Below are 87923 nucleotides of genomic sequence, written 5' to 3'. Positions count from 1 at the left end.
TGATCCCTTCCCGAACTCAGAAGTGAAACCTCTTAGCGCTGATGGTAGTGTGGGGTCTCCCATGTGAGAGTAAGTCATCGCCAGCTCATTATTCCAAAAGCCCTCTGCTCACGCAGGGGGCTTTTTTATGCGTGGGATTTCATGGTTATAGATTTTTCTATTGATACTTTATGATCTAAAAAAGAGTTAAAGAGTAACAAGGTGCAGCCAAAACTTCAGAGCTATTAGCTACACCATATTGTTTGAAGTAATTAAATTTTATCTATCCTTCTTTAAGATATTTAAGAATTGTCAATTACTTCCTGTTGATCAAGCTGACGACGAGCATGTTTAAATGCTGTTCTTAGCCCTTCTTCTAAAGTCGGATGATAGTAAGGCTTTGCCAGAATCTGATGAATATCCTGCTCTGCATCAATCATCCAGGCTAGTATGTGTGCTAGATGTTCGGCTTGAGGGCAGAATAATTCAGCACCTAATAATTTTCCTGACATTTTATCTATATATACTTCAGCCCCACCTTTATTTTCTGAAAGAATTAACGCGCGTCCCTGTCTTTCATAAGATACAAAGCCTCTAATATATTTCGTATTTTTCTCTTCTAGCTGTTTGAAACTTTGTCCAATAATCGCCATTTCTGGTTGGCTAAATACGATTGCCAAAGGAGTTAGGGCAGAAATAGGCTGAACATCTGGAAAATTTAAGCAGTTCTGGACCACTTCTTTACCATTATGGGCAGCTTCATGTTGAATTGGGACATCAGGGGCTGCATCGCCAACAATAAAAATAGGCAAGTTTTCTAATTGCTTGGTTTTTTTATTAATAGGTAGCTTTTTAACATCTTGGAATTCAGGATTAATTTTTTCCAAACCTAATCGATCTAAATTAGAACTACGTCCAGTAGCTGAGAGTACATAATCTACTTCAAGACTTTGTTTTTGATCATTCTCTATATAGTCAATTTTTACCTGATCAGTAAGGAGTTTGACTTGATTAGGTAAAGTTTTAAATTTGATATCCAGCTCGTTATTTAATTGCTCTCTAACCAAAGCTTGTAGAGTTGGACTGGTGAGTGCACCTATTTTCTGACTACGAGCAAACATAGTAGTACGTACCCCTAAACGTTGCATGGCTTGAGCCAATTCAATTGCAATAACGCCACTACCAATCACTGCTAAGGATTTAGGTAGCTGTGTAAGTTCAAAGATTTCATCAGATGTCAGGAGTTTATCGCCTAGTTCATCTTTTAAGGTAGCATCAAAATTTGGTCGAGAGCCTACTGCAATAATAAAACTTTTAGCTTGATAAGATTTTCCGTCTACTTGGACTGTTTGAGCATTGGTAAATTTTGCGTGCCCTGATACCTTATGAGTTGAATCCCATTGTTCTACTTCTTTTAAAGTGGCCCGAATATAATGATCACGAAGCTTATGCAGGCGATCCATAACGGTGGAGGTATTTATTACGGCATCATGCTGTAATCCGAGATTTTCTGCAGTTTTAATATCATGCATACGGTTAGCAGAAGAAATCAGAAGCTTGCTCGGCATACAGCCTACACGAGCACATGTTGTATCCCATGAACCGGCATTAATAATTAAAATATTTTGGGTATATTTAATAGCTTCTTTATAAGCACTAATTCCTGCTGTGCCTGCACCGATAATAATAATGTCATACATAAATTGTTTACCAATTCTCAGAACATGAATATTTATATGCATGATTTACAATGTTTCTGATGTAAATTATGTAACTAGATTGCTTATTTTTGCTATTTTGAGTAAATTTTCTGTAAAAGCCAGAATATTAAATTTTATGGCTGTTTAAATATTATATCCAGTGGGAAGCATCATAACTTTATTAATAAATTTAAAAAAACTTGGGGTAAACACTACATTGTTAGCCACCTCCATTTCATTGGTGGCATGTGGTGGTGGTGGTAGTGATGGTTACTATAATTCTGATTCTGGAAATGCAAGTGGTAATACAGGGGGCGGTACTGGAAATTCAGAGGGCAATATCTCAGAAAGTAACACTTCTCAAATTGTTGATAGTATTGCAGTTCAGTCAATTCATGATATAGAAGGGAATACAATTACTAGAGTTAATGATGGTTCAATTGTAGAGTTTTCTGTCCAGATTTTGAATAAAGACAAAGGCGGAATTGAAGGTAAACAAGTTGTACTATCAATTGCTGATAATGAAAAATTGGGTGTTACAAGTGAAAGCTCGACTGTAACTACCACTGCGGGTGGATATGCAACCTTTAAATTAGCAGTTCCAAAAATTACAAACGAAAGTGGAAAAGTCCAATTAACCACTACTATTCCTGGTACAACTATACAACAAACTTATACTCTAAATATTTTTAAAACTAGCACAATTCAAAGTGAATATGAAATCAAACCTCAACAAGGGGTTGTTTTGAATTTGCCTAATGGCACTGCTTCAATTACGGCCACAGTAACAGATAAAAATGGTGGAGTAAAAGCAGAACAAGAGGTGACTTTATCTTTACCTGTCAGTATGCTGGGTAAGTTTTCTATTACATCAGGCTCTACTTTAAGAACGAATAATCAAGGTGTAGCTCAGTTTACAATTAAAGCAAACTCAGACTTAACTGCGAATGATATTAAAAATTTAACTGCAACCTCAGCTGAACTTGAGTTTAATTTATTAGATGAACATAAAGCTCAAAAGACAGTTAAAGGGGCTATTACGTTTAAAGATCTCACCCAAATTGTACAAAAACTTGAAATAATTAAAGAAGATAAACCTTTAATAGCTCAAGGAGGCGCTACTATTGTTAAGGTTCGTGCAAAAAATAGTAATGATGTAGCACTATCAAATAAGAAAGTTAAACTTCTCTTTACAGACCTGAGTGATGCTTATGGAGTGAAGCTAGATAAAGTCGAAACAGTAACTGACGCACAAGGATACGCTACATTTAAATTAACGACTGATTCAACTTATCCAATAGCATTATCGCAACAAGGGATTAATTTAAAAGCAGTTTATACCGAAAATAATCAAGAAGTATTTGCTCAAGATACTATTACAGTTATTACTGAAAATACAAATGCTGCTGATCAATTGGCTTTACAACGTCTCGAAGTTCAGTCTTCTTATAAAATTAATGCTAAAGATGATAATGTTAAAATAACAGTTAAAGGTATTAATAATAAAGGTGAAGCAGCTACTAAAGGTAAAGTTACATTAGCTTTGAATTCAGAAGCTATTTCAAATGCAGTCAAGTTTGATGAAGCAGCAACTCAAGAATTCAAAAACGGATATGTAACTTATACCTTGCATACAGGAGCTAAAACTCAGGCAGCAGTTGATGCCTTGGTTGCTGCTGGTATTACTGCGACATTCACAACTGATAATAATATCAGTACAAATGTGAAAATTGCTGTTAAAGATGAAGCAAAGTCTGAAGAAGAAGTTGGTTATCTATTGGTTGACCCAATAAATACTGCATTCGATTATACAAAGGATCAAACAATTACTGTAAAAGTAAAAGCGGTTGGTGTTAAAGGAAGTGCTCTAAAAGGCGAAACAGTCTCTGTATCCTTACCTAAATTATTTGTTAACGATTTACAGACATTAGGCTTGAGTTTATCAGGGAATTCTTCTGCATCAACGAAAGAAGATGGATATGCAACATTTACATATCTGTATAAGGCTAATGGTTCAGATAAACAAAAAGAATTACTTGCTAATGGGCTTCGTATTACAGCTACATCTGAATCAAATCTAAATGCATCTCAAACATTGACGCTAAATTTCAAGGCTCCAACAGAACAATCAGAGATTGATCTAGATTACTTTAACGTCAATATGCCGGGCAGTACTGTACTTAATGTAGGTCAAGAATATACTTTTAATATCACAGTTAATGCACAAGGAACTGATAACCAAGCTTACGCGGGACAGAGAATCGGTCTTGGCCTAAATGAAGCGGCATTGAATAATGGTGTTAGCCTTATTTCTTCATCTGCAAGTGTGACGGATGAAGATGGTAAAGCTATATTTTCAGTAAAGGTCAAAGCGAATAATATTACTGAGCTGAATAATCTAATTGCCAATGGTATTACAGTTGCTTTAATTGGTAAGCGAAAAGATGGTTCTTCTTATACAGTATCTAAGAAAATTGATGTAACCCTACCTGAGGTAGTATTCCAAGATTTAGTGACCTTAGAGGTTGCTGAGTCTAATTCTATCTCAGTATTAGGTGGTGAGTCTCGAGTAAAAGTCATTGCTAAAGATACAGATGGTAACGTGATTCCTAATACATCACTTGCTATTGCTCTTTCTAGTTTAACAAGTTCACGTGTGACTCTTTCTGATACAACGTTAACCACTAACAGTAAAGGTGAAGCAGAATTCACAGTTACTGTTGCCGAAGGACTATATGATCCTGAATTAGCTAAAAAAGGAGTTACTTTTGCTGTTGTAGGTACCAATTTAAATAATGGAGATCGATTACAGCAAACGCGTACCATTCAAGTTACTGTACCCGATGAAGCATTAAATTTGCGCTTAACCGCTGAAAATAAATACATTGAATTTGGTGTAACTCAAAAAATCCAAGTAGCAGTAAAAGATGAAATTGGTTTAAATACTGGAGGTGTTCCTGTTCAATTAAGCTTGCCAAAAGCAGTCACAGATCTAGGTATCTTTTTAAATCATGAAACTGTAGTTGTTTCTAAATACGGCAATGTCGTTGTAGATCTTACTGTTCCAGCAAATTTATCTAAAGCTGATAAAGATATATTACTAGCATTAGGTAATATTGTAGTTACAGGCTTTATTACGAAACCGAATGGTGAGAAACTTAAAGCTGAATTAACCTTTACAGTGAAAAATGCTGTAAATACCAATGCATTGGTTATTTCACCAGATAAGGAAGACTTAAGTATTGCTGGTGATCGTACGATTGTGACGGTAACTTTAAACGATAGAAATGGTCAGCCAGTTCGTAATCAATTAGTGAAGTTATCTGCATTAAATTCAGCTACTTTAATTATTGGTACCCAAGGTAGTGGACATCCAACCAATACAAGTGAACCTCAAACTGTTTTAACAGACAGTAATGGTAATGCCTTCTTTTCTGTCGAGATTGATGGTGCAACGGTAGATGGTGACTTGCTTATCGCGAGTGGTATTGAATTAATCGCTGAACATCTTAATGAAGATGGCGCTATCGCAAGTAACATCTATCGTTTAGATGCATATAGACCGATTCCTGCAAGTCCATCTGAACCTTTAACTGCTAAGTATAATTTAAGAATCGAATCATCTAAGCCTGCCATGAATATTAAAAATGATATGGCGGATGTGACAGTAACGTTGTTAGACCGTAATGGTGGTGGCGTTGCAGATAAATATGTCACATTAGAATTACAAAATTTCTTATTAAATGGTGCATCAATCGTTGGCCCATCAGGTTTAACCACAAATGAATTAGGTCAGGCGACATTCCGTGTGAAAGTCGATGAAAGTGCCCGAAATCCTAGCTACTCTGCAATTACCTTTGATGCAGATGAATTAGATTTAAGAGCTCGTTACACAGAAGAAGGTTACCGTGACGCTCAGCAGCTTAGTCGTATTTTGATTAATAACGTTGCTGATGAAAATCCACGTGCTTCAATTGTTATTGGTGTGAACCCAACAAGTATAGAAAGTTCAAGTGATGGGGTTTATTACACGAGAAATCTGTCAGTAAGTGTTAATGATTTCGATGGAAGACCACTATCTAATCAGCCAGTTATCATGACTGTAGATGCAACAACTTATATAAAAGGCCAATATATTTGGGCCTTGGCTCCGGTGGTAGGCGATGAACCAAAAGCAAAATGGGTTGGTCCTTATGAAATGTATCATAGAAATAACGATCCATTGGGCCCATTAGTTGCAAATCAAGCTTTTGGGTGTGTAGCAAATGAAGAGGGTACGGCTGTTATAAATAATGATACAAACCCAGCAGTTACAGTTCCTGTAAAAGTCGTCGGTTTCCTTGGAAAAGGTGATGATAAAGTTGTGACTTATACGACAGATAAAGAAGGTAAGTTTGACTTTACTATTCGTTATCCAAAGATTTATGCACAATGGTTAAATGTACAAATAGGGGCTTCTTCAACAATTGCAAGCCTTCCATTTAGAACAACATATAATGTTGGCTTACCGTCTTTAAGTAGTGATTATAGTACGGATGGTACGTATGGGCCTAACTTAGTAAGTCCATATGGCATAAGTTTGAACTGCCGATAGATAAAGATAAAAAACAGCGCTTCGGCGCTGTTTTTTATGAAAGCTAAAATTCAAAAAATTAAATAGAAGTTCCCATACTCACACCCACCGTCGGCCGAACATTAATTGAACTGCAACCAACGAAACTCAAACTTAAACATATTACCAGTAAGAATTTATTCATAGGTCAAGCTCTGAAATTAAAAGGAGAGGTTGACTAAAAGTACATTTTCCCCAAATACCTTAGTCATCCAGCAGGTCCATCTGTTTCGCCAGCTGATATAAATTATTGGAGCGATTTCCTGTACGGCAGAACATCAAGATAGGTTTTGGTAATTCGTTATAATGGTTGGCAAAGGTGCGTACATCAAGCTCGGTAATCTGGCCAGCAACTACAGGCTGGAAGACATAATCCAGACCTGCACTACGAGCAGCTTCTTCAATTTGTACGCTGGTTGGCTGTTCAGGGCCACCTTCCATATCCGGACGGTTATTGATAATTGATTTGAAACCTTTTTCAACTACTTGAGAGATATGTTCAGGACCAATTTGGCCAGCAAAGCCTACATTTTCGCTCATGATGTCACTCCATTATGTCATTTATCTTGATATGCTTTATGATAGCATTAAGCTGAAAACATGATGGCCTAGTTCTGAAAAATTTATAAACGATTACAACTATAAAATAACGCAATGGAGCGCGTATGTACGCCTATACAGTCGAACCACTGTATGTCAAAAACAGTCAGGAAGTGATTGCTGCGGATTTCTATCGTCCTCAACAGATTGACAAACCAGCTGTGATCCTGATGGCTCATGGCCTAGCGGCTTTACGTCATTTTAAACTGGTGCAATATGCCCAACGTTTTGCCAGTGCAGGTTATGCGGTGGTTCTGTTTGATTATCGCTATTGGGGAGGCAGTACCGGGCGTCCGCGTGAATTGGTGTCGATCGGTGCTCAGCTTGAAGACTGGCGTACCATGATCCAGCATTTGCAGGCACGTAAATCCATTGATGCTAAACGGATTGTGTTATGGGGAACGGCATTAAGTGGCGGGCATGTACTGACATTGGCCGCAGAACTAAAAAATATTCAGGCGGTAATGGTACAGGTACCCTTTGTTGATGGTGCAGAAAGTGCCAAACTTTATCCTTTGCAGCAATTGCCTAAAGCCCTGAAGATTTCTAGTCAGGATTATATGGGGGCAAAGGTAGGAATGGCGTCCAAGACCTTGCCGGTGGTTGATCGTCATGAACTCTGTTTTATGCCGACACAAGACAGTTATGAAGGATATCTATCCATTGTGAATCCAGATTATTACTGGAGTGGTCATATCCCAGCCCGGGTATTCTTTAAATTGATGCGATATCGTCCTATTCAGGAAGTCCGCAAAATCACTATTCCTGTCCTGTTTATCGCAGCACAACAAGACAGCCTGATTCCCATTGAAGCCAGTCGGGAAACCGCAACCAATATTGCACCATTTGTACAATATCATGAGTGGAATATGCGGCATTTTGATATTTATCATGGTGAATGGTTTGAAAAAGCAGTCTCGACCCAATTAGAATTCTTACATCAACATATTGGAGTGCGCTAGATGATCATTGTATGCCCGAATTGCCAGGCTAAAAATCGTGTGCCTGAAGAAAAATTAACGGCCGATCCAGCATGTGGTCAGTGTCATCAAGCTTTAGTTCCATTAGCGCCGATTGAGCTAAATGAACAGAACTTTAGTCAGTTTGTCACCCATAGTGATCTTCCCATCCTGATTGATCTATGGGCAGACTGGTGTGGTCCATGTAAAATGATGGCACCGCATTTTGCTGCTGTAGCAAAAGAAAATCCACAAGTGGTATTTGCTAAAATTGATACCGAAGCCAATCCGCGATTAAGCTCAGCATTTAATGTACGTAGTATTCCGACGCTGGTTTTGATGAATAAAACCAATGAAATTGCTAGAATAAGCGGTGCATTACGTTCAAGCGAACTACAAAAGTGGCTTGATCAGCAGTTAAATAATGCTCAATCCTAATTTAAAAAGCCTGGAGTTCAAGTGACAGATTCTCATATTAAACCAGAGGGAGTACTTTCCCTGCAGACGATTGCAATGCCTGCGGATACCAACTGGAGTGGAGATGTATTTGGTGGCTGGATTGTTTCACAAATGGACTTGGCGGGAGCAATTCATGCAGAGCGCTTTAGTAAAGGACGCTGTGCAACGATTTCGATTAACCAGATGACCTTCCTGGTTCCTGTGAAAGTCGGCGATGTCATTAGCTGCTATACCAAAATTCTAAAAGTCGGTAATACTTCAATCCAGATGCAAATCGAAGTATGGGACAGTCATGATAACTCACGTGCACCTGTACGCGTGACTGAAGGGGTATTTACCTTTGTCGCAGTGGATGTCAAAGGCAATAAACGTCCAATTCCAGATGAAGCAAAACAGAAATTTGCAGAATCTCAGCAGAACTCATAATTCATTAAATAAAAAATCCCAGATCAATAATCTGGGATTTTTTTGTCTGTATTGAAATTAGCCTGGCTTCAACTGGTTCTTGGCAATCCAAGCCCAGAGCATTTCACATTGAATCGGTGCTTCACCAGATTCATCAGTTACAATAACTTGTACTAGCGTTTCACCTTTTTCTGAACTTTGCATCAATTGCTGCTGTTCAGGAGTCAACGTAGCCACCGCAGTCATGGCACCTTTGGTTGGACGCTTAAAGTCCACTTTTAGGCTTTTAATCAGAACCACTGCGCTGTCAGGCACATTCATCGCAGTCACAAAACCGGTCACTGTTTCTGCCAGCAGTGCCATGGCACAGGCATGAATCTGACCGATATGGTTCTGCATGACCTTATGATTGGCCATACTTACCACGACTTTGGAAGCACTGATTTCCTGATAGCGAATCTTGGCAGAGCCAACCATTGGAACTACTCGGCCAAAAGTCTTACTCAATAAAGCAGTACACATACCTTGCGGTAATCTTGATGTCGCTTTGACCAGTCTGGTCAGTCGGTTGCTCTTTGCCATAATTCCATCTACAGACGTTGAAATATCTTAGTCTTTAAAGTTGTTAAACTGTAAAGGCAGACCGAATTGTTGTTCTTTCAGGAATGCCATCACTTGTTGCAAGGTATCGCGCTTTTTATCAGTCACACGAATCTTGTCGCCCTGAATTGAAGATTGCACTTTAATACCGCTTTCTTTAATGGCCTTATTAATTTTTTTCGCCGTATCTGAGTCAAGGCCATCTTTAAGCTTGATCACCTGAACTACATTTTTGCCTGAAGCGGTCATTTTTTGTGGATCTAGTGCCTGAATATCCACTTTACGCTTGAAGAAATGATTTTCCAGCATGGTATACACTTGCTCACATTGGAAATCACTTTCTGTGCTAATTTTAATTTCCTTGTTTTTTTCATTCAGTTCAATAGAAACATCCTGTCCACGGAAATCGAAGCGGGTTGCAATCTCTTTTTGGGTATTTTGAACTGCATGATTTACTTCAAAAATTTCTAATTCAGAAACAATATCGAAAGAAGGCATAGTTTAGACCTTTACAAAGGGAAAGAATATCTGAGATGCTAGGGATGTTTTCTTCATTTGCCAAGTGTTGTTTACATCAAAGGAGTGCGCAATGATCCGTAAACAAGAAATTACAACATTTGAGTTCCCAGAAAATGCTGTAATCTGGGATGTACGAGATGCAAGTGCTTATGCTGAAGCACACGTGAAAGGGGCGGTCAATCAGCCCATTAACGATCTTTCAGCAGATAGCCTGACTCAGGTGTCAGCGGATCAACCGATTTACATTTTATGTGGTGGTGGGAGTAAAGCTCCACGTGCAGCTGAAAAATTAGAAGGTTTTGACAGCTCACGTGAATATGTCATCCTGATGGGTGGTACTCGTGCTGCTCGTGATGCAGGTATGCCACTGGAACAAGGCGCATAATTGACCTTGTGAAAAAAAAGCGCCGTCAGGCGCTTTTTTGTTGTCTAGATTTCTTCAAAGCCCCTTTTTTTAAAGAGGGGGTTAAACTCTTTCTAAAATCTCTCCCTTGCGGAACAGTGTTCCTCCCCCTTTATTAAAGGGAAGGCTCTTTAATCTTGAGGCTTAAAATAAGGCTTCTTGGCTTTTACCTTCTTTTGAAAGCGTGTCACGTCGAGTTTCTTTACCAAGTTCGAAGGTGCGGGACAGGCTTCCCCTAAAATTTGGGCTGCCAGAATTTCACTACACAGTGGTGCAAATAGAAAACCTTTGGAGCCGAGACCTGCAAAACTGTAAATCTCTTCATCTGCTTTCATTTTTCCGAGTAAAGGAAAATAATCCTGACTCTGGGCACGTACCGATGCTCGACCTTGCCAGGTTTCGGTAGAGGGTAATAACTGTGCATATTCAGGAAAGATACTGTGGATAAGTTTATAATTATGCACATGATCTTCTATTAAGACTTCTGCATCATCCCGACCCGGATAGAATGAAGCACCCAAAATCAGTTGTTCGAGATTGAGCTGCATACAGTAACCGCCATAACTATAGGCTGTATCCTGATTTAGGGGCTGATCGTGATTATTGACCCAGCTAACCTGTCCACGAATCGGTTTCAGGAGTGGATAATTTTTAAAGAATTGCTGGGTATCACGTGCGGTACATACAATGATGTGATCAAACTTGCCTAAGGATTGTTGATCTGCAAATAACTCAGGTTGAGTAGTAGTTTCAATACGGTTAATTTTAGCCTGTACATATTGAATAAGAGGATGCTGCAAAATTTCATCACGCAGTTGATGAGGTGAAACTGTGCCCGCTGCTAACAACTTTAAAGCTGGAAATTCAGTTTGAATCTCTTGGTCTGTTGCACTTTGAGCAGCAAGAATGTCTGCGGGATATTCATCTACCAATCCTAAAAGCTGTTCAGGATTTTTTAAGGCAAGCTGATTGACCTGAATTGAGCGAAAAGCTTTAAATTTCTGATAATGATTTAAGGCATGCTGCCAGGCCACCGTCATCAGATGTTCAGCACTTTGCTCAACTGGACACAGTTTAGGATTAAGCAGGGCAAGGGGATTGCCGGAACCGCCTGAAAGAGGCGCTGACTGGTCGTAAATCGTGACTTGATGACCACGCTGAGCGAATGTCAATGCTGCGCTTAAACCTGCGATTCCAGCGCCAATCACAGCGATTTGACGAGGTCTGGTAGGACTCTCTAGATCTGGTTCAGTTTTTTTCTGAGCAATTTCCAGCTCTAAAACCGTTTCACTGTCTTTATTTTCTTCAACAGGATTCCAGATCGCTTTCAGCATCTCACGTTTATGGCCAAATCCACGTGGACGGGAAATGGAGATTCCATGTCGTTTTAAACCACGCTTTAAGACACCCGCAACACTGAAAGAAGCAAAAGTTGTTCCGATCTCGGATAAACGCACAATGTTATTTAAAACATTTTCTTCCCACATGTCTGGATTACATGATGGTGCGAAGCCATCCAGAAACCAGGCATTAACAGGTGCAGTTTTTTCAATGACAGGAAAGACATCATGTGCATCTCCCAGCCACAGATCCAGACTGAAACGCTCTTCAGGAAAGCTGAGCCGATGACAACCGGCAATCGGCATTGGATATTGGGAGATGAGTTGATCTGCTAGCGGTTTCAATTCTGGCCAGGCATTTAAGGCACGGACTAAATCTGCTCTAGAAAGCGGAAATTTTTCTACTGAAATCGCATGCAGATGGCTTTGGTTATCCGGACGAACCTGTTGCCAGAGTTGCCATAACGCCAGAATATTTAAACCCGTACCAAAACCCGTTTCACCGACACAGAAATATGCAAAAGGTTTTAAATCGGCCAGACGGGTACTAAGTTCATTGCCATTTAAAAAGACATGCCGGGTTTCCAGCAATCCATTGTCTTTGGAAAAATACACATCACCAAATTGCTTGGACACAGGCACATCAATGCCATCCACCAATTGCCAATCCAGATCGGCAGTTTGAATTGCATGCGACAAAACGGGTACAACCTTAAAGATATTTGGACGGCTTATAGATTACCACTGACGGCGACGTTTGGTATAAACATAGCTCGCTATCAGAAAGCCAAGTAATACACCGACTGCCAAAGTTGCAGCACCGTAGAGAAACATCTGGGCACTACGTTCACTTTGTAGGACCTGTACCTGAACCCCGAGATTGTCGTTCTTGAGCTGCAATTCCTGATTTTGTGACAGGGCTTCCAGATTGGCTTTTTCCAGTTGCTGTAGACGCGTTGCCTGATCTTTGACTAAAGCTTTGACTTTGGCATCTTGCTGGGCTTTCTGCTTGGCAATTTCTTCTGCGGTGAGCGGCTTTTTCGCAGTCGGCTGAACAGTCTGAGCAGTTGTTGCAACTGCTGGAATAATTCCAGCCTGCTGTGCAGAAGCGCCCTGAGCAGGTGCTTGTGTGGTAACAGCTTGGACAGGAGTAGCTGCTGGCTGTGTAGCCGGGGCAACTGGAGCAGAAACTTCAACAGCCCAGGCAGAAGGAATCATGAAACAAAAGCCAATGAAACTGGCGGTAACAGCGCGCATGAACCTTATCCTTTAGGAAATGCTTTATTAAATGGTTTCACATCAATATGCGCGTATACGCCTTCTTTCAGGAATGGCTCATCCTGTAACCATGCATCCAGTGCTTCACGACTGTCAAAATCAACGATGATGGTGCTGCCATAGAAACCGGCTTGGGGATTGGCTGGATCTTTAGGCATGGCACCTGCAACAATCAGACGACCTTCAGCATCTAACTGTTCCAGACGTGCAAGATGTTGTGGACGAATCGCAAGGCGTTTTTCAACTGTACCTTCCCGGTCGGTACAGCTAACGACGAATAATGGCATGATGACTCTCTATCGTTTGTAGTTGGACTTATTCAGCTGTTCTAAAGTATTTGCGCAATACAATAAACTGAATAATGATAAAGGAAAACATCACAATCATGTCACCGAATGCAGTAAATTCGCCCCAATATTTTCCATCCATCCATAAATAGGCGAAGAATGTATGCAGAAATGACATGAGAGTAAACATACCGACCCATGCATAGTTCAATTTAAGCCAGCCTTTGGCACTCAGATTAAATACCGGACCAAACAGGCGCTGGATGAGAGGCTTCTTATCTTTGCTAAACCATGGCGATAACAGGAAGACACCAGCGAAAACCAGATTCAGTAATACAGCTTTAAGACGGATATAGAAATCGTCGCTGAGCATCAAGGTAATACCACCGAAGATCACCGTCATAAACAGAACGATCCATTGCTGTTTGTCCAGGCGGAATTTTTGCATGACAAATAACGCACCATAGACCACCAGCATGGAAATGATCAGACCCGTAGTTGCAACGAGAATATTGTTATTGTCGACACCCCCCGCAGAACCGATCAATTGTAAAAGTTGATGGTCAGTGTCTTTTGGATCTACAGTTTTATATAAATAAAAGAAAATAATGAGTGGCACAAAGTCTAAAAGTGCTTTCATGTTAGAGTATCTAAATCTGATCAAATAAATGTCATAGTATAGAGATGCACGGCGTAGATTTACATACACATAGTAATATTTCTGATGGAACTTTGAGTCCTCAGCAATTGGTCGAAGCGGCTGCGGGCAAATTCATCCATACTTTGGCCCTAACTGATCATGACACCATGGACGGTTTGGTGCTGGCTGAAGAAGCTGCCAAAAATCATGAGATTAAGATAATTTCTGGAGTCGAGATTTCCAGCCAGTGGTCACGTCCAGCGACCAAGAAAAATTATGGTGTGCATATTGTGGCACTCAATGTTCAGAATCCTGAGCCGTTACAAAAAGCCCTCAATCAGCAGAAAATCATTCGTGCTGAACGCTCTAAGCAGATCTGTGATCTTCTGGTTCCTTTAATTGGTCAGGATATTTATGCTGACGTGATTGCCAAAGTTGATAATATTCCTGATCGGGTTACCCGAACCCATATTGCCAAAACGCTGGTAGAAAAAGGCATTGTGACCCGCCCCCAACAGGCCTTTGATAAGTACATCAAGGAAGGTAAAAAGGCCTATGTCAAATTTGATGGTCTGGGTCTGGAAGAAACCATTCAGGTGATTCATGACAGCGGTGGCTTTGCCGTGCTGGCTCATCCGACCCGTTATGATTTATCGGCGACCAATATTCGTTATCTGATCGAGATCTTTGCCAAGTTTGGTGGAGATGCAGTGGAGCTACCGCCCGCCATCGATCCAAGTTCAACCCGTCAGATGGTTGACCGGATGATTGCAGAGCAAGGACTTAAAGTATCAATAGGAAGTGATTTTCATGGCGACAATATGCCATGGGTTAAACTAGGCCAAGTCCCAAGCCTAAAACCAGGGCAGATCGGGATCTGGGAGAGTTTTGTTTAATGAGTTAAGCAGTAGTCGCAACACTGTTACCCATCCCAACGTGAAGGAATTCTCTCTGGATAAGAGAGGTAACCTATTAAAGCAAATTGTTATCTTGAGCTTGAATCGGTGGTGGCGTCGGTTTACCTAGAGTTCCCAAGAGTTCAATTTCAATAGTACGAACCATAGAATCAAGTGGTAAGTCATTGCTTTGGGTACCAAAAGGCTCCTCGATTTCTGAACTTAAAGCGTCCAGTCCTAGGAAGGTATAAGCTAAAATGCCGACCAGAAAAGGGGTGAATAAACCTAAGGTTGCACCAAGGCTAAACGGCAGAATAAAACAGAAGAAATAAACAGTACGATTCAGCAGAACCGAATAAGCAAAAGGTAAAGGAGTCGTCGCAATCCGGTCACAACCTGTCTGCACAATACTGAGTTCCGCAACATGATTATTCATCTGCATATAAATGATGTCGGAAATTTCACCTTCTTTAAGAGCTTGCATCAGCTCCCACTGAATCAGACTTAAAGTATATTGTGGGGCATTGGCCTGTTGATAAAGCTGGGTAATCGCCTGCTGACTCATTCCACTGGTTTCCACCAGCTCAGTCGGATTGGCTGTCTGATGGCGCAGACGGTCACGCAGGACATTCGCGAAAACGATGACGTGCTGAATCACACGTTCACGACGGCCTTGCGACAACATCCGGCAGTCACGGTCAAAATGACGTGCATTGGCAATCAGAATACCCCAGAGTTTACGTGCTTCCCACCAGCGGTCATAACAGGCGGTGTTTTTAAAGCCGAGAAAGATAGACAGCACTACGCCGATGAGGGTAAAGCCGACGAGAGGGAGTTCTGGAAAATGGAAATAACCTACACGTGAAAAACCACCAATAATGGCTGAAATCAGCATGACCACGCCTAAAGGAGGTAAAACCTTAGGTAAAATCGTTCCTCGCCAGGAAAATAATAATTTAAAAACGTTCTGCTGGTCACGTACGATCATTTATTGGAATCATCACAATTTTTTTCATGATCTTCTTGAGTTGTAGCTGCTTTGTCAAGTGCTATTCCCCCTTAGACTTCAGGTTTGATGAGTTGCTGCTCAGCAAAGGAAAAACTGCCTTCCAGAGCAATGATGCAATGATCAATTAAACGGATATCGACCAGTCGACATGCCTGCTGAATCTGGCGGGTCAGATACAGGTCAGCCTTGGAAGGAGTGGCTTGGCCCAAGGGATGATTATGCGCAATTACAATTGAAGTTGCCTGTTGGGTAATGGCATATCTGAGCAACTGATTAATCGAAATATCACATGCATTCACAGAGCCATAAAACAGCTTTTTAAATGAAATTTTCCTTAAACTGGCGTCCAGACACAGGACCGCGAACACTTCCTGATTTTCACCCAATAATTCGAAACGTAAATAATCCCGCAGTCTTTTTGAATTACTTAGTTCTAAGGCATCCTGTTTAAGATGCTCGGCAATATAACGCCGTCCTAATTCTTTAACCGCCATCAGTTGGGTATATTTACTGATGCCCATGCCATGAAACTGACTGACTTCTTTTAAAGGTGCATCGAGTAATGCGGTCAAATGACCAAAATGTTGAATCAATAGCCGGGCTAATTCTACGGCCGAATGCTGTTGTGAACCAGATCGGAGAAAAATGGCCAGCAGTTCTGCATCAGATAAACTTTCTGCCCCATATTGGATTAAACGTTCCCGCGGCCGTTCCAGTTCAGGCCAGTTTTTGATTGAAAATTGCATAGTTATTAGACTTATTTATTATGAATTATGGGTTTTCCCTGAAGCTGATCTCTTGGGAATGCAATTATTTAATGCTATTGTGAGCCCCACTGCAACAGAAAGGTAAACTGTTCGTGAGCTTTGATCTAAGTGTAATTCCTCATAAAAATATCATTTTAGCAGTCACTGGCGGTATTGCTGCCTATAAAAGTGCCATTCTGGTTCGCCGTCTGAAGGATGCCGGGTTTAATGTGCGGGTTGTCATGACTCAAGGCGCACAGGCTTTCATTACTCCTTTGACCTTTCAAGCTTTGTCAGGCAATCCGGTACATACCGAGTTGCTGGATCCTGAAGCAGAAGCGGGCATGGGGCATATCGAGCTGGCACGTTGGGCTGATCTGTTATTGGTTGCACCAGCCAGTTGTGACACATTGGCAAAATTTGCTGCAGGTCTTGCAGATGATTTGCTGAGCACTTTGTATCTGGCAACTAATGCACCGGTCTGGGTCGCACCAGCCATGAACCAGCAGATGTGGGCTGCCAAAGCCACACAGCGTAATCTGGCGACTTTGATTGAAGATGGCGTACATGTGATTATGCCGGATGCCGGTTCGCAAGCCTGTGGTGATGTAGGCTTGGGACGTATGCCGGAACCAGAAGATCTGGCACGTCAGGTCACTGAGTATTTTCATAAGGCACAGCGCGCGATTGCAGAAAAATTTGGCATGCTTGCGGGCAAACAAGTAACCATTACGGCTGGTCCGACCCGTGAAGCGATTGACCCTGTACGTTATATTTCCAATCACAGTACCGGGAAAATGGGTTTTGCATTAGCAGCAGCCTGTTATGCAGCTGGAGCGAATGTGACCCTGATCGCTGGTCCAGTGAGCCTAGATACACCGAATGGCGTCAAACGTAAAAATGTTTCTTCGGCAGTGCAAATGCTGAATGAAAGCATGCAAATGCTGGAGCAGGGTTGTGACATCTTCATTGCGACCGCTGCAGTAGCTGATTATCGTGTCGCACAGGTAGCCGAGCATAAAATCAAGAAAGCAGGCGATGAGCTGAATGTCGCTTTAATAAAGAATCCGGATATTGTGGCGACCATCGCACAGCAGGAAAAACGTCCATTTATGGTAGGCTTTGCTGCAGAAACCCGAAATATTGAAGAATATGCAGCGGGTAAACTGGTGGCGAAAAAACTGGATATGATTGCCTGTAATGATGTTTCGCGTGCGGATATCGGCTTTGCATCCGATGAAAATGCCATGACGGTATTCTTTGCCGAACACTATCATCTGGATAAGCGTGATCTGGACAAGGCCTCTAAACAGGAAATTGCTCAGCAGTTGGTTGAAGCGATCCATGATGCCTTGCACCATGATCCTGCTGCAGAAGATGATTTTTAAGTTTTCAATGACGGTTAAAGCCCTGACTGATTCAGGGCTTTTTTATAGGGTTTTTACCATAAAGTTAAAAAGTCAGAACGATATAAAAATAAAAACGACTTTATAGACTAAGGATTTATTTATTCATTTATTTAAAAAAAGTATAAAATGGATCACAGAATAATCCAAAGATGAAAAGTTTTACACATCTGTAAAGCAGTGAGAGAACATAAGGGGGCGGGATGAAAAAAATCATAATGATATTGATGATCGCCTGTCTGGCTGGATGCAGTTATTTTGTATCGATTGATGAACTGGCCAGAAATATTCAAGGACAAATGCAGCAAGAATTTAATGCCAATCCGAATTATCAGCATTATCGTCTGACTGTAGTAAATGTAAAAATCCGCCATCGCAAAGGCAATGAGTTTGAAGCAGTTTCACATCTGAATTATCAGGGTAATGAATATCCCATTAACGTTAAAATTTCAAAGGTGAATGGTGGTTATAGCTGGGCCATTGAAGATGATGCTTTTGCCTTTATCGATGAAATCGAGATTGAGAAATATCGTCAGCAACTGGATCGTGAACTGGAACAGCTGGCCTCATCACTCGATGATCTAGAACCTGTGAATGAACCTACCAGTATTGAGTTCGGGTCAGATGTCCGTCCAGTTACAGAGCCTGTTCTGCAAGCGGCTTCCTATGATGAAGAACCGATTCCGGTCGGAAATATTACGGCCTATACCCACTAATTTTTATTTTAGGTCATCAAAAAGCACCGGGTCTCGGTGCTTTTTGATTTTAAGGCTGAACTTGATGTTCACGCAGATAATCTTCAGTGCGCTGCATGGCTTCCTGAATATTCAATAATGCTGTTTCTACATCTTTTAGCGTTTTGGCATTGCCACCACTTAAAGCCTGACGCCATTTACGTGCACCTGGTAAGTTCTGAAATAAACCTAAAATATGACGGGTAATAATTGACAATGGTGCACCTTCAGCCATACGTTGGGCAATATAAGGCAGCATTTGTTGCATGATCTCAAAACGGTCCGGTGCTTCGAGATTCCATAGTTGACCCAGCTCAGCTAACAGGTACGGGTTGTGATAGGCTTCGCGGCCAATCATCACGCCATCGACATGCTTGAGATGTTCAAGCGTGTCTGCGTAGGTTTTAATCCCGCCATTAATTTCAATGGTCAGTTCCGGCCGGTCCTGCTTCAGACGGTAAACATCTTCATAGCGCAGTGGCGGGATTTCACGGTTTTCTTTAGGCGAAAGACCTTGGAGTAAAGCAATTCGGGCATGTACAATAAAGTTATCGCAACCGGTTTTGGCAACCGTATCCACAAAATGCAGCATTTCTTCATAAGAATGCATGTCATCAATACCAATGCGGTGTTTCACACTCACCGGAATATCAACGGCATTACGCATTGCATCAATACATTCTGCGACCAGATCAGGTTCGGCCATCAGGCAGGCACCGATTTTATTATTCTGTACCCGATCACTCGGACAGCCGACATTCAGGTTAACTTCGTTATATCCCCAGTCCTGAGCCATTTTAGTACAAGTTGCCAGATCTTGAGGATTCGAACCGCCGAGCTGTAACACAATCGGATGTTCTTCTTGATTGAAGTCCAGATGACGTTTGGCATCGCCATGAATGATGGCGCCCGTAGTCACCATCTCGGTATATAAAATGACATTTGGATTAAACAGGCGCGCAAAGAAACGATAATCTTTGGTGGTCCAGTCCATCATCGGCGCAACACTGATGCGAGGTTGAAGTTTGTTTTCAATGGTGCTGAGATCAGTCATTCAAAATCACGCCTTAAATGAAATGGAAGAGAAATAGCAGTACTAGAATAAGCAGGAGTTGCTGGAAATCTGCTCAAAAAAAAGCAGTACTGCAAAAAGAGGGCGTAATACTAGCATAAAATCTGCATGACCAAAGGCTGAACTGCATGAGGATCTATAACTGTCATTCCAATAAAGATATTTAACAAGAGAAATTGTGGGAATTGAAAAAATAAACTCCCAATCATTCTGCAATGCTATATTTTGAGATAATTAAGATTAAGATAAAGAAAACGAGATAAATAAGGAGAATAACGATGCTCATGTTGGAGGAGATTTATAAAAGCAAAAAACCTCAGCATTCAGACTATTTTAATTTACGGATTCAACGGGGACTTAGCTGGTTTAAAAAAGCATTAGAGCTGGATGAGGAACTAGAGTTTAAGTTTATTAGCCTGTGGATCAGTTTTAATTCGATCTATGCACAAGAAACAGAGGTTCGTCAGGATCAACAAAGCCTGCATCAATTTCTGGAAACCCTCTGTCAAAAAGATGTGGAACAAAAACTTCAGCATATTGTCTGGGAAAAATATAGCCAGCCAATTTCTGCACTGCTGGATAGCCCTTATACCGATCAAGGTTTCTGGGATTATCGCCATCATAAAGTCAGTCTGGAAAGCTGTCGTGAAGCATTAGACCAGCAAAAGCAAAAAATACAAAAGGCTGTACAGGAACGGAATTTAAGTGAAATCTTATTGGTGATTTTTAACCGTCTTTCCACCTTGCATTATCAGCTTATGCAGGGCGGTGCGACTTATCAGAGCTCATTTAACGTCAAACAGCTCCAAGACAGTTGCCGGGTTCTGGCCGGGTTGCTGCCCACTTTTATCTGCATCCTTTTGGAAAATGCAGCGACTTGGGATTCGGGTAAACCTTATTACCCAGTGGTACAAGTCAGCTAAATTTTTTAAGCTTTTGCTCGATGTTGTTGCCATTGATCGATCAGCGCAAACAGGCTGGCGCATAGTGCCAAGCCAAGTCCAAACAGACAGGTCATGCTCCAGCCACCATGATGCCAGGCATAGACCCCCAGAGCTGAACCACAGGCACCACCAATAAAATACAGCGTCATGTAAATAGAGTTTAGTCGTGATTTGGCATCCGGGCGCAAGCGGAAAATCACGTTCTGATTACAGCTATGAGTAATCGCCAGACCTAGGTTAATCAGGGCATAACCCAGAATATAACTGAGCAGTGATACGCCACCAAAATATAAAAATAGCCAGCTTCCTGCCAGAATTGAACAGCCAATCCAGGTCAGGATCTTGATATAGCCACGATCCGCCCATTTGCCAATAACTTGAGTCGATAGCGCACCGAAAACACCAACTAGGGTTACTAGGCCCACCATCACATCAGAAAGATGAAAAGGTTTTTGGGTCAGCAGCAGGGCAATGGTCGAAAACAGCATGCTCATGGCGGCAAAGGCACATGCACCAATCAGGGAACGTAAGCCCAGTCGCGGTTCCTCACGCAGTAACATACCCATCGATTTAAAAATCGCTGCATAGCTGATTTGCATACGCGGCATGCTGGGTAATTGTCCTTTTAAATAAAAGCCCAAAACCAGCAGTGCCATACTGCTGAGCGCATAAATGGTTTTCCAGTGAAACAGGTCAGAAAGCAATCCGGCAATACTGGTCGACAATAAGATACCGACTAATAAGCCACTCATGAGAAAACCGACCACTTCTCCGGTTTTTTCAGGTCGGACAGCCATCGTAGCTAAAGGAATCAGAATCTGGGCAGCAACAGAAAATAGCCCGGCAATAATAGTCCCCACCCAGAGCATCGGCAGGTTGACTGCTGTGGCACAGATCAGCAAGCCTAATGCGGCACCAAACATCAAGAAAGGAATGAGTCTGGACTTATTCAGCATGTCTCCCAAAGGCACAATAAACAGCAGGCCCAAGGCATAAGACACCTGCGCAAAGGTCACGGTCAGCGCCACTTGGGATTCTGGTACCTGATAATATTGCTGAATTGAGGAGATAAGCGGTTGGCAATAATAGTTTGCACCTGCACATAAACCACATGCGATCGCCATCAGCCATAACAGAGATTTATTTTGACTGATATCGAGAGGAGGAGACATGGCAAGTACCTTAAGCTCAGGGAGAATTTTTATAAAGAACATCAAAGATGATGCAGAAGTTGCAGGCACTATAGGCGAAAACCCGTCAGGATAAAAGTAGAAAAATAGTGCAAAGTACTCGCACTCATAGAAGAGAAATGCCACAAAAAAGTACTTTTCTGGATTGATAAGAGATGAAAATTCGCTAGAAATTTAACTTTTTCACTTAAGAAAATGTACGTGGAAGCGCTTTGTATTAAGTCATCTCATTTAAGACCAAGTGACAGAGATCAATCTGAATCAGTGATTGCCCAAAATTGGTGCAAAATGAAGAATTTGTAAATCTGACAGTGGACTGAGTATTAATATAATAAATGTTGCAGAATATTTTTTTCACCTATTTCAGGCAAGTCTTAAGACTTGAGCTGAATAAGTCAAATAAGTGAATCCCAAATCAATTTTTTCATCATCAATTCATATTTTTTATGAGTGAAAAATGAAAAAGTTATAGGAAAACAGTATTTTTAGATCTTAAAAATGAATATTCCAAAGTGGATTAAATTTGTCAAAAAGGTCAAAAACAGAAAACTGCCTTAGAAAAGTGCCTTAATTTAGGCTTTATCAGTTCATTTGAAATAAAGGTTTGCTGAGCAGGAAAAATGAAATATTTGTCAGAATGATCAATGTAACAAAATACAACAAAAAATAATCTAATAAAAAATAACCAGGAAAACAGGCATCGTTCAAGAGAATGAATATCGTTTATAAATTCAGCAAATCAAAATAATCAGACTGAATTAATAAATGCTATATGACAGCATCATTTTTATGAATCATCAGTTCAAAATATGGGTATTTATTAAATAAATAATAGGTAGTAATTTCTAGAAGTTTAATTAGAATCCAAAAATTCAACAAAAACACATCCTGAGGGGAAGCACCGTAAATCACGGTGTTTACTTAAGAAAAAATTAGCTTGAGGGACGCTCATGCAGATTGGAATTCCAGCCGAAACTGTCGTCGGTGAAAATCGCGTCGCTGCGACGCCTGAGACAGTAAAGAAATTGATCAGCGCTGGTCATAGTGTGGTGATCGAACGTGGAGCAGGTGTTAAAGCTGCTTACATCGACAGTGCCTATGAGCAAGTTGGTGCCAAAATTACGGATGATGCCTACACCGGTAGCCAGATAGTTTTGAAAGTTCGTGCACCGAAGGGTGAGGAAATTCAAAAGCTGTCAGCCAACACCACGGTTGTAGCGATGTTTGACCCATACCGCAATACCGAGCTTGACCAGTTCGCGGCACAGAATGTGTCTGCATTTGCTCTTGAGCTTTTGCCACGTACTCTATCACGTGCGCAAAACATGGACGTATTGTCTTCGCAAGCGAACCTTGCAGGTTATAAATCAGTGCTTTTAGCTGCTGCTGAATATCAGCGCATGTTCCCTATGCTGATGACAGCGGCAGGTACGGTAAAACCGGCTCGTGTCGTGATCATGGGTGTCGGGGTAGCAGGCCTTCAAGCAATTGCAACAGCGAAACGCCTGGGTGCAGTCGTAGAAGCAACTGACCTTCGTCCGACTGCCAAAGATCAGGTTGAGTCTTTGGGTGGTAAATGGCTAGACGTGCCAATGTCTCCTGAAGAGCAGGCACGTGCTGATGAAGCAGCTAAAAACGGTTATGGCTGGATGCCAGGTGAACAGTACATCAAGGATCAGGCAGCGATTGTCGATAAAGCGGTATCGAATGCCGATATCGTGATTACCACTGCATTGTTACCAGGTCGTGATGCACCACGCTTAATCCGTGCTGAAACTGTAGCCAAGATGAAACCAGGCTCAGTGATTCTGGATATGGCAGTGGAATCAGGCGGTAACGTGGAAGGTTCTAAGTGCGGCGAAACTGTTGTGACTGAAAATGGTGTGAAGATTCTGGGTGTTCCAAATATTCCATCAACGGTGTCGACTGAAGCGTCAGCGCTATATGCACGTAACGTGTATAACTTTGTTGAAACACTTTTTGATGCAGACAAGAACTTTGTCCTGAATCAGGAAGATGAAATTCAAAAAGCCCTACTTGTCACTCACGGCGGCCAAGTGCTGTTAAAACGTGGTTAAGGAGCAGACTCATGGTTGAAACAATTACGATTTTCGTCCTGGCCATCTTCGTGGGTTACTACGTGGTTTGGGGGGTAACACCAGCACTACATACGCCATTGATGGCGGTGACCAATGCCTTGTCTTCGATCATTATCGTGGGCGCAATGATTCAAACCGTTGGCCTGCCAATGGTGGGCGTTGAAGGCAGTGTGGATTTCCAGACCATTAACGTGGTGAGTGTACTGGGGGCAATCGCAGTATTTCTGGCGAGCATTAATATTTTCGGTGGCTTTGCCGTGACTGCACGTATGCTGGAAATGTTCAAACCTAAGCAAAAGAAAAAAGAGGGTTAAACCATGGAATTTATTCGAGAGTATGCGGATTGGTTCTACCTGATTGGCGCCGTTCTTTTTATCTTAACGCTACGTGGTTTGTCTGGTCCTAAAACTGCAATTGCAGGTAACCGCTACGGTATGATTGCCATGGCGATTGCTGTAGTCACCACATTCTTTGTCGCTGAAAATCCAGTAGTCTGGATGATTCTTGCAGCAATGGCGGCGGGTGCAGTAGTGGGTATTGCGCGTGCACGTACTGTACCAATGACCCAGATGCCAGAAACAGTAGCACTCATGCACTCACTGGTGGGTCTGGCTGCGGTACTGATTGCAGTTGCCGCAATTATCCATAACAACAAGCTGGTTGAATTGGGTCCGGACCTGTTAGCTGCAAATGGTGTGACTTTCCATGAAATGAGCAAAGTTCACCTGTTTGAACTGTTTGTGGGCTGTTTTGTGGGTGCGATTACCTTTACTGCTTCTGTATTTGCATACGGTAAGCTGGCTGCAAAGAAATGGGCAAAAACCATTTCAGGTGGCTGGGTAAAACCGGTTCAGGCTCTGATCTTTATTGCAATGCTGGCAGCAGGGATTCACTTCTTCCTGACAGGTAGCATGACATCTTTCTGGGCAATGACTGGTCTTGCACTAGCATTTGGCTGGGTATGGATTGCGCCAGTAGGCGGCGGTGATATGCCGGTTGTGGTTTCGCTGTTGAACTCATTCTCAGGCTGGGCAGCAGCAGGGATTGGTTTCACACTTGAAAACAACATGCTGATCGTTGCGGGTTCGCTGGTCGGTTCTTCAGGTGCGATTCTGTCTTACATCATGTGTAAAGCGATGAACCGTTCAATCATCAATGTATTGTTTGGTGGTGCGATGGGCGGTGCAGCTGCACCGACAGCAGCTACGGGTGCACAAGTGCAACGTAACTACCGTTCAGGTTCTGCAGATGACGCTGGCTTCCTGATGTCAAATGCAGACAGCGTTGTCATTGTACCGGGTTATGGTATGGCACAAGGCCGTGCACAAAACGCAGTAAAAGAGCTGGCAAACTTGCTGAAAGAGCAGGGCGTGACTGTACGTTTTGCGATTCACCCGGTTGCCGGTCGTATGCCTGGTCATATGAACGTATTGCTTGCAGAAGCTGATGTTCCTTATGAAGACATTCTGGAAATGGATGAGATTAACTCGGACTTCCCGGCAACTGACGTAGTACTGGTTATTGGTGCAAACGACGTTGTAAACCCGGCTGCAAAAGACGATCCGAACTCACCAATCTACGGCATGCCAATTCTGGAAGCTCATAAGGCACGCACCATCATGGTCATCAAGCGTTCTATGGCGACCGGTTATGCAGGTCTGGACAATGACTTGTTCTATAACGACAAGACCATGATGATTTTCGGTGATGCGAAGAAAGTTGTGGAAGATATGACTAAAGCGATTAATGGTACAGGTCACTAAGACTTTCCATTCGCTGGATTATCTTAAATCCTCCTTTTAAAAGGAGGATTTTTCTATTTAAATAAGAGAGAAATTTTCCCTCCTATATAAAAGATGAATCGGGAAGAATTACAAAATAAAATTAGCTACGGTGTTTTATTTTTAGAAAATTGATCTGGATAAAATTGCAACAAAACGTTTAAAAAATAGGCTGACTAATTAAATCTGATCAAAAAACGAATTCATTAAAGTTTTTGACCCATAAATTTCTTTTTCGATTCAAGTTAAACAATATAAAAAAAAGCGACCTACATAGGTCGCTTTTTTTGAATATTCGATGTTTATGCTACAGAATCTGCAGGATTGCGCCATAGGCTTTCTAGGTCATAGAATTTACGCGCTGTAGGCAGCATGCAGTGCACTACAACAAAACCTAGATCAATCAGGATCCATTCTGCATCACGTTCGCCTTCGATACCAAGCGGACGGAAACCTGCTTTACGTGCTTCTTCAGCAACATTATCTGCAAGTGATTTGATATGACGGGTTGATGTACCGCTTGCAATCACCATGGCATCTGCCACGTTACTGATGCTAGCAACATCAAGCTGAACAACTTCTTTAGCCTTTACATCTTCGAGGGCTGCATGTACAACTTTCAAGCATGCGTTTACTGCTTGTGCATGAGAATTCATAGTGTGATCGTGAGAATTAGAAGCGCTGGGCGATGGTTCTAAATTCATAGGGAGTATAATTTCCTAACAATTATGCATGATCTAATATAGCGGTTTTAGCCCAAAATTTCAAATGCACCTTCCGCCGCTTTAGTCATACTCCGGGAAGAACTGTTCTTTCCAGCCAAAGGATTCTTCCGAAGTCCCCAGAGGTTTATATTCGGCTGCGACATAACCATTGTATTGGCTATTCTCTAACCATTGAAAAATCTCATAATATGGAATGGAAGCGGTATTGGGTTGATGACGCCCCGGGCAGTCTGCAAACTGGATATGACCAATCTCTGCAATATTTTCTTTTAAGGCTTCAAGTACATCTTCACCCATCATGGCCATATGATAACAGTCATATTGCATTTTCAAGGCAGGATGATTGACAGCTTCCAGCATCTCCTGAGCTTGGGCCACATTCTGAATCAGGAAACGTGGCATGTCCTGACCGTTGATCATTTCAAGGACCGGCTGAATCTGATAATCAGAGAGCATGGAGCAGGCAATTTTCAGATTACTCGCCAAGGTGTTCAGGCAAGGAAGCAGGTCACAATCCAGTGGCTGTTTGCCGGCCAGAATATTGACACTTGGCACATTCAGAGCAGTCGCATATTGAATGGCCTGCTCTACAGCATGACGAAACTCGATTTCCTGTCCAGGAATACCGGCCAGACCGTGTCCACCTTGCATCAGATCACCAGCAGGCACATTAATCAGGCAGATGTCCAGATCATGCAACTGAAGCTGCTGCTGAATCTGCTCAATGCTCAGTTCATAGGGAAACTGGATTTCCACATGTTTAAAACCGTGCGCATGAGCCAAGGCAAAACGTTCTAACAAAGGTACTTCCGTAAAAATCATGGAGAGGTTAACGGCGAGTTTGGTCATGGACTTTTCCTTGCTCAAGGCAGAATATTGAAATGAAATATTTAATGGTCTACGTGCTTGATTACAGTAGCCAGATCGGCCTCAGCAAATCCGTCTTGCTGATGGGCTTTGAGCTGAGACAGGGCCTGGCTTGCCACAGGGATATCCAAAGATAAAGTAGCAGCCAGTTGCACCGCATTGTTCAGGTCTTTCGACAGTGTCTGCACTTTCCATTGCACGGGTTCAAACGTCTGGCTGGCCATACGTGGGGCCAGAATCTGAAAAGGCTTGGAGTCAGCAAAACCACCGGCTAATGCTGGTGCAAGCAGGGCAGTATCTACACCGGCACGATCGGCCAGGGCCACTGCTTCAGCGATCAGGGTACTGTTCGCCGCTACAATCAGCTGGTTACAGATTTTAGTCGCCTGACCGGTTCCCGTATCACCCATGCGAGTGACACGTTGTGAAAGCACGGTATAGATGGGATCAAGTGCGGTAATAGTTTTTGCATCACCACCCGCGAAGATGACTAGCGTGCCTTGTTCTGCACCGGCTGTACCGCCAGACACAGGAGAGTCAATCCAGATTACTTGTTTGGCTTTAGCCTCTTCAGCCAGAGTTTTAGTTTGATGTACGGAAAGACTGGAAAAATCGACAATAACCTGTCCAGCCACCAGATAGGGCTGAATCTGCTCAAAGACCGATTGCACTGCGGCATCATCTGCCAGACAAGTCAGAATAACCGGATAATTTGCAATTTGATCTAGAGATAGCGGAGTGGCTCCAAGAGCAAACAAAGGATCGCGGACACTGGCCGTACGGTTCCAGACTGCAACTTGAAAACCTGCTTTTAGCAAGCGGGTTGCCATACGACTGCCCATGAGTCCCATACCTAAAAAGGCAATTTTGCTATCACGATCGAATTGCATCTTATCTCTCATCTCTTGATTTTGCTTCAGCCATAATTATCGATATTGACGTGGTACAAACTGCACGTCCGGATTTTTATCCTTCTTGCGTGCCAGTTGGCTGTTTTTACCGAGTAACAGTTTAAGCTGCCAGATTTTTTCCATACGCAATGACTTGTTGGGTTTGTGCTCCATCGCATCCAGCACAAATTTAGAGGCCATCAAGGCATCTGGAGAGCGTTGTAACATTTCTTCAGCCAAAGCTTGTGCTTTTGCTAATGGCTGTTCATCAACATGGGTGATCAGGCCAATTTCTTTGGCATAGGCACCTTCAAAAATACGTGCGGTTAAGGTCAGCTCTTTGGCCAGATCAATCCCGATCAGACCTTTGAGTGAACGCGTTAATCCCATGTCTGGTACTAGGCCCCAACGAGTTTCCATAATTGACATTTTGGTCGCAGGATGCGCGATCCGGATATCCGCAGCCAGCGCAAGTTGCATACCTGCACCAAAGCAGAAACCTTCAATGGCTGCAATGACGGGGACAGGCAGTTCCTGCCAGACCAGAAAAGCTTTCTGGAATAAGCTCTGTCCAGGACGGATCAGTTCCCAAGCCGCATAGGCCCGATTTTTAGGATTATTTAAATCGGCCAAGTCAATGCCGGCACTAAAGACCTGCGCTTCACCGGTTAAAATGACACAACGCACTGACTTGTCTTTTTTAATCCGGTTCGCAATCTGCACCAGTTCACGCAGCAGGGCAAAGCTCATAGCATTACGTTTGTCTGGACGGCTGAGAGTAACCGTGGCAATTCCATTATTTTTTTCAAAGCGCACAAGTGACATGGTATTCATCCTTAATTTTTCTGTAAGCGAGCATAGCATGAGCAATCTGTGCTTGCATGACAGCGCAGTCATACAGATATGAGTGATTAAAACAACAATGATTTAACCACTATGCTTGTTTAAGATTTGCTGGGCTGCCTGTTCTACCTGCTCAATTACGGCTTTCAGTTCATCCAGATATTTCAATACTTCCTGAACAAAACTGTCATCAGCCTTACGGCGTTCCTTACGCAAGGTCGAGACAAACTGCTCAAAACTTCCGGTAACTTTTTGCAGAGTCGGTGTGCCGACATAACGAGTAGCCCCATAGAGACGGTGCAAAACATGTTCCAGCTGCGGAAAATCTTCCAGCTCAATTAATTGCTCAATTTCATCCAGCTCTTTTTCAAAACTGTCGACCAGCATGCTGAGCAGATCGACTGCCAGATCTTCTTTATTGGCCGCCAGTTGCAGGCTTTGCTGCCAGTCCAGAATATTCGGATCTAGCGCATCAATGACATTGGCACGTTCCAGCACCGGAATCTTTTTAAAACTCTCAGTCGTCCAATGCGTCAGGATCTGCACGATCTGATCAATCTGAATAGGCTTAGTGACATAATCATCCATACCATTTTGTAGCAGTTTCTGTTTCTCATCGGAAAGGGCATGTGCCGTCAGGGCAATAATCGGCAGACGCTGATGATTTTCAAAAGTTGATTCCAGTGAACGGATTGCACGCGTGGTATCGATACCGGACATCACTGGCATCTGGATATCCATAAACACCAGATCAAAAGATGGCAGGCCCTGTTCATAACGACTCTGAATGATATCAATCGCTTCCTGTCCGCTAATGGCTTTGGTTGTGGTGACATTCAGTTCGGCCAGTAAGGCTTCTAGAACAATCAGGTTCGGCAGATGGTCATCAACGGCCAGAATATGCAGTCCCTGACCATTAAAGTCTTCATGCTGTTCCTGATCGAAGACGGGTTGATTGCCGAGTAGCTGAATCAGGGCACTACGACTCAGGGGCTGATGCAGGGCACGGGCACGATGGTCATTCAGCATGTTCGGATCAAGCTGCATCTGATAACCATACACAGCCAGATGTCCCTGATAGCGAGAGCGAATCTCTGTCAGTAGAGCCTGGCTATCGCCACTATGGTCGACAATCAGCCAGGTATTCTCGATATTTTGTAAATGGTTCAGACGACTGAACAGATCCAGAATGGACGTCGACTCAATATGTTTGACGCGATAATTTTCCAGATAATGTCTCAAAACATTCGCTGTTGCCGGATGGGCAAGATAAGACACAACGGTCAGATCACTGAAGTCCGGATGTTCATGAACAATATCTTCATCCACCGGGAATTGGGCGGTAAACCAGAAGGTTGAGCCTTTTTCTGTTGGAGCGCGTTCCTGGTTATCTTCAAAGCCGATTTGACCATGCATCAGGTGAACCAGCTGTTTAGAAATGGCCAGTCCTAGACCTGTACCACCGAATTGGCGGGTGACCGAGGTATCGCCTTGCGAGAACGATTCAAACAGTTTCTTGCGGTCAGTTCCGCTCAGGCCAATGCCGCTGTCCTGAACGCTAAAATGCAGCAGACACTGCCCAATATCATCGTGCTCCATGCGTGCCCGGACAATGATTTCGCCATCAGGAGTAAACTTGATCGCATTGGAAATCAGGTTGGTCAGAATCTGTTTAAAGCGCAGTACATCACCAATCACATGTTTTGGCACATTGTCTGCAAAATAGAATGCCATATCGATATGCTTCTGTGCAGCCAGTGGCGAGAGCATATCCATCACATCGAAAATAGCTTCTTCCAGATCAAAAGGTGCGGTTTCCAGTTCCAGTTTGCCAGCATCAATCTTGGAGAAATCCAGTACATCATTGATCAGGGCCAGCAGATGTGCAGAAGATTTGCGGATGGTCTGCAAGTACAGGCTTTGCTCATTGCTAAGATTGCCTTGACGCAGCAGCAGGTGAATAAAACCATCAATACTATTCAGTGGTGTACGTAATTCATGGGAAATATTGGCCAGAAACACCGACTTGGCCTGGTTAGCCGAAATCGCCTGGTCACGTGCCTGACGATAAGTAATATTTTGAACTTCTAAAGTATCTAGAGTACGGCGCAAATCATCTTCAGTCTGTTCGGTATGCTCACGCAATTCCAGAAAACTGAAATGCAGACGTTTCACCACATTGGCAATATCACGCTGCAAAAGACGCAATTCACCGGTACTGTTAATTACCATATGCTGATCTAGGGTATCGGCATTTAGGCGTTGTAGCTGCATGCGAATTTCATACATTGGCGCAATCCAGCGACGAGAATAGAAATTCAGACATAATAACAAGAGCAATAAGGTCAATAAGCCGGTCGCAATCAAAACGATCAGAACCCGGTAGCGGGCAATTTCTAAGGGCTGATTGTCCAGTTCAATCGCCAGCCAGCCTGCATTCATGCCATTTTCATTTACTTTGACTGCATAAATATGATTACTTTTATCTAATATCGGGCCAACAAAATTGCCATCTTTTTTAAAGTCCGGCCAAGGCGCCTGTTCCTGAAAACCAATGCCGAGTTTACTTTTGCCATTTTCATCCAGAATAGCCGCACGAACCAGATGCTTTTCATTCAGCATATTTTGCATGGCGTCATGAGCTTGTTCATATTGCCATGGATAAAGGCTCAAAATGTCCAGCGCATATTCAGAAGTGGCCTGAAAACGGGTCAGAATCGCAATGGCCATCTGCTTTTGCTGGGCACGGGCCGCATTGGAAGTTTCCGAGATGACCAGAGCAGCACCAACACAGGCCAGAATAGTAATGGGTACAAAAATCAGTGCAATCAGCTGTCCATAAGCATGATTTAAGTGTAGGCGTTTAAACAGCTTTTTATTGATATTTGACATGATTCAAGCAGTATTTTCCTTATGCTTTGCATATTAGCATGCTTTAAATCTACTGTTAAAATTTCAGTATTATTTTTCTAAAGCTTCAGATTAAGGCAGAAAATAAGAACCATTGCGCTGAACAATCATTATGGGTGTTTGAGTAAATCTTTTCAGGGGTAGAGGTAAGCTAAGTTACTGTCATGATTAAGGAGTTTTATCAAGCTAAAACAGGATGAATTGGCCATGCCGATTGTGATTTATACAGTTTTATGCAAAAGCATTGCTATAAATGGGTGCAGGGAAATGCATTTTTTCATACAATAGCCGCACCTCGATATAGGTGCAAATAATGAGTAATACCACCCCTGATTTTCAAGCAGACGAATTTTTACTGGACCATTATGTAGGCAAAACGCCACTGGTGCGTTTGCAGCGTCTGGCTAGTCACACTCAAGCCACAGTACTTGCAAAACTCGAAGGAAATAATCCGGCAGGCTCGGTCAAGGACCGTCCAGCGTATAACATGATCATGCAGGCGGAAAAGCGCGGACAGATCAAACCGGGTGATACCTTGATTGAGGCGACCAGCGGAAATACAGGGATTGCATTGGCGATGGTTGCGGCCATGCGTGGTTACAAGATGCAGCTGATTATGCCGAATAACATGAGCCAGGAACGTAAGGACGCAATGCGTGCTTATGGTGCTGAACTGATTGAAGTGACCAAAGAGCAGGGCATGGAAGGTGCACGTGATCTGGCCTTGCAAATGCAGGCTGAAGGTAAAGGTCTGGTGTTAAACCAATTTGGTAACCCGGACAATGTCGAAGCGCATTACCTGACCACAGGTCCTGAAATCTGGCAGCAAACAGGTGGCAAAATTACACACTTTGTCAGCTCAATGGGTACTACAGGTACGATCATGGGCGTATCTAAATATCTGAAAGAAATGAATCCGGATATTCAGATTGTGGGCCTACAGCCATCTGATGGTTCTAGTATTGCCGGTATCCGTCGCTGGCCAGAAGAATATTTGCCAACGATTTTTGATCGTAGCCGTATCGACCGTATTATCGATATTCCACAGATTGAAGCGGAACGCACCATGCGTAAACTGGCGCAAAAAGAAGGTATCAGTGCCGGTACATCTTCTGGCGGTGCAGTTTGGGCATCCATCAAGCTCGCAGAAGAAAATCCGGATGCAGTAATTGTATGTATTATCTGTGACCGTGGTGACCGTTACCTGTCTACAGGCTTATTCTCTGTACAAGACCCTGAATAATTTTTGAGAAATCTTTTATGCGCCTGCCTGTTTTAACTTTCGATATTGAAACCCAAACCGATCTTAAATCAGGCGCGCATCTGTTTGGTCTGGATCTGCCCGAGGCTGATCTGGATCAGGCCCTGACCAAGTTACGCCGTCAGGAATCAGGCTCGGACTTTCAGCGTCTGCCTTTGCATGAGATTGTCTGTATTTCCGGTTTATGGATGGATGAACAGGGTATGCGCCTGTTTTCTTTCAGCCGTGAACAATACAGTGAAGCAGAGATTTTAAAAAAATTCTTATCCATTTTTGAAAAGCGTCATCCAACTCTAGTCAGTTGGAATGGCTCACAATTTGACCTGCCGGTTATTCTTTATCGGGCCATGTATCATGGTTTATCTGCCCCAAGTCTGTTCGATCAGGGCGAAATCGATACGCAAAAGCGTTATAATAACTACCAGAATCGTTACCATCAGCGTCATGTTGATTTGATGGATGTTATGGCCATGTTTCATGCCCGTCATTTTCAGAAACTGGATGATGTTGCTCATTTACTGGGTTATCCAGGCAAGCGTGGTGATGGTGGCTATCATGTACCTGAATATGTACGTAACCAGCAATGGAACGCACTCACCAGCTATTGCGAAGGTGATGTGCTCAATACCTGGTTGGTCTATATTCGCTGGCTGTTGCTAAAAGGCCAGTTGATGTTGCCTGATTATCAGCATCTGGTGCAGAGTACGATTCAATATCTGTATACCCAGCCGCAACATGCAGATTTTTTATCAGTCTGGCGTGAAACCTCACAAAGAACTGAATTTACCCGTTTTGATTTTCCCATCTCCACATCCTAGGTTTTCATGAAACGTCGAGCACAACCACGTCCAGCACCGCAATCCGAGTATATTTTTCAGGTTGAATCACTCTCACATGAAGGACGTGGCATCGCTCACTATGGTTCACATCGGGATCATCCGCTTGAAAAGCATGGCAAGAAAGTCTTTATCCGTTATGCCTTGCCGGGTGAAACCGTTCGTGCCCGCATTACCCGTGAAGTCAAAAAACTGGAAGAGGCGGATAGTCTTGAGTTACTCAGTGAGGCTTCCGAGATCAGGGTCAAACCTGTGTGTCCGCATTTTGGCGTATGTGGTGGCTGCAATATGCAGCATATCCATCCAGATGCACAGATTGAACTTAAGCAGAATGTTCTGAAATCACATTTGCAGCATTTTGCCGGGATTCAGCCTGAAGAATGGTTGCCACCGCTACGTTCACAACGTGAAGATTACCGTCGTAAAGCCCGGATTGGGGTGCGCTATCTGCCTCAAAAAGACAAGCTGGTGGTCGGTTTTCGTGAAAACCAGTCCAATAAGCTGACTTCGATTGACCGCTGCATGATCCTGGATCGCGAGTTTGGATCGGTTACACGTCTTAAACAATTGCTCCAAAGTCTCGATGGTCAGGCAGATATTGGTCATATAGAATTGGCTATGGGTGATCATGACATTGCGTTGCTTATTCGTGAAACCGCAGAATTATCGGTAACAGATGTCAACCGATTACGCCAATTTACGTTAGAGAAAGGTTGGCAGCTTTATTTGCAACCTGCAGGCCAAGATTATTTGAAGCGGATTGATGAGCCTGAACAGGCAGCACGCTTACACTATGGTCTTGATGACTTTGATGTGGAATTCGGTTTTAATCCATTGGACTTCACTCAGGTCAATTCAACGATCAATCCGCAGATGGTGCGTTTGGCATGTGATTTGCTTCAATTACAGCAAGGCGAACGCGTTCTGGATCTGTTTTGTGGATTAGGAAACTTTTCTTTGCCACTGGCGCGCTGTGTTGGTGCGTCTGGTCAGGTGGTTGCGGTTGAGGGGAGTGAGGAAATGGTGCAACGTGGTGCAGAAAATGCTAACAATAATGGTATTGCACAAGTTTCGTTCTATTCACAAGATTTAACCAAAGATTTTTCGCACCAGTCTTGGGCAAATCAAGGATTTGATGCATTATTAATCGACCCGCCACGTGCTGGAGCAGAAGAAGTCATGCATTATATTCCTCAGTTTGGTGCCAAAAGAATCGTTTATGTGTCATGTAATCCCGCTACGCTCGCAAGAGATGCAGGGCTACTGGTACAACAGGGTTATCAGCTAACGAAAGCCGGTGTGATGGATATGTTTACACATACCGGACATGTCGAGTCGATTGCCTTGTTCGAAAAAGAAAATTAAATAAACGATCAAAGAGATGATGTATCTAAAAGTAGGAGAAGGGTATGGTCACAGTACGTGAGCAACTGCCTGGGCGGCTCAATGAGTTGTCACAGGAGGCGACTGTAGAACATGCCGAACAAGCACAGCAGGATCTGACTGAATGGTTAGATCGGGTTCGTGGCATATTAGACGGGGCTCCCCTGAAGCAGCTCGAAGAAGTTGCCCGTTTAACCTTAGAAAAAGAGCTACAAAGTACAGTTCAGCATCGCTCTAATACCTTCTATACCGGTATTGAAATGGCGGATATTCTCGCGCATCTCTATGTCGATGAAGATACCTTATCCGCTGCCATGCTTTACCGCGCAGTACGTGAAGGCGTCATGCCACTGGCAGAAGTGCAGGAAAAATTCGGTGAACAGGTCTACAGCCTGGTCAAAGGCACGCTGTCCATGGGTAAGCTGTCTGAGCTGATTGAAAAAAATAAACGCCTGGAAGATCACTTTAATAATAACCAGCGTGAACATCTGTCTGGCATTTACAAGATGCTGATTTCAGTGACAGAAGATGTCCGCGTCGTGTTAATCAAGCTGGCAGAACGTACCTATGCACTGCGCGAACTGGCCAATTCTTCACGTGAACGGCAAGAACGGGTCGCACGAGAAATTCTCACCATTTATTCTCCTCTAGCGCATCGTCTCGGGATTGCCCAATTGAAATGGGAACTCGAAGATCTGGCCTTCCGCTATCTGGCGCCGGAACGCTATAAAGAAATTGCCTCTCTGCTGAATGAAAAGCGTCTGGAACGTGAACAATATATTCAGTTCGTGATTGATACATTGCGTGAAGAGCTGGCAGAACACGGCATTGAAGCTGAAATTAATGGCCGGGTGAAGCACATTTATTCGATCTATCGGAAAATGAAAAGCAAGAGCCTGAGCTTCGACCAGCTGTATGACATCCGTGCGCTGCGTGTACTGGTGAAAAGCGTACCTGAGTGTTATCACACGCTCGGGATCGTACATCAATTGTGGCGACATATTCCGCATCAGTTTGATGACTATATTACCAATCCGAAGGCCAATGGTTATCGCTCTTTACACACAGCTGTGATTGCGGAAAACAAGTCACTTGAAGTGCAGATTCGTACTTATACGATGCATGAAGAGGCTGAACTTGGCGTATGCTCACACTTCAACTATAAGGAAGGTTCGAAAAATACCGATACTTCCTTTAATCATCGTCTGCACTCCCTGCGTGCAGTGATTGAGCATTATCAAGAACGCAATGAAGCCAGCGCACATAAGGATGAAGAAGAGGAAGTTGAAAATTTTGAACACATTCAAGATTTTGAAGGCTTTGAAAAAATCTATGTGTTCAGCCGTGATGGTGATATTAAAGAGTTGCCGCGGGGTTCAACTGTGCTCGACTTTGCCTATCACGTGCATACGGAAGTCGGCAACAAATGCTATGCAGCCCGGGTCAACCAGCGCTATGTGCCTTTAACCTATGCCTTGAAAACTGGTGAACAGGTCGAGATTCTGACCAAGAAAGACCGTGAACCGAATCGGGACTGGTTGGTTAATTCACTGGGTTATATCAAGACTGCACGTGCCCGTGACAAGTTACGTCACTGGTTCCGTCAGCAGGATCGCAGTAAGAACCTGGAAGTGGGTCGTGAAATTCTGAATAAAGAATTGGCACGTCTGGCAATTCATCCAAAATCAATTGATCTGGGTGATTATTGCAACCATTTTAATGTGAAGAGTGGTGAAGACATTCTGATTGGTCTGGTGAATGGTGATATCAGCCTGCATGCCCTGATCAATCAGGTCAATCGCCATATGCATCTGGATCAGGATGAGCCTGAACTGGTGCTGAAACCAGCCTTGAATCCGCGTGCCAGCCATACTTTATCTGCACATGGTATTCTGATTGATGGTCTGGATAACGTGGAACTGCATGTAGCCCAATGCTGTCAGCCGGTGCATGGTGAATCGATTGCGGGTTATATTACACTGAATCGCGGTGTAAGCATCCACAAGGTAGCTTGTCCGGATTATGTACGTATGATCTCGCAGGAACCGGAACGTGCAGTAGAAGCCGACTGGGAAATGCAGCCGACTCGTGGTCAGAGCGTGCAGATTGTGGTGGAAGCCTATGACCGTCGTGGTTTACTTAAGGATCTGACTCAGGTGATTTTCTCGGATCAGATCAATATCCGTCAGGTAAATACCATTTCTGAAGCAGATGGTATTGCTAATATGAAACTGTTGATTGAAGTCAAAGGTCTGGCTCAACTTTCCAAATTATTGGCCCGTCTTGAACAGCAGCCGGGAATTATCAGTGCCCGCCGTCTGGTACAAGGTAACTGATTCTTTTTAGGTATGATTAGAAAAGCCCGCAATTCAATTGCGGGCTTTTTTGTTATAAGGTGTGCTTAAGAGGGAAAAGAGCAAATAATAAACATGAGTGCCACGGAAATATTTGAACTGAGACGAAATAATCTGGCCAAAGTGATTGATCAGTTGATTGATAGCCAGCAGTTTAAAAATGGCAAAGAGATTTGCGAGCACTTTGGTCTGTCTGCTGCTTATATTACCCAGCTATTGAACAGTAAGCGCCAGATTGGAGAAAAGGCTGCACGTGAGCTGGAGCAGCAACTGGGTTTAGAAAGTTTAATATTGGATTGTGCTGAAGCCCTTGTCATTGAAGTGGCACCTAATCCTGTAAAAATGACTTTGTTCCAGATGCAGGTTGTTGAGCAGCAAGCCTTTAAAATGAAAGTTATAGATTCGGCAGAAAATCTTGTATCTTGGCTGAAATTGGAACCTCAGTATTATGCCATACAGGTCACAGGACAATATTATTTTCCGAGCCTAAAAGCAGGCTGGTGGTTGGTCTGTGATGAGCAAGCCGTATTACAGTCATCTGGCTTGGTGTGTCTTTATTTAATTAATGGACTACAACTCATTGTGGAGCTGATTTCGGAAAGCCAAGACAGCTATCAGATCCAAAGTCTGGATGAAAGCCGCAAGGTCAGTTTCCAGAAATCTGATGTAGCTAACATCCACCCTGTGATTGCCATAGTGCCTCAGCATTCAATTTTCTTAGACCAGAAATAATTCAGCCCATCATAAGATGGGCTGAATAGCGAAAGCTAAAACGGGCAGCTTATGGAAGCTGATTTTCGTCTTCAAATTCTGGTTTCACCTGAACAATAAAGTCCTGACGATTCAGACCGCGCCACAGGGCGAAGGCTGTACCGATATAGATCGAAGAATAGGTCCCGACAAAGACACCTACAAACATCGCAATCGAGAACCATTTTAGCCCAGCACCACCCATGATCATCATAGCCACTACAACCAACAACAAGGTTACAGAAGTATGAATGGTACGGCGTAAGGTTTCAGTCAAGGCAATATTGATAATTTCAACAGGTTCGGCACCACGGATCTTACGGAAGTTCTCACGAATACGGTCAGAAACCACGATGTTATCGTTGAGTGAGAAACCGATGATCGCCAGTACTGCTGCCAAAACAGTAAGGTCAAACGGCCACTGCATCATGGCAAAAATACCAATGGTCACGATGATATCGTGGAACAAAGATAGTACTGCACCGATTGCCAGTTTGAACTCAAAGCGGATGGTGACATAGACCAGCATCAGCAACAGGGCAAGGGCAACTGCACCCGCAGAACGCACATACAGCTCGTTACCGACCTGTCCACCGACTACATCGACCTTAGGCACCTGAGCCGCATTGCCTGGCAGCTGAACTGCTGCAGTAATGGCTTTGGTAAGGTCTTCTGCTTCAATATCTTCCTGAACCGGCATACGTACCATCAGGTCACGTTCCGAGCCCAGGGTCTGCACGACAGCATCGTCAAAGCCAGCTTTGCTGAGTGCCTGAGTCACAGCTTCCGATTTTACCGGATTGGTATAGTTCAGCTCTGCTGATACACCACCGGTAAAGTCCAGACCGAGGTTCAAGCCTTTGGTCGCAATAAAGAAGATGCTGGCAACCGTCAGGATGATAGAGAACACTGCCGCAGGCAATGCAATCTTCATAAACGGAATCACGCGCTCGTCTTCAGGGCGACCGTACTGTTTCTGATTCAGTTGAGTATTTTCAGTCATCATCGATCTCCTAAATGCTCAACTTTTTCAAGTTACGTTTTTTGCCATAGATGATCTGTACGATCGCACGGGTTACGGTAATCGCCGTAAACATCGAGCAGACAATACCAATCATCAGGGTGACAGCAAAGCCTTTGATCGGACCAGTACCAATTGCGAACAGAATGAACGCTACCAGGAAGGTAGTTAAGTTCGAGTCGAAAATGGTGTTATAGGCCCGATCATAACCGGCCACAATTGCCTGTTTCGGCGAGGCGCCCCATTTCATTTCTTCCCGTATCCGCTCACAGATCAGTACGTTGGCATCGACCGCCATACCGATGGTAATCACGATACCCGCGATACCCGGCAGGGTGAGGGAAGCGCCAATCCATGACATCACTGTCAGAATCATCGCCAGGTTAACAACCAGTGCGAAGTTGGCAATCACACCAAACAGACGGAAGAATACTACCATCCAGATTGCTACCAGAATGAAGCCGATTTGAGTAGAGAGTACGCCTTTATCAATATTTTCCTGACCCAGACTTGGACCAATCACACGTTCTTCAACGAAGTACATTGGCGCAGCCAGAGCACCAGCACGTAGCATCAAGGCAAGCTCAGAAGCTTCCTGAGGTGAGTCCAGACCGGTAATACGGAATTGAGAACCCAATACTGCCTGAATGGTTGCAGCGTTAATCACCACAGATTCGGTATATGGTGTACGCACTTCAGTTTGTGCACCAGTTGCCGGATCTTCTACGTAGCTGATTTTTTGCTTGTTCTCGATGAACAGTACCGCCATACGTTTGCCTACAGCATTACGTGTGGCATCTGCCATCAATTTACCGCCAGCGCTGTCCAAAGTAATATTAACTTCAGCACCGCCAGTATCTTGGCTAAAGCCAGAAGATGCATTTTGTACGCGTTCACCGGTCAAAATACGGTTACGGTTCAGCAATAACTGACGACCACTGTCCAGAGATTCATAAGCAAATGCTTGAGTCCCTGCTGGAGCTGTACCACTTAATTGACCAGTATAAGGATCGATGTATTGATCATTCAGATCAGACACTAGACGGAATTCCAGGTTCGCCGTACGACCCAAGACACGTTTTGCTTCTGCGGTATCCTGTACACCTGGTAGTTCAACCACAATACGGTTGCTGCCTTGAGTTTGTACCAGTGCTTCAGCCACACCTAACTCGTTAATACGGTTACGTAAAGTAGTTAAGTTCTGGTTCACCGCATAAGATTCGATTTCCTGCTTACGCGTATCGGTATAGTTGAGGCGTAAAGTCGAACCGGTTTCAGTCGCCACTGCCTGCTGGTTGAATTCATTGCCATTACGGCGCAGGAAATCCATGACGGCAGCACGATCATCATTATTGGCAAACTGCACAACAATGGTGTTATTGCTTAAATTCAGGCTATTGAATTTCAGGTTGTTATCACGCAGCTGACGACGTAGGTCAGTTGCAGAGGTGTCCATGCGCTGTGCAATCGCCTTGTCCATATCCACTTCGAGCAGGAAGTGAACACCACCGCGCAAGTCCAGACCCAGTTTCATTGGTTTGGCACCAATTTTCTGTAGCCATTCTGGAGTGGTTGGAGCAAGGTTAAGTGCTACGACGTATTCATCACCTAAACCACGGCGTAAAGCTTCTTTGGCTTTCAGCTGTGCTTCACTTGAATCTACACGTAATAAAGCAGCGTTATTACTAAAGCTATTGTCGTGAGTTGCAATATTTTCAGTTGTTAAAATCTGCTCTGCTTTTTGTACGATGCCTGCGTCAATCTGAGTACCGGCTTTGGCACCCGAAATCTGTACAGCAGGTTCATCTGGATACAAACTTGGCAGGGCATATAAAGTACTGACCACCAGGACAACCAGGATCAGCACATATTTCCATGCTGGGTAACGCATTCGTTTTCTTCTTAAAATGAAAAAGTCGTGCGGGGAGCACGACTAATTTTGATTAAATGTTATTTAAAGTGCCTTCAGGCAAAACTGAGATCACACTCGCGCGTTGAACTTTGACTTCTACACCGCGGCTCAACTCAACGACTGCGAAATCACCTTCAATTTTAGTGATTTTGCCCATTAAGCCGCCTGCAAAAACGACTTCGCTGCCTACGCCAAGGCTGTCAACCAGAGCACGGTGCTCTTTGGCACGTTTTGATTGAGGGCGCCAGATCAAGAAATAGAAGATTGCAACAAAAACCGCAATCATCAAAAGGTTAGCCATCAAGCTTGGTTGTTGTGCAGCTTCACCTGCAGCGTGAGCAGTCGAAATAAATAGGCTCATTTCATTTTCCTAAAATAAAAAACTGGTGATCAACTTGATAATAAATTGACATATTCTTGCAATTTACCCTGTCTTTTTCCTCAGCGCAAATGCTGAAAGATTAATCTTGTGGACAAGGTGGAACTTCTAGGCCACGACGAGCGTAAAAGTCCTGAACAAATTCATCAAAAGTTCCGTTATCCAGCGCGTTGCGGATATCTTCGGTAAAACGCTGGTAATAACGCAAGTTATGGATGGTACCGAGCATAGAACCCAGCATTTCTCCACATTTCTCTAAATGGAACAGATAAGCGCGGGTAAAGTTCTGACAGGTATAGCAGTCGCAATGTGGATCAAGCGGGCTTTGATCATGACGGTATTGGCTGTTACGGATACGCACCAGACCATCAGTCACGAAATAATGACCATTACGTGCATTTCGGGTTGGCATGACGCAGTCGAACATGTCTACACCACGACGGATGCCTTCAACGATATCTTCCGGTTTGCCGACACCCATCAGGTAACGCGGTTTATTTTCCGGCATTTTGTTCGGAAGATAATCCAGCACCTTGATCATTTCTTCTTTCGGTTCACCGACAGACAGACCGCCAATCGCATAACCGTCGAAGTCAATCTCAAGCAGGCCTTTTAAAGATTCATCACGCAGGTCTTCATACATCCCGCCCTGAATAATCCCGAACAGGGCATTTTTATTGTTGAGTTCATCATGATGATGCTTCTTGCAGCGCTCAGCCCAGCGTAAAGACAGCTGCAAAGATTTCTGCGCTTCTTCATGTGTCGCTGGATAAGGCGTACATTCATCAAAAATCATCACGATATCGGAGTTCAGCGTATGCTGAATTTCCATCGAAATTTCAGGTGAAAGGAAAACTTTTGAACCATCAATCGGTGAGCGGAAGGTCACGCCTTTTTCTTCAATCTTGCGCATTGCACCCAGACTGAAGACCTGGAAGCCGCCTGAGTCAGTCAGAATCGGTTTATCCCATTTCATGAAACCGTGCAAGCCACCATGCTGCTTGATGACTTCAAGGCCTGGGCGCAGATACAGGTGGAAGGTATTACCGAGGATAATCTGCGCTTTAATGCCTTCAACATCACGTGGCAACATGCCTTTGACGGTGCCATAAGTACCAACTGGCATAAAGACGGGTGTCTCTACTACGCCGTGTTCAAGCGTTAAACGACCACGACGGGCACGACCCGACTGACCTAATTTTTCAAACTTCATAAGAGTTCCAAATCAAGGCGAAAAAACAGTTCGCTGATTACTAATGCGAATTAAAGGGCGCTATTTTCCTTGATTCTGACTTTAAACGCCAGCATTGTAGAGAATTCACTCTGTAATTTTATTTATCGATGAATAGAGGAAAGATCAGGTGAAAGAGGTGAGTTTGCAGAAAACTGCTGTAAACGCTGCATGATTTCTTCCCGGCTCAAGGCACAGCTGCCGTCAGGTTCAGCCGCCATGGCAGCAATATGCTGGATCAGTTTCTGGATATAGATATTGCTGTCGATAAAATAAGATTCCAGCGTCAGTAAATAGGCATCTTGCGCCACTTGCAAATAGTCATAAGGCTCTATCGTGAGCATTTGTTCCAGGTCGATCAGGATGTCTTTGTCACTTTGCGAGAGTTTTAAACGCTTATTGACTGTCAGTTGAGACAGGGTCTGTCTGGAAGCTAAAAAGTCCTGCAATAAGCGACTGTCAGAATTGAGTTCAAGTGCAGATTGGCATTCACATTCGGGCTGGGTCGGAACGCTGAGAAAAAAGATAATCGAATCTAGATCCAGACCATAAGCTTCAGAAAGTCGATGTTTGGCTTGCTTAAAAGTTTCTAGCAATAACTCCAGGTGAGTAGCGGGAAGCTGTTTTTGCTGAGCTAAGACAGGATGGCCAAAACTATGCTGGGTTTTAAAATACTCTGCCAGCAAAGTTTTAAAAGGCATGAGTTCAGATTGTGAAGAGCTTTGGCTTTTATAGCGCCATTTTCGTACATTCCAGCGATCCCGTTCGGCCAGATATTGCTGTGGATCTTCAGGGTCCTGAAAAAAGCTACGTTCTGTGGAAATCGCCAGATCATCCAGCAGTAAAAATTCATCAAAGACCAGACTACAGGCATAGATTTCATCATCCTGATAGCGGTCATACAGCTGATAAAATTCCTTGACTAGCATCTGTTGCAAGTGTTCTAAATAATCCAGCATGATTTTTTATTCTTTTTATTGGGTTTTATAAGTGTATTGCTTTATCTCTCACTCTTTCATCATAAGCCAATGTATTGCAAATCAAAAACTATAAAATGTAATGATTTTTCTCAGTGGAAGTTTGGACGATAGTCAAAGTTCTGACTCACGGTCTGGTCACGGAAAGGGCGTACTGCTTTCTTTCTGAGGAACATATTATTGATAATATTGTGCGGGAAAATCTGAATCTGGTTATTGAAGAGTTCAACATTGCGATTGTAGATGGTAATTGCAGCACCGACATTTTCATTCTGTTCTTCAATTTCATTCATCATTTTCAGATAAATGTCATTTGCTTTCAGTTCAGGGTAGTTTTCAATCACCACATTCAGGCTGCGCATCAGTTCTTTATTCAGGTTTTCAACCCGTTGTAACTGGGCAATATCGGCATCCTGAATATTCAGGTTCATAATGTTCTGACGCAGTTCAGTGACTTTCTCTAAAGTTCCTTTTTCAAAACTGGAATATTGCTCAACCAGAGGTTGCAGACCATCCAGGATTTTTAGTTTTTGCCGCTCATAGCTGGCGACATCGGACCATGCACGAATAGTGGAGTTATGATGACGCACAATGCTGTTACGAATCATGATAATGGCAATAATGACCAGAAGCGGGATAATGACAAAAACAAAAAATCCCATAAAAGTAGTCCCCAGAAAAAAATAATTATTTTAAAAATTGCGTCAGATCAGTATGTAACTTTTCCAATTCTATTAATTTAAACGTTCTGAGATGGCCACGCAATGTGGAAATATCGGTAATTTTATCGTGTTTACTGGATACCTGAAATAAATCATGTGGTCCCAGATAACAGAGCATATGGCTCTCCGGGTGAAACAGTAAATCGCCCTGACGCTGTTCAAAAAAATCCGCCAGTCGAAGTACAAAACCAGGCGTGAGCAGTTTCGCCATTTGCATCGGGTCACTACCAAAGAAATTTAATTTCTGGTTGGTGCGAATGTCGCTGCTGTGCCAGGGATGAGCATAAGGATAATGAAATTTCTTTCTGGAAGTAGTCACGGCTAGCCCCTGAATCTGGACATCAAAGACAAATACCCCCCCAAAGGTCTTTATGTACCTGGGTCAGTTTGACCGGCTGACCTTCCTTATCGCGTACCTGAACTTCGTGCACATAATGATATTGAAAGACCAGAACCTGATGTTGTTGACCATCTTCATCTTCCCAGACAGTACTGGCATAGCGTGAAATTTCATTACTCAGAGAGCCTTGATTAAATACCGGGAAAAGACGTTTTAAATGGCTAATAAAATGTAGGGGATTGAGCGGAATCGAGATATGTTGTGGCTGCTTCTGAAAAGCCAGCTGGTATTTTTTGGCGAGCGCCTCATCTTCCAAATAGCGAATGACTTCATCCAGTGGCTTTCGATGTTCATAGCTGATATAAGCCCAGAATATTAGTAGACAGCCGAAGAAAACACCGCTTTGCATCCAGATGTTGGCAGGCGCTACAAAGATGCAGCCAATCAGAAAGAGTCCGATTCCGGCCAGAGCAAGCGGTAAATTATTTTCAAATTTTAAGCTAATTGGGCCGTTCCATGGATGCAAGCCATCCAATAATTCCTGATGGCTTTTGGCCTGACGACCCAGATCCCAGAGCCGGGCGATGTTGCGAAACACCACTGCATTTTTCTTGCGTCGAATATGAATGGAGTGCTGCACAGACTCGATCGGCATCGGGAGGGTTCCTGCTGATTATTGCGCTTGATCAATTAGCATGGCATCGCCATAACTGAAGAAGCGGTATTTGCTTTCAACCGCATGTTTGTAAGCATTCAGGATGTTTTCGCGATTAGATAGAGCTGAAACCAGCATGAGCAGGGTGGATTCCGGTAAATGGAAGTTGGTGATTAGACGATCCACCACTTTGAATTCATAACCCGGATAGATGAAGATTTGAGTATCACCGGTCCAGCCTTTTAGTTCACCACCATTGGCCTGAGCCGCACTTTCGGTCGCACGGGTTGCGGTCGTTCCCACAGCAATCACTTTATTGCCGCGCGCTTTGGTGGCTTTGATCAGCTCCATAGATTCATCCGACACCTGACACCATTCGCTGTGCATGATGTGATTTTCGATATCATTGGTACGAACCGGCAGGAAAGTACCTGCACCGACATGCAAGGTCACAAAGGTTTTCTGAATGCCTTTCTCTTCCAGTTTTTTCAGCAACTCTTCATCGAAGTGCAGGGAAGCGGTAGGAGCAGCAACGCTGGCCAATTTAGTCGGATCATTGAAGACAGTCTGATATCGAACTGTATCAATTTCTTCTGCTTCACGATTGAAATAAGGTGGAATTGGCAGTGCGCCGTATTGATCCAGCACATCCAGAATCGGCTGAGAAAATTCGACAATAAACAGATTTTCATGACGGCCTTGAACGGTGACTTTAACTTCATCTGGACCAATAAATAATTCTGCACCGGTTTTGGGTGTATTGCTGGCCTTGATATGACAATGCGCAATGAACTGATCCATCATACGCTCAACCAGTACTTCAACTGCACCACCAGAGGCACGTTTACCTTTCAGGCGCGCTTTCATCACTTTGGTATCGTTCAGAACCAGTAAATCGCCTTCATTCAATAAATCCAGAATATCGGTGAACTGGTGATCGTGATATTGGCCTTGTGCATCAAGGTGTAACAGGCGAGAAGCACTACGTTGTTCAAGAGGATAGCGAGCAATCAGCTCATCAGGGAGATCGAAACTAAAATCAGAAAGTTGCATGACAATTTACGATAAAAAAACTGCGGCTAGTATAAACTTTTTTCTTTTTTATGGCGGGAATTGCTCGATTATAAAACAAAAAAATAAGAATTGTTTTAAAATTAGGCAAATGTGTTTTTTCTGCGTTGACAAGTTTTTGAAACAGAGTAATATAGCCGTCATCCACTCCCGAGGTGGTGAAATTGGTAGACGCGGCGGACTCAAAATCCGCTGTCAGAGATGACGTGTCGGTTCGAGTCCGACCCTCGGGACCAAGATTCTGAAAAACCCCAAGCATATTAAGTCTTGGGGTTTTTTATTGCCTAAAAATAAGCATGTGGATGCGAACTTCTTTGATTGATCGCATTCTTTATCTTTAATTTGGTAAGGCATCTTTCAGAATAAGTACCTTAATCAGCACTTAAATACACTAATTGTCTTTATTCTGAATATAAAAAAAGCCCCACTCACCAAATTCTTCTTTCTCAATATTAAAAAAGAAATTTCAGGAGTAGGGCTGGATGCTAGGGTCTTAATAAATTAAGAAAATTCACCTTGAGAGCGTTCTTTAGCCCAGTCACGCAGGATAAATTTCTGCAATTTCCCGGTTGAAGTTTTTGGAATCTCGGTAATCACCACATCTTTAGGTACTTTAAAACGCGCCAGATGTTGCTTGCAGAATTCGATAATCTCTTCGGCTGTGGCAGTTTGTCCTACTTTCAGTTCGACAAAGGCACATGGTACTTCCTGCCAGCGTGGATCTGGTTTTGCCACCACGGCTGCCGTAAGAATAGCAGGATGCTGATAGAGCACTTCTTCCACTTCCAGCGATGAAATATTCTCACCGCCTGAAATAATCACGTCTTTAGAGCGGTCGGTGATTTTTGCATAACCATCAGGTTGACATACTGCTAGATCGCCAGTATGGAACCAGCCACCGGCAAAGGCTTCAGCAGTTGCTTCCGGATTCTTTAAATAACCTTTCATGACGATGTTGCCACGGAACATGATTTCACCCATGGTCTGACCATCATGTGGCACTTCCTGCATGGTGTCAGGATCAAGCACTTTCATGCCATCTTGCAGTGGATATGGTACACCTTGACGAGAATGCAGTTGTGCCTGCTCCTGAATCGACAGGTCTGACCAGCCTGCCTGAGATGCACAGAGCGCAGAGGGGCCATAGGTCTCGGTCAAGCCATAGACGTGAGTTACATTGATACCGATATTGCGCATGCCTTCAATGATTGCAGCAGGAGGCGCAGCACCGGCTACCATCACTTCGACACGATGATCAAACTTGGTCTTTTTCTCTTCAGGAGTATTGATCAGCATAGACAGTACAATTGGTGCACCGCAGAAATAATCCACTTTATGTTCAGCAATGAGTTTAAAGATCAATTCCGGATCAACCTTGCGTAAGCAGACGTTCGTACCACCATTGGCTGCCATGGTCCAGGCAAAACACCAGCCATTACAGTGGAACAGCGGTAAGGTCCATAAGTAAGTGGCACGCGGCATCATGCCACAGGCAATGATATTACTTGCTGCATTAATATAGGCGCCACGGTGATGGTAAACCACGCCTTTCGGATTGCCTGTAGTTCCAGAAGTGTAGTTCAGGCTAATCGCATTCCACTCATCATCCGGTAAATGCCATTCAAAATTGGCATCGCCTTGAGCCAGCCAGTCTTCATATTCAATCTGGCCGATACGGGTATCTTCACCCTCAAATTCCTCATCAGCCACGTCAATCACATAAATGTCTTGCTGTGGAACCAATGCCAAAGCTTCTATTGCAACTGCAGAAAATTCTGGATCGACCAGTAGTACTTTGGTCTCAGCATGTTCCAGCATGAACGCCAAAGTTTTGGCATCCAGACGGGTATTTAAAGTATTCAGGACCGCACCCGCCATTGGCACAGCAAAGTGTGCTTCAATCATTGCAGGTACGTTTGGCAATAAAACTGAAACGGTATCATTTTTACCGATGCCTAAATTTTGGAGTTGGTGGGCAAACTGACGGCAACGATTGTATTTTTCACGCCAGGTAATACGACGCTTACCATGAATGATCGCGCTTTGATTCGGGTAGATATAAGCCGCGCGATCGAGATAGCGTAAAGGTGACAGCGCTACAAAATTGGCAGGGGTGCGCGGTAATTCATCGTATGCCTTAACCATTGTAAAACTCCGTTCTATATTTATTTTTCATATCCTGTTAAAAAAGATATGCAATTCTTGGAAGTCTTGCAGTTATGCTTTAGTCGAGTGCGAATGCATAATTTTAAAAATTTAAATAATTGAATATTAATAAAATTATTTTTAAACACTGATTTTTTTGAACCTATGGGTTCCCATATTTGCCTTTTTAGGTATTTTACTCTAAATGGGTGTTAAAAATAGCCTCAGCCAAGGAATAATAATGAAAATACAACAGGCGAATGCAACATGGCGCAACTGGTCGGGAAGCCAGTACAGTTCTCCTCAAATTTTCGAGCCTAAAGAAATCAATGAATTGCAAACTCTGGTGAAGTCACATGCGCAGATTTGTGTGGTGGGTGCAGGACATTCATTCAGTGCGCTAGCCAAAACTGATGAGGTATTGATTCGTCTGGATCATTTCAAAGGTGTGATATATGCAGATGAAGCGACAGCTCAATGTACTGTACAGGCAGGTACACGTTTATATGAGCTGGGTGAGTATCTAGCTCCTTTTAATCAGGCTTTTGATCAATCAAGGCGATATTGACCAGCAAAGTCTGGCGGGTGCCATCTCGACCGGTACGCATGGCACGGGAATTGATTTGCCGTGTTTATCTGCTTTCGTTCAAGGCTTTGAATCACTGACTGCAGATGGCGAATTATTGCAATGTGATGAGCAGCAAAGTACGGAAATTTTTCAGGCGGGGCGGGTGACACTAGGCGGTTTTGGAATACTCACCAAAATCACCCTGCAAAATCGGCCGCGTTATAAATTAAAAGAACAGATCTGGTTGTGTTCATTAAAAGACATATTTTCCAATATCGATCAATGGAAACATCAGCATCGGCATATTGAGTTTTGGGCATTTTTACATGCTGATTAGGTCATGCTGAAAACACTGGATGAAACGGATGAACTCATTCAGCCAAGAAAATAAAGCTGGCCATCAGAAGACAGTTTACTGATGTTATGTTCTGAATTGACACGGTTATTGCCGTCTACCAATCCTTATCTGCAAAAGCTGCTCGGTGTTTTTGTCCAACCGACCTGTTTTGTGGATTGGTCCAGTCAGATTTTCCCCACACCGCGTAATACCCGATTTAATGAAATGGAATACCAGATTCCGGTTGAACTAGGCTTGCAGTGTCTGGAAGAAGTGCTGCATTGTCTAAGGCAGCATCGTGTGCCGATGTTCTTTCCGATCGAGTTTCGTTATGTCAAAGCGGATGACATCTGGCTCAGTCCATTTTATCAGCGGGATTCAGTTTCAATTTCTATCCATCAATTTTATAAGCAGGATTATCACGTCATTTTTAATCTAGTGGAACTGATTTTTCAGAAATATCAGGGGCGACCACATTGGGGAAAATTGCATAGCATGCATGCCGCATCACTGCGCGACTTATATCCAAGATGGGGTGAATTTATGGCGCTACGTCAGCAGCTGGATCCGCAAAAAAAAATGGCTGAATCCCTACTTAAAACAACTGTTTTTGGTTAAGTAACAGGAGTAGAAGGTGCGATCAACTTATTTTCAGCAACTGACTCAAGACCTAAAACAGCAGGGTACGGGTGCACCACAACTGATTCTGGATTTGGCTCAGTATCAACATAATCTGGATGTTGTGCAGGCAAAATTACCTCCGCAGTTAAAGCCTCGTCTGGCGGTGAAATCTCTGGCCAGTCAGCAATTACTTCAATTCGCTAGTGAAAAGTTGAATACCCAGCGTTTTATGGTATTTCATCTGCCATATCTTCGGGAAATTATCGGCGCATTTCAGCAAGCGGACATTTTGCTCGGTAAGCCAATGCCGGTTCATGCAGCGCAGCGCTTTTATCAAAGCCTGTTTAGTCAAAAGGGCTTAAATCCTCAAGTAAATATTCAATGGCTGATCGATAGTCAAGCACGCTTGGAGCAGTATCTGCAACTCGCCCAAAACCTGAATCTCTGCTTGAATATAAATATTGAAATTGATGTGGGCCTACATCGCGGAGGGGTGAGCAGTCAGGAGCAGTTTGTAGCCATGCTTAATTTAATTCAGCAGCATCCACTGTATCTAAATTTTTCCGGATTAATGGGCTATGATGCGCATGTAGCCAAACTGCCAAAAATTCTTAAAAGACCTGAAAAAAGTTATCAGCAATCACAGCAGATTTATCAACAATTCAAGCTGACGCTGCAACAGCAATTTCCTGATTTATGGCATGAAAATCTATGTTTTAACGGTGGCGGCAGTCCGACCTTTATGCAGCATTGCCAACAGAGTGTTTGTAATGATCTGGCTTTTGGTTCCATGCTACTTAAACCCAGTGATTTTGATCTGGCCAATCTCTCTGCTTTAAAATGTGCTTTGTGGATCGCCACTCCGATTTTAAAAGTGCTGCCTTATAGCCAGATTCCTGGTCTGGAAGTATTTAATCATCTACCGCATCATTATAAAGCGCTATTCGTTTATGGTGGTTACTGGCAGGCGGACTATTATTTTCCAGAAAAAAGCCAGCCGCATGTTTTATATGGACGTAGTAGCAATCAGGAAATGGTTCTGGTACCGAAATCTTGTGAACTGAAAGTCGATGATTACGTGTTTTTAAGGCCGACCCAAAGTGAAGCCATCATTCCCCAGTTTTCTCAATTGTATGTCTATGCTAAAAGGCAATTTGAAGCGTGGCAAACCTTGAGAGAATAAATAATTCTTGAGCGAATAATCATCTTAACTCATTGCAGCTCAAAAGAACTTTTTGGTGATAAATCCTATTTTTATTAGGGAAAAGGTTTAATCATTGGCCCAAGCCGTGTAAAATTCTAGGCGATTTTTTATTTATCCACCGTTTTTATCTTTTGAGGTTCTCCCTCGATCATAATCTCGCGGTGACATGCTCCATGGTACGGGGCATCACTCCTTAAGGATTTCATATGCCAATTATCACTTTGCCAAATGGCGATCAAAAACAGTTTGATCACGCCGTATCTGTGATGGAAGTTGCTCAAAGCATCGGTCCTGGTCTAGCAAAAAATACTGTTGCAGGTCGTGTAAACGATCGTCTAGTGGACGCGTGCGATCTGATTACTGAAGACGCAACCTTACAAATCATCACGCCTAAAGATGAAGAAGGTGTCGAAATTATTCGTCACTCTTGCGCACACTTGGTGGGTCATGCCGTTAAGCAATTGTTCCCAGAAGCAAAGATGGTCATTGGTCCAGTCATTGAAGAAGGTTTCTACTATGACATCTGGATGCCACGTCCATTTACTTTAGATGACATGGCTGCGATTGAAGAGCGTATGAAAAAGCTCATCGATCAGGACTATGATATCGTGAAAAAAATGACCCCGCGTGACGAAGTGATTGCAGAATTCACTGCACGTGGCGAAGAATACAAATTGCGCCTGATCGCAGACATGCCTGAAGAAACTCAAATGGGCTTGTACTACCATCAGGACTATCTGGATATGTGCCGTGGTCCGCACGTACCAAATACCAGATTCTTAAAATCATTCAAGCTGACAAAAATCTCTGGTGCTTACTGGCGCGGTGATGCGAAAAACGAACAGCTGCAACGTATTTATGGTACAGCTTGGGCAGACAAGAAACAGCTTGCAGCTTATATCAAACGTATTGAAGAAGCTGAAAAACGCGATCACCGTAAGATTGGTAAAGCCTTAGACCTGTTTCATATGCAGGAAGAAGCACCAGGTATGGTGTTCTGGCATCCGAACGGCTGGACCATTTACCAAGTGCTTGAACAATATATGCGTAAAGTTCAGCAAGAAAATGGTTACCTTGAAATCCGTACACCACAAGTGGTGGATTTCACGCTTTGGGAAAAATCAGGTCACGCAGCGAACTATGCTGAAAACATGTTCACGACTCATTCAGAGAACCGTAACTATGCCGTGAAACCGATGAACTGTCCTTGTCATGTGCAAGTGTTCAACCAAGGCTTAAAATCTTACCGTGATCTTCCAATCCGTTTAGCGGAGTTTGGTTCATGTCACCGTAACGAGCCGTCAGGTTCTTTACATGGCATTATGCGTGTACGTGGTTTTACCCAAGATGATGCGCATATTTTCTGTACCAAAGAACAAATCGGTACTGAAGTTGCAGACTTTATCAAATTGACACTAGACGTATACAAAGATTTTGGCTTCGAAGAAGTACAAATGAAGTTGTCGACACGTCCTGAAAAACGTGTGGGTGATGATGCACTTTGGGATATGGCAGAAAAATCTTTGGCAGATGCTTTAGATGCTGCTGGCCTGGATTGGGATTTACAGCCAGGTGAAGGTGCATTCTACGGTCCGAAGATTGAATTCTCATTGAAAGACTGCTTAGGCCGAATCTGGCAGTGCGGTACCATTCAATGTGACTTTAACCTTCCAGAACGTCTGGATGCCTCTTATGTCACTGAAGACAACGATCGTGATCAGCCTGTAATGTTGCATCGTGCAATTCTTGGCAGTTTCGAACGTTTTATTGGTATACTGATTGAGCACTACGCGGGCTTTATGCCACCTTGGTTATCACCAGTGCAAACGTGTGTAATGAATATTACTGATGCTCAAGCCGAGGCTTGTGATTCAGTCGTCGCGAAACTTAAAGAAAACGGAATTCGTGCAATTTCTGACTTGAGAAATGAGAAAATCGGCTTTAAGATTCGTGAACGTACTTTAGAGCGTATTCCTTACTTATTGGTACTTGGGGACCGTGAGGTAGAGGAAGGTACTGTGAATGTCCGTACCCGCTCAGGAAAAAATTTGGGTACTATGTCAATCGACGCTTTCGTTGACTTAGTAAAAGCAGCCGTAGCCGAACGCGGCCGGTACATTGTGGAGTAACAGCGATTAAACAGCCTGACCGTAATCAACAGGGCGGAAAATCAAACCGTCCTGCCTTGAATGATGAAATTCGTGCAAAAGAAGTCCGTCTTGTAGACGAAAATGGTGAGCAAAAAGGTATTGTTAACCTTGCAGAAGCATTGCGCGCAGCTGAAGCTGTCGATCTTGATCTTGTTGAGATCGTAGCCAATGCTGAGCCACCTGTCTGCAAAATCATGGACTTCAACAAGCATTTGTTTGATCTGAAACAAAAGCAGAAAGAAGCGAAGAAAAAACAGCATCAAGTCCAGGTGAAAGAAATCAAGCTACGTCCTGCGACAGATGTAGGTGATTACAACGTAAAACTACGTGCAATCATCAAATTCCTTGAAGAAGGAAACAAGGTAAAAATTACCCTGCGTTTCCGTGGTCGTGAAATGGCTCACCAACAACTGGGTCTGGCTCAACTGCAAAAAGTTGAAGCAGACGTCGTTGAATATGGTGTAGTTGAACAAGCACCAAAAATGGAAGGTCGTCAAATGGGTATGCTGCTTGGTCCTAAAAAGAAAAAGTAAGCATCTCTTGATGAAAAAAGCCCTGTATTTGCAGGGCTTTTTTTATGAGGTAACTTGTCCCGTCCTGAAATAAGTTTACACCTTAAGAGACTTATTTTATGGAACATGCACGAGAACAACGAGTTAAGCGCACACAACGTGATTATAGCTTCGCCTTTAAAATGATAGTGGTACATGAAGTAGAAAAAGGGCAAATTACTTATAAACAAGCTCAGGCAAAATATGGTATTCAAGGAAGATCAACTGTGCTGGTATGGTTACGCAAGCACGGACAACAGGATTGGACTTCGAATATGCCGACTTCTTCTAAACGCCAATTGACACCCCAACAACGAATCCGCCAATTAGAAAAACAGTTAGCCGCAGAAAAGCTCAAAACTGAATTTATACAGGATGTGATTTATCACATTGATAAAGAGTGTGGGACTGATCTTGGAAAAAAGTATACCGAGCACGTTTCAAAGATTGGCAAAGCCAAAGAAGACTAAGCGTTTCACGTTATTGTCAGTGGTTAGGAATCACTCGACAAGCTTATTATCAAGCAGAAAAACGTGCTCAAATGACTGCACAAGTAACAGAACAAATACTCGAGTTGGTTATGGAGTATCGCTGTTTCATGCCAAGTATCGGAACACGTAAGCTGTATTGGCTTATTAAAGGCAAATTGTTGCAGCGTGGTTTAAAGTGTGGACGGGATCAGTTATTTAAAATATTGAAAGAAAATAATTTATTGATTCGCCCCAAGCGTCGTTATACAAAAACTACGGATAGCAAGCATTGGATGAAGAAGCATCCAAATTTATTAAAGGATTATTCAGCGGTGCAAGCCAATGAAGTCTTTGTCAGTGATATTACCTATGTTGAGAGTGCTGAAGGCGTACATTATTTATCCTTAGTGACAGATGCTTATACCCGCCAGATTAAAGGTTATAAGTTATCGAATGATATGCGTGCAGAGAATGTTGTGCAGGCACTACATATGGCGATGCAGCATGTGACAGATCGGGCAGCCAGGATGATTCACCATTCAGACAGAGGCTCTCAGTATTGCTCTGAACTATATCAATCGGCATTACGCCATTATGGGGTATGTCCTTCTATGACAGATGGAGGAGACTGTTACCAGAATGCATTAGCAGAGCGGATTAATGGAATATTAAAGCAGGAGTTTTTAATTACACGATGTCAAACCATGAAGGAGTTAGATCACTTAATTGCGGAATCTATTATGATTTATAATTGCTATAGACCACATTTAAGTTTAAATATGAACACCCCGAATCAGACGTATGAGCAAACTAAAACCGAGCTAATTGCTTAACTCGGTTTGAAGTGGAATACTGTCAATCTATTTCAGGACAAGACAAAGCTATAATGGACGGCTTCACGATATAAACACAGGCTGATCCGGTAACCTGCCAAAGTGTAATAAATTGTCCGCGAGGTGATTTTTAGTTTAATGCTATATACCAAGAGCGATAGCATCAGGAAACCCAGCATATAGCCATAAAAGCTTGGAGACTCCTGCCATAAAAATACCAATCCTCGAATAAAACTGGAAGGAGGATCTGGAGTATGAAGGTATAAGGTCATCAAAATCCCAATGGGATAGCAAAGAAGGAGAAGTCCCATATGTTTCATCGTCTGGGCACTTTGATGAAACAGAATAATATCTGATGTGCTCATATTATTATTTTTATAATGAGTGAAAATTGAACACTTTCAAGCTTAAGGATTCTGTCCTAAAAAAGAAAGACCCATTCGGGTCTTTCTTTTGGCAGGTGATTAGCTTTGCTGCTCGTTAGATTCATTTTTTTCAGCTAACAGTTTTTTGCCAATCGGAATCTGACGAGGCAATTTTTCTTCTGGCACATTGCGCTGCAATTCGATTTTCAATAAACCATTTTCAAATTCAGCTTGTTGTACCTCTACATGTTCATCCAGTCTTAAAGACAATTTGAATGAACGGTGGGCGATGCCTTTATGCAGGAATTCCACAGTCGTATCTGAATTTTCTTCCACCGCTTTACCGCTAATGGTCAGAACCTGATTTTCCAGATTGATCTCTAGCTGGTCTTCATTGAATCCGGCAGCAGAAACCACAATGCGGTAATTGTTGTCGCCGGTTTTTTCAATGTTGTAATGTGGATAGTTCGGTGCCTCACTTTGCATTGCATAATCAAAAAGGTCATTAAAGCGGTCAAAACCGATACTACGACGGAATAGTGGGCTAAGACTGAAATTGCTCATTGATCTTACCTCCTGATCTCAGAAAAGTTTTATAAACAACATGCAATTCTTCAATATGAACTCAGTGATTGGAAGCAATCTCCTGAATAGATCATTGCTCTATTTCTAATATAGGATTGAGGCGAAGCTTTTCAAGCCTCAAGATTTAAAAATATTTGAACCCATCTTGGGCTAAAAATAATGCTTTAAATTTAGCGATTTTACTGCTGAATCTATAACAAAATATGCGGAAGTAGGGCTTTAAATCATGCTATAACTAGATCAAATTTCAATAATGTCATGTAAAAACGAAAAGGTAACAGGTAATAACATGATTGATCTCTATTATTGGGGAACGCCCAATGGCCATAAAATTACCATCGCATTAGAAGAAATGGGCTTGGAATATAAAATTTTTCCGATCAATATTCTGGAAAATGATCAGTTTCAAACTGATTTTTTACGTATCTCTCCGAACAATAAAATTCCTGCGATCGTGGATCAGGATGGTCCGCGTGGCGAACCGATTTCAGTCTTTGAATCTGGCGCGATTCTGCAATATTTGGGTCGTAAAACCGGCCTGTTTTATCCGGATGATGAGCAGCAACGTGTTGAAGTTGAGCAATGGCTGATGTGGCAAATGGGTGGCTTGGGTCCGATGCTGGGGCAGAATCATCACTTTAGCCGTTTTGCTCCTGAGCGTATCCCATATGCTACTGATCGTTATGTCAATGAAACCAAGCGTCTATATGGGGTTCTGAACAAACAGCTGATTGGTCAGAAATATGTAGCTGGTGAGTATTCGATTGCGGATATGGCTATTTTGCCATGGGTGTTACGTCATGAATGGCAGCAAATTGATCTGGCTGATTATCCGGAAGTACAGGAATATGTGACCCGCCTGACTGCGCGTCCAGCGGTTCAAAGAGCATTAGCAATACAGGTCAGATAAGTCTGGCCTTTGTGCTAAACTAGATAAAAGTAGATTAAACCACCTTTGGGTGGTTTTTTATTGGGTGAGTATATGAAAGATTTTTTCCTGAACTTTACTAAAATCGTGGAAACGAATCCTCGAATTTACTGGAGTATTATTTTCGGTATCGCAGCTTGTCTGCTGCTGTTTATTGCTGAAATTGTGCATGTGGATCAGGTGATCAGCGCCTTGAATACCAAGGATCGTCAGATTTTAAATGCAGCGCTTGAGACGATCACCCAGAAATATCAATGGTCACGTATTTTGGTCATGGTTATGGCTATATTCTGGGCGAATTGGGAATATCTTAAAGCCAAGAAAAAACTGGGTTTAAGCCGTTAGTCTCGGGATGTCCCTGTTTCTACTTTTCCTTGCCGCTTTTGGTGCAGCCACTTTATTACCGCTGCAGTCAGAAGCGGTTTTGCTGGGTTTAATATGGCAAGGGAGCTATTCGGTGGCCTTACTCATCATGATCGCAAGTGCTGGAAATATCTTGGGTTCCTGTGTGAACTGGTATCTGGGGTTCAAGATTGAGCAATATAAGCATAAAAAATGGTTTCCAGTCTCTGAGCAGCAGATGCTTAAAGCCCAAAGTACCTATCAGAAATATGGCTATTGGTCATTATTGCTGAGCTGGGTGCCGATTATTGGCGATCCAATTACGTTAATTGCCGGCTTGCTCAAGGAAAATTTTACCCGTTTTATCTTGATAGTCAGTATTGCCAAAATTGGACGTTATCTGTTTGTCTATTGGGCGTATGCGATGTTTTAAAAAAGAGGCATAAAGCCTCTTTTTATTTGTATTCATCATTAGCGCGCAGGATTTTCCTGATTAAAGATCCTACGTGCATCAGAACTAAAAATTATTTTTCAGTCCCTTTGGTAATATCAATTCCAAACAGATCCTTGGTTCTCGCCCAGCTGATGGCAACCACCAGTAGGGTCATGCTGCCACCAAACACTGTAGCCATAATCGTACCCATATATCTCGCAGCCAGACCAGACTCAAAAGCACCCAGTTCATTACTAGACGAGACAAACATGCCGTTTACTGCAGCAACCCGGCCACGCATATTATCGGGTGGATAAATCTGTAAAATCGTCTGACGAATCACCACTGAAATACTGTCACAAGCCCCGGTCATGGCAAGAGCAAACAGAGATAGCCACATTGAGTTGGAAAAAGCGAATAGCAAGGTAAAGACACCGAAACCTGCGACTGCAAGCAGCATATTACGCCAGGCATGTTGCGTAGGCGGAAAGCGGGTCAGGACAATCATGGTTATCAGCGCACCAATGGAAGGAGCAGCCCGTAAATAACCCAAACCCTCTGGACCAACTTTTAGAATATCTTCGGCAAAAATCGGTAAGAGGGCAATCACCCCACCAAACAGCACCGAAACTAGATCTAGGGAAATTGACCACAGTACAATTTTACTGTTCCAGATGAAGCGGAAACCATCGCCCAGACTATGCAGGACATTTTCAGTTTCAATTTTAGGAAAATCGCGCTTTTGCAATAAGTTAATCAGAACAAAACAGATGCTGACCAGTACTGCGACAGTTAGAAGACTGGTTTCCCGACCTAAAAACGCCAGCATAAAACCACCGAGCATCGGCCCGATAATTACACCACTTTGCCAGCCAATTGTGGTCCAAGTTGCACCATTGGCATAGAGTGCACGTGGAATCAGAAAGGGTTTTAGTGAAGTTGCTGAAGGATTATAAAAGCCACGAATGGTACCCAGACAGAAAATGACGGCATAAATTCCCCAAGATAATTGACTGGTGCTGAGGTTTCCCAAACCGTGATAATGAAACAGTGACCAGAGAATGACAGGCATCGGAATGGCAAAAAATAAACAGATTTTCATAATAGTCTGCTTATTAAAACGATCCGCAACATATCCACCCCATAAAGAAAGGGAAATAAATGGAATCGCCTCTGCCAGACCAATCAGTCCTAAGGTCAGCGGGTCTTTGGTAATCTGATATAGTGAATAGGCAACAATAATTTCCTGAATCAGAATGGCTAAAGTCAGGCAAAACTGATTTAAGGTAACAATAGAAAAGTCTCGATAACGGAGTGCGGCAAATGCATCGGGCTGAATGTGCATAAAGAGCTGTAACTGAAAAAATTGACAAATTATAAAGTGATATCGCAAGCAGTATATAAATTCATCATTCAATTCTTATCGTAAAAAATGCTAAGTTTGCAGATTCATCAAGAAAAAAAGACTAGTGCTTTTGTTTTAAGCAAAGATGCATTAGAATATCGGCTCCCTTACCTGCAGGGCGTTCTTGCAATGGTGCAGACGTGCCGAACAGGTGTTCAAAAGAGGTTGTTATGCCTAAGATGAAAACTCGCCGTGGTGCAGCTAAACGCTTCAAAGCGACTGCTAACGGTTTTAAGCGTAAACAAGCGTTCAAACGCCACATTTTGACCAAAAAATCTGCTAAGCGTATTCGTCAATTGCGCGGCTGTGTAATGGTTCACGTAAGTGACGTTGCTTCAGTTCGTCGTATGTGCCCGTACATCTAAGGAGATTATAAATGGCTCGTGTAAAACGTGGTGTACAGGCTCATCGCCGTCACAAAAAAATTCTTGCTCGCGCTAAAGGTTACTATGGTGCTCGTTCACGCGTTTACCGCGTAGCGTTCCAAGCGGTAATCAAAGCTGGTCAATACGCTTACCGTGACCGTCGTCAGAAGAAACGTCAATTCCGTGCTCTATGGATTGCACGTATCAACGCTGGTGCACGTCAAAACGGTTTATCGTACAGCCGTATGATTGCTGGCTTGAAAAAAGCTCAGGTTATCATCGACCGTCGCGTACTTGCTGACATCGCTATGCATGACGCAGTTGCGTTTGCAGCTCTAGCTTCTAAAGCTAAAGATGCGTTGGCTGCATAAGTCTTTATGACTTAGAAAAAAGACCGCTTTTAGCGGTCTTTTTTTATGCTTAAATAAAATCAGTGGGATCTTTGATTTTTTAAATCATTTATTTATTGATTTGGTGGAGATTAAAGCTCCACCAAGCTAAAGTGATTATTTATAGACAATATATTTTATTAAAGTCCGAAATAGTAGCCAATCAGACAGATCACAATCGTGATCAGAATCAGTTTGATCACACTTGAAGCACCGGTTTTATGGTGACTTTGTGGTCGTTCAGCTTTAGAGACTTTGACCGCGCGATCTTCAGTATTCATGCCTGCAAAAGGATCAGGCGCCACTTTAGGAGTGAGTTGTGCGGTTTTATAATGATTGGCCACTTTCACAATGAACTTGGCACTGATTTCATCGATTTTTTGTGCAAAGTGGCGTAGGTTTAATTGCTGCTCCGGATTCAGTACCTGACCATCATCATTATAAGGATGTTGAATCTTCGTCTGAATAAAATCACTTAATGCATCCAGACGGTACAAGGTCTGATGAGCATAATCAGATGAATAATCCGTTGGGATTAAAGCAAGATGACTTGGATTTTCTGAGTGAGACTGAATCGTTGGGGTAGTACCGTAATAAGGCAAACCAGTATAAGTAGGCTCAGTGAATCCTTGAGCTAAATGATGTTCAAATAATTCCTGTTCAGTATAGGTATGAATATCATCCCAATTTGGCTGCACTAGATCAGCATCAATTCTTTTGGCCAGTTTACTGTTCAGTTCGTAACGCCAGAATACTTCATGACGTAAAGGCGACTGTTGGGCTTCCGGTGCTTCATAATCATTATCAGCGGTATACCATTCAGCCAGCTCCTTACCGATCATCCAGGCGGTTTTACCTTGAGCATGATGACTGATAATCACATGAGCCAAAGGAACCAGCTCGACATTGGCATTAGGATTATTTTCATCTTCCAGCAAGTGTGAAGAATGCAGACTAATACGACGAACACCTTGTTTTTTCAGTCCTTCTAGCCAGATTTGAAAGTGCTGTGCCAGTAAATGTTGAGAAATCAGATCACGAAAAGTTAAATGGTGCTGATTAAAAATGGAGTGATTCAGCCAGCGGCTGAAACTGAGATCCTGAGTTAAAAACTCATTGCCATAAGTGACGAGGGTCAGTTGCTGTTTCCAAATTTGATCGAGTGCCATAGTGATTTGATCTGATTGATATTATGTTTATCTTATACTTTTTATAATTCATGATGCTATTCTAATTTTCATTAAAAGCGCACTTCATCAACTCGCCTAAAAACTGTTAGAATATGGGGTTTTTAAAAATATTTCTAACCTGTTGCTTTGAGAGTTACTATGTCACTGGAAGCCCTGACCACTGAAGCGCTCGCTGCGATTGCAGCAGCTCAAGACCTTGCTGCACTTGATCAAGTACGAGTGCAATTTACGGGGAAAAAAAGCCAGCTCGCGGAACAATCTAAGTCGCTGGGGAAAATGGATCCTGAACAACGTAAAGCGTTCGGGGCACAAATTCACGCAGTTCGTGAAGCCATCACAAGTGCTTTGACACAACGTCAGGCTGAACTGCAAAAAGCTGCACTAGAGCAGAAGCTTGCTAGTGAAACAATTGATATTACCTTGCCCGGTCGTGGCCAACAGGTGGGCAGCATCCACCCAGTGACCCAAGTACAAGAACGTATCTGTCAATTCTTTACCAAAGCAGGTTTTACAGTAGCAACTGGTCCAGAAGTTGAAGATGACTATCACAACTTCGAAGCATTGAATATTCCGGGCCATCACCCTGCACGTGCCATGCACGACACTTTCTATTTTGATGTGAACCATCTGCTACGTACCCATACTTCGGGCGTACAGATTCGTACCATGGAAACCCAGCAGCCACCAATTCGTATCGTGTGCCCAGGCCGTGTATACCGTTGTGACTCTGACCAGACGCATTCACCAATGTTCCATCAGATCGAAGGCTTATACGTTGCTGAAAATACCAGCTTTGCTGAATTGAAAGGTTTATTGGTAAACCTGCTAAACGAATTCTTCGAAAAAGATTTGAAAGTGCGTTTCCGTCCGTCTTATTTCCCGTTCACTGAGCCAAGTGCTGAAGTGGATATTATGGATGAGCGTGGCAAATGGTTAGAAGTTTTGGGTTGCGGTATGGTGCATCCAAATGTACTTCGCGCTGCGGGTATTGATCCAGACAAATACAAAGGCTTTGCATTTGGTTTAGGTGTAGAACGTTTTGCAATGTTGCGTTATGGCATTAATGACCTGCGTATGTTCTATCAAAACGATGTGCGTTTCTTACGCCAGTTTGCTTAAGAGATTTGATAGCCTCTTCTTATAAAGTTGAGTGGCTAAAACATATTAATTTTTAGATTTAAAAATCCCCCTAAATCCCCCTTTGTAAAAGGGGGACTTACACGAAACAAGATAGGGTGTGGGATTTCCCCTCTTTGAAAAAGAGGGGCTAGGGGAGATTAAGGAAATGAATGTATGAAAATTAGCGAAAATTGGCTGCGCACATGGGTTAACCCAGCCATCGATAGCGAAAAACTGTCTGACCAACTGACTATGCTGGGCTTGGAAGTAGATGATTTGTCTCCAGCCGCAAAACCCTTCACAGGTGTGGTTGTGGGTGAAGTCCTGACTGTCGAACAGCATCCTGATGCAGATCGCTTACGTGTAACGACTGTGAACATTGGTTCAGGTGAGCCTTTGCAAATCGTGTGTGGTGCACCGAACGTACGTGCTGGTATGAAAGCACCAGTAGCTACCATCGGTGCAGTATTACCAGGCGATTTTAAAATCAAGAAAGGCAAACTGCGTGGTGTTGAATCACAAGGTATGCTATGTGGCGCTTCAGAAATCGATCTTGAAGACAAAATTGATGGTCTGTTAGAGCTTCCTGCAGATGCACCAGTCGGTGTAAATGTTCGTGAATATTTAGACCTTGATGACAACGTGATTGATATCAGCATCACCCCGAACCGTGGTGACTGTTTCAGCATTCGCGGGATCGCACGTGAAATTGGTGTAATTAACCAATTGCCTGTCACTGCACCTGAAATTAAAGAAGTTGCAGCAACTCTTGCAGATGAGAAGAAAGTCGTTGTTGAAACTGAAGGTTGTGCACGTTACCTCGGTCGTGTGATCAAAAACGTCAATACCAAAGCACCAACCCCTGAGTGGATGGAACGAGCTTTAGTACGTGCCGGTATCCGTCAGCACAGTATTCTGGTCGATATTACCAACTATGTATTAATGGAACTGGGTCAACCTCTACATGCATTTGATGGCGGTAAGGTTCAGGGTTCAGTGCATGTGCGTCAAGCCAAAGCAGGTGAAAAACTGGTTCTATTAAATGAACAGGAAGTGGAACTGCAAGACGACGTGATGGTAATCGCAGATGATGAAAAAGCATTAGCGATTGCAGGGATTATGGGGGGCCTGTCTTCATCAGTAACTGATGAAACTACTGAAATCTTCCTGGAATCAGCATTTTTCGCGCCATTGCATATTGCTGGCCGTGCTCGTCGTTTCGGTCTGCATACGGATGCGTCACAACGTTATGAACGTGGTGTAGACTTTGAACTTCCTATGATCGCAATGCACCGTGCTTCTCAGTTGATTGCTGAGCTTGCAGGCGGTGAGTTTGGTCCAATCATTGTAGCTGAAAAATCAGAGCTGTTACCAAAACGTGAAGCGATTGAGCTAGAACAAGCTCAAGTCGATCAATTATTAGGTTATACAGTTGAATCAGATTTCATTACAGATGCTTTAACGCGTTTAGGTTGTGAAGTGACTGTAAAAGCTGAAGGCCAGTGGTCAGTGGTTCCTCCATCACACCGTTATGATATGGCAATTTACCAAGACCTGATTGAAGAAGTTGCCCGTATTCACGGTTATGACAATATTCAAATCAGCTTACCGGTCATTGATGTGAAGTTGGCGAAATATGAAGATCAATTCGAACTAACTCAGCTTCGTCAAACAGCCGTGACCTTGGGTTATCAGGAAGCGATCAGCTTCAGTTTTGCTGACCTGAAACTGGAAAAACAGCTGAATCCAGCGGTGAATCCATTGGCTTTGGCGAACCCAATTTCAAGCGATTTGGCAGTGATGCGTTCAACTTTACTGTCTAGCTTGATTCCATGCGTACAGTACAATGTCAACCGTCAGCAGAACCGTGTACGTTTCTTCGAACTCGGTCTGCGTTTTGATTACCAGAATGCGGCTTCGATTCATGATCTAAAACAGATTCCAACTTTTGCCTTGATTGCCACAGGTTCACGTACACCTGAAACTTGGCATGGTAAAGCGCAGCCAATGGATTTCTTTGACTTCAAAGGTGATATTGAGGAAATTCTGGCAGCTGCGCGTCTGAATGTAGAATATGTACGTTCTGAACGTAGCTGGTTACATCCTGGTCAATCTGCTGAAATTCTAGTGAATGGTCAGTCAATTGGTTACTTAGGTCGTTTACATCCCTCACTTGAAGATGAACTCGATTTGGCGACGACTTGGGTCGCTGAATTAGATCAATCGGCTGTTTTGCAAACTTATGTATCTAATTTTACAGAATTATCACGTTTTCCATCGGTTCGACGTGATATTGCGCTTTTAATTAGTGATAAGATTAATGTTAGCGAAATTCAGGGACTTATCGAAAAAACAGGTGGAGAGCTTCTAGGCTCGACATGGTTGTTCGATGTGTACACTGGACAAGGAGTAGAAGAAGGGAAACGCTCACTGGCATTTGCACTTCTCTGGCAGCATCCAAGCCGTACACTGGAGGATGCTGAAATTAAATCAGGTATGGATAATATCCTTCAGGTGTTGGAAAACACTTACCAAGCGACATTGAGGGCTTCATGACAGCATTAACAAAAGCAGAAATGGCTGATCATTTAAGTGAGCTCACGAGTTTAAACCGTCGTGAAGCTAAACAAATGGTCGAGTTGTTTTTCGACGAGATTAGCCAAGCGCTAATCTCGGGCGAACAAGTAAAATTATCGGGTTTCGGTAACTTTGAGTTACGTGATAAGCGCCAACGTCCAGGCCGTAATCCGAAGACGGGTGAAGAGATTCCGATTTCTGCACGCCGTGTTGTTACGTTCCGCGCGGGGCAAAAGTTCCGTCAACGTGTGGGGAATGAGCAGATCAATTGATCTGCTTTTTTTATATCTAACCTTTTTATTTTTTACATAAAAAAGAGAGCCATTGGCTCTCTTTTTTTTACTGAATAATCGTTAAGATTATTGAGCTGGAGTAGCTTCAGAAGCAGCAGTAGCTTGAGCAGCAGCGTCAGTAGCAACAGCAGCAGCAGCGTCAGCTTCAGCAACAGCAGCAGCGTCAGAAGCAGCAACTTCAGAAGTAGCTTCTACAGCAGCAGCGTCAGCAGCAGCGTCAGCTTCAGAAGCAGCTTCTACAGCTTCAGATGCAGCTTGGTTAGCGTCAGCAGCAGCGTCGTCAGCTTTTTTAGCACAACCAACGAAAGCTAAAGTAGTAGCAACTGCAGCAGCAATAGCGATTTTTTTGAATAACATGGCATCACTCTCTAAAAAATTGAGATTAAAAAAAACCAGAGTCAGGCTGTAATATGCTTTTATTATTCCTAATAGTGTTAGGGACTAACAACGCAGGAGCAGTCTAACTGGTCTGCAAATATGCTATCACTGCGCATTTTTAATTGCTACTAGGGGAGCATCAAAAACAGCGAAAAAACGATAAAAATTAAGGGTTTTTTAACAGAAAATAACAATTAATTGAAAGATATAGATTGGAGAAAGGCTTATTAAGCTTATAAAAATTATACAGTTATTTATCTGTTTATTTTAATAATCAAAAACTTAAAAATAAGTTTACAGATATCTCAGTACATTGTTTCATTGTGTAACATACGTCAACCATAAAAAAAGGCCACCTTGAATGGTGACCTTTCCGATAATTTTAGTTCGATGCTTTGCGTTTCATTTGATCAAAGAAATCATCATTGGTTTTGGTTTCTTTCATGCGGTCAAGTAAGAATTCCATCGCGACTAGTTCATCTTGGGTATGCAGAAGTTTACGAAGAATCCAGACTTTACGCAGTTTGTCTTCGGACATTAAACGTTCTTCACGACGCGTACCGGATTTCTTGATATTCATCGCAGGGAAGACACGTTTTTCCGCAATACGGCGGTCCAGCGTGATTTCCTGGTTACCTGTACCTTTGAATTCTTCGTAGATCACTTCATCCATTTTACTGCCGGTTTCAATCAGGGCTGTAGAAATGATAGTAAGAGAACCACCTTCTTCGATATTACGTGCCGCACCAAAGAAACGTTTTGGACGTTCAAGTGCATGTGCGTCAACACCACCAGTTAATACCTTACCTGATGAAGGAATCACTGTGTTATATGCACGTGCCAGACGGGTAATCGAATCTAATAGAATCACCACATCTTTCTTATGCTCAACCAGACGCTTGGCTTTTTCAATCACCATTTCAGCCACTTGAACGTGACGGGCAGGTGATTCATCAAAGGTAGATGCGACCACTTCACCGCGAACAGTACGTTCCATTTCGGTGACTTCTTCAGGACGTTCATCAATCAGAAGCACAATCAGGAAGCATTCAGGGTTGTTACGAACAATCGATTGCGCGATGTTCTGTAATAGCATGGTTTTACCAGCTTTTGGTGGTGCAACGATAATTGAACGTTGACCTTTACCAATTGGCGCCACCAGATCGACCACACGTGCAGTTAAATCTTCAGTTGTACCATTACCAAGTTCCATCACAAGCTGTTCAGTCGGGAACAATGGAGTTAAGTTTTCGAACAAGATCTTGTTACGTGAATTTTCCGGAGTATCGTAGTTAATCTGATTGACTTTCAGCAAAGCAAAATAACGCTCACCTTCTTTAGGCGGACGAATGGTTCCCGTAATGGTGTCACCAGTACGCAGGTTAAAGCGGCGAATTTGTGATGGGCTGACATAGATGTCGTCAGGACCTGCCAAATAAGAGCCTGCTGCAGAGCGTAAGAAGCCAAAACCATCTGACAAAATTTCTAGAACGCCATCACCAAAAATCTCTTCACCATTCATCGCATGGCGTTTTAAGATGGCAAAAATAATGTCTTGCTTACGGTTACGAGCCATACCTTCAAGGCCCATAAACTCGGCAATCTTGATGAGTTCGCCAATCGGTTTTTTCTTGAGTTCGGTTAAATTCATAGGTGGTCAGATAGAATCAAAGTTCTAAGGTATAGGTTAGAAAGGGAGTAACATTCGGCCGCATATAAGCATTCAAACGAAAGCAATTGAATTTGCACAAGAACAATTCAGAGGTCTGTTTGATTGTTTCAAAGAGAAATGTGAAAACAATTTCTATTGCCGAGCGGCATGTTATGTAATGTGTCTTGTAAGAAACTGACAGGATTTAGCATCCTTTATCTCTTGAAGTTGAAATATAAGAGAGAAACAGGTTTTTGTCAATTTATAGACGAAAAAAATACGCAACCTTTGGTCGCGTATTTTTAGTTTAGCATTTTGTGCTTAGATGTTTTGATCAATAAATGCAGTCAATTTAGATTTTGGTGCTGCACCGACTTGAGTCGCTACGACTTCACCATTTTTGAACATCAATAAAGCTGGAATGTTGCGGATATTGAAATTCACAGCAGTTTGTTCGCAAGATGTTACGTCAACTTTGACAATTTTCACTTTGCCTTGATATTCATCAGCTAATACTTCAAGTACAGGGGCAATAGCTTTACATGGCGCACACCAGCCAGCCCAGAAATCAACCAGTACAGGAACGTCTGATTGAAGAACGTCTGCTTCGAAGTTTGCGTCAGTAGTGTTTACGATGTTGCCAGACATGGAGTGCTCCAGAATTAATTTTATAAAGATAACTATAATGATTAGTATTACATAGCCATCTTTAACAATGTAGGGGAATCTGTAAATTTTCAAGCTTTAATGTTGTTTTGTCTAATGGATGATCACGATAGTCACCATCGCCTCATACAATTGTCCTATAAATGAAAAAAATAATTACGCGAAATTGTCCTGACAAATGGCTTTTAAATTGCATGGTTGTGAATTACTCTAAGCACAATTCTTAAAAGGTTTATTTCTAGAATGTCTGATTTTTTGATTGATGAAGAATTACTCGCAGCCATCGATATGGGATCAAACAGTTTTCATTTGGCGATTGCCCGGGTGGATCATGGCGAAGTGAAAAAAGTCGCATCAATGTCAGAAAAGGTTCAGCTTGCTGCGGGACTGGATGAAAATAAAAATTTAACTGAAGCCGCACAGCAGCGTGGTTTGGCTTGTCTGGCCCGTTTTGTCGGACGTTTGGGTTCTGTACAACCAAACCGTTTACGGATTGTGGCAACCAACGCATTACGCCAAGCCAAAAATGGCCATGAATTTATTCAGAAAGCGGCTGAAATTTTACCGAAACCGATTGAAATTATTGCTGGTCGTGAAGAAGCGCGTCTAATTTATCTCGGTGTGTCACATACCATGCCCAATACTGGCCGTCGTCTGGTGGTAGACATCGGTGGGGGCTCGACCGAACTGATTATCGGGGAAGAATTTGAACCCATTCATACCGAATCAGTTCAGATGGGTTGTGTGACTTTTACCAAGAAATTCTTTGCTGATGGTGAAATTACCCATAAAGCTTTTGATAAGGCAGTGACTGCGGCACGTAAAGAAATTTCAGGCATTGCCAATACTTATAAATCTGCCGGTTGGGATGCGGTGGTTGGTTCGAGTGGTACGATTAAGGCTTGCCGTCAGATCTGTGTCAACATGGGCTGGAGCAATGATAAAGAACAGCTCACCCGTGAAGGTCTGGAAAAACTTAAAGATAAATTATTCAAAAATAAACATGTTTCGGACATGGAGTTTGAAGGTCTGAAAGATGACCGTCGTGCAGTATTACCTGCAGGAATTGCCATTTTATATGCGGTATTTGATGTACTGAATATTCCACATCTGGTGTATTCAGATGGCGCATTGCGTGAAGGCGTGATGTATGACCTCTTGGGCCGTTTCAAGCATGAGGATATCCGTGATCGTTCAGTCCATGCCTTGATTGGTCGTTATAATGCCGATGCCAAGCAGGCCGAACGTGTAGTGCAGACTGCACAAAAACTGTTTGATGATGTAGCAGGTGATCTTGGCCTGTATAGCGAGGACAGTGATTTACTTCGTCGTGCAGCTTATTTGCATGAAATCGGTTTGGCGATCAGTCATAGCGGTTATCACCGCCACGGTGCCTATTTATTGCAACATTCTGACATTGCCGGTTTTTCGCAGGTAGATCAAAATTATTTGTCACATTTGGTCGCACATCATCGCCGCAAATTGCGCGCTGATGCCAAGCATGATGTGATGAAAGTCGGCGGAACTAAACTTTTACAGCTGTGTTTGCTGTTGCGTCTGGCGGTTTTGGTCAATCACAGTCGTAGCGATGAGATGCTTCCTGCCATTGAACTCAAGGTCAAGAATGCGCAACAATGGCAGCTCAGCATTTCTGGCGATGCCAAACAATGGCCATTGCTGATTGCTGAACTGCATGATGAACAGGTGCAGTTTAAAAATTGGGAGATCGAGCTCTCGGTTCAATCTGAACAATTTGTTAATTAATACCTTTATAGGGATGAAAACGGTTGACCTATGAAAAATAAAGCTACCCCATCAAAAGCATGGACGACAGTACAGATTGCTCGTCATCCGGAACGTCCACAATTTCTGGACTACGTAGGTGAAATATTCACTGAATTTGATGCTTTGCATGGCGACCGTCTTTATGGTGATGATGGCGCAATGATCGGTGGTCTGGCACGTTTTGATGGACAACCGGTGATGATCGTGGGTCAGCACCGTGGTCGTAGTACCCGTGAAAAATTGCAGCATAATTTTGGGATGAGTAACCCGGAAGGTTACCGTAAAGCTCAGCGTCTGCTCGATATGGCGGAACGCTTTAATCTGCCAGTCTTCACCTTTATTGATACCATGGGTGCATACCCAGGTGTGGGTGCGGAAGAGCGTGGTCAGGCTGAAGCGATTGCGTCAAGTTTGGCACAACTTTCTAATCTGAAAGTACCTGTAATTGCCACTGTTCTGGGTGAAGGTGGTTCAGGTGGCGCACTCGGCATTGGTGTTGCGGATCGTGTAGTGATGCTCTCTCACAGTATTTATTCAGTGATTTCACCAGAAGGTTGTGCATCTATTCTGTGGAAAACCGCAGAAAAAGCAGAACAGGCCAGTGAAGCTTTGGCATTGACTGCTGAAAAATTGCAGAAGATGGGCATTGTTGAATACGTCGTTGATGAAGGTGAAGGCGCACATCTGGATCCGGATGAAGTCATGTACCAACTAAAAGCAGTCCTGAAAGAAGCTTTAAATGAACTGCAAGCAATGGAACCACAAGCACGATGCGAAGCACGTTACCAACGTTTAATGAAGTTTGGCAGCGACAATTTAGGTCTGGCATCTTAAAGCAACTGCAGGAATTTCCTGCAGAGACAAAATTTCTAATCGGATGCAGTGGCGGCGTAGATTCTATGCTGTTGCTGCATCTGATGTTTTTTTTGTGTCCGGAAAAAATCCGCGCGATCTATGTTGATCATCAACTGCAAAGTGTTAGTGCTGAATGGGGCACTTTTGTCCAGCAACAGTGTCAGCAATTAAATATTTCTTGCATCATTCAGCCCGTCCATGTTGCCAGCGGCAATCTGGAATCACAGGCCCGCCAATCACGGTATCAAGCTTATTTACGGCATCTTCAGCCCAATGAAGTTCTAGTCTTGGCTCATCATCAGCAAGATCAAGCAGAAACTTTAATGTTGCGCTTACTTTCTGGGGCGGGGATTGATGGCCTGGCTGCGATGAAAGTCATCGATATACGGCAAGATTTAGCCATCTGGCGGCCACTACTGGATATTTCACGTGAGCAGATTTGCCAATGGGCAGCAGATTTAAATATCCAGAATATCGAAGATCCGACCAATCAGGATACTCATTATGACCGTGCCTGGGCACGTCAGGTGCTGTGGCCAGTCTTAAGTCATCGCTATCCGAAAATGCAGTCTGCCTTGGCACGTACCAGTGAACTGATGCAAGATGCGCAAAACATTTTGCAAGAAGTATTGGAGCAGGATCTAAAATTCTGTGGCAATGCCGAAATCCTCGATCTACCCTCATTCTCAAGTTTATCTAAAGCACGGCAGCGCCAGTTACTCTCGGTCTGGATAAGAGGCAAAGGACAATATCGTCCCTCTCTGGACATGGTGGAGCGTGTACAGGCTGAAGTAATTGGAGCGAAACAGGATGCTCAAGCAGCGTTGCATTGGTCGGGTTATTACTATGTGCGTTATCAGCAGCAGTTGCATCGACTAAAAGCTGAAGTTTATCTGGCTGAGCAACAGCTAAACGTAGCCGAACAGCAGATCATTTTACAGAATAAAGATCAAGTTCATCTTCTTTCCGGTCAATTCAGGATTCAAAGGGCTGAGATAGGATTATCTCCCACTTTATTAGGTCAACCCTTATATTTGCGGCAACGGAAGGGGGGTGAAAAAATTCATCTCTATGGCCGGATGGGGCACTGGCCGCTCAAAAAAGCCATTCAGGAAGCGCAAATATTTCCCTGGACTCGGCATACTATTCAAATATTAAGCACAGATAATGTTATGCTAGGCGTGTTTACACCTAAAGGATTTTGGTTAGCTCAATCTGCATATTGTGAAGCAGGGGGGTGGCTACCCATTTCGGTTTCTTCAACTTTAGAATTCAACGACGAGCATTAAACATGAGTGCAGCTTTAAATTGTAATATTAGTTTTATTGGTGGCGGTAATATGGCTCAAGCCCTGATTGGCGGGCTGATTTCACAGGGGTTGCCAGCAACGCGTATTACAGTTTCTGATCCTGTTGAGAAAGTACGCTCACTTCTTGCAGAAAAAGAAGTCAATGTCACCGATGATAATATTGCTGCTATTAAAGATGCGGATATCGTCCTGTTTGCAGTCAAACCACAGGTTTTAGCTGGTGTGTTAAAACCACTTCAAGGTTTACTTGATGGCAAGCTGGTGATTTCAATCGTTGCGGGTGCCGAGATTGCAACACTATCTACGCTATTGGGCACTGACCGTATTGTCCGTGTGATGCCGAATACACCCGCATTGGTACAGACTGGTGCACATGGTTTATTTGCCAATGAAGAAGTGGGTGCAGAAGACCGTGAGCTGGCGAGTCAGGTTTTGGCTTCTACCGGCCTGACAATTTGGGTAAACTCAGAAGCTCAGATTGATGCCGTGACTGCAGTCTCTGGTTCAGGACCTGCTTACTTCTTCTATATGATGGAAAGCATGATCCGTGCAGGTAAGAATTTAGGTCTGGATGAAAAAGTAGCTACTGCATTGACGTTGCAAACTGCTTTGGGGGCAGCGCAAATGGCGATCACCAGTTCTAATACACCAGCAGAGCTGCGTAAGAATGTCACATCTCCGAATGGTACAACTCAAGCGGCATTGGAAGTATTTGATCGCGCGCAAATTTCTCAGAATATTCAGGCAGCGCTTGCTGCTGCGCAAAAACGTAGTCAGGAACTGGCCCAAGAGCTCAGTGACAATAGCAAATAATCTATCAGTTTAATTTTTAGGAACGTTCAAGTATGGGTGCAAATTCTGCGCTAATTTTTGGCATTATCATTAACGTCGCGATTTTGCTCGTATTCTTCCGCTTTTTAATGCAATTGGCCGCGGTGAGTCCTTATAATCCTGTCGTTCTATCTACTGTCAAAGCGACTAAAATTGTAGATGTGTTTGGGCGTATTTTCCCAACCGCAGGTAAAGGCCGGGTGAATACTGCTGCACTGGCACTTTTAGTCGTGCTGTATTTGCTGAAAATTTTTGGCATCATGTATTTGTCCGGGGGAATGCCAAATGGTCCAATCCATTTGCTTATTCTAACCTTCGTCACCATGATGCAGGATTTGATCCGCTTCTGTCGTTACCTGATTTTTGCAACGATTATTTTGAGCTGGGTGGTGATGTTTACGCAATCCCGCTCACCTTATATTGAAGTGGTTCAGGAACTTGCAGAACCATTATTGGCACCGTTCCGCCGTATCATGCCGAATATGGGAATGATCGATCTGTCTCCAATTCTGGCAATTTTGGCACTGATCGTAATTGAAATGATTATGAACCAGGTGGCAATTGTGTTGCTAACCGGTCTTTAATCAGATTCCAAATAAAAAGGACGCTTAGGCGTCCTTTTTTTATTCCAAGAAAATTCCCTCTCCTTGTAGGAGAGGGTTAGGGTGAGGTCTATAAATTTAAATAACCTCCATCCCAACCTTCCTCCTAAAAGGAGGAAGGAGCTTTAGTATTAATGCGCTTCATCCCAGTTCATGCCTTTACCGACTTCCACAACCAAAGGTATAGAGATTTCAATCACAGATTGCATCACTTCAGCCAGTTGAGGTGCCAGTTCATCTGCAATCGCTTCATCGACTTCAAATACCAGTTCATCGTGCACTTGTAGCAGCATTTTGGCTTGATCTTTAGGCAGCATTTTATCAACCTCAATCATTGCCATTTTAATGATGTCTGCAGCCGAACCTTGTAATGGTGCATTAATCGCAGCACGTTCAGCGGCTTTGCGGACCATCATGTTACGGGCATCGATATCAGGTGTGTATAAACGGCGGCCTAGAATAGTTTCAACGAAGCCTTGTTCCAATGCCACCTGACGGGTACGCTGCATATATTCATAAATCCCCGGATAGCGGCGGAAATACTGTTTAATATATTCCTGTGATTCCTGACGAGTAAAACCTAACTGACGGGTCAGACCAAATTCAGACATACCATAAAGCAGACCGAAGTTCACGGCTTTTGCCTGACGACGCTGATCATTGGTCACTTCTTCGAGCGGGATACCGAGAACTTCAGCTGCGGTACGGCGATGTACGTCCTGTCCATGGTTAAAGGCATCTACTAGCGCATTATCCTGAGATAAATGTGCCATCAGACGCAATTCAATCTGTGAATAATCGGCTGCGAGTAAGACACGCCCTTCGGGCGCAATAAAGGCCTTACGAATCTGACGTCCGATTTCTGCACGAATTGGAATATTCTGCAGGTTTGGATCAGTTGATGATAAACGGCCAGTGGCAGTTAATGCCTGATGATAACTGGTATGTACACGATGAGTCTCATTATTGGCCTGCTTGCATAGACCGTCGGTATAGGTGCTTTTCAGTTTAGATAGACCCCGATATTCCAGAATCAGTTCAGCAATCGGGTGTTCCAGTTTTTCCAGTACACTTTCGCTAGTACTGTATTGACCGGTAGAGGTCTTTTTGCCACCTTTCAGGCCTAGTTTTTCAAATAGAACTTCACCGACTTGTTTTGGAGAGCTGACATTAAACGCTTCACCGGCTATTTCCGTGATCTGATTTTCCAGATTCTGCATGGTTTGAGCGAACTCACAACCGAGTTGATCCAGAAAAGCCAGATCCAGTCGGATGCCATTTTCTTCCATGCTGGTCAGCACACGCGCTACCGGCATTTCAATATTGTGCAGAATATTGACCAGTTCAGGATAAGCCTGAAGTTTTTTGCTCAGTACTTCAAACAGACGATAGGTCACATGCGCATCTTCTGCGGCATAGTGGGCGGCAGTTTCGATCTCGATTTTATCGAAAGTTTTTTGTTTGGCGCCTTTACCTGCCACCTGTTCATAGGTCGTGGTTAAGTGGCTTAAGTACAGACGGGCTACATCATCCATGCCATGACGGGTGGCAACCGAGTTGAGCACATAAGAAGCCAGCATAGTATCAAAATACCAGCCTGCTAGATGAATGCCGTGATTTTCCAGAACATGCGCATCATATTTCAGGTGGTGGCCAATTTTCTGAATAGCTTCATTTTCTAGAATCGGTTTGATCTGAGCCAGAATTTCTTCACGATTGAGCTGTTCTGGCGCACCTTCATAATCATGTGCTAGCGGTACGTAATAGGCATCCTGTGCATCAAAAGCCACCGAAAAACCAACAATCTGTGCAATACGATAATCCAGACTGGTGGTTTCGGTGTCAAAAGCAAAGCGTTTTTCAGTGTTTAAACGTTCAAACAGCTTGTCCCAATCTTCCTGAGTCAACACAGTATGATAAGTGGCTTCTCCAAGCTGATCATTATCACTGCTGAGTGTCGCCTGCTGCTCATCGGCTTCCTGAGGTTCAGGTGCTGCTTTGGCATTAATCGATTGAGTAGCTTGTTTATAATTACGGTTATTGGGATTATTTGGATGATCCAGTGATTGCAGCTGGTTACGGAATTCCAGTTCAGTATAAAGATTACGTAAAGCTTCTACATTTGGGTCCTGAAGTTTCAGGTCATCATAAGTGAAGCTTAAATCCAGATCGCAAATGATGCTGGCCAATTGATGATCCAATGCAATGCCATCGGTATTGTCTTTAATATTCTGACCAACTTTACCTTTGATCTTGTCGACATTTTCCAGAATGCCACCAATCGAGCCATATTCATTGAGTAATTTGGCTGCAGTTTTCGCCCCAATCCCAGGCACACCCATGATGCCATCTGAGGCATCGCCCATCAGGGTCAGGTAGTCAATGATCTGGTTCGGCCATACGCCAAACTTTTCAAAAACCCCATCAACATCCATCGGTTTTTCTTTGAAGCTGTCTTCCAAGGTCACTTTATCAGTCACCAGCTGTGCCATGTCTTTATCACCAGTTGAAATCAGCACCTGATGACCTAAAGCTTCAGCACGTTTAGCCAATGTACCAATAATGTCATCGGCTTCTGCACCTGGCAGCATATGCAGAGGAATGCCTAATGCGCGAATCAAGGCATGTAAGTATGGAATTTGCTGTGACAGTTCTTCCGGCATGCTCGGACGGTCACCTTTATAAATAGGTGATAGCTCGTGACGGAAAGTCGGTTCAGGCGTGTCGAAAATCACCGCCATATGGGTTGGCTGGGTACGGCGCATCAGTTTTTGAATAGCAGAAATCGCACCACGAATTGCATTGGTGTGCAGACCGGTTGACGTGGTTAATGGTGGTAGTGCATGAAAGGCACGAAATAAAAAGTAAGAGCCATCGACCAAGACAAATGGTGGCATGTAATCAATTCCTTATTCAAAAAACAGTTTTATTGTACGTGATTTTTACTGCACTCGCAGGGGCAAGTCGGTTTCTACAGCTTAGCGAATATCGGGTGAAGATGAAATAAGCAGTACAAGCTGTTGTATGATGACATGGTTAAGGAACGAGAACGAGAAGAATGACGGCAGGGCAAAATGAATTGCGTATGATCTGGCTAATTAGTCTGGTAATTGTGGGAATAAGTGCATGGTATCTGGAATTGCAGATCGTGACTTATCTCACTGGTCTGGGTTTCCTGATCAGCGTGATGCAATATATCAGTGCCATTGAAGCGCCCGTGCGGGATCTGGCTGCACCAACGCAGGTGATTGTGCCAGCCAATTCTAAAATACCGCTATATATTTCTTCTATTATCGCCATTGTCGGAGGCGTGACTGAGCTCAACTGGCTCATGGGTATTGGTATTACTGCCTGGATTTTCTTTCTATTACGCTGGCTACAGCGTTTGGAACGTAACATTGTCCAGTTGCAATCTCGTTACTGGTCAGCAGATCAGACTCATCCAGAAATCACTCAACCAGATATTCCTTTACCTATTGCTGCTCAAGCTAGTCCAGAGCAACCACAATTGCTGGATCAGATCCAACAATGGATTTTTCGTGGAAATCCGGTTCTCAAAGCCGCGATCGCGATTCTGGTCATTGGGATTATTTTATTACTCCGTTTTGCAACAGAGCACTGGCAGCTGAGCCTGGCGGTAAAATTAGGACTGGTCGCTTTATCTGCTGCTGTTGTGACCGGATTAGGTTTTGCTCTGATCACTAAAAATCGAAGTTTCGGTCTGGCACTGGAAGGCTTGGGATTAGGAGCATTATTTCTGACCTTGTTCTTTGCCTATTACAATCTGGTGATTGCCACGTTGTCACTGGCAGCTCTGGTGTTTTTGGTTATTTTGGCAATTACTCTGTACTTAAGCTTGAAACAGGAAAGTATTGAGCTGGCAGTTATGGCTTTATTTATTGCCTATCTGGCGCCGTTTACCTTGCCAACCCGGGATGCTTCTGCGGTTGAGTTCATCGGTTATTATCTGCTGATTAATATCGGCGTGCTGTTACTCAGCAGTTTACGGCCCTGGAAAATCCTGAACCAGATTGCCTTTCTGGTCACAGTCATAGTAGGTGGGATGTATAGCCTGATTCATGGTCATACATATGAACGCTATACCATGACCGCCCTGATTCTGGCACATAGTGCGGTATTCATCTGGCTGGGTTTTCGTTTTAGCCAGTTACTGGCCAAGCAGGATCTTTCCCGTTTTCGTTTAAAACCGGTTCTGGATCTGGCCCTGATTTTCGCTGCACCGATTACCGCCTATATTTTCCTGTATCTGATTCATTTCAATCAGCCTGATCAGAAGCTTTGGCAAGCCGGGCTTAGTCTGCTATTTGCCGGGATATTTGCAATCTGTTGGACTTTAGTGCATCGCAGAGAAAGTATTCAGGTCATTTCCCAAAGTTATCTCAGCCTGATGCTGATCTTTCTGGCTTTGGTTCCACCCATTTTATTGACAGAGCAGTGGAGCGTAGTCGGTTGGGCGGTTGAAGGAGTACTGATTTATCTCTGGGCATTGGAAAAGAATATTCGGGTTGCACATTACCTGAGTATGGGACTGCTGATCATGGCAGGTTTCAGTAGTGTTTACTATCTGATTGAGCTTAATCCCACACCGCGGAAAATTTTCTGGATTCTCAGCTTCTGTTATGTCGCCGTCGTCTTCCTTAGTCAGCTTAAAGCCAAATACCGCCAGCAGCTCAATAGCTTAAGTATCAGTTTTCTGAGTATTCTCAGTTTTGCTGCGACTTTGATGTTGTTTGCCTTGCTTGAAGATGAATTTGCTCATGAGCAGGCCTATATTTATAGTTTATTCAGTCTTGCATTGGGTTATACAGTTCTAAGTGAGATCATTCAGCGCAAGCATCAGGAATGGTGCTGGTTATTGCCGAAATGGAGCGGTCTTACGCCATTGGTGATCATTGCGATTTTGCTGGCTGTTGATCATAGCGAAAATGGGATTCTGGTCTGGCCAAGTGCTTTAGAGCGTGGAATCTTTGCACTTTCATCATTATTGCTGGCTGCTTTATGGTTAAGACCGGTGAAAGGGATTGATTTATCCAAAGAGTGGATGAGCTTTGGGGTATTTGCCAGCCTGGCTTTGGCTAGTGTATGCCTAATACCGAGCATGCCTTATCTCAGTATGGTAATTCTGCCTCTGGTGTTCTGGTTCTGGTGTTATCGACAAAAAGAAAATTCAGAGTGGCGTTTACTCTGGCAAAGTAAAAACAGCTTGGCATTAATGGGAGCTTGGTTAATATGCTCACAGCTGTTTAACCAGCAAGCTTTTCAGTATTACTGGTTACCTTTATTCAATCCATTTGATCTGATCAGTCTGGCCATGCTTGCCAGTTTCCTATGGATGCTGTTGCAGCAGATTCGGGCAGGACACGACCGCGGTATGATGTCGGTACTGATGGTGCTAAGCCTGTTATGGCTGTCGAGTTATATTGTATTACGGGCCTTACATATCTATCTGCAAACACCATTCAATAGTCTGGAATTGTGGAGCAATGGCACAGTACAGTTAAGCCTAACGATTCTTTGGGTATTGTTGGCTTGGGCGACCATGTGGACCGCCACCCTGAAAAGGCTTAAACCGATGTGGATTTTAGGGGGGAGCATTCTGGTGATCGTCAGCTTGAAGCTGGTGTTATTCGACCTGTCTCATACCGGTACACTGACGCGTGTGATTTCATTCTTGCTGGCCGGTGGGGTCATGCTACTGATTGCCTATATTGCACCGATGCCGGATGGGGAGAAGAGGGTTTGAATCTAAATTACTAGATTTGAGCATTAATTTAATCTCCCCAAACCCTGAACGAGCTTAAAGCACTGCTTTAAGCGATGTGTAAGAGAAAGACAGGCTTTTTATGACAGTTCCTCCCTTAGTAAAGGGAGGTGAGGAGGGATTTAGAAAAAGTTATTTTAAATCCGGCTCTCTCTTCAGCTCCTTCTCATTTGCATATTGATCAATATCTTCATTTTCCAGTGGGCGAGCCAGTGGATGATCAACAAAGCCCATTTTCGGTACCGGAATTTCAATCTGATTATCGAGAAAGCCATTTCGAATCCGTTCCTGCATCTCATCACGGACTTTTAGATAGTTTTCCTGCTGACACCAAATCGCAAACAAAAGTTCAATCGAAGATTCACGGAAGGCGGTGACTGTAACAGCCGGTTTTGGATCGGCCAGAACCAGCGGATATTTATTGGCAACATCAAGCAGTACTTCACGCACCTTGATGATGTCTTCATGGAAATTAATAGCCAAGGTAATCGGAATACGCCGGATTGGAAACTTGGACAGGTTGTGTACCGGAGCCCGAATCAGTTGTTCGTTCGGCAAACGTATATAGATATTATCTTGGGTAAGCAGTTTAACCGAGAGCAGATCAATCGAAATCACTTCACCTTCAACGGTATGTCCACGAATCAGTGTAATCTGAATGGTATCACCGACCTCAAAAGATCCTTCACCGATCAGGAAGATACCGCTGATCAAGTTTGACGCTGAAGTTTGAGAAGCGAAACCCAAGGCCACAGTTAAAATACCTGCTGCACCAAGGAAGACACTCAGCTTAAAGCCAGCCTCCTTTAAACTTGCCATTACAAACAGCAGGAAAATAAAGTAGAAAATCCCGCGGCGCCAGACCATTTGCTGATGCGCATTAAAGCGTATACCAATAGTGCGGATAAAAGCATTCGAAAAAAAACGTGCGATCAGGAAACCAATAAAACACAGCACAACCGCGACGACAATTTCAGTCAGGCGATCCGTATTAATATTGGTAAATACTCCCTTGAGACTGTTGGTGACTTCGGTTGGAATATTCGAATTTGGCATCACACGCTCTTAGAAAAATGAATCAAACATATTAAATAAATTTCCCGCTGGATCACGCGGTGGGTGTAAATAATCTACTTCACCCGCATTGGGCGGGGTACGGTTTTCTACCCGGATCCGGGGGGGGCGATCCAGACCTTCATGCAGAACCTTAATCTGCGAGGTCCATAAACGTTCAGTGCTGGCACTATAAAAGAGAGGCAATGCAGGTACTGGAACATTCATCCGATCGAAACGCAGTTGCTGCTGACTGGTATTATGAAATTCAATTGGAGTCACAGCACGGAATGCACGAGGACGTAATTGTTGGAGCTCGGTTCTTCCGTCAACTGCGGTAGCATAGCAAATTTCACCGGAACGATGATTGGGTCCAAACCAGGTGTCTTTCGGTAAAATCACTGGAAGATCAAAAATCGGTTCACGTTGACCTTCGACAAAACCGGCAATCCATAGCGGGGTGCTGATATAGAGGGTTCCACGTTGTCCGGCCGGAATATAAATCGGATCAACCGGTTTAATTACTACGGAGCGATTCGCCAGACGCGGCATAAGCTGTAACTTACTTTGGGTAGATTTGAACATATAGCGTTCAATTTTCACCGGTTTCGGAAATGCAAACAGTGGGTCACTGATCTGATGCCATTGCTGTTCATAATCGTATTGTACGGTAGGGCGATAATATTCCAGTCGCCATTCTTGCAAGCCTCGGGTCAAACGAAACAGCAGAGAGCCAAATTGCCAGGCCTTGGACTCGTTAATTTCAAAACTTTGTTCTCCCCACCATTGAATTCTGGGAGACTGCAGGTTTAATTCCTTTTGATCTTGCGGCAATGTTGGCATCCTTTCTTACTAAATCTTTGAAAACATACTTCACGCTGTCATATGCTTAGAGTACACTCAATTTAAATTTTTTCATCATTATTATAATCTGCGATGCAAGTACTGAAACAATTACAAATCCCGTATAGCTTTGCGAAACGTCATGGTGTGCTGTTACGTTATGAGGGAGATCAGGCTTTTATTGTCCGTCGTGACAATACGTCTATGCTTGCATTGCAGGAAGCACGCCGTTTGCTGGGCCATCCGGCTCAGTATCAACATTGTACAGAACAAGAATTCAATCAGTTACTCAGTTCCAGTTTTGCCGGCGATAGCGGTGAGTCACAGCAGGTGGCTGCCGGACTGGAAGATCACCCGGATTTATTAAGCCTTGCTGATTCGGTCCCTGAGGCTGAAGACTTGATGGATCAGGAGGATGATGCGCCTATTGTCCGTCTGATCAATGCCTTGTTGTCTGAAGCAATCCGGGTTGGAGCTTCAGATATTCATGTAGAATCTTTTGAAAAACGACTTTCCGTACGTTTGCGTGTCGATGGGCAATTGCGTGAAATTGTGCAGCCACGTCGTGAACTGGCACCATTACTGGTATCACGGATCAAGGTCATGGCCAAGCTGGATATTGCGGAAAAACGGATTCCTCAGGATGGCCGTATTTCCTTACGTCTGGCAGGTCGTGAAGTCGATGTGCGTGTTTCGACTTTGCCATCCTCTTATGGCGAGCGGGTGGTGATGCGTTTGCTGGACAAGCAGGCCGGCCGTCTAAATATGACCCATCTTGGCTTGATGAATAATGATTATGATCGACTCAAGGCCCTAGTGCATCGCCCTCATGGCATTATTCTGGTGACTGGACCTACAGGTTCGGGTAAGACCACTACCTTATATGCAGCACTCTCTGATCTAAATGATGGTTCCAAAAATATCCTGACGGCTGAAGATCCAGTCGAATATCAGTTAGAAGGGATTGGTCAAACTCAGGTAAATACCAAAGTCGATATGACCTTTGCCCGTGCCTTAAAAGCCATGCTGCGTCAGGATCCGGATGTAGTGATGGTCGGTGAGATCCGTGATCTGGAAACTGCAGAAATTGCAGTTCAAGCCTCGCTGACAGGTCACTTGGTATTATCAACGCTGCATACCAATACTGCGATTGGTGCAGTGACACGTCTAAAAGACATGGGAATTGAACCATTCTTGCTATCCAGCTCTTTAATTGGCGTAGTTGCTCAGCGTCTGGTGCGGACTTTATGTCCGCATTGTGCGACCTGGAAGGATGCAGATGCATTTGAAAAGAATCTGTTTGAACATATTGAGCATCCACAGGAGTTGAGATTACCTCAACCGCACGGTTGTGAACGCTGCGGGAATACGGGCTTTAGTGGACGTACTGCCATTTATGAAATTGTACCGGTTGATGAACATATGCGCCGTCTGATTCATGGCAATGCAGCGGAATATGAATTGGAAACCTATGCACGTCAGCAGTCAGGATCAATTCGCGATGATGGTTTACGCAAGGTGCTGGCTGGAAAAACCACGATTGAAGAAGTTCTGCGTGTAACCAATGAGGCGGTAGAGTAAATTTTTATTCGTTGTGATAGAAAGGCACAGTTTTATTAAGCAAATATCTCAAGTGATCATTTTTCTATTAAATAGCACACAGTAATTTTGATCAAAATTTTATAAAAATGATCAGCTCTATCCTGAAATGACTTCTAATTTTTCAGGATAGAGAGTGAAATGTTTATTTAGACTTAGGTGATGACATTTAAAGTAACATCAATATTGTTACGGGTTGCATTTGAGTAAGGACAAACGATGTGTGCGGCATCGACTAGTTTTTGTGCTTCTTCCTGTTCCATTCCTTCTAAATGAACATTTAAAGTCACTTCAATGCCAAAACCGGTAGGAATCGGACCAATGCCAACTTCACCTTCAATATAGGCATCTTTGCTAATATTGATTTTATCCCGGTTAGCAACAAACTTCATGGCACCTAAAAAACAGGCTGAATAACCTGCAGCGAACAATTGTTCAGGATTGGTCCCGCCACCTGGGCCACCCATTTCCTTAGGCACTGCCAGTTTCACATCCAGAATCTGATCGTCAGAGGTTGCACGGCCATCTCGACCGCCTGTAGCTTTGGCACGTGCGGTATATACTGCTTTTTCTAATGACATGAGAGTATTTCCTGCTTGTTCTTTTATGGAACTTCTATGCTCCATAATTTCTAGGGAAGAATAAGCAGGGATTTTGTTAATTTATGCAAGCGAATGAGAATGCAGTAGAAAGTCTGACTTAAAAGAACTGTAATAGCTTGCGATGCTGCATGAGTGGCATAGACTCACGCACTTTGGCCTGCTCAGTCAAATCAAAATCAACCGTAATAATCTGTGCGCCTTCCGCATGCACCATATCGAGAGTTTGACCACGGCTGTTTGCGGCAGCGGCATGTCCCCAAGTTTGACGTTTTTCACCATGCCAACCCTGTTGAGCAGCACCGAGAACTGTGCATTGGGTATCCATAGCACGTGCTTGCAATAATAATTGCCAGTGCATTTGGCCGGTGGTGTAGGTAAAGGCAGATGGCGCAGTTAAAATATTCGCGCCTTGGGCACGTAAATGAAGCGCAAGTTCAGGGAAACGCAGGTCATAGCAGACCATCATACCGATATTGCCAAAAGGTGTTTTCGCAACAACAACATCGGTACCTGGTTCAAAAAATTGGGATTCCTGATAGCCACCAACAGCATCACCGACCTGCACGTCAAAGAGGTGAATCTTGTCATAGCGGGCTTCAGTTTTTTCAGGGCTAATACACAGACTTACGGTTCGAACCCGACCATCTTCAATAATCGAACCATCAGGACGATAAGGGCAGGATAATGTCCCCGCGATAATCCAGATCTGATATTGATGCGCCAGTTGTTCCAGACGTTGTTGAATGCTCTCGAACTGAGCAGCAGTTTCGCGCTGCTTACCAGCAGCAAAACAGACGAAATTTTCAGGAAAGACAATAAGTTCAGCGCCTTTTGCTTTACTTTGTTGAATTAATGATTCGATGGTTATGAAATTTTGCTCAATTTCATTCTGGGAATTCATTTGTGCAACAGAAAGTAAAGTCATAGGGATTCCTTATTGTGTATTCATACCTTTTGTTCAGACACTTGATCTAGATTATCTTGTTCTTTTTGCAACTGTTTGACCAAGGGCTCAAACATATTCTGGTTGCTCTGATTTAACCGCATTAAAGTCTTGTGTGCATCCAGAACAGTTTTCAGCATTGCCTGATGCGTCACATGTTCTTCCATCAGTTTACGCGTACATACATTTGAATCACCGCAGTAATCCAGAATGACAAAGACCTGCCCCAAGCCCATACTGTTGGCCAGAGTCGTGATATCAGAGTTAGTCGACAACATCACCGCCTGGATCTTATGGAGCTGCTTAAGTTTAAGTCCTAATTTTGCCAGGACACCCAGTACAGTGCTGTCAATAAAGCTGGTTTCAGTCAGATCAACAATTGCGCCAACAACGTTGTCCTGCTGCTCAAGTTTGTTCAGTAATTTGTCTAGACTAATACAAGATTGGGCCCGCACTTCGCCGATAAGCTTAAAAATATGCGTTCCATTCAAGCTTGCATATTCAACATGACCTGTTGACATATAAATGCCATTTGCAGAGAAGGATATTAAATTATCCCATAGGGTCTACGGATACTCAAGTAGCTGAAAGTCGCAATCAAATTAAGTGCTTATAAAGCTTGTAATTATACTGCTATTTCACTCTTATAAAGCTGAGAATGGCAATATCGTCGGCAACATGTTCGGGTGCTTCGAAGGATTCGTTTTGTAAGTGATGCAATAATTGGGAAAATTGTTCATTCAGACCGCCGCTAAACGGCTCCAATGCCCCATCTGAACAGATAATGAAACGTGCATTTCGGCTGAGGATATACTCATTTTCTTCTACCTCAAGGTCTTCAGTGAGGCCAAGAGGGAAGCTGCTGGATGACAGGATTTTTGGTTCCTGATTCGGTTCAAAGATAATCGGAGGAGGGTAGTGACCAGCACTGGACCATTTCAAGACATGGGTTTCCAGGTTCAGGATTCCGGCAATCATGGTGATATGCTTTTCGATATTTTCCTGAACCAGCATCCCGTTTAGTTTCTTGATTAGCTCACGAGGCGTTTTGGAGCGACCATGAAAAGCCGCCATCCAGGACGTTAATAAACTGCTGGTAACGCCATGACCAGAAACATCCGCAAGATAGAAAATGACTTCTTTATCGCTGATTTTCCAGTAGTCGTACCAATCGCCAGATAGATAGGCAGAAGGCTGAAAATAGGTTTCAACCGCATAATTGGTTAATTCAATTTCATTCGGCAGCAAACGTTTTTGTAGCTCTGCCGCAGAAGGAAGGTCACGACTATCCTGATTACGCTTATATTGCGCATCAATTTTTTGTAATGCGATATCGGGTTGTTCAGGCAGTTTATCCCAGATCCAGCCTGCCAAGGCACCTTGTTCCCAAGCTTGTGCCAAGGCTGTTCCTTCATTTTCTAGCGCTAATACTACAGTCGGAAGGTTCCACTTATATTTCAGATAATCATGTACATCTGCAATGGCAATAATCGTTGCATCGTACAACTCGTGATCTTCCAGCTTGATTACTTGAACGTGCGGAAGCTTCTCAAGTACTTGATCTAAATAAGGAATATCACGGGTAGGTTGAATGAAATACATAGACAGGTAGTTCGATCCTGGAATGAGTTATAAGATGTACTATAACAAGCAAATGATTGCTAGCGAACAGTTTCCGCTAGCAAATCATCATTGAGCTTAGGTTTTAAAGGTCATCACTAGAAGATTCAGTCTCATTTTCATCGAAAGATTCATCTTCAAGATTTTCATCATCGAAGTCATCTTCAAGGAATAAAGATTCCTGTTCCAGACCTTTTTTCTGGGCGATCATATAATTGGTACGCTGCAAATAAATATCGCGAATTTGTGCATAACGATCACCTGTTAACACACCTTCAATATCAAGTAATTCTGCACGATTATCAATTGCACGCCAGAATTGATCACCCCAATACAAGCCTTCATCATCTTCAAGAATATATTTCTGTGGACGGGTCTGGCTATCGACTGCCATACCCAAAGTATCACGCACAGAACTTGGGCCTAGGAACGGTAACATCACATAAGGGCCAGAAGGTACACCATAATAACCTAGTGTGATCCCGAACTTTTCATCTTCATGATCCAGTCCCAGACGACGGGCAGGATCTGCCAGACCTAAAGTAGTTAAGGTATTAATGGTAAAACGGCCCAAAGATTTTACCGCACGAGCAGGACGGCCCTGAATCAACTGGTTTACCGCATTCCATGGTTCACCCAAATTGCTACGGAACTGGGTGTAGCTGCCACGAACATCTTGAGGAACCTTTTCCTGATACTGAACCGCAATGGGGCGAACGACTGCTTGATCGATTGCATCATTAAATTGATACACCTTTCTATTCCAGCCCTGAAAAGGATCTTTAACTTCTTCAGCCTGTGCAGCACTAGCATCGACTTTTAGCTGGGTTTGCAGGTGACTCACCTTGGAAGATATTTTTTCTCTGAGTGGAACCGTATCAGTAGTAGTAGAAGATTCAGTTTCTATTTCAGTCTGTTCAGCCTGAGTAGTGTCTTCAGCAAAAATTAATGGGCTAGAGGCCAAAGAAAATAAGCATAAAGATAAATAAATAGAGCGATGCATAAGGAAACCCCAAAGCCTTGTTCTGAGTATAGTGGCGTTGTTTAACCCGGAATAATAAACTGTATTACTAGGAATAGGCGTAATTTAAGCAAAATTGTATAATAAATGAATAAAAACTTCATAAAAGACTAAAAATTAGACATGCGGTAAGATTTATTTAAAAAAGGTGTTGCAAGGCATCTGAAATACTGTAGAATGCACATCCATCGGCGGTGATGAAGATTAAAACTTCTGATAAAACAGTAACTTAGCATGAAATGGTTGAGTTAGGTTTTAGAAAGAAAGTTTAAAAATAATTTTCATTACTGGTTGACTTTCTAGAGATAGAGAGTAATATAGCCGACCTAGCTTGCTACTGACGAAGTAGCAAGAAGATCATTAAGAGATTATGAAGAACAACTTGTGTGGATTTTTACTGGTTGATTGATCGAAATTATTTTCATTGATTGATTGGTTTAAATTACTCGAAGTTTATTTGAGCGAAATTTAAGTCAGAAAATTGATGAGCCAAGTTTAAGAACTTTACTTATAAAGTTCGAAATGATTTTAACTGAAGAGTTTGATCATGGCTCAGATTGAACGCTGGCGGCAGGCTTAACACATGCAAGTCGAGCGGGGATAGGGTGCTTGCACCTGATTCCTAGCGGCGGACGGGTGAGTAATGCTTAGGAATCTGCCTATTAGTGGGGGACAACGTTCCGAAAGGGACGCTAATACCGCATACGTCCTACGGGAGAAAGCAGGGG

76 protein-coding genes, 1 tRNA gene, 2 rRNA genes and 2 pseudogenes are annotated in these 87923 nt (G+C 43.3%); 40 read left to right on the top strand and 41 right to left on the bottom strand.

Annotation, left to right across the window (positions count from 1 at the left end):
• A 5S ribosomal RNA gene (rrf, locus tag ACEWB7_RS06090) occupies nt 1-86 on the top strand; the annotation flags it as partial.
• A 195-nt stretch (nt 87-281) separates the two neighbouring features.
• Here the strand turns inward: rrf and ACEWB7_RS06085 are convergent.
• A complete protein-coding gene (locus tag ACEWB7_RS06085) occupies nt 282-1679 on the bottom strand; it encodes a dihydrolipoyl dehydrogenase (protein ID WP_411580499.1) in 1398 nt (465 codons plus the stop codon).
• Between the two features lie 172 nt (nt 1680-1851).
• On the opposite strand from ACEWB7_RS06085, the gene ACEWB7_RS06080 reads away from it, so the two are divergent.
• Entirely contained in the window at nt 1852-6273 is a 4422-nt protein-coding gene (locus tag ACEWB7_RS06080; RefSeq protein WP_411580498.1) for an Ig-like domain-containing protein, read from the top strand.
• Nucleotides 6274-6495: 222 nt separating this feature from the next.
• Here the strand turns inward: ACEWB7_RS06080 and ACEWB7_RS06075 are convergent, their stop codons facing one another.
• Nucleotides 6496-6831 (bottom strand): TIGR01244 family sulfur transferase, encoded by a 336-nt coding sequence (locus ACEWB7_RS06075; protein ID WP_004783676.1) that lies wholly within the window; start codon nt 6829-6831, stop codon nt 6496-6498.
• Between the two features lie 125 nt (nt 6832-6956).
• Here ACEWB7_RS06075 and ACEWB7_RS06070 point away from each other — a divergent pair, with 125 nt between their 5' ends.
• From ACEWB7_RS06070 to ACEWB7_RS06060, 3 genes are all read left to right on the top strand, one after another.
• The gene (locus ACEWB7_RS06070) at nt 6957-7853 is read left to right on the top strand and encodes an alpha/beta hydrolase (RefSeq protein WP_411580497.1); all 897 of its coding nucleotides are present in this window, start codon (nt 6957-6959) and stop codon (nt 7851-7853) included.
• Complete coding sequence (gene trxC, locus ACEWB7_RS06065) at nt 7854-8288, top strand: thioredoxin TrxC (RefSeq protein WP_004783672.1); 435 nt, start codon at nt 7854-7856, stop codon at nt 8286-8288. It abuts the gene before it with no gap.
• Nucleotides 8289-8363: 75 nt separating this feature from the next.
• Nucleotides 8364-8735, top strand: a complete 372-nt coding sequence (locus tag ACEWB7_RS06060) for an acyl-CoA thioesterase (protein ID WP_171523022.1) — start codon at nt 8364-8366, stop codon at nt 8733-8735.
• Nucleotides 8736-8792: 57 nt separating this feature from the next.
• Here ACEWB7_RS06060 and ACEWB7_RS06055 read toward each other — a convergent pair whose 3' ends face one another.
• Nucleotides 8793-9296 (bottom strand): DUF4442 domain-containing protein, encoded by a 504-nt coding sequence (locus ACEWB7_RS06055; protein WP_262738086.1) that lies wholly within the window; start codon nt 9294-9296, stop codon nt 8793-8795.
• A 27-nt stretch (nt 9297-9323) separates the two neighbouring features.
• Entirely contained in the window at nt 9324-9812 is a 489-nt protein-coding gene (locus ACEWB7_RS06050; protein ID WP_004783667.1) for a YajQ family cyclic di-GMP-binding protein, read from the bottom strand.
• A 91-nt stretch (nt 9813-9903) separates the two neighbouring features.
• Between ACEWB7_RS06050 and ACEWB7_RS06045 the strand changes: the two genes are divergently transcribed.
• Nucleotides 9904-10218 carry a rhodanese-like domain-containing protein gene (locus ACEWB7_RS06045; protein WP_005233835.1) on the top strand — a complete coding sequence of 105 codons (315 nt, stop codon included), beginning with the start codon at nt 9904-9906 and terminating at the stop codon, nt 10216-10218.
• Nucleotides 10219-10367: 149 nt separating this feature from the next.
• Here ACEWB7_RS06045 and mnmC read toward each other — a convergent pair whose 3' ends face one another.
• From mnmC to ACEWB7_RS06025, 4 genes are read right to left on the bottom strand one after another with little or no spacing between them, the layout of a single operon-like run.
• Nucleotides 10368-12275, bottom strand: coding sequence for an FAD-dependent 5-carboxymethylaminomethyl-2-thiouridine(34) oxidoreductase MnmC (mnmC, locus tag ACEWB7_RS06040; protein WP_262738088.1), 1908 nt, complete (start codon nt 12273-12275; stop codon nt 10368-10370).
• Between the two features lie 39 nt (nt 12276-12314).
• Nucleotides 12315-12833: a hypothetical protein gene (locus tag ACEWB7_RS06035; RefSeq protein ID WP_034170858.1), complete on the bottom strand. Its 519-nt coding sequence runs from the start codon at nt 12831-12833 to the stop codon at nt 12315-12317.
• A gap of 5 nt (nt 12834-12838) precedes the next feature.
• Nucleotides 12839-13141 (bottom strand): YciI family protein, encoded by a 303-nt coding sequence (locus tag ACEWB7_RS06030; protein ID WP_004783657.1) that lies wholly within the window; start codon nt 13139-13141, stop codon nt 12839-12841.
• Nucleotides 13142-13169: 28 nt separating this feature from the next.
• Nucleotides 13170-13781 carry a septation protein IspZ gene (locus tag ACEWB7_RS06025; RefSeq protein ID WP_005233839.1) on the bottom strand — a complete coding sequence of 204 codons (612 nt, stop codon included), beginning with the start codon at nt 13779-13781 and terminating at the stop codon, nt 13170-13172.
• Nucleotides 13782-13825: 44 nt separating this feature from the next.
• On the opposite strand from ACEWB7_RS06025, the gene ACEWB7_RS06020 reads away from it, so the two are divergent.
• Nucleotides 13826-14677: a PHP domain-containing protein gene (locus ACEWB7_RS06020; RefSeq protein WP_262738089.1), complete on the top strand. Its 852-nt coding sequence runs from the start codon at nt 13826-13828 to the stop codon at nt 14675-14677.
• A gap of 76 nt (nt 14678-14753) precedes the next feature.
• Here the strand turns inward: ACEWB7_RS06020 and ACEWB7_RS06015 are convergent, their stop codons facing one another.
• Nucleotides 14754-15665 (bottom strand): bestrophin family protein, encoded by a 912-nt coding sequence (locus ACEWB7_RS06015; RefSeq protein WP_004783652.1) that lies wholly within the window; start codon nt 15663-15665, stop codon nt 14754-14756.
• 71 nt (nt 15666-15736) lie between these two features.
• Nucleotides 15737-16432: a RadC family protein gene (gene radC / locus ACEWB7_RS06010; protein WP_262738090.1), complete on the bottom strand. Its 696-nt coding sequence runs from the start codon at nt 16430-16432 to the stop codon at nt 15737-15739.
• A gap of 113 nt (nt 16433-16545) precedes the next feature.
• Here radC and coaBC point away from each other — a divergent pair, with 113 nt between their 5' ends.
• Both coaBC and ACEWB7_RS06000 read left to right on the top strand, forming a co-directional pair.
• Nucleotides 16546-17820, top strand: a complete 1275-nt coding sequence (coaBC, locus tag ACEWB7_RS06005) for a bifunctional phosphopantothenoylcysteine decarboxylase/phosphopantothenate--cysteine ligase CoaBC (RefSeq protein ID WP_262738091.1) — start codon at nt 16546-16548, stop codon at nt 17818-17820.
• 221 nt (nt 17821-18041) lie between these two features.
• Nucleotides 18042-18554: a hypothetical protein gene (locus ACEWB7_RS06000; RefSeq protein ID WP_262738092.1), complete on the top strand. Its 513-nt coding sequence runs from the start codon at nt 18042-18044 to the stop codon at nt 18552-18554.
• A gap of 49 nt (nt 18555-18603) precedes the next feature.
• Here ACEWB7_RS06000 and dusA read toward each other — a convergent pair whose 3' ends face one another.
• On the bottom strand, nt 18604-19626 hold the full coding sequence (gene dusA, locus ACEWB7_RS05995) for a tRNA dihydrouridine(20/20a) synthase DusA (RefSeq protein WP_262738093.1): 1023 nt from the start codon (nt 19624-19626) through the stop codon (nt 18604-18606).
• Nucleotides 19627-19922: 296 nt separating this feature from the next.
• On the opposite strand from dusA, the gene ACEWB7_RS05990 reads away from it, so the two are divergent.
• Nucleotides 19923-20567 carry a HEPN domain-containing protein gene (locus tag ACEWB7_RS05990; RefSeq protein WP_262738094.1) on the top strand — a complete coding sequence of 215 codons (645 nt, stop codon included), beginning with the start codon at nt 19923-19925 and terminating at the stop codon, nt 20565-20567.
• A gap of 5 nt (nt 20568-20572) precedes the next feature.
• Here the strand turns inward: ACEWB7_RS05990 and ACEWB7_RS05985 are convergent, their stop codons facing one another.
• Entirely contained in the window at nt 20573-21760 is a 1188-nt protein-coding gene (locus tag ACEWB7_RS05985) for an MFS transporter (protein ID WP_411580496.1), read from the bottom strand.
• A 968-nt stretch (nt 21761-22728) separates the two neighbouring features.
• Between ACEWB7_RS05985 and ACEWB7_RS05980 the strand changes: the two genes are divergently transcribed.
• Genes ACEWB7_RS05980 through ACEWB7_RS05970 form a run of 3 tightly spaced genes read left to right on the top strand, consistent with a single transcriptional unit; the run spans nt 22729 to nt 25640 of the window.
• The gene (locus ACEWB7_RS05980; RefSeq protein WP_034170850.1) at nt 22729-23856 is read left to right on the top strand and encodes a Re/Si-specific NAD(P)(+) transhydrogenase subunit alpha; all 1128 of its coding nucleotides are present in this window, start codon (nt 22729-22731) and stop codon (nt 23854-23856) included.
• An 11-nt stretch (nt 23857-23867) separates the two neighbouring features.
• Nucleotides 23868-24191: a proton-translocating transhydrogenase family protein gene (locus ACEWB7_RS05975; RefSeq protein ID WP_004783638.1), complete on the top strand. Its 324-nt coding sequence runs from the start codon at nt 23868-23870 to the stop codon at nt 24189-24191.
• Nucleotides 24192-24194: 3 nt separating this feature from the next.
• Complete coding sequence (locus tag ACEWB7_RS05970; RefSeq protein ID WP_004783635.1) at nt 24195-25640, top strand: NAD(P)(+) transhydrogenase (Re/Si-specific) subunit beta; 1446 nt, start codon at nt 24195-24197, stop codon at nt 25638-25640.
• A gap of 320 nt (nt 25641-25960) precedes the next feature.
• Here the strand turns inward: ACEWB7_RS05970 and rsfS are convergent, their stop codons facing one another.
• The 5 genes from rsfS to ACEWB7_RS05945 all read right to left on the bottom strand — a co-directional run bounded on the left by rsfS (nt 25961) and on the right by ACEWB7_RS05945 (nt 31875).
• Complete coding sequence (rsfS, locus tag ACEWB7_RS05965) at nt 25961-26362, bottom strand: ribosome silencing factor (RefSeq protein ID WP_004783634.1); 402 nt, start codon at nt 26360-26362, stop codon at nt 25961-25963.
• Between the two features lie 81 nt (nt 26363-26443).
• Nucleotides 26444-27232 (bottom strand): hydroxypyruvate isomerase family protein, encoded by a 789-nt coding sequence (locus ACEWB7_RS05960; protein WP_395526851.1) that lies wholly within the window; start codon nt 27230-27232, stop codon nt 26444-26446.
• Nucleotides 27233-27273: 41 nt separating this feature from the next.
• The gene (locus ACEWB7_RS05955; RefSeq protein WP_411580495.1) at nt 27274-28140 is read right to left on the bottom strand and encodes an NAD(P)-dependent oxidoreductase; all 867 of its coding nucleotides are present in this window, start codon (nt 28138-28140) and stop codon (nt 27274-27276) included.
• Nucleotides 28141-28176: 36 nt separating this feature from the next.
• Complete coding sequence (locus tag ACEWB7_RS05950) at nt 28177-28965, bottom strand: crotonase/enoyl-CoA hydratase family protein (protein WP_005233879.1); 789 nt, start codon at nt 28963-28965, stop codon at nt 28177-28179.
• A gap of 102 nt (nt 28966-29067) precedes the next feature.
• Nucleotides 29068-31875 (bottom strand): ATP-binding protein, encoded by a 2808-nt coding sequence (locus tag ACEWB7_RS05945; RefSeq protein ID WP_411580494.1) that lies wholly within the window; start codon nt 31873-31875, stop codon nt 29068-29070.
• Nucleotides 31876-32206: 331 nt separating this feature from the next.
• Between ACEWB7_RS05945 and cysM the strand changes: the two genes are divergently transcribed.
• The 5 genes from cysM to ACEWB7_RS05920 all read left to right on the top strand — a co-directional run bounded on the left by cysM (nt 32207) and on the right by ACEWB7_RS05920 (nt 38459).
• Nucleotides 32207-33136 (top strand): cysteine synthase CysM, encoded by a 930-nt coding sequence (gene cysM, locus ACEWB7_RS05940; protein WP_034702431.1) that lies wholly within the window; start codon nt 32207-32209, stop codon nt 33134-33136.
• Between the two features lie 17 nt (nt 33137-33153).
• Nucleotides 33154-33972: a 3'-5' exonuclease gene (locus tag ACEWB7_RS05935; protein WP_411580493.1), complete on the top strand. Its 819-nt coding sequence runs from the start codon at nt 33154-33156 to the stop codon at nt 33970-33972.
• A 6-nt stretch (nt 33973-33978) separates the two neighbouring features.
• Complete coding sequence (gene rlmD / locus ACEWB7_RS05930; protein ID WP_034702427.1) at nt 33979-35355, top strand: 23S rRNA (uracil(1939)-C(5))-methyltransferase RlmD; 1377 nt, start codon at nt 33979-33981, stop codon at nt 35353-35355.
• 44 nt (nt 35356-35399) lie between these two features.
• Entirely contained in the window at nt 35400-37709 is a 2310-nt protein-coding gene (locus tag ACEWB7_RS05925) for a RelA/SpoT family protein (RefSeq protein ID WP_004783621.1), read from the top strand.
• Between the two features lie 93 nt (nt 37710-37802).
• Nucleotides 37803-38459, top strand: a complete 657-nt coding sequence (locus tag ACEWB7_RS05920) for a hypothetical protein (RefSeq protein ID WP_034702425.1) — start codon at nt 37803-37805, stop codon at nt 38457-38459.
• A gap of 49 nt (nt 38460-38508) precedes the next feature.
• Here the strand turns inward: ACEWB7_RS05920 and secF are convergent, their stop codons facing one another.
• From secF to queA, 8 genes and pseudogenes are all read right to left on the bottom strand, one after another.
• Nucleotides 38509-39483 (bottom strand): protein translocase subunit SecF, encoded by a 975-nt coding sequence (gene secF, locus ACEWB7_RS05915; protein WP_171069907.1) that lies wholly within the window; start codon nt 39481-39483, stop codon nt 38509-38511.
• A gap of 7 nt (nt 39484-39490) precedes the next feature.
• Nucleotides 39491-41389: a protein translocase subunit SecD gene (gene secD / locus ACEWB7_RS05910; protein WP_005233896.1), complete on the bottom strand. Its 1899-nt coding sequence runs from the start codon at nt 41387-41389 to the stop codon at nt 39491-39493.
• Nucleotides 41390-41441: 52 nt separating this feature from the next.
• Complete coding sequence (yajC, locus tag ACEWB7_RS05905) at nt 41442-41771, bottom strand: preprotein translocase subunit YajC (RefSeq protein WP_004783613.1); 330 nt, start codon at nt 41769-41771, stop codon at nt 41442-41444.
• Between the two features lie 100 nt (nt 41772-41871).
• Nucleotides 41872-43002, bottom strand: coding sequence for a tRNA guanosine(34) transglycosylase Tgt (tgt, locus tag ACEWB7_RS05900; RefSeq protein ID WP_004783611.1), 1131 nt, complete (start codon nt 43000-43002; stop codon nt 41872-41874).
• A gap of 122 nt (nt 43003-43124) precedes the next feature.
• Nucleotides 43125-43979 (bottom strand): DUF4303 domain-containing protein, encoded by an 855-nt coding sequence (locus ACEWB7_RS05895; RefSeq protein ID WP_034702417.1) that lies wholly within the window; start codon nt 43977-43979, stop codon nt 43125-43127.
• Between the two features lie 110 nt (nt 43980-44089).
• Nucleotides 44090-44659 (bottom strand): LemA family protein, encoded by a 570-nt coding sequence (locus ACEWB7_RS05890; protein ID WP_034702415.1) that lies wholly within the window; start codon nt 44657-44659, stop codon nt 44090-44092.
• Between the two features lie 25 nt (nt 44660-44684).
• Nucleotides 44685-45714 (bottom strand): annotated as a pseudogene (locus tag ACEWB7_RS05885) (hypothetical protein).
• 18 nt (nt 45715-45732) lie between these two features.
• Nucleotides 45733-46767: a tRNA preQ1(34) S-adenosylmethionine ribosyltransferase-isomerase QueA gene (gene queA, locus ACEWB7_RS05880; protein WP_034702413.1), complete on the bottom strand. Its 1035-nt coding sequence runs from the start codon at nt 46765-46767 to the stop codon at nt 45733-45735.
• Between the two features lie 167 nt (nt 46768-46934).
• On the opposite strand from queA, the gene ACEWB7_RS05875 reads away from it, so the two are divergent.
• Nucleotides 46935-47021 (top strand) — tRNA-Leu (locus ACEWB7_RS05875).
• A 265-nt stretch (nt 47022-47286) separates the two neighbouring features.
• Here ACEWB7_RS05875 and ACEWB7_RS05870 read toward each other — a convergent pair.
• The gene (locus ACEWB7_RS05870) at nt 47287-48930 is read right to left on the bottom strand and encodes an acyl-CoA synthetase (protein WP_034702412.1); all 1644 of its coding nucleotides are present in this window, start codon (nt 48928-48930) and stop codon (nt 47287-47289) included.
• Nucleotides 48931-49171: 241 nt separating this feature from the next.
• Here ACEWB7_RS05870 and ACEWB7_RS05865 point away from each other — a divergent pair.
• From ACEWB7_RS05865 to ACEWB7_RS05845, 5 genes and pseudogenes are all read left to right on the top strand, one after another.
• Nucleotides 49172-50457: pseudogene (locus ACEWB7_RS05865) on the top strand (D-arabinono-1,4-lactone oxidase).
• Nucleotides 50458-50469: 12 nt separating this feature from the next.
• Complete coding sequence (locus ACEWB7_RS05860; protein WP_034702409.1) at nt 50470-51639, top strand: alanine racemase; 1170 nt, start codon at nt 50470-50472, stop codon at nt 51637-51639.
• A 227-nt stretch (nt 51640-51866) separates the two neighbouring features.
• Nucleotides 51867-53789, top strand: coding sequence for a threonine--tRNA ligase (gene thrS, locus ACEWB7_RS05855; protein WP_034702407.1), 1923 nt, complete (start codon nt 51867-51869; stop codon nt 53787-53789).
• A 5-nt stretch (nt 53790-53794) separates the two neighbouring features.
• A complete protein-coding gene (gene infC, locus ACEWB7_RS05850) occupies nt 53795-54343 on the top strand; it encodes a translation initiation factor IF-3 (RefSeq protein WP_079281009.1) in 549 nt (182 codons plus the stop codon).
• Nucleotides 54344-54441: 98 nt separating this feature from the next.
• A protein-coding gene (locus ACEWB7_RS05845) for an IS3 family transposase (RefSeq protein WP_411580491.1) occupies nt 54442-55664 on the top strand; the annotation gives its coding sequence in 2 pieces (ribosomal slippage) (nt 54442-54778 and nt 54778-55664; 1224 coding nt in all).
• Nucleotides 55665-55696: 32 nt separating this feature from the next.
• Here the strand turns inward: ACEWB7_RS05845 and ACEWB7_RS05840 are convergent.
• Together ACEWB7_RS05840 and ACEWB7_RS05835 are read right to left on the bottom strand one after the other, a co-directional pair.
• Nucleotides 55697-55936, bottom strand: a complete 240-nt coding sequence (locus ACEWB7_RS05840) for a hypothetical protein (RefSeq protein ID WP_411580490.1) — start codon at nt 55934-55936, stop codon at nt 55697-55699.
• Nucleotides 55937-56128: 192 nt separating this feature from the next.
• Nucleotides 56129-56593, bottom strand: a complete 465-nt coding sequence (locus ACEWB7_RS05835) for an Hsp20 family protein (protein WP_004783582.1) — start codon at nt 56591-56593, stop codon at nt 56129-56131.
• Between the two features lie 310 nt (nt 56594-56903).
• Between ACEWB7_RS05835 and ACEWB7_RS05830 the strand changes: the two genes are divergently transcribed.
• The 3 genes from ACEWB7_RS05830 to ACEWB7_RS05820 all read left to right on the top strand — a co-directional run bounded on the left by ACEWB7_RS05830 (nt 56904) and on the right by ACEWB7_RS05820 (nt 58317).
• Nucleotides 56904-57524, top strand: a complete 621-nt coding sequence (locus ACEWB7_RS05830; RefSeq protein ID WP_411580489.1) for a glutathione S-transferase N-terminal domain-containing protein — start codon at nt 56904-56906, stop codon at nt 57522-57524.
• Nucleotides 57525-57596: 72 nt separating this feature from the next.
• Nucleotides 57597-57887, top strand: coding sequence for a hypothetical protein (locus ACEWB7_RS05825; RefSeq protein ID WP_034703056.1), 291 nt, complete (start codon nt 57597-57599; stop codon nt 57885-57887).
• Between the two features lie 7 nt (nt 57888-57894).
• Nucleotides 57895-58317: a YqaA family protein gene (locus ACEWB7_RS05820; RefSeq protein ID WP_034703058.1), complete on the top strand. Its 423-nt coding sequence runs from the start codon at nt 57895-57897 to the stop codon at nt 58315-58317.
• Between the two features lie 91 nt (nt 58318-58408).
• Here the strand turns inward: ACEWB7_RS05820 and ACEWB7_RS05815 are convergent, their stop codons facing one another.
• Nucleotides 58409-59662, bottom strand: coding sequence for an MFS transporter (locus tag ACEWB7_RS05815; RefSeq protein ID WP_034703060.1), 1254 nt, complete (start codon nt 59660-59662; stop codon nt 58409-58411).
• A 230-nt stretch (nt 59663-59892) separates the two neighbouring features.
• Between ACEWB7_RS05815 and rpmI the strand changes: the two genes are divergently transcribed.
• Nucleotides 59893-60087 (top strand): 50S ribosomal protein L35, encoded by a 195-nt coding sequence (rpmI, locus tag ACEWB7_RS05810; RefSeq protein WP_004278281.1) that lies wholly within the window; start codon nt 59893-59895, stop codon nt 60085-60087.
• 11 nt (nt 60088-60098) lie between these two features.
• Nucleotides 60099-60458, top strand: coding sequence for a 50S ribosomal protein L20 (rplT, locus tag ACEWB7_RS05805; RefSeq protein WP_004647525.1), 360 nt, complete (start codon nt 60099-60101; stop codon nt 60456-60458).
• 158 nt (nt 60459-60616) lie between these two features.
• Here the strand turns inward: rplT and ACEWB7_RS05800 are convergent, their stop codons facing one another.
• Nucleotides 60617-61645 carry a hypothetical protein gene (locus ACEWB7_RS05800; protein WP_034703063.1) on the bottom strand — a complete coding sequence of 343 codons (1029 nt, stop codon included), beginning with the start codon at nt 61643-61645 and terminating at the stop codon, nt 60617-60619.
• A gap of 159 nt (nt 61646-61804) precedes the next feature.
• Between ACEWB7_RS05800 and pheS the strand changes: the two genes are divergently transcribed.
• The 3 genes from pheS to ACEWB7_RS05785 all read left to right on the top strand — a co-directional run bounded on the left by pheS (nt 61805) and on the right by ACEWB7_RS05785 (nt 65634).
• Nucleotides 61805-62785, top strand: a complete 981-nt coding sequence (pheS, locus tag ACEWB7_RS05795) for a phenylalanine--tRNA ligase subunit alpha (protein WP_034703065.1) — start codon at nt 61805-61807, stop codon at nt 62783-62785.
• A 174-nt stretch (nt 62786-62959) separates the two neighbouring features.
• On the top strand, nt 62960-65341 hold the full coding sequence (pheT, locus tag ACEWB7_RS05790; RefSeq protein WP_034703068.1) for a phenylalanine--tRNA ligase subunit beta: 2382 nt from the start codon (nt 62960-62962) through the stop codon (nt 65339-65341).
• Entirely contained in the window at nt 65338-65634 is a 297-nt protein-coding gene (locus tag ACEWB7_RS05785) for an integration host factor subunit alpha (RefSeq protein WP_004783565.1), read from the top strand. The genes pheT and ACEWB7_RS05785 overlap by 4 nt, the downstream gene beginning before the upstream one ends.
• Before the next feature lie 87 nt (nt 65635-65721).
• Here the strand turns inward: ACEWB7_RS05785 and ACEWB7_RS05780 are convergent, their stop codons facing one another.
• From ACEWB7_RS05780 to trxA, 3 genes are all read right to left on the bottom strand, one after another.
• On the bottom strand, nt 65722-66012 hold the full coding sequence (locus tag ACEWB7_RS05780) for a hypothetical protein (RefSeq protein ID WP_034703070.1): 291 nt from the start codon (nt 66010-66012) through the stop codon (nt 65722-65724).
• A gap of 403 nt (nt 66013-66415) precedes the next feature.
• Nucleotides 66416-67684 carry a transcription termination factor Rho gene (rho, locus tag ACEWB7_RS05775; protein ID WP_004783562.1) on the bottom strand — a complete coding sequence of 423 codons (1269 nt, stop codon included), beginning with the start codon at nt 67682-67684 and terminating at the stop codon, nt 66416-66418.
• A 321-nt stretch (nt 67685-68005) separates the two neighbouring features.
• On the bottom strand, nt 68006-68332 hold the full coding sequence (trxA, locus tag ACEWB7_RS05770) for a thioredoxin (RefSeq protein WP_005233946.1): 327 nt from the start codon (nt 68330-68332) through the stop codon (nt 68006-68008).
• Between the two features lie 261 nt (nt 68333-68593).
• On the opposite strand from trxA, the gene ppx reads away from it, so the two are divergent.
• From ppx to ACEWB7_RS05745, 5 genes are read left to right on the top strand one after another with little or no spacing between them, the layout of a single operon-like run.
• The gene (ppx, locus tag ACEWB7_RS05765; protein ID WP_125279379.1) at nt 68594-70114 is read left to right on the top strand and encodes an exopolyphosphatase; all 1521 of its coding nucleotides are present in this window, start codon (nt 68594-68596) and stop codon (nt 70112-70114) included.
• Between the two features lie 30 nt (nt 70115-70144).
• Nucleotides 70145-70969: an acetyl-CoA carboxylase carboxyltransferase subunit alpha gene (locus ACEWB7_RS05760; RefSeq protein WP_004783557.1), complete on the top strand. Its 825-nt coding sequence runs from the start codon at nt 70145-70147 to the stop codon at nt 70967-70969.
• Nucleotides 70906-72279: a tRNA lysidine(34) synthetase TilS gene (gene tilS / locus ACEWB7_RS05755; RefSeq protein WP_125279378.1), complete on the top strand. Its 1374-nt coding sequence runs from the start codon at nt 70906-70908 to the stop codon at nt 72277-72279. Before ACEWB7_RS05760 ends, tilS begins: the two co-directional genes overlap by 64 nt.
• A 2-nt stretch (nt 72280-72281) precedes the next feature.
• On the top strand, nt 72282-73112 hold the full coding sequence (gene proC, locus ACEWB7_RS05750) for a pyrroline-5-carboxylate reductase (RefSeq protein WP_312309381.1): 831 nt from the start codon (nt 72282-72284) through the stop codon (nt 73110-73112).
• Nucleotides 73113-73144: 32 nt separating this feature from the next.
• The gene (locus tag ACEWB7_RS05745; protein WP_004783550.1) at nt 73145-73714 is read left to right on the top strand and encodes a YggT family protein; all 570 of its coding nucleotides are present in this window, start codon (nt 73145-73147) and stop codon (nt 73712-73714) included.
• Between the two features lie 149 nt (nt 73715-73863).
• Here ACEWB7_RS05745 and polA read toward each other — a convergent pair whose 3' ends face one another.
• A complete protein-coding gene (polA, locus tag ACEWB7_RS05740; protein WP_312309380.1) occupies nt 73864-76629 on the bottom strand; it encodes a DNA polymerase I in 2766 nt (921 codons plus the stop codon).
• Between the two features lie 161 nt (nt 76630-76790).
• Between polA and ACEWB7_RS05735 the strand changes: the two genes are divergently transcribed.
• Nucleotides 76791-79496: a DUF2339 domain-containing protein gene (locus ACEWB7_RS05735; RefSeq protein WP_312309379.1), complete on the top strand. Its 2706-nt coding sequence runs from the start codon at nt 76791-76793 to the stop codon at nt 79494-79496.
• A gap of 150 nt (nt 79497-79646) precedes the next feature.
• On the opposite strand, the gene ACEWB7_RS05730 is transcribed toward ACEWB7_RS05735, so the two are convergent.
• A complete protein-coding gene (locus tag ACEWB7_RS05730; RefSeq protein ID WP_312309378.1) occupies nt 79647-80570 on the bottom strand; it encodes a mechanosensitive ion channel family protein in 924 nt (307 codons plus the stop codon).
• A gap of 9 nt (nt 80571-80579) precedes the next feature.
• On the bottom strand, nt 80580-81410 hold the full coding sequence (locus ACEWB7_RS05725) for a hypothetical protein (RefSeq protein WP_312309377.1): 831 nt from the start codon (nt 81408-81410) through the stop codon (nt 80580-80582).
• 93 nt (nt 81411-81503) lie between these two features.
• Between ACEWB7_RS05725 and gspE the strand changes: the two genes are divergently transcribed.
• Nucleotides 81504-82991 (top strand): type II secretion system ATPase GspE, encoded by a 1488-nt coding sequence (gspE, locus tag ACEWB7_RS05720; RefSeq protein ID WP_312309375.1) that lies wholly within the window; start codon nt 81504-81506, stop codon nt 82989-82991.
• Nucleotides 82992-83164: 173 nt separating this feature from the next.
• Here the strand turns inward: gspE and ACEWB7_RS05715 are convergent, their stop codons facing one another.
• The 5 genes from ACEWB7_RS05715 to ACEWB7_RS05695 form a co-directional block, all read right to left on the bottom strand.
• Nucleotides 83165-83590, bottom strand: a complete 426-nt coding sequence (locus tag ACEWB7_RS05715; RefSeq protein WP_159123044.1) for an organic hydroperoxide resistance protein — start codon at nt 83588-83590, stop codon at nt 83165-83167.
• Nucleotides 83591-83708: 118 nt separating this feature from the next.
• The gene (locus ACEWB7_RS05710; protein ID WP_312309374.1) at nt 83709-84536 is read right to left on the bottom strand and encodes a carbon-nitrogen hydrolase family protein; all 828 of its coding nucleotides are present in this window, start codon (nt 84534-84536) and stop codon (nt 83709-83711) included.
• Between the two features lie 20 nt (nt 84537-84556).
• Nucleotides 84557-85075, bottom strand: coding sequence for an anti-anti-sigma factor GigB (gene gigB, locus ACEWB7_RS05705; protein ID WP_004783532.1), 519 nt, complete (start codon nt 85073-85075; stop codon nt 84557-84559).
• Nucleotides 85076-85187: 112 nt separating this feature from the next.
• Nucleotides 85188-86156, bottom strand: coding sequence for an RsbU family protein phosphatase GigA (gene gigA, locus ACEWB7_RS05700; protein WP_125279374.1), 969 nt, complete (start codon nt 86154-86156; stop codon nt 85188-85190).
• A 103-nt stretch (nt 86157-86259) separates the two neighbouring features.
• Nucleotides 86260-87177, bottom strand: coding sequence for a VacJ family lipoprotein (locus ACEWB7_RS05695; protein WP_312309372.1), 918 nt, complete (start codon nt 87175-87177; stop codon nt 86260-86262).
• A gap of 547 nt (nt 87178-87724) precedes the next feature.
• Between ACEWB7_RS05695 and ACEWB7_RS05690 the strand changes: the two genes are divergently transcribed.
• Nucleotides 87725-87923 (top strand): 16S ribosomal RNA (locus tag ACEWB7_RS05690); the annotation flags it as partial.

This window comes from Acinetobacter sp. NIOH-H-8, assembly GCF_046635365.1.
GTDB lineage: Bacteria > Pseudomonadota > Gammaproteobacteria > Pseudomonadales > Moraxellaceae > Acinetobacter.
Note: the sequence above shows the minus strand (reverse complement) of the source record. Positions and strands in the feature narration are given on the sequence as shown.

Excerpts from the sequence above, each read along its gene's own strand:
- ACEWB7_RS06085 (WP_411580499.1), bottom strand. The coding sequence starts at position 1,679 with ATGTATGACATTATTATTATCGGTGCAGGCACAGCAGGAATTAGTGCT.
- ACEWB7_RS06075 (WP_004783676.1), bottom strand. The coding sequence starts at position 6,831 with ATGAGCGAAAATGTAGGCTTTGCTGGCCAAATTGGTCCTGAACATATC.
- ACEWB7_RS06070 (WP_411580497.1), top strand. The coding sequence starts at position 6,957 with ATGTACGCCTATACAGTCGAACCACTGTATGTCAAAAACAGTCAGGAA.
- trxC (WP_004783672.1), top strand. The coding sequence starts at position 7,854 with ATGATCATTGTATGCCCGAATTGCCAGGCTAAAAATCGTGTGCCTGAA.
- ACEWB7_RS06060 (WP_171523022.1), top strand. The coding sequence starts at position 8,364 with ATGCCTGCGGATACCAACTGGAGTGGAGATGTATTTGGTGGCTGGATT.
- ACEWB7_RS06055 (WP_262738086.1), bottom strand. The coding sequence starts at position 9,296 with ATGGCAAAGAGCAACCGACTGACCAGACTGGTCAAAGCGACATCAAGA.
- ACEWB7_RS06050 (WP_004783667.1), bottom strand. The coding sequence starts at position 9,812 with ATGCCTTCTTTCGATATTGTTTCTGAATTAGAAATTTTTGAAGTAAAT.
- ACEWB7_RS06045 (WP_005233835.1), top strand. The coding sequence starts at position 9,904 with ATGATCCGTAAACAAGAAATTACAACATTTGAGTTCCCAGAAAATGCT.
- ACEWB7_RS06035 (WP_034170858.1), bottom strand. The coding sequence starts at position 12,833 with ATGCGCGCTGTTACCGCCAGTTTCATTGGCTTTTGTTTCATGATTCCT.
- ACEWB7_RS06030 (WP_004783657.1), bottom strand. The coding sequence starts at position 13,141 with ATGCCATTATTCGTCGTTAGCTGTACCGACCGGGAAGGTACAGTTGAA.
- ACEWB7_RS06025 (WP_005233839.1), bottom strand. The coding sequence starts at position 13,781 with ATGAAAGCACTTTTAGACTTTGTGCCACTCATTATTTTCTTTTATTTA.
- ACEWB7_RS06020 (WP_262738089.1), top strand. The coding sequence starts at position 13,826 with ATGCACGGCGTAGATTTACATACACATAGTAATATTTCTGATGGAACT.
- ACEWB7_RS06015 (WP_004783652.1), bottom strand. The coding sequence starts at position 15,665 with ATGATCGTACGTGACCAGCAGAACGTTTTTAAATTATTATTTTCCTGG.
- radC (WP_262738090.1), bottom strand. The coding sequence starts at position 16,432 with ATGCAATTTTCAATCAAAAACTGGCCTGAACTGGAACGGCCGCGGGAA.
- ACEWB7_RS06000 (WP_262738092.1), top strand. The coding sequence starts at position 18,042 with ATGAAAAAAATCATAATGATATTGATGATCGCCTGTCTGGCTGGATGC.
- dusA (WP_262738093.1), bottom strand. The coding sequence starts at position 19,626 with ATGACTGATCTCAGCACCATTGAAAACAAACTTCAACCTCGCATCAGT.
- ACEWB7_RS05990 (WP_262738094.1), top strand. The coding sequence starts at position 19,923 with ATGCTCATGTTGGAGGAGATTTATAAAAGCAAAAAACCTCAGCATTCA.
- ACEWB7_RS05985 (WP_411580496.1), bottom strand. The coding sequence starts at position 21,760 with ATGTCTCCTCCTCTCGATATCAGTCAAAATAAATCTCTGTTATGGCTG.
- ACEWB7_RS05980 (WP_034170850.1), top strand. The coding sequence starts at position 22,729 with ATGCAGATTGGAATTCCAGCCGAAACTGTCGTCGGTGAAAATCGCGTC.
- ACEWB7_RS05975 (WP_004783638.1), top strand. The coding sequence starts at position 23,868 with ATGGTTGAAACAATTACGATTTTCGTCCTGGCCATCTTCGTGGGTTAC.
- ACEWB7_RS05970 (WP_004783635.1), top strand. The coding sequence starts at position 24,195 with ATGGAATTTATTCGAGAGTATGCGGATTGGTTCTACCTGATTGGCGCC.
- rsfS (WP_004783634.1), bottom strand. The coding sequence starts at position 26,362 with ATGAATTTAGAACCATCGCCCAGCGCTTCTAATTCTCACGATCACACT.
- ACEWB7_RS05960 (WP_395526851.1), bottom strand. The coding sequence starts at position 27,232 with ATGACCAAACTCGCCGTTAACCTCTCCATGATTTTTACGGAAGTACCT.
- ACEWB7_RS05955 (WP_411580495.1), bottom strand. The coding sequence starts at position 28,140 with ATGCAATTCGATCGTGATAGCAAAATTGCCTTTTTAGGTATGGGACTC.
- ACEWB7_RS05950 (WP_005233879.1), bottom strand. The coding sequence starts at position 28,965 with ATGTCACTTGTGCGCTTTGAAAAAAATAATGGAATTGCCACGGTTACT.
- ACEWB7_RS05945 (WP_411580494.1), bottom strand. The coding sequence starts at position 31,875 with ATGTCAAATATCAATAAAAAGCTGTTTAAACGCCTACACTTAAATCAT.
- cysM (WP_034702431.1), top strand. The coding sequence starts at position 32,207 with ATGAGTAATACCACCCCTGATTTTCAAGCAGACGAATTTTTACTGGAC.
- ACEWB7_RS05935 (WP_411580493.1), top strand. The coding sequence starts at position 33,154 with ATGCGCCTGCCTGTTTTAACTTTCGATATTGAAACCCAAACCGATCTT.
- rlmD (WP_034702427.1), top strand. The coding sequence starts at position 33,979 with ATGAAACGTCGAGCACAACCACGTCCAGCACCGCAATCCGAGTATATT.
- ACEWB7_RS05925 (WP_004783621.1), top strand. The coding sequence starts at position 35,400 with ATGGTCACAGTACGTGAGCAACTGCCTGGGCGGCTCAATGAGTTGTCA.
- ACEWB7_RS05920 (WP_034702425.1), top strand. The coding sequence starts at position 37,803 with ATGAGTGCCACGGAAATATTTGAACTGAGACGAAATAATCTGGCCAAA.
- secF (WP_171069907.1), bottom strand. The coding sequence starts at position 39,483 with ATGATGACTGAAAATACTCAACTGAATCAGAAACAGTACGGTCGCCCT.
- secD (WP_005233896.1), bottom strand. The coding sequence starts at position 41,389 with ATGCGTTACCCAGCATGGAAATATGTGCTGATCCTGGTTGTCCTGGTG.
- yajC (WP_004783613.1), bottom strand. The coding sequence starts at position 41,771 with ATGAGCCTATTTATTTCGACTGCTCACGCTGCAGGTGAAGCTGCACAA.
- tgt (WP_004783611.1), bottom strand. The coding sequence starts at position 43,002 with ATGAAGTTTGAAAAATTAGGTCAGTCGGGTCGTGCCCGTCGTGGTCGT.
- ACEWB7_RS05895 (WP_034702417.1), bottom strand. The coding sequence starts at position 43,979 with ATGCTGGATTATTTAGAACACTTGCAACAGATGCTAGTCAAGGAATTT.
- ACEWB7_RS05890 (WP_034702415.1), bottom strand. The coding sequence starts at position 44,659 with ATGGGATTTTTTGTTTTTGTCATTATCCCGCTTCTGGTCATTATTGCC.
- queA (WP_034702413.1), bottom strand. The coding sequence starts at position 46,767 with ATGCAACTTTCTGATTTTAGTTTCGATCTCCCTGATGAGCTGATTGCT.
- ACEWB7_RS05870 (WP_034702412.1), bottom strand. The coding sequence starts at position 48,930 with ATGGTTAAGGCATACGATGAATTACCGCGCACCCCTGCCAATTTTGTA.
- thrS (WP_034702407.1), top strand. The coding sequence starts at position 51,867 with ATGCCAATTATCACTTTGCCAAATGGCGATCAAAAACAGTTTGATCAC.
- ACEWB7_RS05840 (WP_411580490.1), bottom strand. The coding sequence starts at position 55,936 with ATGACCTTATACCTTCATACTCCAGATCCTCCTTCCAGTTTTATTCGA.
- ACEWB7_RS05835 (WP_004783582.1), bottom strand. The coding sequence starts at position 56,593 with ATGAGCAATTTCAGTCTTAGCCCACTATTCCGTCGTAGTATCGGTTTT.
- ACEWB7_RS05830 (WP_411580489.1), top strand. The coding sequence starts at position 56,904 with ATGATTGATCTCTATTATTGGGGAACGCCCAATGGCCATAAAATTACC.
- ACEWB7_RS05825 (WP_034703056.1), top strand. The coding sequence starts at position 57,597 with ATGAAAGATTTTTTCCTGAACTTTACTAAAATCGTGGAAACGAATCCT.
- ACEWB7_RS05820 (WP_034703058.1), top strand. The coding sequence starts at position 57,895 with ATGTCCCTGTTTCTACTTTTCCTTGCCGCTTTTGGTGCAGCCACTTTA.
- ACEWB7_RS05815 (WP_034703060.1), bottom strand. The coding sequence starts at position 59,662 with ATGCACATTCAGCCCGATGCATTTGCCGCACTCCGTTATCGAGACTTT.
- rpmI (WP_004278281.1), top strand. The coding sequence starts at position 59,893 with ATGCCTAAGATGAAAACTCGCCGTGGTGCAGCTAAACGCTTCAAAGCG.
- rplT (WP_004647525.1), top strand. The coding sequence starts at position 60,099 with ATGGCTCGTGTAAAACGTGGTGTACAGGCTCATCGCCGTCACAAAAAA.
- ACEWB7_RS05800 (WP_034703063.1), bottom strand. The coding sequence starts at position 61,645 with ATGGCACTCGATCAAATTTGGAAACAGCAACTGACCCTCGTCACTTAT.
- pheS (WP_034703065.1), top strand. The coding sequence starts at position 61,805 with ATGTCACTGGAAGCCCTGACCACTGAAGCGCTCGCTGCGATTGCAGCA.
- pheT (WP_034703068.1), top strand. The coding sequence starts at position 62,960 with ATGAAAATTAGCGAAAATTGGCTGCGCACATGGGTTAACCCAGCCATC.
- ACEWB7_RS05785 (WP_004783565.1), top strand. The coding sequence starts at position 65,338 with ATGACAGCATTAACAAAAGCAGAAATGGCTGATCATTTAAGTGAGCTC.
- ACEWB7_RS05780 (WP_034703070.1), bottom strand. The coding sequence starts at position 66,012 with ATGTTATTCAAAAAAATCGCTATTGCTGCTGCAGTTGCTACTACTTTA.
- rho (WP_004783562.1), bottom strand. The coding sequence starts at position 67,684 with ATGAATTTAACCGAACTCAAGAAAAAACCGATTGGCGAACTCATCAAG.
- trxA (WP_005233946.1), bottom strand. The coding sequence starts at position 68,332 with ATGTCTGGCAACATCGTAAACACTACTGACGCAAACTTCGAAGCAGAC.
- ppx (WP_125279379.1), top strand. The coding sequence starts at position 68,594 with ATGTCTGATTTTTTGATTGATGAAGAATTACTCGCAGCCATCGATATG.
- ACEWB7_RS05760 (WP_004783557.1), top strand. The coding sequence starts at position 70,145 with ATGAAAAATAAAGCTACCCCATCAAAAGCATGGACGACAGTACAGATT.
- tilS (WP_125279378.1), top strand. The coding sequence starts at position 70,906 with ATGCGAAGCACGTTACCAACGTTTAATGAAGTTTGGCAGCGACAATTT.
- proC (WP_312309381.1), top strand. The coding sequence starts at position 72,282 with ATGAGTGCAGCTTTAAATTGTAATATTAGTTTTATTGGTGGCGGTAAT.
- ACEWB7_RS05745 (WP_004783550.1), top strand. The coding sequence starts at position 73,145 with ATGGGTGCAAATTCTGCGCTAATTTTTGGCATTATCATTAACGTCGCG.
- polA (WP_312309380.1), bottom strand. The coding sequence starts at position 76,629 with ATGCCACCATTTGTCTTGGTCGATGGCTCTTACTTTTTATTTCGTGCC.
- ACEWB7_RS05735 (WP_312309379.1), top strand. The coding sequence starts at position 76,791 with ATGACGGCAGGGCAAAATGAATTGCGTATGATCTGGCTAATTAGTCTG.
- ACEWB7_RS05730 (WP_312309378.1), bottom strand. The coding sequence starts at position 80,570 with ATGCCAAATTCGAATATTCCAACCGAAGTCACCAACAGTCTCAAGGGA.
- ACEWB7_RS05725 (WP_312309377.1), bottom strand. The coding sequence starts at position 81,410 with ATGCCAACATTGCCGCAAGATCAAAAGGAATTAAACCTGCAGTCTCCC.
- gspE (WP_312309375.1), top strand. The coding sequence starts at position 81,504 with ATGCAAGTACTGAAACAATTACAAATCCCGTATAGCTTTGCGAAACGT.
- ACEWB7_RS05715 (WP_159123044.1), bottom strand. The coding sequence starts at position 83,590 with ATGTCATTAGAAAAAGCAGTATATACCGCACGTGCCAAAGCTACAGGC.
- ACEWB7_RS05710 (WP_312309374.1), bottom strand. The coding sequence starts at position 84,536 with ATGACTTTACTTTCTGTTGCACAAATGAATTCCCAGAATGAAATTGAG.
- gigB (WP_004783532.1), bottom strand. The coding sequence starts at position 85,075 with ATGTCAACAGGTCATGTTGAATATGCAAGCTTGAATGGAACGCATATT.
- gigA (WP_125279374.1), bottom strand. The coding sequence starts at position 86,156 with ATGTATTTCATTCAACCTACCCGTGATATTCCTTATTTAGATCAAGTA.
- ACEWB7_RS05695 (WP_312309372.1), bottom strand. The coding sequence starts at position 87,177 with ATGCATCGCTCTATTTATTTATCTTTATGCTTATTTTCTTTGGCCTCT.